Origin of the sequence: Streptomyces sp. Je 1-369 (genome assembly GCF_026810505.1) — a bacterium.
Classification (GTDB): domain Bacteria; phylum Actinomycetota; class Actinomycetes; order Streptomycetales; family Streptomycetaceae; genus Streptomyces.
This window is the reverse complement of sequence record NZ_CP101750.1, coordinates 2,791,102-2,904,418: the sequence shown is the minus strand read 5'-3', so window position 1 is coordinate 2,904,418 and position 113,317 is coordinate 2,791,102. Positions and strand designations below refer to the sequence as shown.

At 72.1% G+C, this 113,317-nt stretch carries 98 protein-coding genes, 3 tRNA genes and 2 pseudogenes (2 of these 103 running past the window's edge); 42 read left to right on the top strand and 61 right to left on the bottom strand.

The window, feature by feature from the left end; translation table 11 throughout:
* Nucleotides 1-38: the beginning of an ABC transporter substrate-binding protein gene (locus tag NOO62_RS13260; RefSeq protein ID WP_268771092.1), read on the bottom strand. Its footprint begins 1,228 nt before the window's first position; the window shows 38 of its 1,266 coding nt (coding positions 1-38); it begins with the start codon at nt 36-38; its stop codon lies beyond the left edge, outside the window.
* A 205-nt stretch (nt 39-243) separates the two neighbouring features.
* Here NOO62_RS13260 and NOO62_RS13255 point away from each other — a divergent pair, with 205 nt between their 5' ends.
* Entirely contained in the window at nt 244-819 is a 576-nt protein-coding gene (locus NOO62_RS13255) for a hypothetical protein (RefSeq protein ID WP_268771091.1), read from the top strand.
* A gap of 51 nt (nt 820-870) precedes the next feature.
* Entirely contained in the window at nt 871-1,365 is a 495-nt protein-coding gene (locus NOO62_RS13250; RefSeq protein ID WP_268771090.1) for a group III truncated hemoglobin, read from the top strand.
* A gap of 21 nt (nt 1,366-1,386) precedes the next feature.
* On the opposite strand, the gene NOO62_RS13245 is transcribed toward NOO62_RS13250, so the two are convergent.
* From NOO62_RS13245 to NOO62_RS13220, 6 genes are all read right to left on the bottom strand, one after another.
* Nucleotides 1,387-2,313, bottom strand: coding sequence for an oxidoreductase (locus tag NOO62_RS13245; protein WP_268771089.1), 927 nt, complete (start codon nt 2,311-2,313; stop codon nt 1,387-1,389).
* A gap of 85 nt (nt 2,314-2,398) precedes the next feature.
* Complete coding sequence (locus NOO62_RS13240) at nt 2,399-3,178, bottom strand: SDR family NAD(P)-dependent oxidoreductase (protein WP_268771088.1); 780 nt, start codon at nt 3,176-3,178, stop codon at nt 2,399-2,401.
* A 91-nt stretch (nt 3,179-3,269) separates the two neighbouring features.
* Nucleotides 3,270-3,854 (bottom strand): TetR/AcrR family transcriptional regulator, encoded by a 585-nt coding sequence (locus NOO62_RS13235; protein ID WP_268771087.1) that lies wholly within the window; start codon nt 3,852-3,854, stop codon nt 3,270-3,272.
* Nucleotides 3,855-3,887: 33 nt separating this feature from the next.
* Complete coding sequence (gene nirD, locus NOO62_RS13230; RefSeq protein ID WP_268771086.1) at nt 3,888-4,229, bottom strand: nitrite reductase small subunit NirD; 342 nt, start codon at nt 4,227-4,229, stop codon at nt 3,888-3,890.
* Nucleotides 4,226-6,778, bottom strand: coding sequence for a nitrite reductase large subunit NirB (gene nirB, locus NOO62_RS13225; RefSeq protein WP_268771085.1), 2,553 nt, complete (start codon nt 6,776-6,778; stop codon nt 4,226-4,228). The genes nirD and nirB overlap by 4 nt, the downstream gene beginning before the upstream one ends.
* 1 nt (nt 6,779) lies before the next feature.
* A complete protein-coding gene (locus NOO62_RS13220; RefSeq protein ID WP_268775603.1) occupies nt 6,780-8,081 on the bottom strand; it encodes an NAD(P)/FAD-dependent oxidoreductase in 1,302 nt (433 codons plus the stop codon).
* 563 nt (nt 8,082-8,644) lie between these two features.
* Between NOO62_RS13220 and NOO62_RS13215 the strand changes: the two genes are divergently transcribed.
* From NOO62_RS13215 to NOO62_RS13205, 3 genes are all read left to right on the top strand, one after another.
* Complete coding sequence (locus NOO62_RS13215; protein ID WP_414930986.1) at nt 8,645-9,886, top strand: ferric reductase-like transmembrane domain-containing protein; 1,242 nt, start codon at nt 8,645-8,647, stop codon at nt 9,884-9,886.
* Nucleotides 9,887-9,957: 71 nt separating this feature from the next.
* Nucleotides 9,958-10,149, top strand: a complete 192-nt coding sequence (locus tag NOO62_RS13210) for a hypothetical protein (protein ID WP_268771083.1) — start codon at nt 9,958-9,960, stop codon at nt 10,147-10,149.
* 21 nt (nt 10,150-10,170) lie between these two features.
* Entirely contained in the window at nt 10,171-10,953 is a 783-nt protein-coding gene (locus tag NOO62_RS13205) for a sulfite exporter TauE/SafE family protein (protein ID WP_268771082.1), read from the top strand.
* 25 nt (nt 10,954-10,978) lie between these two features.
* Here NOO62_RS13205 and NOO62_RS13200 read toward each other — a convergent pair whose 3' ends face one another.
* The 6 genes from NOO62_RS13200 to NOO62_RS13175 all read right to left on the bottom strand — a co-directional run bounded on the left by NOO62_RS13200 (nt 10,979) and on the right by NOO62_RS13175 (nt 16,256).
* The gene (locus tag NOO62_RS13200; protein WP_268771081.1) at nt 10,979-11,779 is read right to left on the bottom strand and encodes a class F sortase; all 801 of its coding nucleotides are present in this window, start codon (nt 11,777-11,779) and stop codon (nt 10,979-10,981) included.
* Between the two features lie 117 nt (nt 11,780-11,896).
* Nucleotides 11,897-12,487: a hypothetical protein gene (locus tag NOO62_RS13195; RefSeq protein WP_268771080.1), complete on the bottom strand. Its 591-nt coding sequence runs from the start codon at nt 12,485-12,487 to the stop codon at nt 11,897-11,899.
* Between the two features lie 283 nt (nt 12,488-12,770).
* Entirely contained in the window at nt 12,771-13,610 is an 840-nt protein-coding gene (locus NOO62_RS13190) for an aminotransferase class IV (RefSeq protein ID WP_268771079.1), read from the bottom strand.
* Nucleotides 13,607-14,164: a redox-sensitive transcriptional activator SoxR gene (gene soxR, locus NOO62_RS13185; RefSeq protein WP_268771078.1), complete on the bottom strand. Its 558-nt coding sequence runs from the start codon at nt 14,162-14,164 to the stop codon at nt 13,607-13,609. Before soxR ends, NOO62_RS13190 begins: the two co-directional genes overlap by 4 nt.
* Before the next feature lie 50 nt (nt 14,165-14,214).
* On the bottom strand, nt 14,215-15,513 hold the full coding sequence (locus tag NOO62_RS13180; RefSeq protein ID WP_268771077.1) for a sensor histidine kinase: 1,299 nt from the start codon (nt 15,511-15,513) through the stop codon (nt 14,215-14,217).
* A complete protein-coding gene (locus tag NOO62_RS13175) occupies nt 15,513-16,256 on the bottom strand; it encodes a hypothetical protein (protein WP_268771076.1) in 744 nt (247 codons plus the stop codon). Before NOO62_RS13175 ends, NOO62_RS13180 begins: the two co-directional genes overlap by 1 nt.
* A 251-nt stretch (nt 16,257-16,507) precedes the next feature.
* Here NOO62_RS13175 and NOO62_RS13170 point away from each other — a divergent pair, with 251 nt between their 5' ends.
* The gene (locus NOO62_RS13170; RefSeq protein WP_268771075.1) at nt 16,508-16,996 is read left to right on the top strand and encodes a gamma-glutamylcyclotransferase family protein; all 489 of its coding nucleotides are present in this window, start codon (nt 16,508-16,510) and stop codon (nt 16,994-16,996) included.
* A 107-nt stretch (nt 16,997-17,103) separates the two neighbouring features.
* Nucleotides 17,104-17,394: a DUF6355 family natural product biosynthesis protein gene (locus NOO62_RS13165; RefSeq protein WP_268771074.1), complete on the top strand. Its 291-nt coding sequence runs from the start codon at nt 17,104-17,106 to the stop codon at nt 17,392-17,394.
* A 58-nt stretch (nt 17,395-17,452) separates the two neighbouring features.
* On the opposite strand, the gene NOO62_RS13160 is transcribed toward NOO62_RS13165, so the two are convergent.
* Together NOO62_RS13160 and NOO62_RS13155 are read right to left on the bottom strand one after the other, a co-directional pair.
* Entirely contained in the window at nt 17,453-19,585 is a 2,133-nt protein-coding gene (locus tag NOO62_RS13160; protein WP_268771073.1) for a molybdopterin oxidoreductase family protein, read from the bottom strand.
* Nucleotides 19,586-19,748: 163 nt separating this feature from the next.
* A complete protein-coding gene (locus NOO62_RS13155) occupies nt 19,749-20,450 on the bottom strand; it encodes a vancomycin high temperature exclusion protein (protein ID WP_268775602.1) in 702 nt (233 codons plus the stop codon).
* A 315-nt stretch (nt 20,451-20,765) separates the two neighbouring features.
* On the opposite strand from NOO62_RS13155, the gene NOO62_RS13150 reads away from it, so the two are divergent.
* From NOO62_RS13150 to NOO62_RS13130, 5 genes are all read left to right on the top strand, one after another.
* Nucleotides 20,766-21,680 carry a sirohydrochlorin chelatase gene (locus tag NOO62_RS13150; RefSeq protein ID WP_268771072.1) on the top strand — a complete coding sequence of 305 codons (915 nt, stop codon included), beginning with the start codon at nt 20,766-20,768 and terminating at the stop codon, nt 21,678-21,680.
* A gap of 61 nt (nt 21,681-21,741) precedes the next feature.
* Nucleotides 21,742-23,052 (top strand): deoxyguanosinetriphosphate triphosphohydrolase, encoded by a 1,311-nt coding sequence (locus NOO62_RS13145; protein ID WP_268771070.1) that lies wholly within the window; start codon nt 21,742-21,744, stop codon nt 23,050-23,052.
* Nucleotides 23,053-23,218: 166 nt separating this feature from the next.
* On the top strand, nt 23,219-24,481 hold the full coding sequence (locus NOO62_RS13140; protein WP_268771069.1) for an NAD(P)/FAD-dependent oxidoreductase: 1,263 nt from the start codon (nt 23,219-23,221) through the stop codon (nt 24,479-24,481).
* Nucleotides 24,482-24,524: 43 nt separating this feature from the next.
* Nucleotides 24,525-26,423 carry a DNA primase gene (gene dnaG / locus NOO62_RS13135; RefSeq protein ID WP_268771068.1) on the top strand — a complete coding sequence of 633 codons (1,899 nt, stop codon included), beginning with the start codon at nt 24,525-24,527 and terminating at the stop codon, nt 26,421-26,423.
* A 141-nt stretch (nt 26,424-26,564) separates the two neighbouring features.
* Nucleotides 26,565-27,860, top strand: coding sequence for a sigma-70 family RNA polymerase sigma factor (locus NOO62_RS13130; protein WP_268771067.1), 1,296 nt, complete (start codon nt 26,565-26,567; stop codon nt 27,858-27,860).
* Between the two features lie 15 nt (nt 27,861-27,875).
* On the opposite strand, the gene NOO62_RS13125 is transcribed toward NOO62_RS13130, so the two are convergent.
* From NOO62_RS13125 to NOO62_RS13110, 4 genes are all read right to left on the bottom strand, one after another.
* On the bottom strand, nt 27,876-29,774 hold the full coding sequence (locus NOO62_RS13125) for an ABC transporter ATP-binding protein (RefSeq protein WP_268771066.1): 1,899 nt from the start codon (nt 29,772-29,774) through the stop codon (nt 27,876-27,878).
* A gap of 26 nt (nt 29,775-29,800) precedes the next feature.
* Nucleotides 29,801-31,534 carry an ABC transporter ATP-binding protein gene (locus NOO62_RS13120; RefSeq protein WP_268771065.1) on the bottom strand — a complete coding sequence of 578 codons (1,734 nt, stop codon included), beginning with the start codon at nt 31,532-31,534 and terminating at the stop codon, nt 29,801-29,803.
* A 186-nt stretch (nt 31,535-31,720) separates the two neighbouring features.
* Nucleotides 31,721-33,151 (bottom strand): xylulokinase, encoded by a 1,431-nt coding sequence (locus NOO62_RS13115; RefSeq protein WP_268771064.1) that lies wholly within the window; start codon nt 33,149-33,151, stop codon nt 31,721-31,723.
* A gap of 66 nt (nt 33,152-33,217) precedes the next feature.
* Nucleotides 33,218-33,520 carry a YtxH domain-containing protein gene (locus NOO62_RS13110; protein WP_268771063.1) on the bottom strand — a complete coding sequence of 101 codons (303 nt, stop codon included), beginning with the start codon at nt 33,518-33,520 and terminating at the stop codon, nt 33,218-33,220.
* A gap of 192 nt (nt 33,521-33,712) precedes the next feature.
* On the opposite strand from NOO62_RS13110, the gene NOO62_RS13105 reads away from it, so the two are divergent.
* From NOO62_RS13105 to NOO62_RS13095, 3 genes are all read left to right on the top strand, one after another.
* A tRNA-Asn gene (locus tag NOO62_RS13105) sits at nt 33,713-33,785 on the top strand.
* A 5-nt stretch (nt 33,786-33,790) separates the two neighbouring features.
* Nucleotides 33,791-33,863: transfer RNA gene (locus NOO62_RS13100), tRNA-Asn, on the top strand.
* Between the two features lie 187 nt (nt 33,864-34,050).
* Nucleotides 34,051-34,127: transfer RNA gene (locus NOO62_RS13095), tRNA-Ile, on the top strand.
* A gap of 86 nt (nt 34,128-34,213) precedes the next feature.
* Here NOO62_RS13095 and NOO62_RS13090 read toward each other — a convergent pair.
* Complete coding sequence (locus NOO62_RS13090) at nt 34,214-35,284, bottom strand: YihY/virulence factor BrkB family protein (protein WP_268771062.1); 1,071 nt, start codon at nt 35,282-35,284, stop codon at nt 34,214-34,216.
* Between the two features lie 161 nt (nt 35,285-35,445).
* Here NOO62_RS13090 and NOO62_RS13085 point away from each other — a divergent pair, with 161 nt between their 5' ends.
* The 3 genes from NOO62_RS13085 (at nt 35,446) to NOO62_RS13075 (ending at nt 38,703) form a co-directional block, all read left to right on the top strand.
* Nucleotides 35,446-35,856 (top strand): TOBE domain-containing protein, encoded by a 411-nt coding sequence (locus tag NOO62_RS13085; RefSeq protein ID WP_268775601.1) that lies wholly within the window; start codon nt 35,446-35,448, stop codon nt 35,854-35,856.
* A gap of 83 nt (nt 35,857-35,939) precedes the next feature.
* Nucleotides 35,940-36,737 (top strand): molybdate ABC transporter substrate-binding protein, encoded by a 798-nt coding sequence (gene modA / locus NOO62_RS13080; protein WP_268771061.1) that lies wholly within the window; start codon nt 35,940-35,942, stop codon nt 36,735-36,737.
* Nucleotides 36,738-36,744: 7 nt separating this feature from the next.
* Nucleotides 36,745-38,703, top strand: a complete 1,959-nt coding sequence (locus NOO62_RS13075; RefSeq protein WP_268771060.1) for an ABC transporter permease — start codon at nt 36,745-36,747, stop codon at nt 38,701-38,703.
* Nucleotides 38,704-38,760: 57 nt separating this feature from the next.
* Here NOO62_RS13075 and NOO62_RS13070 read toward each other — a convergent pair whose 3' ends face one another.
* From NOO62_RS13070 to NOO62_RS13050, 5 genes are all read right to left on the bottom strand, one after another.
* On the bottom strand, nt 38,761-40,383 hold the full coding sequence (locus NOO62_RS13070; RefSeq protein WP_414930985.1) for a GAF domain-containing protein: 1,623 nt from the start codon (nt 40,381-40,383) through the stop codon (nt 38,761-38,763).
* Between the two features lie 58 nt (nt 40,384-40,441).
* A complete protein-coding gene (locus NOO62_RS13065) occupies nt 40,442-41,479 on the bottom strand; it encodes a rod shape-determining protein (RefSeq protein ID WP_268771059.1) in 1,038 nt (345 codons plus the stop codon).
* A 236-nt stretch (nt 41,480-41,715) separates the two neighbouring features.
* Entirely contained in the window at nt 41,716-45,678 is a 3,963-nt protein-coding gene (locus NOO62_RS13060) for an SAV_2336 N-terminal domain-related protein (protein ID WP_268771058.1), read from the bottom strand.
* Nucleotides 45,679-45,786: 108 nt separating this feature from the next.
* A complete protein-coding gene (locus tag NOO62_RS13055) occupies nt 45,787-47,013 on the bottom strand; it encodes an AAA family ATPase (protein WP_268771057.1) in 1,227 nt (408 codons plus the stop codon).
* A 27-nt stretch (nt 47,014-47,040) separates the two neighbouring features.
* Complete coding sequence (locus tag NOO62_RS13050; protein WP_268771056.1) at nt 47,041-48,942, bottom strand: trypsin-like peptidase domain-containing protein; 1,902 nt, start codon at nt 48,940-48,942, stop codon at nt 47,041-47,043.
* Between the two features lie 422 nt (nt 48,943-49,364).
* Here NOO62_RS13050 and NOO62_RS13045 point away from each other — a divergent pair, with 422 nt between their 5' ends.
* Nucleotides 49,365-53,084 carry a S8 family serine peptidase gene (locus tag NOO62_RS13045; RefSeq protein WP_268771055.1) on the top strand — a complete coding sequence of 1,240 codons (3,720 nt, stop codon included), beginning with the start codon at nt 49,365-49,367 and terminating at the stop codon, nt 53,082-53,084.
* Nucleotides 53,085-53,168: 84 nt separating this feature from the next.
* On the opposite strand, the gene NOO62_RS13040 is transcribed toward NOO62_RS13045, so the two are convergent.
* The 14 genes from NOO62_RS13040 to NOO62_RS12975 form a co-directional block, all read right to left on the bottom strand.
* On the bottom strand, nt 53,169-54,647 hold the full coding sequence (locus NOO62_RS13040; RefSeq protein ID WP_268771054.1) for an acyl-CoA synthetase: 1,479 nt from the start codon (nt 54,645-54,647) through the stop codon (nt 53,169-53,171).
* A 169-nt stretch (nt 54,648-54,816) separates the two neighbouring features.
* Nucleotides 54,817-55,935, bottom strand: a complete 1,119-nt coding sequence (locus NOO62_RS13035; RefSeq protein WP_268771053.1) for a YeiH family protein — start codon at nt 55,933-55,935, stop codon at nt 54,817-54,819.
* Nucleotides 55,935-56,504: a cysteine dioxygenase family protein gene (locus NOO62_RS13030; RefSeq protein WP_268771052.1), complete on the bottom strand. Its 570-nt coding sequence runs from the start codon at nt 56,502-56,504 to the stop codon at nt 55,935-55,937. Before NOO62_RS13030 ends, NOO62_RS13035 begins: the two co-directional genes overlap by 1 nt.
* Nucleotides 56,505-56,615: 111 nt before the next feature.
* Complete coding sequence (locus NOO62_RS13025) at nt 56,616-57,521, bottom strand: LysR family transcriptional regulator (protein WP_268771051.1); 906 nt, start codon at nt 57,519-57,521, stop codon at nt 56,616-56,618.
* 130 nt (nt 57,522-57,651) lie between these two features.
* The gene (locus NOO62_RS13020; protein ID WP_268771050.1) at nt 57,652-58,275 is read right to left on the bottom strand and encodes a hypothetical protein; all 624 of its coding nucleotides are present in this window, start codon (nt 58,273-58,275) and stop codon (nt 57,652-57,654) included.
* On the bottom strand, nt 58,256-59,059 hold the full coding sequence (locus NOO62_RS13015; protein ID WP_268771049.1) for an FkbM family methyltransferase: 804 nt from the start codon (nt 59,057-59,059) through the stop codon (nt 58,256-58,258). Before NOO62_RS13015 ends, NOO62_RS13020 begins: the two co-directional genes overlap by 20 nt.
* A 58-nt stretch (nt 59,060-59,117) precedes the next feature.
* Nucleotides 59,118-59,360 carry a Trm112 family protein gene (locus NOO62_RS13010; protein WP_268771048.1) on the bottom strand — a complete coding sequence of 81 codons (243 nt, stop codon included), beginning with the start codon at nt 59,358-59,360 and terminating at the stop codon, nt 59,118-59,120.
* A complete protein-coding gene (locus NOO62_RS13005; RefSeq protein ID WP_268771047.1) occupies nt 59,357-60,265 on the bottom strand; it encodes a hypothetical protein in 909 nt (302 codons plus the stop codon). The genes NOO62_RS13010 and NOO62_RS13005 overlap by 4 nt, the downstream gene beginning before the upstream one ends.
* Before the next feature lie 14 nt (nt 60,266-60,279).
* Entirely contained in the window at nt 60,280-61,047 is a 768-nt protein-coding gene (locus tag NOO62_RS13000) for a class I SAM-dependent methyltransferase (RefSeq protein WP_268771046.1), read from the bottom strand.
* Complete coding sequence (locus tag NOO62_RS12995; RefSeq protein ID WP_268771045.1) at nt 61,044-62,453, bottom strand: condensation protein; 1,410 nt, start codon at nt 62,451-62,453, stop codon at nt 61,044-61,046. Before NOO62_RS12995 ends, NOO62_RS13000 begins: the two co-directional genes overlap by 4 nt.
* The gene (locus tag NOO62_RS12990) at nt 62,450-66,904 is read right to left on the bottom strand and encodes an alpha-(1->3)-arabinofuranosyltransferase (protein ID WP_268771044.1); all 4,455 of its coding nucleotides are present in this window, start codon (nt 66,902-66,904) and stop codon (nt 62,450-62,452) included. The genes NOO62_RS12995 and NOO62_RS12990 overlap by 4 nt, the downstream gene beginning before the upstream one ends.
* On the bottom strand, nt 66,901-67,620 hold the full coding sequence (locus NOO62_RS12985; protein WP_268771043.1) for a class I SAM-dependent methyltransferase: 720 nt from the start codon (nt 67,618-67,620) through the stop codon (nt 66,901-66,903). The genes NOO62_RS12990 and NOO62_RS12985 overlap by 4 nt, the downstream gene beginning before the upstream one ends.
* The gene (locus NOO62_RS12980; RefSeq protein ID WP_268771042.1) at nt 67,617-68,801 is read right to left on the bottom strand and encodes a glycosyltransferase family 4 protein; all 1,185 of its coding nucleotides are present in this window, start codon (nt 68,799-68,801) and stop codon (nt 67,617-67,619) included. The genes NOO62_RS12985 and NOO62_RS12980 overlap by 4 nt, the downstream gene beginning before the upstream one ends.
* A 249-nt stretch (nt 68,802-69,050) precedes the next feature.
* The gene (locus NOO62_RS12975; RefSeq protein WP_268775599.1) at nt 69,051-70,085 is read right to left on the bottom strand and encodes a DUF3068 domain-containing protein; all 1,035 of its coding nucleotides are present in this window, start codon (nt 70,083-70,085) and stop codon (nt 69,051-69,053) included.
* Nucleotides 70,086-70,321: 236 nt separating this feature from the next.
* Here NOO62_RS12975 and NOO62_RS12970 point away from each other — a divergent pair, with 236 nt between their 5' ends.
* From NOO62_RS12970 to NOO62_RS12960, 3 genes are all read left to right on the top strand, one after another.
* Nucleotides 70,322-70,474, top strand: coding sequence for a hypothetical protein (locus NOO62_RS12970; RefSeq protein WP_190537612.1), 153 nt, complete (start codon nt 70,322-70,324; stop codon nt 70,472-70,474).
* A gap of 162 nt (nt 70,475-70,636) precedes the next feature.
* Nucleotides 70,637-71,863, top strand: coding sequence for a helix-turn-helix domain-containing protein (locus NOO62_RS12965; RefSeq protein WP_268775598.1), 1,227 nt, complete (start codon nt 70,637-70,639; stop codon nt 71,861-71,863).
* Between the two features lie 102 nt (nt 71,864-71,965).
* The gene (locus NOO62_RS12960) at nt 71,966-72,730 is read left to right on the top strand and encodes a hypothetical protein (RefSeq protein WP_268771041.1); all 765 of its coding nucleotides are present in this window, start codon (nt 71,966-71,968) and stop codon (nt 72,728-72,730) included.
* Nucleotides 72,731-72,761: 31 nt separating this feature from the next.
* Here the strand turns inward: NOO62_RS12960 and NOO62_RS12955 are convergent, their stop codons facing one another.
* Nucleotides 72,762-73,232, bottom strand: a complete 471-nt coding sequence (locus tag NOO62_RS12955; RefSeq protein WP_268771040.1) for a MarR family winged helix-turn-helix transcriptional regulator — start codon at nt 73,230-73,232, stop codon at nt 72,762-72,764.
* 127 nt (nt 73,233-73,359) lie between these two features.
* Between NOO62_RS12955 and NOO62_RS12950 the strand changes: the two genes are divergently transcribed.
* Complete coding sequence (locus NOO62_RS12950) at nt 73,360-74,394, top strand: NADP-dependent oxidoreductase (protein ID WP_268771039.1); 1,035 nt, start codon at nt 73,360-73,362, stop codon at nt 74,392-74,394.
* 98 nt (nt 74,395-74,492) lie between these two features.
* Nucleotides 74,493-74,921 carry an organic hydroperoxide resistance protein gene (locus NOO62_RS12945; RefSeq protein WP_098242314.1) on the top strand — a complete coding sequence of 143 codons (429 nt, stop codon included), beginning with the start codon at nt 74,493-74,495 and terminating at the stop codon, nt 74,919-74,921.
* A gap of 75 nt (nt 74,922-74,996) precedes the next feature.
* On the opposite strand, the gene NOO62_RS12940 is transcribed toward NOO62_RS12945, so the two are convergent.
* The gene (locus NOO62_RS12940) at nt 74,997-76,157 is read right to left on the bottom strand and encodes a serine hydrolase domain-containing protein (protein WP_268771038.1); all 1,161 of its coding nucleotides are present in this window, start codon (nt 76,155-76,157) and stop codon (nt 74,997-74,999) included.
* A gap of 75 nt (nt 76,158-76,232) precedes the next feature.
* Nucleotides 76,233-78,821, bottom strand: a complete 2,589-nt coding sequence (locus tag NOO62_RS12935) for a M14 family zinc carboxypeptidase (protein WP_268775597.1) — start codon at nt 78,819-78,821, stop codon at nt 76,233-76,235.
* A gap of 196 nt (nt 78,822-79,017) precedes the next feature.
* On the opposite strand from NOO62_RS12935, the gene NOO62_RS12930 reads away from it, so the two are divergent.
* The gene (locus tag NOO62_RS12930; protein WP_268771037.1) at nt 79,018-79,815 is read left to right on the top strand and encodes an EI24 domain-containing protein; all 798 of its coding nucleotides are present in this window, start codon (nt 79,018-79,020) and stop codon (nt 79,813-79,815) included.
* Here the strand turns inward: NOO62_RS12930 and NOO62_RS12925 are convergent.
* Both NOO62_RS12925 and NOO62_RS12920 read right to left on the bottom strand, forming a co-directional pair.
* Nucleotides 79,812-81,149 (bottom strand): pyroglutamyl peptidase, encoded by a 1,338-nt coding sequence (locus NOO62_RS12925; protein WP_268771036.1) that lies wholly within the window; start codon nt 81,147-81,149, stop codon nt 79,812-79,814. The genes NOO62_RS12930 and NOO62_RS12925 overlap by 4 nt on opposite strands.
* Before the next feature lie 59 nt (nt 81,150-81,208).
* Nucleotides 81,209-81,445 carry a hypothetical protein gene (locus NOO62_RS12920; protein ID WP_268771035.1) on the bottom strand — a complete coding sequence of 79 codons (237 nt, stop codon included), beginning with the start codon at nt 81,443-81,445 and terminating at the stop codon, nt 81,209-81,211.
* Nucleotides 81,446-81,545: 100 nt separating this feature from the next.
* On the opposite strand from NOO62_RS12920, the gene NOO62_RS12915 reads away from it, so the two are divergent.
* The gene (locus tag NOO62_RS12915) at nt 81,546-82,142 is read left to right on the top strand and encodes a TetR/AcrR family transcriptional regulator (RefSeq protein WP_268771034.1); all 597 of its coding nucleotides are present in this window, start codon (nt 81,546-81,548) and stop codon (nt 82,140-82,142) included.
* A 35-nt stretch (nt 82,143-82,177) separates the two neighbouring features.
* Complete coding sequence (locus NOO62_RS12910; protein WP_268771033.1) at nt 82,178-82,411, top strand: hypothetical protein; 234 nt, start codon at nt 82,178-82,180, stop codon at nt 82,409-82,411.
* Here NOO62_RS12910 and NOO62_RS12905 read toward each other — a convergent pair.
* The 3 genes and pseudogenes from NOO62_RS12905 to NOO62_RS12895 all read right to left on the bottom strand — a co-directional run bounded on the left by NOO62_RS12905 (nt 82,362) and on the right by NOO62_RS12895 (nt 84,581).
* The gene (locus tag NOO62_RS12905) at nt 82,362-83,276 is read right to left on the bottom strand and encodes an aminoglycoside phosphotransferase family protein (RefSeq protein ID WP_268771032.1); all 915 of its coding nucleotides are present in this window, start codon (nt 83,274-83,276) and stop codon (nt 82,362-82,364) included. The genes NOO62_RS12910 and NOO62_RS12905 overlap by 50 nt on opposite strands.
* Before the next feature lie 121 nt (nt 83,277-83,397).
* Nucleotides 83,398-83,490, bottom strand: a pseudogene (locus tag NOO62_RS12900) (GNAT family N-acetyltransferase); the annotation flags it as partial.
* A 20-nt stretch (nt 83,491-83,510) separates the two neighbouring features.
* A complete protein-coding gene (locus NOO62_RS12895; protein WP_414930984.1) occupies nt 83,511-84,581 on the bottom strand; it encodes a LysR family transcriptional regulator in 1,071 nt (356 codons plus the stop codon).
* On the opposite strand from NOO62_RS12895, the pseudogene NOO62_RS12890 reads away from it, so the two are divergent.
* A pseudogene (locus NOO62_RS12890) lies at nt 84,571-85,454 on the top strand (NAD(P)-dependent oxidoreductase). The gene NOO62_RS12895 and the pseudogene NOO62_RS12890 sit on opposite strands and share 11 nt — an antisense overlap.
* Nucleotides 85,455-85,470: 16 nt before the next feature.
* Nucleotides 85,471-85,878: a RidA family protein gene (locus tag NOO62_RS12885; protein WP_268771030.1), complete on the top strand. Its 408-nt coding sequence runs from the start codon at nt 85,471-85,473 to the stop codon at nt 85,876-85,878.
* On the opposite strand, the gene NOO62_RS12880 is transcribed toward NOO62_RS12885, so the two are convergent.
* Nucleotides 85,789-86,418, bottom strand: coding sequence for a TetR/AcrR family transcriptional regulator (locus tag NOO62_RS12880; protein ID WP_268771029.1), 630 nt, complete (start codon nt 86,416-86,418; stop codon nt 85,789-85,791). The two genes, NOO62_RS12885 and NOO62_RS12880, sit on opposite strands and share 90 nt — an antisense overlap.
* Before the next feature lie 185 nt (nt 86,419-86,603).
* Between NOO62_RS12880 and NOO62_RS12875 the strand changes: the two genes are divergently transcribed.
* Complete coding sequence (locus NOO62_RS12875) at nt 86,604-89,090, top strand: glycoside hydrolase family 3 protein (protein WP_268771028.1); 2,487 nt, start codon at nt 86,604-86,606, stop codon at nt 89,088-89,090.
* Between the two features lie 15 nt (nt 89,091-89,105).
* Here the strand turns inward: NOO62_RS12875 and NOO62_RS12870 are convergent, their stop codons facing one another.
* Together NOO62_RS12870 and NOO62_RS12865 are read right to left on the bottom strand one after the other, a co-directional pair.
* Complete coding sequence (locus NOO62_RS12870) at nt 89,106-90,095, bottom strand: aldose epimerase family protein (RefSeq protein WP_268771027.1); 990 nt, start codon at nt 90,093-90,095, stop codon at nt 89,106-89,108.
* Between the two features lie 49 nt (nt 90,096-90,144).
* Nucleotides 90,145-91,056 (bottom strand): SGNH/GDSL hydrolase family protein, encoded by a 912-nt coding sequence (locus NOO62_RS12865; RefSeq protein ID WP_268771026.1) that lies wholly within the window; start codon nt 91,054-91,056, stop codon nt 90,145-90,147.
* A 342-nt stretch (nt 91,057-91,398) separates the two neighbouring features.
* Between NOO62_RS12865 and NOO62_RS12860 the strand changes: the two genes are divergently transcribed.
* Nucleotides 91,399-91,893 carry a DUF3145 domain-containing protein gene (locus NOO62_RS12860; RefSeq protein WP_268771025.1) on the top strand — a complete coding sequence of 165 codons (495 nt, stop codon included), beginning with the start codon at nt 91,399-91,401 and terminating at the stop codon, nt 91,891-91,893.
* Between the two features lie 71 nt (nt 91,894-91,964).
* Here the strand turns inward: NOO62_RS12860 and fabF are convergent, their stop codons facing one another.
* The 5 genes from fabF to NOO62_RS12835 all read right to left on the bottom strand — a co-directional run bounded on the left by fabF (nt 91,965) and on the right by NOO62_RS12835 (nt 96,899).
* The gene (gene fabF, locus NOO62_RS12855) at nt 91,965-93,227 is read right to left on the bottom strand and encodes a beta-ketoacyl-ACP synthase II (RefSeq protein ID WP_268771024.1); all 1,263 of its coding nucleotides are present in this window, start codon (nt 93,225-93,227) and stop codon (nt 91,965-91,967) included.
* Between the two features lie 70 nt (nt 93,228-93,297).
* Nucleotides 93,298-93,546 (bottom strand): acyl carrier protein, encoded by a 249-nt coding sequence (locus NOO62_RS12850; RefSeq protein ID WP_268771023.1) that lies wholly within the window; start codon nt 93,544-93,546, stop codon nt 93,298-93,300.
* A 99-nt stretch (nt 93,547-93,645) separates the two neighbouring features.
* The gene (locus NOO62_RS12845; RefSeq protein WP_268771022.1) at nt 93,646-94,650 is read right to left on the bottom strand and encodes a ketoacyl-ACP synthase III; all 1,005 of its coding nucleotides are present in this window, start codon (nt 94,648-94,650) and stop codon (nt 93,646-93,648) included.
* A 28-nt stretch (nt 94,651-94,678) separates the two neighbouring features.
* Complete coding sequence (locus tag NOO62_RS12840; protein ID WP_268771021.1) at nt 94,679-95,590, bottom strand: ACP S-malonyltransferase; 912 nt, start codon at nt 95,588-95,590, stop codon at nt 94,679-94,681.
* A gap of 100 nt (nt 95,591-95,690) precedes the next feature.
* Nucleotides 95,691-96,899, bottom strand: coding sequence for a PucR family transcriptional regulator (locus NOO62_RS12835; protein ID WP_268771020.1), 1,209 nt, complete (start codon nt 96,897-96,899; stop codon nt 95,691-95,693).
* A 70-nt stretch (nt 96,900-96,969) separates the two neighbouring features.
* Here NOO62_RS12835 and NOO62_RS12830 point away from each other — a divergent pair, with 70 nt between their 5' ends.
* Nucleotides 96,970-97,632, top strand: coding sequence for a pirin family protein (locus tag NOO62_RS12830; protein ID WP_268771019.1), 663 nt, complete (start codon nt 96,970-96,972; stop codon nt 97,630-97,632).
* Nucleotides 97,633-97,640: 8 nt separating this feature from the next.
* Here the strand turns inward: NOO62_RS12830 and NOO62_RS12825 are convergent, their stop codons facing one another.
* Nucleotides 97,641-98,462, bottom strand: coding sequence for a serine hydrolase domain-containing protein (locus NOO62_RS12825; RefSeq protein ID WP_268771018.1), 822 nt, complete (start codon nt 98,460-98,462; stop codon nt 97,641-97,643).
* 18 nt (nt 98,463-98,480) lie between these two features.
* A complete protein-coding gene (locus tag NOO62_RS12820) occupies nt 98,481-98,978 on the bottom strand; it encodes a GNAT family N-acetyltransferase (protein ID WP_268771017.1) in 498 nt (165 codons plus the stop codon).
* Nucleotides 98,979-99,073: 95 nt separating this feature from the next.
* Between NOO62_RS12820 and NOO62_RS12815 the strand changes: the two genes are divergently transcribed.
* Both NOO62_RS12815 and NOO62_RS12810 read left to right on the top strand, forming a co-directional pair.
* Nucleotides 99,074-99,493 carry a MerR family transcriptional regulator gene (locus NOO62_RS12815; RefSeq protein ID WP_268771016.1) on the top strand — a complete coding sequence of 140 codons (420 nt, stop codon included), beginning with the start codon at nt 99,074-99,076 and terminating at the stop codon, nt 99,491-99,493.
* A gap of 3 nt (nt 99,494-99,496) precedes the next feature.
* A complete protein-coding gene (locus NOO62_RS12810; protein ID WP_268771015.1) occupies nt 99,497-100,513 on the top strand; it encodes an aldo/keto reductase in 1,017 nt (338 codons plus the stop codon).
* Nucleotides 100,514-100,528: 15 nt separating this feature from the next.
* On the opposite strand, the gene NOO62_RS12805 is transcribed toward NOO62_RS12810, so the two are convergent.
* The 3 genes from NOO62_RS12805 to NOO62_RS12795 form a co-directional block, all read right to left on the bottom strand.
* Nucleotides 100,529-101,419: a DUF4429 domain-containing protein gene (locus tag NOO62_RS12805; RefSeq protein WP_268775595.1), complete on the bottom strand. Its 891-nt coding sequence runs from the start codon at nt 101,417-101,419 to the stop codon at nt 100,529-100,531.
* A 66-nt stretch (nt 101,420-101,485) separates the two neighbouring features.
* Nucleotides 101,486-102,697 carry an alpha/beta hydrolase gene (locus NOO62_RS12800; protein ID WP_268771014.1) on the bottom strand — a complete coding sequence of 404 codons (1,212 nt, stop codon included), beginning with the start codon at nt 102,695-102,697 and terminating at the stop codon, nt 101,486-101,488.
* A gap of 107 nt (nt 102,698-102,804) precedes the next feature.
* On the bottom strand, nt 102,805-103,458 hold the full coding sequence (locus tag NOO62_RS12795) for a TetR/AcrR family transcriptional regulator (protein ID WP_268771013.1): 654 nt from the start codon (nt 103,456-103,458) through the stop codon (nt 102,805-102,807).
* Between the two features lie 114 nt (nt 103,459-103,572).
* Here NOO62_RS12795 and NOO62_RS12790 point away from each other — a divergent pair, with 114 nt between their 5' ends.
* Nucleotides 103,573-105,183 carry an MFS transporter gene (locus NOO62_RS12790; RefSeq protein WP_268771012.1) on the top strand — a complete coding sequence of 537 codons (1,611 nt, stop codon included), beginning with the start codon at nt 103,573-103,575 and terminating at the stop codon, nt 105,181-105,183.
* A gap of 171 nt (nt 105,184-105,354) precedes the next feature.
* Nucleotides 105,355-105,729 carry a peptidase inhibitor family I36 protein gene (locus NOO62_RS12785; protein ID WP_268771011.1) on the top strand — a complete coding sequence of 125 codons (375 nt, stop codon included), beginning with the start codon at nt 105,355-105,357 and terminating at the stop codon, nt 105,727-105,729.
* A 246-nt stretch (nt 105,730-105,975) separates the two neighbouring features.
* Here NOO62_RS12785 and aceE read toward each other — a convergent pair whose 3' ends face one another.
* Entirely contained in the window at nt 105,976-108,708 is a 2,733-nt protein-coding gene (gene aceE, locus NOO62_RS12780; RefSeq protein WP_268771010.1) for a pyruvate dehydrogenase (acetyl-transferring), homodimeric type, read from the bottom strand.
* Nucleotides 108,709-109,077: 369 nt separating this feature from the next.
* Here aceE and NOO62_RS12775 point away from each other — a divergent pair, with 369 nt between their 5' ends.
* The 6 genes from NOO62_RS12775 to NOO62_RS12750 all read left to right on the top strand — a co-directional run.
* Nucleotides 109,078-109,509 carry a DUF3052 domain-containing protein gene (locus NOO62_RS12775; RefSeq protein WP_268771009.1) on the top strand — a complete coding sequence of 144 codons (432 nt, stop codon included), beginning with the start codon at nt 109,078-109,080 and terminating at the stop codon, nt 109,507-109,509.
* A gap of 162 nt (nt 109,510-109,671) precedes the next feature.
* Nucleotides 109,672-110,139, top strand: a complete 468-nt coding sequence (locus NOO62_RS12770) for a peroxiredoxin (RefSeq protein WP_268771008.1) — start codon at nt 109,672-109,674, stop codon at nt 110,137-110,139.
* A gap of 113 nt (nt 110,140-110,252) precedes the next feature.
* Nucleotides 110,253-110,828 carry a TerD family protein gene (locus tag NOO62_RS12765; RefSeq protein WP_055545611.1) on the top strand — a complete coding sequence of 192 codons (576 nt, stop codon included), beginning with the start codon at nt 110,253-110,255 and terminating at the stop codon, nt 110,826-110,828.
* Nucleotides 110,829-110,956: 128 nt separating this feature from the next.
* Nucleotides 110,957-111,532 (top strand): TerD family protein, encoded by a 576-nt coding sequence (locus NOO62_RS12760; RefSeq protein ID WP_150167339.1) that lies wholly within the window; start codon nt 110,957-110,959, stop codon nt 111,530-111,532.
* A gap of 64 nt (nt 111,533-111,596) precedes the next feature.
* The gene (locus tag NOO62_RS12755) at nt 111,597-112,742 is read left to right on the top strand and encodes a DUF475 domain-containing protein (RefSeq protein ID WP_268771007.1); all 1,146 of its coding nucleotides are present in this window, start codon (nt 111,597-111,599) and stop codon (nt 112,740-112,742) included.
* A gap of 157 nt (nt 112,743-112,899) precedes the next feature.
* Nucleotides 112,900-113,317, top strand: the 5' portion of a protein-coding gene (locus NOO62_RS12750) for a TerD family protein (protein WP_268771006.1). It continues 320 nt past the right edge of the window; 418 of the gene's 738 nt are visible here — the first part of the coding sequence; it begins with the start codon at nt 112,900-112,902; its stop codon lies beyond the right edge, outside the window.

Below are 113,317 nucleotides of genomic sequence, written 5' to 3'. Positions count from 1 at the left end.
GCACCCGTCCCGAGAAGTGTCCTGCGGCTGATGGCCATGCTGGTCGTCCCCCTGCGTGACGTAGGTGTGTGCCGGGCCCAACGATCAACCATGCAGAGGGATTACGACAGGGGTGTTGCGGCCGAGTGTCGACCCGCCCGTACGCCGTGAATCCGTCAGTGCCGCGTAAAGGAGGACCCATCGTGTGTATGCACCACGTCAAGGACGACGCCGAGGCTCCGCGGACGTTCTACGGTGCCGCACATGGGACACAACAGGACGAGACAGGGCGTCGTACGGACGGGGGCGGGGGAGCCGTACGGAGCCGAGACCCCGTACGCGACTGTCTCGGACCGCAACTGGGCGCACGACGTACGATCCGGCGTCTTCTGCGCGTTCGCGCTCTTCGGGCTCGTCCTCCTCATCGACTGGGCCAACGGCACGCTCGGCCTCGTCCGCGCCGCCTGCCTCTGGGTGCCGCTCTCCGTACTGCTGTACGCGGTGCTGCACCCGGTGCGGGTGACGGCGGGCCCCGGCTGGCTGGCGGTACGGGGACTCGGCCGCCGCAAGCACGTCTGCACCTGCCTCCTCACCGCCGTGCGGTACGACGAGGGCGTCGCCGCGCGCCTCGTCCTGTGCGACTCGCTGGGCAACCGCGTCGAGCTCGACCCGCAGGTCCTCGTCGACAACCCGCTGCTCCTGCACCGCCTCGACACGGGGGCACGCTCCGCGCTGGAAGCGGGGTTGCTGCGGACCGGCCACGTCGAGCTGCGACGCCTCACCGAGCGCGCCGACAACACGACGGCGCGCGGCGTCTTCGAGGCGTCCGACCTGCACTGAGCGGGACCTTCGGCCCTGGGAGCGGTCGGGCGGGGGGTGGACCGTGGGACCATGGACATCTCGTATTCCGTGGACACGGCACCCGCCGCCCGTGTCACAGTCGTACGTGTGGACATCACGACCCGCGCCGACCTCGACGTGCTCCTGCGCCGCTTCTACACGGCGGCCTTCGCCGATCCGCTGATCGGCCCCTTCTTCACGGAGATCGCCGGCACCGACCTCGACGTGCACATGCCGCGCATCACCGACTTCTGGGAGCGCGCGCTCTTCCGTTCCGCCGAGTACCGCCGCGACGCGTTCGCGCCGCACGCCGTGCTGTACTCCGCCCGCCCCCTCACCGCCGAGCACTTCGGCCGTTGGGTGCAGCTGTGGCACGCCACGGTCGACGGACTGCACCGGGGGCCGAACGCGGACCGCGCGAAGGCGCAGGGGGAGCGGATCGCGGTCGCCCTGCTGCGCCGACTGGGCGGCAGGGACGCGTCGACCGAGGGCGAGGGCCCCGGGTTCGTCCCGCTGGCGGCGCTGCGACTGCGCGGGGCGGCCTGACCCACACCACCGGTCCGGAGGTCAGTCCTTCAGGCCCTCGTACCGCACCCCGGTCAGCCCCTCGGACGCCGCCCACAGCCGCTCACCCGCCACATCGTTGCGCGTCCACTTCGCCCGCCAGGACCGTGTCGGCGACCCGCGCCACCCGAGCGGGCCGGGTCCGGTGAACGAGTCGGGCCGTATGCCCCGCGCCGTCGCCGCATACAGCGTGGGCAGTGCGCCGGCCGCGGCGGGCTGCGCGACGACGCGGTTGGCGAGCGCCGCGAAGCGTTCCGCGCCCCTGCGGCCCTCCATCCTGGGTCCCGCGCTCTGCAGGTTGGTCGAGGCGTAGCCCGGGTGGGCGGCGGCCGCGACGGTGTCGGCGCCGGTCGCGGCCAGGCGGCGGGCCAGCTCGTGGGTGAAGAGGAGGTTGGCCGTCTTGGAGCGCCCGTAGGCGATCCAGCGGCGGTAGTGGCGCTCGCTGTTGAGGTCGCCGATGTCGATGTTGGCGAGCGCGTGCAGGCCGGACGACACGGTGACGACGCGCGCCCCCGGGGTCTCCATGATGCGGGGGAGCAGCAGCCCGGTGAGGGCGTAGTGCCCGAGGTGGTTGACGCCGAACTGGGTCTCGAAGCCGTCGGCGGTGCGGCGGTAGGGGAGTGCCATCACGCCCGCGTTGTTGATCAGCAGGTCGAGGTGCGTGCTGTCGAACGCGTCCGCGAACTCCCGTACGGACGCCAGGTTCCCGAGGTCGAGGGCGCGGAACTCGGCGTGGGCGCCGGGCACTTCACTGAGCAGCCGCCCTACCGCCACGCCCCCGCGCTCCTCGCTGCGGCAGGCGAGGACGACGCGGGCGCCGCGGCGGGCGAGTTCACGCGCCGTGACGTAGCCGATGCCGCTGTTGGCGCCGGTGACCACGGCGGTGCGGCCGCTCTGGTCGGGGATGTCGTGCGCGGTCCACGCCGCCATAACAGGGCTCCTCGTCGTCGGCTCTCGTCCACCGTTGCTCACCAACCGTAAGCGGGGGACGGAGCCTACGGCAGGGCGCCGCCGTTCAGGCCGCGGCGCCGCCGTCGATCACCAGATCGGCGCCGACCACCGAGCCGGACTCGTCGGAGGCCAGGTACAGCACCGCCGCGGCGACCTCCTCCGTCGTCACCACGCGGCCCAGCGGCGTCGCCTTCCGCATGCGGGCCGCGCGGTCGGCCTCGGTCTCGCCGGGGCGGAACGACATGGTGGTGTCGGAGGAGCCGGGGCTGACGGTGTTGATGCGGACGCCGTCCCGGATGTGCTCGGCGGCGGCCGCGCGGCTCAGCGCGGAGACGGCCGCCTTGGTCGCTCCGTAGGCCGCCGTGCCCGGCGTGCTGGTGTGCGCGCCGAGGGTGGAGCCGATGTTGACGACGGCGCCGCCCGCGGGCTGCGTGCGCATCTGCTTGACCTCGGCCTGGAGGGCTAGCAGTACGCCGGTGACGTTGATGTCGAGCATCGTGCGCCAGTCCTCCTCGGGCAGCTCGGCGACCGGCTGTCCGGCGCGCAGGACGCCCGCGTTGTTCACGGCGACGTCGAGGGAGCCGAAGCGGTCGACGGTGGCGGTGACGAGCGAGGCGAGGTCGGCGGAGCGGGAGACGTCGGCGGTGACGACGAGCGCCTTGCCGCCCGCCGCCTCTATGAGGTCCGCCGTCTCCTTCAGGGGGCCCTCGGTGCGTCCGGCTACGACGACGTTCGCGCCCTCGGCGGTGAAGGCGAGCGCGATGGCACGGCCGAGGCCGGAGCCGCCGCCGGTGACGAGGGCGGTGCGGCCCGCGAAACGGGTGCGGGGAGCGTGAGCAGTCATGACGGACTCTTTTCTTGACCGATCGGTTCAATATGAGGGCAAATAAAAGTGGGCTGCGCGTACGGGGTCGTAAGGAACGGCGGGTGGGCCGTCAGTCGAGCAGGGTCAGTGCCTGCTCCACCGCGTCCCGCACCCGCGCCGGGTCCTTGGACGCCTTGCCGACCACCCGCAGGCCCTGCATCAGGACGAGCAGCATGCGGGCGAGCGTCAGCGGATCGCGGCCCTCGGGCAGCTCGCCCTGCGCCCGCGCCCGGACGAGCGCGGAGTGCAGCAGCGTCTCCATGTGCTCCCAGCTGCGCTCGACGCAGCGGGCCGCGGGTTCGTCGTGCGGACCGAGCTCGGCCGCCGTGTTCGTGATGAAACAGCCGGTCAGGCGCCCGTCGCCGGTGGACGTCTCGCTGCCGAAGCGGTGCAGCAGGGCGCGGACGGCGGGCAGGGCGGGGCCCGGCCGGGAGAGCTCGGTGAGCAGGAGCGGGTTCTGCTGCGCCGCGTACCGCTCCAGCGCCTTCAGATACAGCTCGTGCTTGTTCCCGAAGGTCGCGTAGATGCTGGCGCGCCCGATGCCGAGCGCCTCGACGAGGTCCGCCATCGACGTCGCCTCGTAGCCGCGCCGCCAGAACAGCTCCAGGGCCGACTGCAGCGCGGCGTCCGGATCGAATTCCTTGGTCCTGGCCACGGGGAGGACGCTACGCCGTTCTGGAACGATCGGTCAAGCAACTCGTACCGGGTGCACCGCCACCGACACCTCCTCGTCGTCCAGACACCGCCCCGTCTCCAGGTCGAAGCGCTGCTTCAGGAGCGGCGAGGCGACGAACGGCCGCCCCTGCTCCGTTCCGAGCAGGCCCCGGGAGAGGACCGCCGCGCCCGTGAACGGGTCACGGTTGTCGATCGCGTACGCGCGGCCCTCGCGGTCGAGGAAGAGCGCGGCCTGCCGGCCGTCGGGCAGCAGGGCCGCGAGCCCCCGGCCCGGCATCAGCTGCGTACGGTCGCAGACCTCGAACCAGTTCTCGTCGAGGCGGAGTTGGATCCTTACGGAGGTCGAGCCGCTCATCGCGTGGCTCCTTCCAGGGGGCGGGGGCCGATGGACAGAAGGGGGAGGTCGGGCTTGATCTGGTCGCGCTCGGGGACGAAGCCGACGGTGGGGTCCGGCACGCCCGGCGCGTTCACGAAGGAGACGAAGCGCGCGAGCCGCTCCGGGTCGTCCAGGGTCTCGGCCCACTCGTCGCGGTAGTGCGTGACGTGCGCGGCCATCAGCGACTCCAGCTCGTCGCAGATGCCCAGCGAATCGTGGACGACGACGTCGCGCACGTGGTCGAGGCCGCCGTCGATCCGGTCGAGCCAGGCCGCGGTGCGCTCCAGGCGGTCCGCGGTGCGGATGTAGAACATCAGGAACCGATCGATGAGGCGCACCAGTTCGGCGTCGCTCAGGTCCTGCGCGAGCAGGTCCGCGTGGCGCGGGGTCGCGCCGCCGTTCCCGCCGACGTACAGGTTCCAGCCGCTCGCCGTGGCGATGACGCCGAAGTCCTTGGACTGGGCCTCCGCGCACTCGCGGGCACACCCGGACACCGCCGACTTCAGCTTGTGCGGGGCGCGCAGGCCCCGGTAGCGCAGCTCCAGGTCGATGGCCATGCGGACCGAGTCCTGCACGCCGTAGCGACACCAGGTCTGCCCGACGCAGGACTTCACGGTGCGCAGCGCCTTGCCGTACGCGTGGCCCGACTCGAAACCCGCGTCCACCAGGCGCGTCCAGATCATGGGGAGCTGCTCGACGCGCGCGCCGAACAAATCGATGCGCTGGCCGCCGGTGATCTTCGTGTAGAGCCCGAAGTCCCGCGCCACCTCGCCGATGACGATCAGCTTCTCCGGGGTGATCTCGCCGCCGGGGATGCGCGGCACCACCGAATAGGAGCCGTTCTTCTGGAGGTTGGCGAGGAAGTGGTCGTTGGTGTCCTGCAGCGCGGCCTGCTCACCGTCCAGGACGTACCCCTTCGCGCCGATCGACGGCGCGAGCGACGCGATGATCGAGCCGACCGCGGGCTTGCACTCGTCGCAGCCCTCACCGCCGCGCGCCCCCTCGCGGCCGTGCCCGTCGAGCAGCTCGCGGAAGGAGGTGACGCGCAGGGCGCGCACGATCTCGTACAGCTCCTGGCGGGTCTGCGCGAAGCAGCCGCACAGCCCGTCGTCACCGCTCTTCGGCAGCAGCTGCCCGATCACCTTGAGACAACTGCCGCAGCCCGTCCCCGCCTTGGTGCACTTCTTCACCTCGGGCAGGCTGGAGCAGACGCAGATGGCGTCCTTGGTGACGTTGTGGCAGTTGCAGATCACCGCGGAGCCGGGCAGCGACTCCGGGCCGAGCGCGACGGGGGCGCCCGCGCCCGCGGGCAGCACCAGCTGTTCGGCGGGCACCGGCGGCACGGATCCGGTGAGCGGCCGCAGCACCCCGTACTGCTCCGCGTCGCCGACGAGGATGCCGCCGAGCAGCTCGCCGTCGGGCGACATCACCAGCTTCTTGTACGTTCCCGAGCGCGAGTCCGTGTAGACGACGTCGAGGCAGCCCTCCGCCGCGCCGTGCGCGTCGCCGAACGACGCGACGTCGACGCCGAGGAGCTTCAGCTTGGTGGAGAGGTCGGCGCCGGTGAAGCTCGCCTCCTGCGCGGCGATGTCGGCGGCCGCGGTCTGCGCCATCTCGTAACCGGGTGCGACCAGACCGTAGACGCGGCCGTCCGCCGCCAGCGCGCACTCGCCGATCGCGTACACGTCCGGGTCGCTGGTGCGGCACTGCTCGTCGACCGTGATGCCGCCGCGCTCGCCGACGGCGAGACCGTGCTCGCGGGCCAGCTGGTCACGCGGCCGCACGCCCGCCGAGAACACCACGAGGTCCGTGGCGAGTTCGCTCCCGTCGGACAGCTTCATGCCCGTCACGGCGCCGTCCTCGCCGGTCACGATCTCCTGCGTGCCGGTGCCGGTGTGCACGCTCAGGCCCATGCCGGTGATGGTCCGCAGGAGCGCGGCGCCGCCGCCCTCGTCGACCTGCACCGGCATGAGGCGCGGCGCGAACTCCACGACGTGCGTGGCGAGTCCGAGCCCCTTCAGGGCGCCCGCCGCCTCCAGGCCGAGCAGCCCGCCGCCGACGACCGCGCCGGTCGTCGCGTGCTGCTTCGCGTACTCCTCGATGGCCAGCAGGTCCTCGATGGTGCGGTAGACGAAGCAGCCCGTCGCGTCCTTGCCGGGCACCGGCGGCACGAACGGGTAGGAGCCGGTCGCGAGCACGAGCTTGTCGTACGCGAACACGGCGCCCGAGCGCGCGGTGACCGTCCTCGCCTCGCGGTCGAAGCTCTCCGCCGCGTCGCCGACGTACAGCTCGATGCCGTGCTCGTCGAGGAACTCCCGGTCGGTGAGGGAGAGGTCGTCGGGGGTGCGGCCCGAGAAGTACGAGGTGAGCTGCACGCGGTCGTAGGCCGGACGCGGCTCCTCGCACAGCACCACGACGCGGTGGCTCGACGTGAGGCCCTGCGCGGCGGCGGCTTCGAGGAAACGCTGGCCGACCATGCCGTGGCCGACGAGCACGAGGGTGGGGCGGGGGAGCGGGTTCGTTGGCATGTCAGCGGCCTCCGGTCGGGGTCTCCCCCGGTCGAGCGAAGTCGAGAGCTTGGGGATGAGAGAGCAGGTGGAGCAAGGGGCTGTCGTCGTCGGGCAGCGGGTCGTCGGCCTCCCAGGCGCGGGCGAGCGTGCCGACCGCGGCGAGCTCGCCGAGCAGCACTCCGCCGACGAGGCGGCCGCCGCGGACGACGACCTTGCGGTACGTGCCGCGCGTGGCGTCGGCCAGCTGGACGACGTCGTCGTCGGGGCGCGGCTCCGGGTCCCCGAACGCCGCGAGGTCCAGCGGCCCTGGGCCCGGCAGGGTGAGGCGGGTGAGGGTGCGGGTGCCGGTGTAGGGGCGCGGGGCGGCCTCGTCGGCCGGGGTGTGACCGGGCGCCGCGACACGTTCCGCCATGAGCGCTGCGGCGAGCGCGTCGGCCTGCTCGACGGCGGGCGTCGCAAGGCCGTACACACGGCCCGCGTGCTCCGCGCAGTCCCCGACGGCCCGGATGTTCGGGTCCGACGTCCGCAGCAGGTCGTCCACGACGACGCCACGGCGCACATCGAGCCCCGCGGCCTGTGCGAGACCGGTGCGGGGCCGCACGCCACAGGCGAGGACCGTCACATCGGTGTCCAGCAGATACCCGTCGGCGAGTTCGACGCGGCGCACGGCCCCGTCGGTGACGCCGACCCCGCGCACCCGGCACTCCGTGTGCACCTCGACGCCGAGGTCCGTGAGGTGCCGCCGCACCAGCTCCGACGAGGCCGGGTCGAGCTGCCGCTCCATGAGCCGTTCGGCCTGCTGGGTCAGGACGACCTGGGCGCCCCGCACCGCCAGGGCGCGGGCCGCCGAGACGCCGAGGAGGCCGCCGCCGATGACGACGACGCGGACGCCCGGGCCGACCGCCGCCGACAGGGCGAGGCAGTCGTCCATGGTCCGGAACGCGTGCACGCCGCCCGGAAGTTCACGGGCGCCGGGTGCGAACAGGCCGCGCAGCGGCGGGAGCACGGGGTTCGAGCCGGTGGCGAGGACGAGAGTGCCGTACGGGACGACGCTGCCGTCCGCGCAGTGCACGCGACGCTCGGCGCGGTCGACGCGGACCGCGCGGGTGCGCAGGACGGGGCCCTGCGGGGTCGGCAGGGCGATGACGTCGGGCCCGTACCGGCCCGCGAGGACCTCGGCGAGCAGCACACGGTTGTACGGGGTGTGGTTCTCCTCGCCGATCAGTACGGTGCCTGTGCCTGTGCCTGTGCCTGTGCCCGCGCCCGCGCCGAGGCGCTGCGCCACTCGGGCGCCCGCCAGGCCCGTGCCGATCACCACCACACCGTCGGCCGGTACGGCGCCGGGGGCGGTGCCGGCGGCTGTCGGCTGCGCTGAGGAGGTCATGCCGAGAAGCCTGCGGTGCCGGTGTTACCCGGCAGGATCGGCCCTGTTTCCCCGGAGGAACGCTGCCCTCAGCGAGGGCCGTGGACGGCTGTGAGGGCCCGTGGCTTAACCGCCGTTGAGCCGATCCTCAAGGCTGCCTTAAAGAACGGCGGGGCGCCGCTGACCAGCGGCTTCCGGGCCCTCACCGCGCCTAGTGTGCCGCCGTGACCACCGACGCAGCCGCCCCCCGACTCGACGCGTACCCGGCCCTCGCCGCGTACCTGCGCCAGATGGACGCCCCGCTGGACCAGGGCATTCCGCCGATGCCCGAGGAGCCGCCGCGCACGCCCCGCACGCCCCACACTCCCGGCGGCGGGCGGCGCCGGACCCGAGAGGCGCGCCGGACCCGAGAGGCGCGCCGGACCCGAGAGGCCCCGCGCGCCACCCCCGCCCCGCCCCTCCGCGTCGCGCCCCGCACGCTGCACACCGCCATCGTCAACGGCGCCCTCGGCGTCACCGCGATGTGGGCCGTGCAGGCGGAGCCCTCCGCCCGGCTCGACGTGCTGTTCGCCACCGGGGCGCACCTGACGGGACTGCTCGCCGGATACGGCATCCTCGTCATGCTGTTCCTGATGGCCCGCGTCCCCGCGGTCGAACACGGCGTCGGCGCCGACCGCCTCGCGCGGCTCCACGCACTCGGCGGCCGGTACGTGCTGAGCCTCTGCGCCGCCCACGCGCTCCTCGCCCTCTGCGGCTACGCCGTCCACGCCGACACCGACCTGCTGCACGCCACCCTCGACCTGCTCGGCTACCCGGGCCTCGCCGCCGCCACCGCGGGCACCGCCCTCCTCGCCGCCGTCGGCGTCACCTCCGCCCGCGCCCTGCGCCGCCGCATCCGCCACGAGACCTGGCGGGCAGTCCACCTGCTGACCTACGTCGGCGCCGCCCTCGCCTTCGCGCACCAGCTCGCCGGTCCCGACATCGCGGGCGGCGTCCTGTCCCTCGGCCTCTGGTCGCTGCTGCACGCCACCGTCGCCGTCCTTCTCGTCTGGTACCGCCTCGTCGTACCCGTACGGCAGGCGCTGCGGCACAGCCTGCGCGTCATCGGCGTGCGCGACGAAGGACCCGGTGTCGTCTCCGTCGCCGTGCAGGGCATCGGCGTCGACGAACTGCGCGCCGAACCCGGACAGTTCTTCAGGTGGCGGTTCCTGCGGCGCAGGCTCTGGCACACCGCGCTGCCGTTCTCGCTCTCCGCACCCGTCCGCGACGACACGCTGCGCATCACCGTCAAGGCGGCCGGTGACCACACCCGCCGCATCCGGCGCCTCAGGCCCGGCACGCGCGTCCTCGCCACCGGCCCCTTCGGCGCGCTCACCGCGCACCGGCGCACCCGTCGCAAGGTGCTGCTCCTCGCGGGCGGCGTCGGCATCACCCCGATGCGGGCGCTCTTCGAGACGCTGCCCTGCGGCCCCGGCGACCTCACCCTGCTCTACCGCGCGGGCAGCGCCGAACAACTCGTCCTCAAGGAGGAGCTGGAGGCCATCGCGCGGACGCGGCAAGCAGGCCTGCACTACCTGCTGGGCCGCTCCGACGCCTCGTTCGACCCCTTGGCCCCGCAGGCCCTGCGCAACCTCGTCCCCGACCTCGCCGACCACGACGTGTACCTGTGCGGGCCGCCCGGCATGTCCGCGATGGCGACCACGGCGCTCGTACGGGCGGGCGTTCCGGAGGACCGCATCCACGCGGAGTGCTTCACGTTCTGAGAGCACGAGTGCTGCACGTTCTGGGCGCGCCCTTCATCTCTCTCCCCCCCCCGAGTTCGAGAAAGCAGGTCATGGGACGCCACCGCAGACCCCTCGCCCCCGCCCAGGGACCCACCCGCCAGGCCCGCAGGAAGCTCGCCGCGGGGCTGGCAGGGGCGAGCGCGCTCGTCGCCGCGGCCCTCGCCGTCGCGGTCGACCCGGCGGCGCCCCCGGCCCCCGACCGCCCCTCGGCGGGCGTCCCGGCACCACAGGCCGCCCCTTGATCGCGGGATAGGCTCGCGATCATGCCTGACATATCCATGACCACAGTCGTCGTCCTCTGCCTCGCCGCCCTCGCGGCCGGCTGGATCGACGCCGTGGTCGGCGGCGGGGGACTGCTGCTGCTCCCCGCCCTGCTGCTCGGTCTGCCGGGCGGCACCCCGGCCGCGCACGCCCTCGGTACGAACAAGGCCGTCGCGATCGTCGGGACGACGGGCGCCGCGGTGACGTACGTCAGGAAGACACCCGTCGACGTGCCGACAGCCGTCCGCATCGGCCTCGCCGCGCTCGCCGGGTCGATGGGTGGCGCGTTCTTCGCGGCCGGGATGAGCACCGACGTCCTGAAGCCCGTGATCATGGTGGTGCTGCTCGCCGTCGGCGCCTTCGTGATCCTCAAGCCCGCCTTCGGCACGGCGCCCGCCACCGGCCCCGCGTCCCCGAAGCGGATCCTCGCGGCGATCGGCCTCGCGGGCCTCGGCATCGGCTTCTACGACGGACTCATCGGCCCCGGCACCGGCACGTTCCTCGTTCTCGCCCTGACCGCCGTGCTCCACCTCGACCTGGTCTCGGCGTCCGCGACCGCGAAGATCGTGAACTGCTGCACCAACGCGGGCGCCCTCGCGATGTTCGCCTGGCAGGGCGCGGTCCTGTGGCAGCTGGCCGGTCTCATGGCCGTCTTCAACCTGGCGGGCGGCATGTTCGGCGCGCACACGGCCCTGAAGAAGGGCAGTGGCTTCGTCCGTGTCGTGCTTCTGACGACCGTCTTCGGGCTCGTGGTGAAGATGGCGTACGAGCAGTGGCTGGCGTGAGCGGTGTGCGGCGCGCGAGGGAACCTCAGCGGACCGCGGTGAGGTGGGCGAAGACCACCACGTTGCCCTGGTAACCCGTCTGCTTCGAGTACTTCCCGCCGCAGGTGATGACCCGCAGCTCAGGCCGCGACGCGGCGCCGTACACCTTCTCGTCGGGGAAGTCCTCGGCGTCGTACACCTCGTTCGCGTGCACGGTGAAGACGGCGACGCTGCCGTCCCTGCGTTCCACCTCGATCGTGCGGCCCTTCTGCAGGGCGCCCAGCTCGTAGAAGACGGCGGGCCCCTCCTTGTTGTCGACGTGGCCCGCCACGATGGCGGTGCCGCGCTCGCCGGGCGTGGTGCCCGCCTCGTACCAGCCCGCGAGGTTCTTCCGCTCGGGCGGCGGCACGTCGAGGCTGCCCTGTCCGGTCAGGCCGAGGCCCATCAGGGGCGTGTCGACGCCGATCGCGGGGATCCGCACGCGGTCGGGCGGGGACGGGGGGAGGGGGGCCGTACCGTGACCGGTCGTCGAGGGGTCTGTGGCGCGGGCGGCCTGTTCGGCTTGTTCGGCTTGTTCGGCTTGTTCGGCCTGCGAGGCCTGTGCGGCCTGTGCGGCGGAGGGCTGGGGCGGCGGATGTGACGCGGTGCCGCTGCTCAGCAGCCACGCCCCGGAGCACAGCGCCACGGCGGTGACCGTGCCTATGACGGCGTTGCCGGTCCTGCGGCCCGCGCGGGATCGCGTACGTGACCGTGCGCGGAGGCGCGTACGCAGGCGCTCACCGAGTCGCGTACGCAGGCGCTCCTCAAGCCGCGTACGTAGTCGCGTACCGGTTCCCGTGCGGCGCATACGGCGACCTCCTCGGATCGGGCGGGCCGGTTCCCTCGTCCCCCTCCCCGCCCGCGAGGGGACACGGGCAGGGAGGGGGCGGGGGCGGCGGTACCGGTGGACAGCGGAGGGTGTCCGTCAGATCCTGTCGCCTCTCGCCCGGCGATGCAGGAGCCAGGTACCGCCCGCGGCGGCGACGGCCAGGGCCGCCACTCCCGCCGCGGTCTGCACGGGGTCGGGGCCGAGTGCGCCGCCGACCCCCGTCTTCACATGCCCCTTGGGGAGCTGCTGCTGCGGCCGTTCACCCGCGGCAGCGGCGGTGGAGGTGATCGTGACCATGAGATCGCCCGCGATCCGCTTGTTCTTCGCACCGGAGCCGCCGGACCCGGAGCACTTCGCGACGATCTCGTACGTGCCGGGCTGCGCGGACGGCGGCACCTCGAACCGCCCGGCGGCGGTCTCGCCGCCCTCCGCACGCGTGCCCGGCGCCATCGTGAACGACCCCGCGCCGACCGCGCTCGCGTCGCCGGTCGCCGTCCCGCCCGAGCCGCAGGCGGTGGTGTGCACGGTGACGGTGGAGCCGGGGGTGACGGTGGCGGGGCGGATCTCCAGGCTCCCGGCGGGCGGGCCGGGAGCTGCGGGCGTGCCGGGAGCTGCGGCGGCGGGGACGGCCAGAGCGCCCGCCGCCACGGCGAGAGCGGTACCGGTCAGCAGACGGGCGTAGCGCATGTGGTCGTTCCTCCGAGGGCCTACGTACGGGCACGGCCCGCGGCACCCCCAAGTGCCGCTGCGTCGGTCGAACCCCGCTCTACCGAGGTAAGTGGCACTCGGCGGCCGACGCCTCCTGATGGGGCATCAGAAAGGTGCGAGGCGGACTGCTCCTGACGCGGCGGAGGGAACGTTCCAGCAGGTCACCGGCGTGCCGAGGGCCCGTGTTCGAAGGGTGCGCGGCGCGGCTGTGAATGGGTGACCTGGGGCGTGGTGCGACCGGGCGCGGTGGTGACTCCGGCCGTCAGACGGTGTCCCACGGGACGTCCTCGTACGCCCCCGCCACGCGCGCCATCAGCTGCTCGTCGACCCCGTACGCGACGTCGTCGATCCGCCGCACGGGCCGTACCCCCCACGCGTTCGTGACGAAGGCCGCCCTGTACGAGGGGAGGTCCGCGAGGGTCACCGGAGCGTGCCGGGTGGGCAGCCCGGCGGCGGGCAGGCGCGACCGGACGAGCTGCATCGTGATGCCTGCCAGGTGCGGCGCGTCCGGCCAGACGACCTCCGTGCCGTCGAAGAAGGCGATGTTCGTGACCGCGCCCTCGCTGACCTCCCCGCCGGGACCGGTGAGCAGCACCTCGTCGAACCCGTCGCCCCGCGCGAGCTCAGCGTGGCGGGCCTGCGCGAAGCCGCCCAGGTGCTTGATGTGGGCGAAGGGCCGCTGATACGCCACGGAACGCAGCGACTGTGCCCGGCCCTCCATCGTGGCGGGCAGCTCCATGGGCGGCCGGACGGTGACCAGGTGGGACGGCTGCCCGCCCGGGGCGTGGACGTAGACCCGTACGGACGCGTCGGAGATGTCGTCGCGCAGGATGTGCCGGACGAGCACGCGCACGTGCTCCCCGTCGACCCCGTGCCCGAACAGCTCACGCGTGGCCGTGTCGAGCCGCGCCAGATGCAGGCCGAGGCCGCGCACCTTGCCGCCCCTGACCTGCATCGCGGTGAAGTGCCCGGTCTGGACGAGGGCCGGCCACAGCAGGGTCTCGGCGGTCGCGGGCCGCCCGTCGACCTCGATGCGCTGCGCGAGAGCGGAGGTGGGGGTGAGGGCGGAGACGGGGACGGGGGAGGGGACGGGGGTGGTCATACGGACACGTCTTCCTGTTCCTGGTCGCTCTCCGAAGCGGCTTCGTCCTGGTTCTCCGAAGCGGCCGCCCCGCAGGATCCGGTCGCGCACGGAACCTCCTTCTCCACGAGGCGCCGCGGGCCCGGGCCGCGTGACCCCAGCGTGTCCCACGTGTTGGACAGCGCGCACCTGGACAGGGAGAGGCAGCCGCAGCCGATGCAGTCGGTGAGGTTGTCGCGGAGCCGCTGGAGGGTCCGTATCCGGGTGTCGAGGTCCTCGCGCCAGCACTCCGAGATCCTCGCCCAGTCCGCGCGGTTCGGCGTACGGTCCTCGGGGAGCAGCGCCAGCACCTCGCGGATCGTGGCGAGCGGCATGCCGAGCTGCTGCGAGGTGCGGATGAAGGCGACCCGGCGCAGGGTGTCGCGGCTGTAGCGGCGCTGGTTGCCGGAGGTGCGGCGGGACTTGATGAGTCCTTCGGCCTCGTAGAACCGCAGGGCGGAGGGGGCGACCCCGCTGCGCGCTGCGAGCTCGCCGATGGTGGCTTCCTTGGCTTTCGGTGCGAGGCGGTGCGTCATGCGGTCAGCGTAGTGAGCGGGCGCAAGCGGCCGTGTGGAGCCGCCGCGGGTCACGCCCGGGGCAGGCGCACCACCGCCACCGCCCCGCCGTCCGCCGCGTTGGAGAACTCCACGCGGGCGCCGATCACCTGGGCCTGCCCGCACGCGATGGTCAGCCCGAGGCCGGTGCCCTGGCCGCGCTCCCTCGCGCCGGTCTGGAAGCGCCGCGGGCCGTCGTCGAGGAGGTGGCCGGGGAAGCCGGGCCCGTGGTCGCGGATCGTGACCTCGACGCCGTCGACCCGCACCTCGACCGGATCGCCGCCGTGCTTACGGGCGTTGCCGACGAGGTTGGTGAAGATGCGCTCCAGTCGGCGCGCGTCGGTACGGACGAACGTGTCGTACGCGCGCTCCGCACCCACCGCCGTGAACTCCGCCGCCGACCCGTCCGCGCGTTCCGCGATCGCCTCGACGAGCGGCCCCAGCGGATGCACCACCAGGTCGGGCTTCTCCACCTCCGCGTCGAGGCGCGCCACTTCGAGCAGATCCTCCGTGAGGGTGCGCAGGGCGCGGACCCGGTCGCGCACGAGCTCGGTCGGGCGGCTCGACGGCAGCAGCTCGGCCGCCGTGTGCAGTCCGGTCAGCGGGGTCCGCAGCTCGTGGGCGACGTCGGCGGTGAAGCGCTGCTCGGCTTCCAGGCGCTGCTGGAGGGAGGCGGCCATCGTGTCGACGGCGGTGGCGAGTTCGGCCACCTCGTCCTTGCCGTGCCGGGTGCCCGGCGGGCGGGGATGGTCGATGCGGGCGTCGAGGTCGCCCTGGCTGATGCGGCGCGCGATGGCCGCCGCGGTACGCAGTTCGCGGCTCAGCCTGCTCGAAAGCCCGGCCCCGCCCAGCGCCGCGAGCCCGACGACGACGGCACCCGAAACCAGCAGCTGCCGGTCGAAGTCGGCCATGTCGTCGGCCTGTCCGTGCAGCGGCTCGCGGATGGACAGGACGTGGCGGGGGTTGTCGCCGACCGGCCGCGCCGCCCACACGCACGGATCGTCCGACGTCATGTCCAGGTAGGTGGTGCGCTGCCCGGCCAACGCGGCCCTGCGCAGCGCCGCGGGCACCTGCGGGTCGTCGACACCGGCGTCCGTGTCGGCCTGGTCGACCTGTCCCGTCAGCTCGTAGAGCTGCCGTACGCGCACGAGTTGGGCGATCGCACCGGAACGGGCGCCCGACGAGATCTGGTCGAGCCGCGCGTGGTGGACGAGCAGCCCGATGGCGATGGCGACGACCGCGCAGCCCACGGCGAGCAGCGCGGCGATCTTCCAGCGCAGCCCGAGACTGTTGAGCGCGGCACGGACCCGGGTCCCGGGCCTGCGCGCCATCAAGGGCCCCATGGGGAAGGGGAGCCGGAGGGCGAGTCGGAGGAGGAGTCGGAGGGTGAATCGGAGGGCGACCCGCTGGAGACGCCGTCGGAACTGGGCCGGGGCGACCGCTTGTAGTTCTTGATGTCGCTGACCGTGGACATCCGCGCGCCGTCCCAGTGGAAGCGGACCGCCTGCTCGCCGCCCTCGGAGCACGGCGTGCGCACCAGCAGATCGGGGCCGACCGTCTCCACGCTCACGCTCCTGCCGGAGGTGAACAGGATCGGGTAGATCTTGCCGCCGCGCTCCGTGTAGACGACGAGGATCGACCGGCCGCTCTCCGTATCGGCGGCCACGAGCATGTCCGGCTTCTTGTCGCCGGTGAGGTCGAGGAACATCGGCGGCCGTATCCCGGCCCGCCCCGGGCGGTCGATCATCCCGCGGTCGGCGAGCGGTCTCGTGCGGGGGTCGGCCCGCAGGATCGCGTGGACGTCCATCGAGGCGAGCCCGCCCGAACCCACCTCCACGCCGCGCAACGGCCGCGGGGGCGGCTGGCGCGTGGACGCCTCGGCGCCGGGCGCCCGCGATGTCCGGCCGGCCCAGGCGGGCCAGACCGCCTCCGGGCGCGGCTGCACGGAGACGGACGGCGCGGAATCGCCGTGCCCGAGACCGTCCGTACCGGCACACCCCGTCAGCACGAGGGCCGCCAGTACGGCGAAGAGGGCGGCGCCCGGCAGGAGCAGGCGGCGGGGCATCGGATTCATGGGTGGCTGACCGTCACGTGGGGGGCGCTGGTGGTGGCCGGTCCAGGGCTGCGCCGGGGATTCGGCAGGGGGACCGGCCACCGCTTTCGAAGGTAGGAACCCTCCATCACGGAAAACAGGAGGTTGTGTAACAACTACCCCTAAGCTCGCTGAAACCTGGACGCACGGGACCTAAGCCCAGGCCGCTCGGCCCGGCCCCCCCGGCACGCCCCGCACGGAGCCTTCGCCGCGCGACTGTGGACAATCGCCGTATGAGCGACGACGAACTCGGTACGCCCCGGCTGCCGTTCTTCGTGTACGGCACGCTGCGCCCGGGCGAGCCCAACCACGCCGTCCACCTGCACGGCAGGACCGCGACGGAGAAGCCCGCCCTCCTGCCGGACGCGCTCCTCTACGACGGTCCCGGCTACCCGTACGCCGTCGAGCACCCCGGCAAGGGCCCCGTCCACGGCGAACTCCTGACCGCACTCCCCACCGCCTACGCCCCCCTCCTCGCCGCCCTGGACCTCCTGGAGGAGTACACCCCGGGCGACCCGCACAACCTCTACGAACGAGTCGTGCGCGACGTACTCGACCGGACCGGCAACTCCGTCCGCGCCTGGGTCTACGTAGCGGCCCCGCGCATCGCCGCCGGGCTCCGCACCTCCGGCTCGGTCATAGGCACCGGCGACTGGGCCGCACACCGCAATACGCAGCTCAAACGCTCACGCACCCGAACCGGTGACTTGAATCACTCGTGAGAGCGAGTTGGCGCGACTACGCAAAGTGAGCGACGCCAAGCTCTGCGTGTACACCTGCTGGTGTGCGCGGTGGTGCGTCAGCACCCTGTCCCTGAAGGAATCGCCCTATGCCCGTTCGTCGTTCCCTCCCGGCCGTCATCGGCGCCCTGGCCCTCGGTCTCGGAATGTCCCTGACGTCCTCGGCTTCCGCCTCCCCGGCGGCCATCCAGAACCCATGCGGCTTCTACGAGACCCACACCGACGCCTACTACAACCACTGCACGAGCGACGGCTCGAAGATCCTGATCGAGATCGACGACTGGGGCCCCAACACGACCAGGTGCGTGGGCCCGGGCGTCACCTGGATCGGCAAGGCCGGTGACGTGGACGGCGCCTGGTACATCGGCCGCACCTGCTGACCTCCTCTCCGTACGGCCGCGGGCCCGGGCCTCCACCCCGGGCCCGCTCCGCTGGGCCTCACGCCCGCTCCACCCGCACCGCGCACACCTTGAACTCCGGCATCCGCGACACGGGATCCAGCGCGGGATGCGTCAGCGTGTTGGCGCGACCCTCGCCCGGCCAGTGGAACGGCATGAACACCGTGTCGGCGCGGATCGCCGACGTCACCCGTGCCGGCACCACCGCCCGGCCGCGCCGTGAGACGACGGCGACCGAATCGTCCTCCTCGACCCCCAGACGCGCGGCGAGCCGCGGATGCAGCTCCACGAAGGGCCCCGGAGCCGCAGCGTTGAGCTCGTCGACGCGCCGCGTCTGGGCCCCGGACTGGTACTGCGCGAGCACCCGTCCCGTCGTGAGCAGCACCGGATACTCCGCGTCCGGCTCCTCCGCCGCGTCCCGGTGCACCACCGGCACGAACCGCGCCCGCCCGTCCTCGGTGGCGAACCGCTCCAGGAACAGCCGCGGCGTCCCCTCGGCCGCCACACCTTCCACACCCGCCGGGCACGGCCAGAACACCCCCTCCCCGTCGTCCTCCCTCAGCCGCTCGTAGCTGATCCCCGAGTAGTCCGCGGGCCCGCCCGCGCTCGCCCGGCGAAGCTCCTCGAAGACCTCCTCCGGCTCGGCAGGGAACCCCTTTCCGTGCCCGAGCCGCGCCGCGAGCCCGTGCAGCACGTCGAGATCGCTGCGCACCCCGGACGGCGCCGCCACCGCGCGCCGCCGCAGCAGCACCCGCCCCTCCAGGTTCGTCACCGTCCCCGTCTCCTCCGCCCACTGCGTCACCGGCAGCACCACGTCCGCCAGCCGCGCCGTCTCGGACAGCACCACGTCCGCCACCGCCAGGAAGTCCAGCGACCGCAGCCGCTCCTCCACATGCGCGGCCCGCGGCGCGGAGACGACCGGGTTGGACCCCATCAGGAGCAGCGACTTGATGTCCCCGCCCAACGCGTCCAGCAGCTCGTACGCCGACCTGCCCGGGCCCGGCAGGGAGTCCGGGTCCACTCCCCATACCCCCGCCACATGGGCCCGCGCCGCCGGGTCGGTCAGCTTCCGGTAACCGGGCAGCTGGTCCGCCTTCTGCCCGTGCTCCCGGCCGCCCTGCCCGTTGCCCTGGCCCGTCAGGCACCCGTACCCGGACAACGGCCGTCCGGCGTTCCCCGTGGCCAGGCACAGGTTGATCCATGCCCCCACCGTGTCCGTGCCCTTGGAGTGCTGCTCGGGACCGCGCGCGGTCAGCACCATCGCCGCGTCGGCACCGCAGAAGAGCCGCACGGCGTCCCGCAGTTGGGGCACCGCCACACCCGTGATCCGCTCGACGTGCTCCGGCCAGTGCGCCATCGCCGCCGCCCTTGCCTCCTCCCAGCCGCTCGTCCGCTCCTCGATGAACGCGTCGTCCGTGCGGCCCTCCGCCACGATCAGGTGCAGCAGGCCGAGCGCCAGGGCGAGATCCGTGCCGGGACGCGGCGCCAGGTGCAGGTCCGCCTGCTCGGCGGTCCGGGTCCGCCGGGGGTCCACGACGATCAACGTGCCGCCGTTCTCCCGCAGTTCCGTCAGATACCGCAGCGCGGGCGGCATCGTCTCGGCGAGGTTCGACCCGACGAGGATCACGCACCCGGTGCGCGGGATGTCCTCCAGCGGGAACGGCAGCCCCCGGTCGAGCCCGAACGCCCGCTGACCGGCGGCCGCGGCCGACGACATGCAGAACCGTCCGTTGTAGTCGATCTGCGACGTGCCGAGCGCGACCCTCGCGAACTTGCCCAGCGCGTACGCCTTCTCGTTGGTCAGACCGCCCCCGCCGAACACCCCGCACGCGTCCGCGCCGTACTCCGTCCGTGTGCGGATCAGCTCGTCGGAGATCCGGTCGAGGGCCTCCTCCCAGGTGGCCGGCGTGAGCTCGCCCGTGGCGCGGGACCGGATGAGCGGCTCCGTCAGCCGCACCCGCGAGGAGAGCACCGCGGGTGCCGTGCGCCCCTTGCCGCACAGGGCCCCCTTGTTCACGGGGAACCCGGTCCGCTCCACGACCTCCACCCCCTGGGGGCCCGTGACCAGGTCCATCCCGCATTGCAGCGCGCAGTACGGACAGTGGGTCGAGGTCGCGGGTGTCGCGGACGTCGAGGGTGTCGCGGGTGCCGCCGGTGTCGCCGTGGAGTGCATGCGGTCCAGACTCCACCGGACTTGTTACACGCCCCGACCCGATCGCGTTACGCACGCGGTAAGCCGACCTCAGCGAGGACCGCACCTCACTGTGAGCCGGGCACCCACGGTGAGGCGGGCCCTCCCGGTGGCCGGTCGCCGCCTGCCGCGAGCAGCCCGTGCCTCAGCGCGGCGCGTCCAGCGCCCGGGCCACGCCGGGCTCCCGCGGCCCGAGGAAGTGCGGGTCCGGTCGGAACGCCGCGTCGACCGCCGCCTTGCCCGCCGCGAGGACCTCCCGTGCCCCGCCGTAGTACCAGGTCTCGTCGTGCTTGGCGTCCACCGCGACCCCGTACGACGAGACGCCCGCCGCGTCGCACAGCGCGACCGCCCTGCGTATGTGGAAGCCCTGGCTGACCAGCACCGCCCGGTCCACGCCGAATATCTTCTTGGCGCGCACGCAGCTGTCCCAGGTGTCGAACCCGGCGTAGTCGCTCACTATCCGTCGGTCCGGGACGCCGTGCTTCTTCAGGTAGGTGCGCATGGCGTCCGGCTCGTCGTACTCCTCCCGGCTGTTGTCACCCGTGACGAGCACGACCTCGATGCGGCCCGTGCGGTACAACTCCGCGGCCGCGTCGAGCCGGTGCGCCAGATACGGCGACGGCTCGCCCTGCCACAGTCCGGCGCCGAAGACCACGGCCACGCGGGCGCGCGGCGCCTCCGCGACCGTTCCTATCTTGTCCTCCGTCGACACGAACAGCCAGGTCGCGGGCAGCAGCGCGAGCACGCACAGGGCCATCACCGCCTGTATCGTCCGCCGCTGCTCCTTCCGCGTGCGCGGCAGCCGCAGCCACGCGGGTCTGCGGAGTCGCCCCAACCGCCGCCCCATCCGCCGCCCCGCCCATCGCCCCGACCAGCGTGCCGCCCATCGCGCCGTCCGGTCCCCACGTCCGTTCATCGGTGATCCGCCCCCATGCCCCGCCGGATCTCCCCCGATCCGATCAATGCCTCAACGGTAAGCCGCCCCCGCCGACCACGTCAGCGACCCGTGCCCCCGAAACACCCCCGACACCGTCCCCCACGCCGCCCCCCACACCACCCCGACCCGCCCCTGACATCGCCCCGCCCCCCGCCGTGAGCCCGGGGAAAACAGTCGTCACCGCCGCGCAACGCCCCCGCAACACGTCCCGGCCATCCTCGGTTCATGACGCCGTCGAACCCTCTTCGCGACGAGTCCGGCAGCACTCACCTCGACAGTACGGCGCAGATCATGGACCGCATTTCCAGCCAGCTCGGCACCCAGCTCAGCCTCGTCTCACCCGACGGCACCCGCCGCCGCGCATCCCGCCGCGACCCCCGCCCCACCCTCGTCCTCGTCGCCCACGGCAGCCGCGACCCCCGTGCCCTCACCACCGTCACGGCCCTCGCCGAGCGCGTCCGCGAGCAGCGCCCCGGACTCGCCGTCCGGCTGGGCCACATCGAGCTGAACGAACCCCTGCTCACCGAGGTGCTGCACGAGCTCACGGGCCACGCCGTCCTCGTCCCCCTCCTCCTCGGCCGAGGTCAGCACGTCAAGCGCGACATCCCCGCGGCCGCCGCCCGCTTCCCCGACCTCGGCACCCGGGTCGCCGCCCCGCTGGGCCCCCACCCGCTGCTCGCCGAGACGCTGCACGCCCGGCTCGTCCAGGCCGGCTGGCCCGAGCGGCCTGCCGGGGCCGGGTCCGGAGCCGGTGCGCGGCGCGGGCACGCCGTGGTCCTCGCCGCCGCGGGCTCCCGCGACCCGGAGTCCGCCGCCGACACGGAGACCGCCGCCGGGCTGCTCGCCGACCGCCTCGGCGTCCCCGTCGTCCCCGCCTACGCCGCCCCCACCCCGGCCTGCCCCCGCGGCGTCCCGGAAGCGCTCGCGGCGCTGGCCGCGGAAGGGCGGACGCGTACCGCAGTCGCCTCCTACTTCACCGCGCCCGGCCGCTTCGCCACCCAGAGCGCGGGCGCTGCCCCCTGGATCGCCGCGGCCCCCCTCGGTCCCCACGCCGCACTCGCCCGCCTCGTCCTCCTCCGCTACGACCAGGCACGCAACGCCCCCGCAGCAGTCTTCCGACGCACCCTCAGCAGCGTCTGACGGAGGCCGAATCCATGAGGCCAGATCCCTGTTTGTCAGTGCTTGCGTCTACTGTCGGTGCATGGAAGGCACAGCACCGAACGCGCGATACGAGGCGTACAGCGCCTATGACGAAGCAGCCGTGGAGCGGTGGGCCGCCGAGCCCGACAAGAGGCCGGGGCGCACGGCCTTCCAGCGCGACCGCGCGCGCGTCCTGCACTCCGCGGCCCTGCGCCGCCTCGCGGGCAAGACGCAGGTCGTCACGCCGGGCACCCGCAGCCAGGCCTGGGACGCCAGTGCCCGTACGCGTCTGACGCACTCCCTGGAGTGCGCCCAGGTGGGCCGCGAACTCGGTGCCGCGCTCGGCTGCGACCCCGACCTGGTGGAGACGGCCTGTCTCTCCCACGACCTCGGCCACCCGCCGTTCGGGCACAACGGCGAGCAGGCGCTGAACGAAGTGGCGCAGGACTGCGGCGGTTTCGAGGGCAACGCCCAGTCGCTGAGGCTGCTGACCCGCATCGAACCGAAGCGTTTCATCCGCTCGGAGGCCACCGACGAGTTCGTCAGCGTGGGGCTCAACCTCTCGCGTGCCGCGCTGGACGCCGCCACCAAGTACCCCTGGTCGCTCGGCTCGCACCCCACCGACCCGTCGTCCGTGAAATTCGGTGTCTACGAAGACGACCGTCCCGTCTTCGACTGGGTCCGCAAAGAGGCCCCCGGACAGCGCACCTGCTTCGAGGCGCAGGTCATGGACTGGTCGGACGACGTCGCGTACTCGGTCCACGACCTGGAGGACGGCCTGCACGCCGGGCACATCGACCCGAACGCGCTGCACGCCGAGCCCGAGCGCCAGGACATCTACGCCGTGGCACTGGGGCGGTACGTTCCCGCGGACACCGACCCCGAAGAGCTCGCCCAGGCCCTGGACCGCCTCCTGGAGCAGGAGTGGTGGCCGCACGGGTACGACGGATCGGCCGTCGCCCAGGCCCGGTTGAAGGACGCCACCAGTCAGCTCATCGGCCGCTTCTGTCTGGCCGCGGAGACGGCCACGCGCGTGCGGTACGGCAAGGGCCCTCTCACGCGGTACGCCGCCGAGCTCGTCGTGCCCCGCGAGGCACGGCACGAGTGCGCGGTCCTCAAAGCCGTGGCCGATCGCTACGTGATGCAGCGCCCCGCACAGGAGCGGCTCCGCGCGGACCAGCGCATCGTCGTCGCCGAGCTCGCCGAGGCGCTCACCGCCCGCGCCCCCGACGGACTCGACCCGCAGTTCCGCGCGCTGTTCGACGAGGCGCCCGACGACCGTGCCGCGCGGCGCGTCGTGATCGACCAGATCGCGTCCTTGACGGACGCCGCGGCCCGCGCCCTGCACACCCGCCTGACCGCGAGGCCCTGAGAGGCCCTGAGAAGGTGTGACGTGATGTGGATGGTCGGGGGCGGGCCCCCTTCCCCCATCACGCCGCGTGCGGGACGCTCCCAGTGGCGGCAAGCCCAGTTGGCAAGTGTGGCAAGACTGATTTCTTCCGGGGACACCCCCGGTACCCCGGGCAAGGAGGCATCAAGTGGTCGACGCGGATCAGACGTTCGTCATTGTCGGAGGAGGGCTGGCCGGCGCCAAGGCGGCCGAAACGCTTCGCTCCGAAGGGTTCACCGGCCGGGTGATCCTCATCGGCGACGAGCGTGACCACCCCTACGAGCGCCCGCCCCTGTCCAAGGGGTACCTCCTGGGCAAGGAGGAGCGCGACAGCGTCTTCGTCCACGAACCGGGGTGGTACGCGCAGGCGGACGTCGAACTGCACCTGGGCCAGACCGTCGTCGCCATCGACCGCGAGGCGAAGAGCGTCCGCCTCGGCGACGGCGCCGTCATCCACTACGACAAGCTCCTGCTGGTCACCGGCGCCGAGCCCCGCCGCCTCGACGTCCCGGGCACCGGCCTCGCAGGCGTCCACCACCTGCGCCGCCTCGCGCACGCCGACCGCCTCCGGAACGTCCTGTCCTCCCTGGGCAGGGACAACGGCCACCTGGTGATCGCGGGCGCGGGCTGGATCGGCCTGGAGATCGCGGCGGCCGCTCGGGAGTACGGCGCGGAGGTCACCGTCGTCGAGGCCGAGCAGACTCCGCTGCACGCCGTCCTCGGCCCCGAGGTCGGCCAGATGTTCGCCGACCTGCACGCCGAGCACGGCGTCCGCTTCCACTTCGGCGCGCGGCTCACCGAGATCGCCGGCCAGGACGGCATGGTCCTGGCCGCCCGCACGGACGACGGCGAGGAGCACCCGGCGCACGACGTCCTCGCGGCCATCGGCGCGGCCCCCCGCACGGCCCTCGCCGAGTCCGCGGGCCTTGCCCTCGCCGACCGCGCCGACGGCGGCGGCATCGCCGTCGACGCGTCACTGCGCACCTCCGACCCCGACATCTTCGCGGCGGGCGACGTGGCCGCCGTCCGCCACCCGCTCTTCGGCACGAGCCTGCGCGTCGAGCACTGGGCCAACGCCCTGAACGGCGGCCCCGCCGCCGCGCGCGCGATGCTCGGCCAGGACGTCACGTACGACCGCGTGCCGTACTTCTTCTCGGACCAGTACGACGTCGGCCTGGAGTACTCGGGCTGGGCGCCCCCGGGGACGTACGACCAAGTGGTGGTGCGCGGCGACACCGCCAAGCGGGAGTTCATCGCGTTCTGGCTGCGCGAGGGGCAGGTCCTCGCGGGCATGAACGTGAATGTGTGGGACGTCACGGAACCCATCCAGCAGCTGATCCGCAAGGGCGTACGCCCCGACGCGGACGCCCTCGCGGACCCGTCGACCCCCCTGGCGTCGCTCCTGGGGTGACCGGCCGGGCAGGAGTGTCACAGGCGAGCCGTAGTATTCCTACGTGGCAGGCAGGATCAATGACGAAGACGTGAAGGCGGTTCGGGACGCGGTCCCGATCGACGCCGTGGTCTCCGACTACCTCCAGCTGCGCAACGCGGGGGGCGGAAACCTCAAGGGCCTGTGCCCCTTCCACGACGAGAAGTCCCCGTCCTTCCAGGTCAGCCCGAGCAAGGGTCTCTTCCACTGCTTCGGCTGCCAGGAAGGCGGCGACACGATCGCCTTCGTGATGAAGATCGACCACCTCACGTTCTCGGAGACGGTCGAGCGCCTCGCCGCCCAGGCGGGCATCACGCTGCGCTACGAAGAGGGTGGGTACAACCCCGCGCACCAGCGCGGCGAGCGGATCCGCCTCGTCGAGGCCCACAAGATCGCCGCGCAGTTCTACGTGGACCAGCTGGAGAGCCCCGAGGCCGAGATCGGCCGGAAGTTCCTCGCCGAGCGCGGCTTCGACCAGGCCGCGGCCGCGCACTTCGGCGTGGGGTACAGCCCGGCAGGCTGGGACCACCTCACGCGCTTCCTGCGCGGCAAGGGCTTCACCGACAAGGAGCTCACCCTCTCCGGCATCTCCCAGGAGGGCCGCCGCGGCCCCATCGACCGCTTCCGCGGCCGTCTCATGTGGCCGATCCGCGACATCGGCGGCGACGTGGTGGGCTTCGGCGCGCGCAAGCTCCGCGACGACGACAACGGCCCGAAGTACCTGAACACGCCCGAGACGGCGATCTACAAGAAATCCCAGGTCCTGTACGGCATCGACCTGGCCAAGAAGGAGATCGCCAAGTCCAGCCGCGCCGTCGTCGTCGAGGGATACACGGACGTGATGGCCTGCCACCTGGCCGGCATCACCACCGCCATCGCGACCTGCGGCACGGCCTTCGGCGGCGACCACATCAAGATCCTCCGCCGCCTCCTGATGGACAACGGCTCGGCCCGGGTGATCTTCACCTTCGACGGTGACGCGGCGGGCCAGAAGGCCGCCCTGCGCGCCTTCGAGGACGACCAGAAGTTCGCCGCGGAGACGTACATCGCGGTCGCCCCCGACGGCATGGACCCCTGTGACCTGCGGCTCGCCAAGGGCGACGCGGCCGTCGCCGAGCTCGTCGAACCGCGCACACCGCTCTTCGAGTTCGCACTGCGCCAGATCGTCGCGCGGTACGACCTGGAGACGCCCGCGGGCCGCGCCGCCGCCCTGGACGAGGCGGGCCCCGTGGTGGCCCGCATCAAGAACAGCGGCGCGCAGCACGAGGTCGCCGTGCAGCTCGCCGGGATGCTCGGCATCCTCGACACCCAGTTCGTCGTCAAGCGCGTCGCCCAGCTGGCCCGCTGGGCCCGCGACCGCGGCGGCAGGGGCCCCGCCCCCGCCGCCCAGCGCTCCGCTCCGGGGTACGACGCCGCGCCGCAGGGCTTCAGCGGCCCCGCGCTCAACCTGCGCAGCCCCGCCCACCGCACCGAGCGCGAGCTGATCAAACTGGCCCTGCAGTACCCGCAGTTGGTCTCCCCGGCCTTCGACGCGTACGGCATGGACGAATTCACCGCCCCGCCCTACGCCGCGGTGCGCCGCGCCATCGAGGAGGCGGGCGGCACGGAGTACGGAGCACAGGACCCGCAGGAGTACCTCGTACGGGTCCGCGAGGCGGCGCCGGACGACGCGGTCCGCGCGATGGTCACCGAGCTCGCCGTCGAGGCGATCCTGCGCAAGACCGTCGACGAGATGTACGCGGGCATCCAGCTCGTGCAGGTCCGGCTGCGCGCCGTCGACCGGCGCATCCGTGATGTCCAGGGCACCCTCGCCCGCGTCGGCGCGGGCGGCGACCCGCAGCATCTGAGCGCCGTACAGAACGAGTTGTGGGTCCTGCAGCAGTACGGCCAGGCGCTCCGCGAGCGGGGCGCGGACGCGCTCTGAGGCGCTTCACCTGGCTCACGGACGGTTGAGTTCCCGGAACCGGGGTTACCCGGCGGGTAACCACGCGGTTACGGACCGGACTCAAAAAGTCACCGCACGCCCCTCGTGGCGGCCGTGTGTCGTACCCCACACTGGGTTCCGGTGCCTGAGTCCTCGGAGCGCGGCCGACCCGCCGACAGCGGGTCCGACACCCCCGCGGTTCCACAATTCGTGATCGGGACGGACAGCGGCGAGGCCGTCGTCCCTCTCCCGTTGCCGCACGCCTCAGATGCGATCACCCTGGAGGTCGCCCCCGTGCAGACCCAGACCCTCACCCAGACCGACACCGCCCCGCGCGCGGATGCGGATACGGACGTCCTGGAGTCGGTCCCGCCGCAGAGCCGAGCCACCCGGCACCCCGAGGCCTCGGCAGCGCGGGACGACGCCCAAGAGGCCCCGGACGTCCCCGAGACCCCCGACGCTCCCGAAGCCCTCGCCCCCGAGACCATCGAGCTGCCCGCCCCCCGCAGCCGCGCCGACACCGGCGGCCCGTCCTCCGACCTGTTCCGCCAGTACCTGCGCGAGATCGGGCGGATCCCGCTGCTCACCGCCGCGGAGGAGGTGGAACTCGCCCGCGCCGTGGAGGCCGGCCTCTTCGCGGAGGAGAAGCTGAGCAACACCCCCGACCTGGACTCCCAACTCGCCCTGGACCTCGACAAGCTGGTCGTCATGGGCCGGATGGCCAAGCGCCGCCTCATCGAGGCCAACCTCCGCCTGGTCGTCTCCGTCGCCAAGCGGTACGTGGGGCGCGGGCTCACCATGCTCGACCTCGTACAGGAGGGCAACCTCGGCCTGATCAGGGCGGTCGAGAAGTTCGACTACGCCCGGGGCTACAAGTTCTCGACGTACGCGACCTGGTGGATCCGCCAGGCCATGTCCCGCGCCCTCGCGGACCAGGCCCGCACGATCCGTGTCCCCGTGCATGTCGTGGAGCTCATCAACCGGGTCGTACGCGTCCAGCGCCGCATGCTCCAGGAGCGGGGGTACGAGCCGACGCCCGAAGAGGTCGCCGCCCACCTGGACCTCCCGCACGAGCGTGTCAGCGAAGTCCTGCGCCTGGCCCAGGAACCCGTGTCGCTGCACGCGCCCGTCGGCGAGGAGGACGACGTCGCGCTCGGCGACCTCATCGAGGACGGCGACGCCACGAGTCCCGTGGAGTCCGCGGCGTTCCTGCTGCTCCGCGAGCACCTGGAAGCCGTCCTGTCGACGCTCGGCGAACGCGAACGCAAAGTCGTCCAGCTGCGTTACGGCCTCGCGGACGGCAGGCCCCGCACCCTGGAGGAGATCGGCCGGATCTTCGGCGTGACGCGCGAACGCATCCGCCAGATCGAGTCCAAGACCCTCAACAAGCTGCGGGACCACGCCTTCGCGGACCAGCTCAGGGGCTACCTGGACTGAAGTCCGACACAGGCCCTAGTCCACCTCGGCCACGGCCTGTGCGAACTGGGCCGCGTACAACCGCGCGTAGGCCCCGTCCGCCGTCAGCAGGTCGTCGTGCGAACCCTGCTCGACGATCGACCCGTTCTCCATCACCAGAATCGTGTCCGCGTCCCGGATCGTGGAGAGCCGGTGCGCGATGACGAACGACGTCCGCCCGTGCGCGAGACGCGCCATCGCCTTCTGGATGAGCACCTCCGTACGGGTGTCGACGGAGCTCGTCGCCTCGTCGAGGACCAGGATCACCGGGTTGGACAGGAACGCCCGCGCGATGGTGATGAGCTGCTTCTCGCCCGCGCTGACACCCGTGCCGTCGTCGTCGATGACGGTGTCGTACCCGTCGGGGAGCGTACGTACGAAGCGGTCGGCGTGGGCGGCGCGCGCCGCTTCCTCGATCTCCTCGCGCGTGACGTCCTTCGGCGCGCCGTACGCGATGTTCTCCGCGATGGTGCCGCCGAACAGCCAGGTGTCCTGGAGCACCATGCCGATCCCGGACCGCAGCTCGTCGCGCGACATCGCCGCGATGTCGACCCCGTCCAGGGCGATCCGCCCGCCCGTCACCTCGTAGAACCGCATCAGCAGGTTGACCAGCGTCGTCTTGCCCGCGCCGGTGGGCCCGACGATGGCGACGGTGTGGCCCGGCTCGACGGCCAGCGACAGGTCCTCGATGAGCGGCTTGTCCTTGTCGTAGCGGAACGAGACGTGCGCCATCTCCACGCGCCCGCGCGGCTTCTCGGGCCGCTCGCCGGGCACCGGGTCGGCCTCCTGCTCCTCCGCGTCGAGGACCTCGAAGATCCGCTCGGCGGACGCGACACCCGACTGCACCAGATTCGCCATCGAGGCGACCTGTGTCAGGGGCATCGAGAACTGCCGCGAGTACTGGATGAAGGCCTGCACGTCACCGATGGACAGCGACCCCGAGGCGACCCGCAGCCCGCCCACCACGGCCACCAGGACGTAGTTCAGGTTGGAGATGAAGAACATCAACGGCTGCATGACACCGCTGTTGAACTGCGCCTTGAACGACGCCTCGTACAGCTGCTCGTTCTGCTCGGCGAACGCCTTCGCCGACTGCTCCTGGCGCCCGAAGACCTTCACCAGGGTGTGCCCGGTGTACATCTCCTCCACGTGGGCGTTGAGCGCGCCCGTCGTCTTCCACTGCTGCACGAACTGCGGCTGCGACCGCTTGCCGACCTTCGTCGCCACGAAGAACGACAGCGGCACCGTCACGAGAGCCACCAGCGCGAGCAGCGGCGACACCCAGAACATCATCACCAGGACGCCGATGATGGTCAGCAGCGAGTTGATGAGCTGGCCCATCGTCTGCTGCAGTGTCTGGTTGAGGTTGTCCAGATCGTTCGTGGCGCGGCTCAGCACCTCGCCGCGCTGCCGCTTGTCGAAGTACGACAGCGGGAGCCGCGAAAGCTTCGCCTGTACGTCGCCACGCATCCGGAAGACGGTCCGGTTGATGGCGCGGTTCGAAAGACGCGTCGCCACCGCCATCAGCAGGCCCGCCACCAGGAACGTGCCGAGCGCGAGCAGCAGGACCTCGCCGACCGCGCCGAAGTCGATGCCCTTGCCGGGCGTGAAGTCGACGCCGGAGAGCATGTCGGCCATGCCGCCGTCGCCCTTGTCGCGCAACCGGTCGAGGGCCTGTTCCTTCGTCACGCCTTCGGGCATGTCACGGCCGACGATGCCCGCGAAGAGCAGATCGGTCGCGCGCCCGAGGATCTTGGGGCCGACCACGGACAGGGCGACGCTCAGGACCCCGGCGACGAGCATCGCGTACATCGTGGCGCGCTCGGGCCGGAAGTGCCCGAGCAGCCGCTTGCCCGAGCCCTTGAAGTCCATCGAACGGGAGTCGGGACCCGGCATGGGTCCACCGATGCCACCAGGGGGCATTACGCGGCCTCCGCTTCCGTCAGCTGGGAGAGCACGATCTCCCGGTAGGTCTCGTTGCTCTCCATCAGCTCGTTGTGGCGTCCAGTGCCCACGACGCGGCCCTCGTCGAGGACCACGATGCGGTCGGCGTCCCGGATCGTCGACACGCGCTGGGCGACGATGACGACGGTCGCCTCCGCGGTCTCCCGGCCGAGCGCGGAGCGCAGCGCGGCGTCGGTGGCGTAGTCGAGCGCGGAGAACGAGTCGTCGAAGAGGTAGATCTCCGGGCGCTGCACGAGCGTGCGCGCGATGGACAGACGCTGCCGCTGACCACCGGAGACGTTGGTTCCGCCCTGCGAGACGGGTGCGTCGAGCCCTTCCTCCAGCCCCTCGACGAACTCCTTGGCCTGCGCGACCTCCAGCGCGTGCCAGAGCTCGTCGTCGGTGGCGTCCGGGTTTCCGTAGCGCAGGTTGGACGCGACGGTCCCGGCGAACAGATACGGCTTCTGCGGCACGAGGCCGACCGTCTTCGCGAGCAGCGCGGGCTCGATGGTGGCCACGTCCACGCCGCCGACCAGGACCTCGCCCTCCGTCGCGTCGATCAGTCGCGGTACGAGGCTCAGCAGCGTCGACTTGCCGCTGCCGGTCGACCCGATCACGGCGGTCGTCTCGCCGGGCCGCGCGACCACGTGGACGGATTTGAGGACGGGCTCCTCGGCGCCGGGGTAGCGGAAGCCGACGTCCCGTATCTCCAGATGACCGTGGCTGCGCAGTTCGTGCACCGGGGCGGCCGGGGGCACCACGCTGCTCTCGGTGTCCAGGACCTCCTCGATGCGCTCGGCGCAGACCTCCGCGCGCGGCACCATCATGAACATGAAGGTGGCCATCATCACGGACATCACGATCTGCATCAGATAGGCGAGGAACGCGGTGAGCGCGCCGATCTGCATGCCGCCGCTGTCGATGCGGTGCGCGCCGAACCAGACCACCGCGATGGACGAGATGTTCACGACGGTCATGACGATCGGGAACATCAGCGCGAGCAGCTTGCCGGTGCCGAGGGAGACCTCGGTCAGGTCGGCGTTGGCCTTCCGGAACCGCTCCTTCTCGAAGTCGTCACGGACGAAGGCGCGGATGACGCGGTTGCCGGTGATCTGCTCGCGCAGCACGCGGTTCACGGTGTCGAGCCGCACCTGCATGGTGCGGAACAGGGGCCGCAGCCGCCGCACGATGAGGCTGACGCTGATGCCGAGTACGGGCACGACGGCGACCAGGACGGTGGAGAGCGGCACGTCCTGGCCGAGCGCCATGACGATGCCGCCGACGCACATGATGGGCGCGGTCACCATCAGCGTGAACGACATGAGGACCAGCATCTGCACCTGCTGGACGTCGTTGGTCGTCCGCGTGATCAGCGACGGGGCACCGAACTGCCCCAGTTCGCGCGCCGAGAACGACTGCACCCGGTCGAAGACGGCGGCCCGCACGTCGCGGCCGAGGGCGGCGGCGGTGCGTGCGCCGTAGAAGACGGCGCCGATGTTGCAGACCATCTGCACGACGGTGACGGCGATCATGATGCCGCCGAAGCCGAGGATGTAGCCGGTGTCGCCCACGACGACACCGTTGTCGATGATGTCGGCGTTCAGGCTGGGCAGGTAGAGCGCGGCGCAGGTCTGCAGGAACTGCAGCAGCACCAGCAGGACGATGGGTTTCTGGTACGGACGCAGGTATGTCCGCAGGAGTCGTATGAGCACGCTCGGTCTCTCGAGGAGTCGGATGTCGGGCGTCGGGCGTCGGCGAGGCGGGGGCGGCGGGCAAGGCCGCCCCCATACTCCGACACCGGGCCCATGACCGTGCAACCGATTAACCCATGACCCGGTCAAATTTCAGCCCGGGTCAAGAACTGGCCTCACTCAAGAATCACGAGAGCCGCGGCCGGGCTATACGGCGAAGGCCCCGGGGTGGGACTGCTCCCGCACCGTCGCGTACTGCTGCCGCACCGCCTGTCCCACCGCGAGCTCCTCGCCCGGCTCGAAGACCTGCGCGGCGGCCCCCTGCCAGTACGGCAGTTGCCCGGTCAGCGCCCACGCGGCCTGCCGCGCCGCACCGATCGCCGCGTAGTCCGCGGGCTGCGGCACCACGACCTGCGTACCGAACAGCATGGGAGCCGCGGCCTGTACGGCGGGCAGCTCGGCGGCGGCGCCCAGCAGGAACACGCGCCGGACCTCCACTCCGCGCCCCCGCAGGACGTCGAGCGCGTCGCCGAGCCCGCACAGCATGCCCTCGAAGGCGGCGCGCGCCAGGTGCTCGGGCTTCATGGACTCGCGCCGCAGCCCGGTCAGAGTCCCCGCGGCGTGCGGCAGGTTCGGCGTCTTCTCACCCTCCAGATAAGGGAGGAGGACCAGGCCGTGGGCGCCGGGCGTCGACTTCATGGCGAGCGCGGAGAGCTCTTCCAGGTCGGCGACCCCGAGCATCTCGGCGGAGCCGCGCAGTACGCGGACGGCGTTCGAGGTGTGGACGACCGGCAGGTGCATGCCGGTGGCGTCCGCGAGGGAGGTGATGTTGCCGGCCGCGTCGACGAGCGCCTCGTGGTGCACGGCCATCACGGAGCCCGACGCGCCGAGCGACACCACGGCGTCGCCCCGCTGGACGCCGAGCCCGAAGGCGGCGGCCATCGTCTCGCCCGTACCGGCCGATATCAGGAGCCCCTCGGGCGTCGTCCCCGCGGCTTCGGCGGGACCGATCACCTCGGGCAGTATCGCCTGGTGCCCGAGGGCCATCTCGACGAGATCCGGGCGGTACGTTCCGCTCGCCGCCGACCAGTACCCGGTGCCCGAGGCCCCGCCGCGGTCGGTCGTACGCCGGGCGGGCCGGCCGAGGAGCTGCCACACGAGCCAGTCCGGCGCCTGCAGCAGAGCGGCGGTGCGCCGCGCCGCCTCGGGCTCGTTCTTCGCCAGCCAGCGCAGCTTGGTGACGGGCATCGGGGCCTGCGGCACGCATCCGACGGACTGCGCCCAGGCCTCGCGGCCGCCGAGTCCGTCGATGAGGTCGACGGCGGCCACCTGCGCCCGCCGGTCGTTGCCGACGAGCGCGGGCCGCACGGTGTTGCCGTGCTGGTCGAGCGGTACGAGCGCGTTCTGCTGGGCGGACACGCCGATGGCCTGCACGCCTTCGAGCAGCCCGCCCCCGGCGGCTTCGCCGAGGGAGAGCAGCCAGGCCTGTGGATCCACGTCGGAGGGCCGCCCGCCGCCCTCGGTGTTCTCCAGCGGATGCGGGGCGTACCCCTGCTTCAGTACGGCACCCGTGTCCGTGTCACAGACCACGATGCGCGTGAAATCGGGCGAACTGTCCAACCCTGCGACTATCCCCATGCCTGGAATTCTGCCGCACGGGGGCCGGTGTCCCGTACCCCTGTTCGCTCTCCGTGATCCGCTTCGCTAGGTGTTGCTGGTGCCCCAGTCGTCCTGGGCGCCTCCCTGCCCCTTCTCACGCAGGGACCGGACGCGCTCGGCGACCGAGTCGGGCATCTTGTCCCCGACCCGCTCGGAGACGGTCTGGAAGGCCTTGCCCGCCACCTCGCGTCCCTGCTGCGTCGCGGACTCGACGGTGTTGCGCACGGCCGGGTTCTGCGAGATCTCGCGGGCGGACTTCCTCAACTGCTCATAGCGCTCGCGTCCGGCCCGGGTTCCGAGCACGTACCCGAGGGCCAGTCCCGCCACGAATGTGAGCCGGTACCGCATGGCTGCCACCCTTCACTTGCGTCGGCTTCGCACGTCTGTCGCACGTCTGTCACGCGTCTGTCGCTCGCCTGCTGATCCACCGGGGGATACCGATTGGCGGAGCACCCCCCTGCTTGCGCTAATGTATGTGTCGCAGCGAGCGCGCGCCGCCCGGAGAGTTCCCAGGTAGGTGCGTTCGATGCAACGAGACGATCCCCTGTAGCTCAATTGGCAGAGCAGCCGGCTGTTAACCGGCAGGTTACTGGTTCGAGTCCAGTCGGGGGAGCTCGGTCTCCTGTAGCTCAATTGGCAGAGCAGCCGGCTGTTAACCGGCAGGTTACTGGTTCGAGTCCAGTCGGGAGAGCTGTGACGAAGGACCCCTGAGATGCCTCTCGGGGGTCCTTTTTCGTATGTGTTCCGCGCCTGATGGAACCATCCGGGCAGCCCTGCGGTCCTCATGGTCGAGCGAAGCCGACCATCCGAAGCAGGAGATCGTATGAGCGGCTATGCTGCGGCAGACGGCGCGCACAAATGTGCGCGACGCGCCGTTAGGGGCGGTAGCTCAGCCGGTTAGAGCAGCGGACTCATAATCCGTCGGCCGTGGGTTCGAGTCCCACCCGCCCCACCACAGCGCTAGGCCGCAGGAACGTTTCCACCTGCGTCAACGGCGCAAACCTCCGAGGGGCGCCCGTTCGGGCGAAGTCCGGGCGGCACCTAGGCCCTCCGCGCCGCGCGCGCCTTGCGGCGGCGGGGCCATTTGCGGGTGTCGCGGGGTTCCACGTACGGCTCCTCCTCCGGCGGCATGCCGCCCGAGATCGCCCGCTGGCGGGCGAGTTCCGCGTCGAATTCCAGGCCCAGCAGGATCGCCAGGTTCGACAGCCAGAGCCAGATCAGGAAGACGACTACGCCCGCGAGGGTGCCGTACGTCTTGTTGTACGAGGCGAAGTTGGCGACGTACAGGGCGAAGCCGCCGGAGGCCAGCAGCCAGAGCAGGACCGCCACCGCGCTGCCGGGGCTCAGCCAGCGGAAGCCCGGGCCGCGGACGTTGGGGGCCCGCCAGAAGAGCAGGGCGATCATCAGAATCACCAGGACCAGCAGGACCGGCCACTTCGCGATGGACCACGCCGTCAGCGCCGCGTCGCCCACGCCGATCGCGTCACCTGCGCGTTCCGCCAGTGGGCCCGTGAAGACGACGATCAGCGCGCTGATGGCGAGCAGGACCATCAGGACCACGGTCAGGGCTATGCGGAGCGGGGTCAGCTTCCAGACCGGGCGGCCTTCGGGGAGGTCGTAGACCGCGTTGGAGGTGCGGATGAACGCCGCCACGTATCCGGACGCCGACCAGACCGCGAGCACCAGGCCGACGATCGCCATCACCCCGCTGGTGCCGCTGCTGTCCCGCAGCTGACGTACGGAGTCGCCGAGCAGATCCCGTACCGGGCCCGGCGCCAGGTCCTGGAGGTTGTCCAGGACCGTGCGGGTCGCCGACTCGCCGATCACGCCCAGGATCGAGACGAGGACCAGCAGTGCGGGGAAGAGGGACAGGACGCCGTAGTAGGTGAGGGCGGCGGCGCGGTCGGGGAGCTCGTCGTCCATGAACTCTTTGCCGGTGCGCCGCAGGACCGCCCACCAGGAGCGGGCGGGCAGTTCGGTGGGCTCGTCGGGCGCGGCCCGCTCGACCTCCGGGTCCGGACCGGTACCGAGGGCGGGTTCGGGTTCGTCCCGCGTGTGCTGGTCCGGCGTGTGCTTGTCCCGCGCGTGCTTGTCCTCGTCGAAGAGTGCCATGACGTGGCGAGTTCTCCGGTTCGGGCTGCCTATGCCTGCTCGGGGCGGTGCGGGGTGCGGCTTGGAGGTTCCTCCAGGTACGGGGGCGCGTAGGCGCATCTGCCATGGATATGCGCATCAACTTTTACAAATGCGAGGTGAACGCGGATATCTTGTCGCATATGCAGTCCTACACAATCGGGCAGGCCGCCCGTCTGCTCGGGGTCAGTCCCGACACCGCTCGCCGTTGGGCCGATGCCGGGCGGGTCGCCACGCTTCGGGATGAGGGCGGGCGGCGGCTCATCGACGGGCGGGATCTTGCCGCGTTCGCTGTTGAGGTCGGGCAGGGGGCGGGGGCGGGGGCCGGTGGGGGTGACGAGGATGTTTCTTATACCTCTGCTCGTAACGCCTTTCCCGGGATCGTCACCGCCGTGAAGCTCGGTGACGTCGCCGCGCAGGTCGAGATCCAGGCCGGGCCGCACCGGCTCGTCTCGCTGCTGACCCGCGAGGCCGTGGAGGAGCTCGGCCTCCAGGTCGGCGTGGAGGCCACTGCTCGGGTCAAGTCCACCAGCGTTCACATCGACCGTGCGTGAGCAGTGCCCGGGTAGTGCCGTAGTGCTTCAGAAGTGCCTCAGTGCGTCGCTTGTCGTGTTCTCCATTCGCTAGGAGCCGTGCCATGTCCCCGAAGTTCACCGGCCGTACCGCCGTTCGCCGTACCGCCGCCGCTGCCGTCACCGCCGCGCTGCTCGTTCCGCTCGCCGCCTGCGGGGGCGACAGTGACAGCGACGGTGACAGTGACGGGAAGAAGGACGTGAGTCTTACCGTTCTTGCCGCTTCCTCCCTCACCGATGTTTTCGCCACCGCTGAGAAGGCGTACGAGAAGGAGCACCCGGGGACGAAGATCACCGTCTCCGCCGCCGGGTCGCAGGAGCTTGCCGCGCAGGTCAAGCAGGGGGCGCCTGCCGACGTGCTCGTCACCGCCGACACCAAGACCATGGACGGGCTCAAGGGCGAGACCGGCGAGCCCACCGTCATCGCCAGGAATCGGCTCGTCATCGCCACCCGGGAAGGCAATCCTGAGAAGGTTGCGGGGCTCAAGGATCTTGCCCGTAGTGGGCTGAAGGTCGTTCTTGCCGATGACACCGTGCCCGTCGGGCGTTACAGCAAGCAGGTCCTCGACAAGCAGGGCGTCGACGTCAAGCCGGTCTCCAAGGAGGCCAACGTGCGGTCCGTGCTCAGCAAGGTCGAGCTGGGGGAGGCCGATGCCGGGATCGTGTACAAGACCGATGCCGCCACCGCCCCCGGCAAGGTCGACGCCGTCGAGATTCCCGACGCGCAGAACGCCGTCGCCTCCTACCCCGCCGCGACCCTCAAGAACTCCGAGCACGGCGAGGCCGCCGCCGCGTTCGTGAAGTGGCTCAGCACGCCCGAGGCACAGAAGATGCTGCGGGACGCCGGGTTCCAGAAGCCGTAACAAGTAAATGAACCGGCCCCGTCTTCGTTCTCGCGCGCGAGCGCGTGCGCGGTTCCGCGCGCCGCTCACGCTCGCCGTGCCCGCGGCGCTCGCCGTCGCGTTCCTGCTCATGCCGCTCGTCGGCATCCTCGCCCGGACCGAGTGGGGCGACCTCGGGAGCCATCTGACGACTCCCGGGGTCACCCAGGCCCTGCGGCTCTCGCTGCTCGTGTCCCTCTGGGCCCTCGGGCTCTCGCTCCTCCTCGGAGTGCCGCTGGCCTGGCTGCTCGCGCGGGTGGAGTTCCGGGGGAAGGCGCTCGTACGGTCCCTCGTGCTGCTGCCGATGGTGCTGCCGCCGACCGTCGGCGGTGTCGCGCTGCTCCTCGGGTTCGGGCGGCGCGGGCTGCTCGGGCCGTGGCTGGAGGACACCTTCGGGATCGTGCTGCCCTTCCATACGTCCGGTGCGGTGGTCGCGGCGACGTTCGTCGCGATGCCGTTCCTCGTGATCAGTCTGGAGGGCGCGCTGGGTGGGTTGCGGCCCGGGTTCGAGGAGACCGCGGCGTCGCTGGGGGCGTCTCCGGTACGGGTGTTCCTCACCGTCACCCTGCCGATGGTCGCCCCCGGACTCGCCGCCGGCGCCGCGCTGACCTGGGCGCGGGCGCTCGGTGAGTTCGGCGCCACGATCACCTTCGCGGGCAACCTGCCGGGGACCACGCAGACCCTGCCCCTCCAGGTGTATCTGCTGTTGCAGGACTCGCCGGAGGCCGCGACTTCGTTGTCGTTGTTGCTGCTCGCCATCGCCATGGCCGTGTTGGTCGGGTTGCGGGGGCGGTGGACCGCGGGGGCTGCGGGGGGCGGTCCGGCGCGGGTACGGGAGCCTGTGCGCGGCGGCGAGGAGGATCAGGTGGGGGCGTTCGCTCCGCCCGTGGAGGTCGCCGGGGCGGACGAGAAGTGGGGGCTGCACGCCGACGTCACCGGGTACAACCAGCTCACCCTCGACGCCGGGCCCGGCACCACGATCGCCGTCGTCGGGCCCAACGGCGCGGGCAAGACGACGCTGCTGCGTGCCCTCCTCGGCCTCACTCCGCGCGCCCACGCGGAGCTTCGGCTCGGCGAACGCGACGTCACGGGTCTGCCTCCGCACCGGCGCGGGGTGGCTTGGGTGCCTCAGGAAGGTGCGCTCTTCCCGCACCTGAACGCGCTCGGCAACACCGCGTACGGGCTGCGCGCGCAGGGCGTACGGCGTGCCGATGCCCGGCGCGAGGCGCAGGCGTGGCTCGACCGGCTCGGCGTCGGGCACCTCGCCCACCGTCGGCCCGCGCAGCTCTCCGGAGGGCAGGCGCAGCGGGTCGCCCTCGCGCGTGCGCTGGCCGCCCGCCCCCGGCTGCTGCTCCTCGACGAGCCGCTCGCCGCCCTCGACCAGACCACCCGCGCCCACGTCCGGCACACCCTGCGCCGCCACCTCGACGGCTTCGGCGGCGTCTGCCTCATCGTCACCCACGACCCCGTCGAGGCGGTGTCGCTGGCCGACCGGGTCCTCGTACTCGACGAAGGGCGTACGTTGCAGGACGCGCCGCCCGCCGAGGTCACCCGGCATCCGCGCTCGCCCTGGGTGGCCCGCATGCTCGGCCGCAACGCCTGGCCCGGTACCGCTGCCGCCGACGGGACGCTCGCGCTGGCGGGCGAGGGGCGCCTGGTCGTCGCCGACCCGCTGGAGGAGGGCGCGCGGGCGCTCGCCGTCATCGCGCCGGAGGCGGTGTCCCTGCACTGCGAGAAGCCGGGGGGCAGCCCGCGCAACGTGTGGCCGGGGACGGTACGGGAGATCACCACGGCGGGCAGTCGGCTGCGCGTCCTCGTCACCTCGGGTGAGGCGCCCGACCTGGTCGCCGAGATCACTCCGCAGGCGGCGGTGGAGTTGGGGCTGGTGGAGGGAGCCGAGGTGTGGACGAGCGTGAAGGCTACGGAGGTCTCGGTGGTGGGGTTGTAGCTCGCGCCAGGGCGCGTGCCGGGCGTCGCGGGGCAGGCGGGACCTCCGACACAGGTCCTAGAGCGGCGCCTGCCACGTCGTCGTCGTTCCCGCCTCCACGCCGTCCGTGTCCCCGTCGTCGTACACCGTCAGCCGTACGCCCGCGCGGCCGTCCGGCAGCGTGGCCCGTGCGTCGACCGCGACGTCCACGCGCGTGACGCCCGTACGGCGGGACGCCGCGGCCAGGGCGCGGCGCAGGGCGGCGAGCAGGCGGCCCGCCGCCGGTTCCGTGACCTGCGTGTCGACGGCGCCCGCGAAGTGCACGGAAGGCTGGATGCCGAGGATCGCCGACGCGCCCGCCGTCTCGCGCAGGACCTTGCCCCGGAACGTGGCGGGGGCGTCCGCGGGGGGCTGCTGGAGCGCGAAGATGGCGGTGCGGACCTCCTGGATCGTGGACTCCAGCTCGTCCACGGCGTGGTCCAGGGTCGACTCGACCTGGGTCGACCTGGCCTTGCGGCGCGTGCCCTCCAGCATCATGCCGGTCGCGAAGAGGCGCTGGACCACGAGGTCGTGCAGGTCGCGGGCGATGCGGTCGCGGTCCTCGAAGACCGCGAGACGCTGCCGGCTCTGCTGGGCGTCGGCGAGGACGAGGGCGAGCGCGGCCTGTGAGGCGAACTGGGTCGCGAGCAGGCGTTCGGCGGAGGTGTAGGCGGGGGCGCCGCGCCTGCGGGGGAGTGCGAGCGTGCCGATGAGGCGGCCGCCCGCCTGCAACGGCAGCATCATGCTCGGGCCGAAGCGGGCGCGCACGTGCGTCGTCATACGGGGGTCGGTCGCCGAGTCGTCGATGTAGACGGGTTCACCGCCGAGCAGCTGGGTGAGGACCGCGCTGCCGGGCTCGATGGTGGTGCCGATGAGGTCGTTGTGGTGGGTGTGCTTGCTGCTGCCAGTGGTGCGTGCGGCTGAGCGAGGTACGTCCGCGGGGGGCCCTGCGGGGCGTGACGTGCCGTCAACCGGGCGGCGCCTGTGTGCCGACGACCCCCACCCGTGCGGCTCCCCGTCCGTGGCCGCCGCCACGATCCGCATGCCGCCCGCGTCCGTGGGTTGCAGGATCACGCCCGCCGCCGCGCCCGCGAGGACGCGCGCCCGGTCCGCCACCGTCATCAGCGCGTCCGCCGCCGCCTCGCCGGTGAGCAGGGCCGTGGTGACCGCCGCCGCGCCCTCGATCCAGCGCTCCCGCTGCCGGGCCGCCTCGAACAGGCGGGCGTTGCCGATCGCGATGCCCGCCTGGCTCGCCAGGACCCGAAGGAGCTGGCGGTCCTCGTCGGTGAAGGCGCCGCCCCGGTCCTTCTCGGCGAGCAGCAGCGTCCCGAACGGATCGTCGTGGACGTGGATCGGTACGTCGATGACGGTGCCGTCCGCGGTCGGGCGTACGCACGGCACGCCGTCGGGGTAGCGCCCGGGTCCGCCCGCCACGAACAGCTCGGCGGGGCCCCCGTGGCCGGGGGTGTCGACACCGAGCGTGCCGAGCCCGGCCCCGGTCAGCCGGGCCGCGCTGTCCACGATGTGCTGCAGCGTCGCCCGGAGTTCGAGGTCCGTGCCGACGCTGAGGACCGCCTCGAGGATCGGCTGCATCGAGGGCTGCTGCGGCTCCGTGCCTCTGCCTTCGCTCGCGTCGGCGCCTGCGCCTGCGCCTTCGGGCATCTCGGTCACGTACGACGTACTCCATGGTCGAGGTGAGGGCACGCGTCGGCCGTTCGGCTCAGCCGGACAGGGGCGCCAGCGCCAGCGGTTGGATCTTGCCCTCAAGCATCGCACCAAGTCCCAGTACAGCGCATACATCCGGTCGTTCCGCGATATGTACGGGCATGCCGGTTGCGTCCCGCAGCATCTGGTCGAGACCCGGCAGCAGCGCGCTGCCGCCGACCATCATGATTCCGCGGTCCGCGAGGTCGGCCACCAGGTCCGGCGGGCAGTCGCGCAGTACCTTGCCGATGCCGTCGAGCACGGCGGTCAGCGGGGTGTGGATGGCGTCGCGGACCGCGGCCGTGTCGACCTGGACGGAGCGGGCCAGACCCGTCGCGACGTCCCTGCCGTGGATCTCCGTCGACTCCGGTCCCTGCGGGGTGAGGCCGTTGCCGCGCAGCGCGAGCTGGAGGGGGCGTACGGACTGGGAGGGCAGCATCAGTTCGTGGTGGTGGCGCAGGTGCTGCACGATCGCGTTGTCGATGGCCTCGCCGCCGACGGGAATGCGTTCCGCGGTCACGATCGAGCCGAGGGAGAGGACCGCGACCTGCGTGGTGGCGGCGCCGCAGACGAGGATCATCGTCGCCTCGGGACGCTCCACCGGCAGCCCGCAGCCGACGGCCGCCGCGATGAGCGTGTCGACCAGTTCCACGCGGCGTGCCCCGAGCCCGACCATCGTCTCGACGGCGGCGCGCTGGGCCAGCGGGTCCGCGTCGTGCGGCGTGCAGGCGGCGGCGCGCAGCCGGGGCTTGCGGCGCAGCGTGCGGCGGAGCTTCTCGCCGATCAGGTGGCGCAGCATGCGCTGGGCCATCTCGATGTCGACGACGGTGCCGCCGGAGACGGGGCGGACCACCCGGATGTAGCCGGGCGTACGTCCCGTCATCTGCTCGGCGAACTGGCCGACCGCGATGAGCGCGCCGGTGCGCGTGTTGACGGCGGCGGCGCTCGGCTGGTCGACGACGAGGCCCGCCCCCTTCACGTACACGCGGGTTCTCGCGGCTCCCAGGTCGACGGCGATGTGGCAGCGGCGCAACTGCTCCAGACTGACGGTCATGGCAGATCCTCCCGAGAGCGCGGACCGTACGGACCGTCGGACGACGGTCCTGTCTCGCATCGTGCGGCGGCCGGACGCGGCTCGCGCGCTGGGCTGAGCCGGGCGGGGTGCCGCCGCACGGGTGGTGTTGAGGGCGTCGCGGGCGGTGCGGTGGTTCCGGCGAACGGTGCGGTGGTTCCAGTGGACCCGGAGGGGTTGCTACCGAAAAGGTGCGTACTCGCCTATCTGACGGGATTTCATATGCCCTGTCGTCCGTCTTCCGCGCGGACGAGGTCGACGAACTCGCGCAGGGATGTGACGGTACGGGAGACCCCTACGGACCGGAGTCCCTCCGCGGACCGTTTGTCGGGGGCGTGGCCGATGAAGGGGATGCCGAGGGTGCGGGCGGCGACCGCCTCGTGCGGGGATGCGCCGAGCATCAGGCAGCGGTCCGGCGGGTCGCCGAGTCCGGCCAGGGCCCGGGTCAGGCGGTCGGGGTCCGGCATCAGGCGCGCGACGTCCGCTGTGCGGCCGTGGATTCCGGCGCGCGGGGCGGGGAGGCCGTACGCGGCGAGGTACGTCGACACGGCCTCGCGCGAGGTGTCGGTGGCGATGCAGACCCAATGGTCCGCGAGGAGTGCGCGGAGTGGTCCGAGCTGGTCGAGCGGCACCGCGACGGACGCGCGGTCCGTCTCCAGTGTGGTGAGGCGTGCGTGCAGTTCCGCGGCGTACTCCTGGTGATGGGCCAGCGCGCGCAGTACGTCCAAGGGGTGGGTGCGGTCCTCGCTGGGCAGCGCGGCCGTGCCCGCGGCCACGAGCGGCTCACCTGCGAGTGCGCCCTCGGGGCGGCGGTACTCGCTGACCACGGAGAGGAGGGAGAGCGCGGCCGTACGCGCCGTGCGGCCGGGGAAGAGGTGGGTGAGGACGCCGTCGAAGCCGAGCAGGATCGGTGGTCCGGCCGGGGCGCGGGGCGCTGTGATCTGGTGGTACCAGTGGTGAGTGCCACGCATGGGCTCGAATGCGGGTGCGTGGGGCAGTTCCCGGAGGCCGAGGCTCCTGTGCAGTGCGTCGGGGAGGGCGACCACGATGCGACCTCCGCCCCGGCCGAACAGGTGCCGCAGTCCGTCGGGGAACCGTGGCGCGGAAGCCGCCTGTTCCGTGCTCTGCGCGATCGTGACGGCGACGGTGAGTCCCGGGAGATCCCCGAAGAGGGAGGGGAGCTCTCCCAGGAGAGCCGACAGCAGTTGCGGGGCAGGGGCTTCCGGGGCGACGGCCGCCAGCCAGCCGCCCGTACAGGGGCGGAGTGTGTACTGCTCGAAAGCGCTGTGTACCAGGAAGCCGGAGACCCACCTGCCCAGCGCTTCCAGGACCGCGTCGGACCGGGTGCCGGGTGCGACACACTCGAATGCCACCAGGGTGCGCCGCCCTCCGCCCTCGGCGGGGTCTGCGCGCAGCAGGCGCTCGTGGAGCCGGTCGATGTCCGCCCGCGCCCGTGCCGCGGCCGGCCCCGGCACCCCGTCCAGGGACTCCCCCCGCCACAGCGCGAGAGCCTCCCGCGTTCGTGCGTGGGCCACCTCCGCGTCCCTTGCCGCCCGCGCCGCGTCGGCTTCGTCGATCAGCCGCCGGTAGCGGAGCACGTCGACGGAGTCGTCGTCCGACAGGCGGAGGGAGTACCCCTCGGCCTGCTCGGACAGCGGCAGTTCCATCACGTCGCGGATGTGGGTGAGGCAGGCGTCGAGGAGGGAGACCGTGGGGTCGGCACGGTCGGCTCCCCACAGGCCCTCGGCCAGCTCCGCGTACGAGAGCGGGCGGCCCTCGGCGAGGAGCAGCATGCAGAGCACCGCCCGGCACTCCGGCGTGCCCGTCGGTACGGGGTCGCCGCCCAGGAGCACAGCGAGTCGACCCATCAGGGTGATGCTGATGGTTGGACGCACTGTGAGGTGCAACAGCTGGGACGCTGCCTGCCGTTGACGATCCAGTGCGCCGGTTTCGAGGTCGACGACGGCCGACTCCAGGGCCCTCAGGACCGCCGGGGGGAGGACGCCGCGGCGTGCGGGGCCCGAAGTCCGGCCCACCGGTGTCGTCGCCGAGCCCGTGTACGCCTCGTGCACCACGTGTCCGAGCGCCAGCAGGTCGGCATGCCGGGCCGCCGGGCCGTACGGCGTGAGAGTGAAGCCGCACAGGACCGGGCCGCGCTCCGAGGGGACCCGCACCTGTTCGGCGGAGATCGCGCCGTGGGCGATGGTCTGGGCGTGCAGGGCCAGGACCGCGTCGGCCAGTGACGTCACCACCCCCAGCAGGACGTTACCGGGGAGACCTTCGGGGTGCCCCAGAAGGATCTCGTCGAGGTTGCGGCCCGGTACGAACTCCGTGACCAGGTAGAAGACTCCGTCGTCCACGCCGTGGTCGCGGACGGCGGCGACATGCTCGTGCCGGAAGCGCGCGAGCCGCGCCGCCTCATTCGATGCGCGGGGCCGGTCCGACGCCGTCAGGAATCGCTGCACCACCACGACCTCGCCCTCGCCGCCGCCGGAGAGGTCGTCCGCGAGCCATACGCCGGGACTCCGGCCGATCTGTGCGACGCCGCGGTAGCGGCCGCCGAGCAGGTGGTCCCGTTCCCCGCCGAGCTGCCGGACGCTCTCGGGGGCGAGGGTCGCGAACGCTCCGGCCGCGTTACCCGCGTTACCCGCGCTGTCCGCACTGCTCTCCGTTCCCGTGTCGCCGGGGACCGGTGCATGGGCCACCGCCCGCAGCTCGCCCGGTGCCACGCCCGCCCGGTCGTCGATCAAACCGCCCACCCGGGCGAGGAGTTCACGGGTGCGCCCGCGTGCCGTGCGCGGCAGGGTGCGCAGGAGCAGTTCGCGTACGCCGTCCCGGAAGGCGTACGTGCCGGACGGGCTCTCCGGTGCCTCGGCGAGCATGCCGCTGAGGATCACCTCGGCGAGGTGCTGCGGCCGTGGCTGCCTCTCCACCGCCCGGTGGACCAGGCGCATGACCGGCAACACCGGTTCGCCCAGAGCGAGATGACCGGCGAGCCGGAACGCCTCGGGGGACGCGGTGGAGCGGAAGCGCAGCACCAGTTCCTCGGCGGTGAGCCGGGTGATGTCCTCGCGGGGCGGGGTGGCTCCCGGAACCGCTGCGTGCGACGGCTGCATGCGTGTTGTGGGAGTAAGCCAGCCCACGGCCCCGGGTAGTCGGGCACCACCGGGGTCGGTGATCAGCGCCGCCCAGTTCGCCAGCCAGTTCGCCGCGGGCTCCAGGACAGGGATGGGCAGGGCGTCACCGGGGTGCGGCTCGTCGAGGGCGTCGTACGCGGTGAACGTGAGGGCCGCGGACGGCGCCGCCGGGTGCGGGGCCGACAGCAGGCCGGGCGTCGTCGGCAGAGCAGAGGTGCGCCACAGGCGTTCGGGGAGCGGCTGGACCACGGCCAGCGGCATGCGGGCCGCCCAGCGTCGCAGCGTGCGGTGCCAGCGGGTGGCGCCGGGGCCCTCGCGCCACTGCGGACCCATGCAGTCGCTGACCACCAGGACGACGGTACGGCCATCGACGGGTACGGACGCCGCCCTCGCCGGGACCGTGCCGTCGGGCGACGCGCGGTGCAGCTCGACCGTGCGGAACACGCCGGACTGGGCCAGCGCGGCGTGCAGTTCCCGTACGAGCGGCCGCCACATCGGCATCGTCGCGCCGCCGTCGTGCACGACGCAGAGCCGGAGCCAGCGCTCGGGGGACGGCCGGAGAACGGGGAGCCACCCTTGCGGCTGTCCGCCGAGCAGGGCGATGCGGTGGGCGGTGGCCTCCTCGTCGAGGAACCGTCCGGTGGGCGAGGGGACGTAGCGCTTGAGGGGGCGCACCGCGCGTTGCAGGGCGAGCGGGTGGGCGAGCATCGGCGGGACGGGCACGTGGGGGGGCGCGACGGGTGCGGGGGCCCGGGGCGGGCGGGGGGGGGGGGGGGGGCGCGGGGGGGGGGGGCGTGGGGGGGGGGGGGGGGGGGGGGTGGGTGGGGGGGGGGGGGGGGGGGGGGGCGGGGCGGGGGGGGGGGGCGGGGGGGGGGGGGGCGGGGGGGGTGGGGGCGCTTCTCCGGGTCCTTGGGGGTGGGCTCGTGGGTGGTTTCGGAGTCGGTTGTGGGGTGGGGCGCGGGCTGGGATTCCGCAGAGGGGTCGGGCGACGGGTCCGGGGTACGGCTCGGCTCGGGTGGTGCGGGCAAGTGGGATGCCAGCCACAGGAGTTCCGCCAGTTCGGTCGGCGTGAGGTGACGGGACCCTCCCGAGACGTCGGCCAGCAGGCCGGCGAGGTGTGCGACCTCGCCGGGGTGCGGTTGCGGTTGCCGGTCAGAAGGCATTGCGGCCGGTGTCGGTGGCCGTCGACAGGTAGGGCATCAGCTGCTGCGCCAGTTCGTCCCGCGAGTCGCCGTCGAGGCCCGCGGCGCCGGTCAGGTAGATGGCGTTGAGGAGCTGGTCCGTGGCGAGTTCGCCGCCCGCGCCGCGTTCGAGGAAGCGGGTGATGAGGCCGCGGGCGTAGGCGTCCGGCTCGCCGAGGTGGGCGCGGACGATCTCTTCCAGGTGTTCGTCGCGGGGCTGGCGCAGCCGCAGGGTGACGCAGCGGCGCAGGAACGCGGGCGGGAACTCGCGTTCTCCGTTGCTGGTGAGGACGACGAAGGGGAAGGCGCGGCAGCGGACGCGGCCCTTCTCGACGGTGACCGGAGTGTCGGTGCCGTCGGTCAGGAGGGTCGCGCGCGGGGTGCGCTTGGCGACCCGCAGCAGCTCCGGGATCTCGTACTGGCCCTCCTCCAGGACGTTCAGGAGATCGTTGGGGAGGTCGAGGTCGCTCTTGTCGATCTCGTCGATGAGGAGGGCGCGGGGGCGGGCGTAGGGCAGGAGGGCGGTGCCCAGGGGGCCGAGCCGCAGGTGGTCGGCCACGCCTGCGCGGTCCACGGGGGCGGCGGTTTCGTCGGGGGTGGTGGTCTCGTGTGAGGGCTGGGAGGGCTGGGAGGGCTGGGAGGGCTGCGGGAGGTGCGGGAGGTACGGGGGGTGCTGGGACTGTGTGGGCGGCGGGGACTGCGGGGCCTTTGGGCCGTGGGGTGCGCGTGAGGCGACCGGTGTGCCCGGCGCGTGCGACGCACCCTGCGCGCGCGTGCGGGGCCGGACGATCTCGTCCCGCGCGGCCCGCCCCGCCGCGTACAGCCGCGACAGCGGGTCGTACTGGTAGAGCGCGTCGTGCAGCGTGCTGCGGCTCGTGATGTTCCAGCGCAGTACCGGACCGAGCCGCAGCTCGCGGGCGACGGCGTACGCCAGGCTCGACTTGCCGCTGCCGGGCGGGCCCGTGATCAGCAGCGGGCGCCGCAAGTAGAGCGCCGCGTTGACGAGTTGCACCGCCTCGTCCGTGGCGCGGTAGGTGCGGGCCCGGTGGGCGCGGTCGGGGCTGGTGGTGGCCCCGTCGTCGACGGGGGTCTCCAGGGCGGGGCCACCGTCGAAGGCACGCCAGGGCGGGGGCGGCGGCAGGTCCGTGATGCCGTCGTGAGGCGCTGTCCTGCCGGTGTAGACGGGCCACTGGCTCATGTGGGTTCTCCGGTGGGGTGCGTGCGCTCAGCGGATGACGGGGAGTGCTGGGTGACAGGAGGGGCGGGGGCGATGAGAGAGGAGAGGGAGGCGGAGGGGGCGGGGGAGGCAGGGGGAGCCCGTAGAGGCAGAGGAGGCAGAGGAGGCAGAGGGGTCAGAGAGGGCAGAGGGGGCAAGGGTGACCGGGGAGAGCCGCGGGGCCGCGGTCGCGTCGGGGAAGCAGCGCGGGTCGTCCCACAGGAGCTGGACGTCCCTGGCCCAGTGCCGCTCGGGCGCGTCGGACGCCTCGGCGCTCTCGCGCAGCGCGAGGACGTGGCGGGGCAGTTCGGCGGGCGGCAGGCCGTCCAGGTACGCGGCGAGCCGGTCCAGGAAGTCCGTACCGGCGCAGGCCTGTGCCTCGTCGTGGTCGCCGTGCTCGCAGCCGGTGCGCGGCCACACGAGGATGGGCGCGGGCGCGTTCAGGGAGGCCTCGAAGTGGGGCCGGACGCGGGGTGCGGTCGGGGCCGCGGCGAAGCCCGCCAGGTCCGCCTCGTCGCGGCGGAGCAGGAAGCGGAGCCTGTTCGGCTTCTCGCTGGTGCCGCACTCGACGCGGTGCAGGGTCGCCGACGTCCTGCCGCCGAGCCGTTCCCACTTGCGGGCGAGCTGGTGGCGCAGGCCGCCGGTGCGGCGGGTGCGTTCGGTCACGACGAGGGGGTACGAGCAGCCGAGCGGCGTCGGATCGTCGGCGCTGCGCTGCCAGTTCGCGACCGGCTCGTTGAGCCACTCGCGGGGCAGTACGAAGGCGATCAACTCGTCGGCGCCCGGCGGGAGGTGCCAGAACGCCTCCTCGATGTGCTCCTGGACGTGGGTCCGCACCTCGCTCCTGTGCAGGGTGCGCGAGTCGACGGGGTGGCGGCGGCCCTCGCGGTGGGCGGAGACCGTGACGAGGACCTGGTCGGCGTCGCCGCCGCTGTGCTCTATCTCGATGAGGATCGGCGCCCAGGCCGGGCCCGCGGCGGAAGGCTCCGGCCTGGCGGGGGCGGGCACCGTGCGGTGAGGCGCGTGGCCGGGTGCCGCGCGGGCGGGGTCCGCCCCGGGGCGTAGCCGGGTGTCGAGCAGGGCGGTCAGCCGGTCGGCGAAGCGGGTCGCGGCCTCCGGTTCCCCGACCTCCCACAGCAGATACCAGGCCGCGGCCCACAGGGAGTCGAAGCCGCCCTCCGGCACCGGCGGTCCGAACGGTCCCGCCGCGTCCAGGTACAGGCGTTCCGGATTGCGGGCGAACTCGGTGTCGGCGGCCTTCCCGACGACTTCGCGCAGTCGTTCCGCGGTACTCGGCTCGTGCGAGGGCGTGCGGACCAGTCCGGCGAGGCGGGGCCAGTAGCGGGACATGACGGACGTGGGGAGCATTCGGCCGCTGAGGATGTCGGGCGTACCGTCCGCCGCGGACAGCATGCCGACGACGCGGCCGGTGTCGGCGAGGGCCACCGCCGCACCGCTGAACCCCGGCGCGAGCCGCTGGCCGTGGGCGCTCCACGCCTCCAGCTGGATCCACTCGCCCGCGATCAACTGGGCGGCCGTGACCCGGTATTCGGCGATCGTGCCCTCGTCGTACCCGAGCGGGAAGCCGTACACGATGAGGCGCGGGCGCGGCTCGCCGTACGCGTCGTCGGGCGCCGCGAACTCGGCGGGGGCGACCGGCACCGAACGCTCCAGTTCCAGCACGGCGAGGTCGCCGGGGTCGTCGTGGCGGCCCTGCCAGCCGCCGTGGCCGGTGACCGTGGCGCACACGGGCGTGAGCTCCCTGTGGTGCGGGAAGGTGACGGTGACGGGGTGGCTCGGGTTGTCCTTGACGACGTGCGCGCAGGTGAGGACGTGCCGCGCCGAGACGAGGAAGCCCGCGCCGACCTCGCCGCCGCAGTCGATGCGGGCGTGCCAGGAGGTGTTCTTCATGGCGTACGGAATGGCGTGCGGGTTGGTGTACGTGCTGGTGTGCGGGATGGTGTACGTGCCTGCCTGATCGCGGCACGCGTCGAACTCCCCATGGTCCTACCCCCGTTGCGCCCGTGCGGTCGCCGTGGACCGGTCGCCCGGGACCCGGCCTCCGTATTCTCGCGGACGGCGTGTGCGGCTGTCAGTGCCTTCGTGATGCCGACAGCACGCCAACAGCACGCCGGACAGTACGCCGGACAGCACCCCGGACAGTACGGACCCCGGCGCGACGGGCACCCATGGCGGTTTGTCACTCTGGCGGCTTCCCGCCACCTCCGCCAACTGCCGCGCACCACAAGGCTCCTGCCACCCTTCGCAGCACTCGGGCACCATCTCCCGCCCCCTCCCGCCCCCGCCCGGGTCCGACGAAGAGAGGCAGCCCCATGACCAGATCCCCCGCGCGGCGAAGAGCCGTGCTCGTGGCCGCCGCCGGTCTCGCGTTCGCCCTGCTTCCCGCCGGGCCGGGCGCCGTCGCCGACGACGCGCCCGCAGCCGCCGCCTCAGCCGCGCCCTCAGCCGCTCCCAAGCCCGCGCCAAAGGCCCCGCTCTCCCACACCGTCACCCTGCTCACCGGGCACAAGGTCACCGTCACCCCGCTCCCCGGCGGTCGGCGGACCGTCACCGTCGACCGGCCCGCCGGAGCGGGCGGGGCGCGAGGCGCCGTGCGCAGTCAGGTCGTCGACGGCCACGTCACCGTCGTACCGGACGAAGCGCGGCCGTACCTGCGTTCCGGCGTCCTCGACGAGCGCCTCTTCGACGTGACCGAGCTGATCCGGCAGGGGCTCGCGGACCGGGGCGGGGCCACCGCCGAGCTGCCCCTCATCGTGACGTACCGAGACAAGAAGCCACGGAACGCCCGCCAACTGCCCCACGGGACCACAAAGGTGCGCGCCCTCAGGAGCGTAGAAGGCCTCGCCGTCAGCGCCGACCGTCCCGCCGCCCTCTGGCAAGCCGTACGCGCCAAGTCGTCCGGCATCGACAAGGTCTGGCTCGACGGGCGCGTCGAGGCCGACATGGCGCGGAGCAACGAGCAGATCGGCACCCCGAAGGCCTGGGACGCCGGGCTCACGGGCAAGGGCGTCAAGGTCGCCGTGCTCGACACCGGGGTCGACGTCGGGCACCCGGACCTGAAGGGGCGCGTCGGCGAGAGCAAGAGTTTCGTCCCGGGGGAGGAGGTCGCCGACCGCAACGGGCACGGCACGCACGTCGCCTCCACCGTCGGCGGGAGCGGCGCCGCCTCCGAGGGCGGCAAGGAGAAGGGTGTCGCACCCGGCGCCTCCCTCGCCGTCGGCAAGGTGCTCAGCGACGAGGGCTTCGGCAGCGAGTCGGAGATCATCGCGGGCATGGAGTGGGCGGCGAAGGACATCGACGCCAAGGTCGTCTCCATGAGCCTCGGCTCGTCGGAGGCGAGCGACGGGACCGACCCGATGGCCGCCGCCGTGAACTCCCTCTCCAAGGAGACCGGCGCCCTCTTCGTCATCGCCGCGGGCAACACGGGCGCCCCCTCCTCCATCGGCTCGCCCGGCGCCGCCGACGCCGCGCTGACCGTCGGTGCCGTCGACTCCACCGACGAGGCCGCGTACTTCACGAGCCAGGGCCCGCGCGCCGGTGACCACGCGCTGAAGCCCGACCTGTCGGCGCCCGGCGTCGACATCCTCGCCGCCCGCTCCCAGCTCACCGAGGGCGAGGGCTTCTATACCGAGATGAGCGGTACGTCGATGGCGACGCCGCACGTCGCGGGCGTCGCCGCCCTCCTCGCCGAGCGGCACCCCGACTGGACCGGCGCGCAGCTCAAGGACGCACTGATGTCCACCTCGAAACAACTCGACGCGCCCGCCTATGAGGTGGGGGCGGGACGGGTGAGTGTGCCCGACGCCGTCGACGCCCACGTAACCGCCACCGGCAGCGCCGACCTCGGCTTCTACGGCTGGCCCTACGACGACAACAAGCCGGTCGAGAGAACCCTCACCTACCGCAACCACTCCAGCAGCGCGATCGAGTTGAGCCTCGCCACGCGGGGCGCCGCCGACGGCGTCGTCACGCTCGCCGACCCGACCCTCACCGTCCCCGCCCATGGCACCGCGTCGACCACCGTCACCGGCGACGGGTCGAAGGCGTCCGTCGGGAACACCAGTGGCGCCGTCGTCGCGAGCGCGGACCCGGGCGGCAAGGAGGTGGCGCGCACCGCGTTCGGCATGGTCAAGGAGGAGGAGCGGTACACCCTCACCGTCCACGTCAAGGACCGTGACGGCGCCGCGGCCCCGGCCGATCTCGTCGTACAGCAACTCGCCGAACGCACCGAGCCGTTCCCGGCCGCCGTCGACGGATCCGGGACCCTGAAGCTGCGCCTGAAGCCCGGCACGTACGCCCTGTCGACCTTCCTCGACGTACGCGGCAGCCACGGCGAGGACTCCCTCGGCCTCGGCTTCCTCGCCGACCCGCAGATCCGCCTCGACCGGGACCGCGCGATCACCCTGGACGGGCGGAAACTGCGCGAGATCAAGGCCGACGTGGACCGGCGCACCGAGACCCGGCAGCTGCTCATGGAGTACGACCGCAAGGCCGGCGGCGCCGACCTCATGGGCGCCGTCCAGGTGCCCGTGAAGTACGACAGCGTCTTCGCCGCGCCCACCGCGAAGGTCACCGACGGCAGCTTCGAGTACCGCACCGTGTGGCGGCTCGGCAAGCCGCTCGTGGACGTCAAGGGCCTGCGCGAGGCCGTCGCCCAGCCCGGCGGGACGATCGCCGTGGGGCGGCGGACGTGGGCGCTGGTGGACGCGGGCGACGGTACCCCGGGCGCGTACGAGGGCAAGGACGTCCGCGGCAAGGCCGTCGTCGTACGCCGCACGGACGCGGTCACCCCGGCGCGGCTGGGGCAGGCCGCGCAGGACGCGGGCGCGAAGGCGCTGTTCGTGACGGACGACCGTCCGGGGCGCCTCAACGCCTGGTTCGGCACGGACGACAACGGTGAACGGCCGCTGATGATCGCCACGGTCGACGCCGCCGACGGGGCCCGGCTCATCGCGGCCGCGAAGGCGGGGAAGCGGATCGCGAGCACCGGCACCCCCAACACCCCCTATGTGTACGACCTTTCCGAGGGGCACGAGGGCGCCGTCCCGAAGGGTGACCTCACGTACGAGCCGACGAAGCGCGAACTCGCCACGCTGGACGCAGAGTTCCACGCGGTGAAGCCCGCGGCGGGCGGCGAGTACCGCTACTCCATCACCGACACCTTCCCCATCGGCTTCGGCTTCCAGGAGAGGATCGACCTCCCGGCGGAGCGCACGGAGTACGTCTCCACGGGCCGGGACCAGCTGTGGCACGAGTCGGTGTCCACCGGGCCCGGCGCGCTGGAGGAGCGCAGCGGCCTCGTCGCCTACAAGGGCGGCAAGCGCACCGGCCTCGACTGGTTCAAGCCGGTCCTGCACCCCTGGCTCGGCACCGGGCTCGGCTGGGGCCAGACGCGCAGCGGCAACGACCTGGCGTTCAACGTGCCCGGCTGGGGCGACTCGGGACCCGACCACACCGGCTTCGGCGATGTCTGGAACGAGGATTCGATGACGCAGGTCAGCGAGGTCTTCGTGGACGGCGTGAGTGCCGACCGGCGCAAGAGCTCCGGCGTGTACGTGTGGGACGCGGACCCCGCGGAGCACACGTACAAGGTCGTCACCGACACGACGCTGACCCCTGAGCGCTGGCAGCTCGCGACGGAGGGCCACGCCGAGTGGACCTTCAAGTCGAAGCAGACCCCCGCGGACAAGAAGACGTTCCTGCCGCTGCTCAACCTCGGCTTCGACGTGGACACGGACCTCGCGGGAGCGGTACGCGGCGGCCGGACCCTCGACGTCGGGATCTTCGCCGAGTACGTGAAGGGGGCGGCGGACACGGGCGCCATCGGGGGCGGCGAGCTATCCGTCTCGTACGACGAGGGGGTGACCTGGCGGGACGTACGCCTCGACCGGGACGGCGGGAAGGGCGCGGCCTGGGAAGGTGAGGTGACGGTGCCCCGTGACGCCCGGTCCGTGTCCTTGCGGGCCTCGGCGGGCGACGACCGGGGCGGAGTCGTTTCGCAGGAGGTCATTCGGGCGGTGGGCGTGAAGTAGCCCTGCGGTGGGGCCCCGTGTCGATCGCCGACCGACGCGGGGCCCCACGGGCTCCGCGGGCTCCGCGGGCTCCACGGGAAGGCTCTACTGCTGCGTCAGCGCCCGCTTCATGATCTTGCCCATGTCGTTGCGCGGCAGGGACTCCAGGTAGCGCACGACCCGCGGGCGCTTGTGCGGGGCGAGGGAGGTGGCCACGTGGTCCGCCAGGTCCTTCGCGGCGGGCGGGGTGGCGGCGTCCGTGGGTACCACCCAGGCCACGATGCGTTCGCCCAGGTCGGGGTCCGGTTCGCCGGTGACCGCGGCCTCGCGTACTCCCTCGTGGGCGAGGAGCGCGTTCTCGATCTCGCCCGCGCCGATCTTGTAACCGCCGCTCTTGATGAGGTCGGTGGCCTTGCGGCCGACGATGCGCACGTAGCCGTCGGGGTCCCGCACCGCCATGTCGCCGGTGCGGAACCAGCCGCCGGGAGCGAAGGCCGCCGCGGTCGCGTCCGGGCGGTTCAGGTACTCCGTGAAGAGGTTCGGGCCGCGTACCTGGATCTCGCCGACCGCCTCCGGGTCGTCCGCCGTCACCTCGTCGCCCGCCTCGTCCACCAGGCGCAGCTCGACGCCGGGCAGCGGCACGCCGACCGCGCCCGCGCGGGGCTCGCCGTCCGCGCGGACGCTGGTGTTCATGAGGGTCTCCGTCATGCCGTACCGCTCGATGACGCGGCGGCCCGTGGCGGCGGCGATGCGCTCGTGGTCGTGGACCGGGAGCGCCGCCGAGCCGGACACGAGCAGGCGCGCCCCGGCCAGCGCCTTCGCCAGCTCCGGGTCGTCCGGCAGGGCCTCGGCGATCCGGTGGTACATCGTCGGCACCCCGAACAGCATCGTCGCCCCCGCACCGAGCTCGCGCGTCACGCCCTCGGTGCCGAACCGGCCCAGGTGCCGCACGGAGCCGCCGCGTCGCAGCGGTCCCAGCGTGCCGAGGATGAGGCCGTGCACGTGGAACAGGGGCAGGCCGTGCACCAGGACGTCGTCACCGGTCCACTGCCAGGCGTCCGCCAGGGCGTCGAGGGTGGCGGCGATCGCGCGGCGGGGCAGCACGGCGCCCTTGGGCGGGCCCGTGGTGCCGGAGGTGTAGACGATCAGGGCGGGGGATTCCGGGGCCGGTTCGGCGGCAAGGGAGGGGGTGGGGTGGGGGCCGTCGTCTTCGCGTACGTGGACATGGGCGTGGGCGTCGACGTCGACGTCGTGGCGGTCCAAGGCCGCCAGCGCGGGCGGGAGCTCCGCCCCCGCCTCCGCCAGCACCAGCGTCGGCGCGCTGTCGCGCACGATGTGCGTGAGTTCGGAGTCACCCGACTTCGGGTTGAGCGGCACGGCCGGTACGCCCGCGAGCAGCGCCGCGACCACGCCCACCGCCGTCTCCAGGGACGGCGTCGCCCACACGGCGACCCGGCCGACGTCACGCAGCCTCAGCGCCAAGGGGCCCGCGACCGAAGCCAGTTCGGGGTAGGTCAGTGAGCGGTCGCCGAACCGGAGGGCCTCGCCGTGCGCGGTGTCCAGGGCCGGGAAGAGGGGATCCACGTCTCGTACTCCTCGTTGTCGTCATCTGCACCGGGTGTCAGGAGAGTCTTACGCCGATGAGGGGGCAGACGCGACATACGGCGACGCCGCCTCCCCTGGGACGGGGGAGACGGCGTCGCTGCGATCGGTGCCGGTGACGTCCGACGGGGGCTTTCAGGTGATGCGTCCCTCAGTACGTCAGCACCACACCCACGTACGAGATCCCCGCGATCACACCCCACGAGACGAGACCGAGCGCCGCGACCCGTCCGCCCGTGCGCGTGAGGGACGGCAGGTCGACCGCGCTGCCGAGGCCGAACAGCGCGGTGGCGAGCAGGAGTTCCTGCACCGTCCCCGCCGCGTCGATCGCCCCGCCCGGCAGCCACCCGGTCGTGCGCAGCGCCACCATGGCGAGGAAGCCGACGACGAAGAGCGGCACGAGGGGCGGCCGCTTGGTCCCGGCCGTCCCGTCCGCGTCAGTCGTCCCGGAGGCCCCCGCGACCTCCTCGGCCGAGCCGCGCCCCTGCCGGCGCGCCCGTACCGAGAGGGCCACCGCCGCGACGAGCGGCGCGAGCAGGGCGACCCGCATCAGCTTGACCAGGACCGCGTCGCCCAGCGCCCCCGCACCCGCGGTCTGCGCCGTCGCCACGACCTGGCCCACGTCGTGCACGCTCGCCCCGACCCAGCGCCCGAACTCCGCGTCGCTGAGCCCCAACGGGCCTTGCAGCAGCGGCAGTACGGCGATGGCGAGCGTGCCGCAGAGGGTCACGAGAGCCACCGAGGTGGCCGTGTCCCGCTCGTCGCTCTCGGACACCTCGCTGACCGCGCCGATCGCGGAGGCGCCGCAGATCGAATAGCCGGTGGCGATCAGCAGCGGCTGGTCGCCGCGCAGCCCCATCCTGCGGCCCAGCCACCACGTGCCGAGGAAGGTGACCGCGACCACGCAGAGCACCATCCCGACCGACGCCCAGCCGAGCCCCAGCACGTCGTCCAGGCTCAGCTTCAGGCCGAGCAGCACGACGCCGACCCGCATCAGCCGCTTGCCCGCGAACGTCAGTCCCGCCTTGCCGGAGCCGCGTACGAACGCGTGCGCCGCGCCCGGCACATGGGCCGCCGCGATGCCGAGGACCACGGCCACGGTGAGCATCGGGACGCCCGGCACGAGGTGGTGCACGCCCCAGGCGACGGCGACGCCTGTCGCCGCGAGCGCCAGGCCCGGCAGCTTCCCCGGGGTGCGCCGCGGGGGCGCCGCGGGTGTGACGGGGCGGTGGTCGCGGGACCTGCCGGTGCGCTCCCCGAGCAGTGCCATTACCGGTCGGCCGGGAGTTCGTACACCCGGCGGACGCTGCTGCCCAGGCGGGCTATGTCCGCGCCGTAGATGTGGATCGATATCGCGAGCGTGCCGCAGGCGTTCCACACCCGGTGGATGTCGCCGGGCGGCGCGAAACCGCACACCGAGCCCTGCGGATTGACGACGTCCTCCGTGGCGACGAGGCGGGCCGCGCCGCCGGGTCCCGCGGCGGGCACCAGGCGGTAGCGCCGCTCCTGCTCCTCGCCCTCGTGCACGCCCGTGACGCACCACGACACGTGGTCGTGGACGGAGGTCCGCTGTCCGGGCAGCCAGACCAGTGCCACGATCGAGAAGCTGCCGTCGTGCTCGGCGTGCAGGACGTGCTGGCGGTAGCGCTCGGGGTCGCCCTCGCGCTGTTCGTCGGTGAGCAGGTCGGTGGAGCCGAGGTGGGGGGCGAGCCGTTCGCCGACCAGGTACGCGGTCAGGTCGGGAGGCAGGCCGCGCCCCACGGCCTCGCGCACGTCGGCGACGAGGGTGTCGAGGCGCTCTGTGGTCCGGGCGGCCCGGTACGCGGTCGGAGTGCTCATACGGGCAGCGTCGCGCCGCCCGATCCATCACGTCCAACGACAGTCTTTTGGCCACCCCCCAACTTCCGCTTATGGATGGCCCCGTGGAAGTGGCGGCGGAAGCGGTGGTGATCAGCAGCCGACGCGGTTGGCGGCCACCGTCTTCAGCTCGTCGAGCACCAGCGCGGTGGCCGGGATCCGCAGATGGTCCTTGAGGACGTACGCCGACACCTGGCGCCGCGACGCCGGGTCCAGGGCGCGGCCGGTCACCTTGCGGTGACACAGGAAGTTCAGGACGAGACCCGGCATCATCGCGATGCCGAGCCCCTCGGCGACCAGGCTCTGCACCACCAGGTTGTCGTCGGTGGTGAACGCGATCTCGGGCGCGAAGCCAAGCTCGGCGCACTCGTGCAGGAAGTTCGCGCGGCAGCGCGGGCAGCCCGCGATCCACCGCTCCTCGGCCAGCTCGGCGAGCTTGACCGAACGCTGGCGCGCCAGGCGGTGCCCGGTGGGCAGCAGCACGGTCAGCTGATCCTCCAGGAGCGGGATCTCCGCCAGCTCGTCGGGCACCTCGTCGTGCAGCCCGGGATACGTGAAGGCCAGCGTGATGTCGCACTCGCCGCGCACCACTCGCCGCAGCGACTCGGGCGGCTCGTCCTCCAGGAGCTCCACGCGCACGCCGGGGTGGCCCGAGGCGAGCCGGGCCAGGGCCTCCGGGATGAGCGTCGCGTTGGCGCTGGGGAACGCGCAGACCCGCACGCGTCCCGAGCGCAGCCGCGTGATCGCGTTCATCTGCTGCTGGGCGGCGGAGATGTCGTCCAGGATGATCCCCGCGTGCCGCGACAGCGCCTCACCGGCCTCCGTCAGGCGCATGCGGCGGCCGACGCGGGTGAACAGCGGGGTGCCCACGGACCGTTCGAGGGCCTTCATCTGCTGGGTTATCGCCGGCTGGGTATAGCCGAGGGAACGGGCGGCCGCCGAGTACGAACCGGCCCGGACCACCTCGTGGAACGTCTTGATGTGCCGCGAATCGAACACCGCCGAATCATAAGCAGATGTTGGAGGTGGCGAACAAGTCCGCGTACGGGCTTTTGCCCCCGCGGCAAGTGGGGCGCGCGCCGGGCGGGCGCCGGGCGGGCGGCGGGGCGCGCGTGGTCAAGGCTCCGGGTCACCCGGCGGCCTCCCTGACCTCCACCCGCTGCAACAGCCCCCACGTGAACTCCGCCACGCAGTGCCATCGCGCACCGCCCCCGTCCCCGCCCCCGTCCACCGCCTCGAACGCGAGGCCCCACCGCGTCGGCGCCGTCCCCTCCATGGGGCGGGCCGGTGCGAAGGCGCGGGCGGCCTCGTCGACCGTGCAGGACCAGGGCGTGAGGTCGGCGAGCGTGCGCAGCTCGGGTCCGGCCGCGTCGGGCGCGCGTACCAGCCACTCGTTCCACACCGCCCCGTTCGGCGCGCGCAGCACCTCGAAGCGCAGGTCGGGCCAGAGCGGCACCGGCCAGAGCAGCGCCTCGCACTCCAGGTCGCCGATCCGGCGGCGGACCGTCGCCTCGGGCGGCCCGAGGACCGAGCGGTACCGGGAGACGGCGCCCCGCGACCGCGAGGACCGGGTCATCGCCTGCCAGCGACGGTTGGCCTCCCGCATGTCGGCGACGGAGACGCCCAGCGCGTGCCGTGCGCTCTCCACCAGGTCGGCGTTGTGGTCGGCCATGCGGCGCAGCAGGACCAGCTGGAAGTCCAGCGCGGTGAACGGGCCGGGGGCGGGCGAGGAGCTAGCGGGCATGCACCCCATCGTCGCGCACCGCGAGCGCTCCCGGGCGGTGTCCGTCGGGGAGGAACAGGACCGAGTTGACGTACCGGGGAGGTCGTGGCGTGAGGACCCGGCGCAGCAGGCCCTGGGACACGACGTACGACGTGCCGGACTGGTGTGTCTCCAGGTCGAACGCGTCGAGCGGCAGCCAGGTGTCGTGCGGCAGCACCCAGCCGCGATAGCCGTGGTGGCCGGTGAGGAGCTCCACGATCGGGGCGGTCGGCTGGATGCGCGACTCCAGCTCCAGGAAGATCGCCGGGCGGTCGCGGGCGATCAGCTCGCGCGCGCCGCGCAGGACCCGCAGCTCGTTGCCGTCCACGTCGATCTTGACGAAGTGCACGTCCCGCAGGCCGAGGCCGTCCAGGGTCAGACACGGCACGTCCACGGCCACGTCGTGGATGTCCCGGCGGACCAGGGACGACACGCCCCGCTCCCCGCGGTCGCCGCGCGGCAGCCAGAGCCTGGCCGTGCCGGGCCGGTCCGTCGCGGCGGCCTGGATCACCCGTACGTTGCGGGGCGTGCCGGACGCGAGGAGCCGCGCAAGCTGCGGCACCGGCTCGACGGTCACCACGCGGCGCGCGCGCGAGGCGAGCCGGTACGACCATGGGCCGTACCAGCCGCCGACGTCCACCGCGGTGCCGCAGCCCGGCGGGCAGAGGTCGGCGAGCCGGGCGAGCTCCGGCTCGAAGCGCGGGTAGACGAGCCGGGCCAGGGAGGCGATCAGGCGGTCGGGGACATAGGGCGCCACGCGGGCGGCGAAAGTCATGCGGACCCTCTCGTCACGGGGACGTTCGCTAGGGGGACGTTCGCTACGGGGACGTCGGCTACGGAGACGTCGGCGACGGGGACATTCGCTTGAGCAGCTGCTCGTGCTCCTCCTCCGGGACCTGCTCGCCGGAGGAGGGCAGCAGCTGCGGTATGCCGTCGAGTACCGGATAGCGGCGCCGCAGCCGCGGGTTGTACAGCGACTCCTCCGGTACGAGGGGCTCATCGGCGGCGAGCAGGTGCAGCGGTCCCTTGTCCAGCGGGCACGCGAGGATCTTCAGCAGCGGGTCTTCGGGGTTCATCCGCTGGTCAACTCCTTGGGAGCGGTCGAGGGCCGGGGAGAGGTGTCGTCGTGCTTCGGCATGGCGAGGAGGACGGAGACAGCGAGGACCGTGCCCGCGATGCGCAGCGTCAGGCGCACCGGCTCGTGCGGCAGCGCCTCGCCGAACGCCAGCGTCCCCAGCACCGCCGTGAAGAGCGACGTCACCGTCGTGCACACGGGGACGATGAGGGACGCCCGGCAGCGCTGGAGGGCCGCCTGCGACATGACCAGGCCGAACGCGCCGGTGAAGAGCAGCAAGTAGGGGTAGGGCGAGCGCAGCAGGTCGCCGACCGCGCCGCCGATGTCCTCCGTCGTCAGATAGCTGGACACGCCCTTGATGGCGAGTGAGCTCACGCCGTACAGGAGCCCCACCGCGACGCCGTACTCGACGCCCGCCGTCGGCATCCGGTGCCGGTGCTTGGCGCGGCGCTCCGCGGAGCCGTACAGCCAGACGCCCGCCGCGAGCGACGGCAGGCACACCATGAGGAGCAGCGGCACGGGCGCGCCGTGGCCGACCGTGTCGCTGTCCTCGCTGAGCGAGAGGACCACCATGAGCAGCGCGATCAGGATTCCGGCGACCGCGTACCGCTCGCGGCCAGAGGTGCGCTCGCCGAGCAGGACGGAGGAGAGCAGCAGCAGGAGGACCAGGCCGGACACGAAGATGCCCTGCGCCGCGGCGATCGGCAGCGTGCGGTAGACGGCGAGCTGCGCGCCGAAGCCCGCCGCCAGGGCCAGCGAGCCGCCGATCCACAGCGGACTGCCGAGCACCTGCCGGAGCAGCCGGGCGGGGTTGCGGACGCTCACCGACGGCATCGCCGTCAACGCCCGCTTCTCCAGGACGAATCCGGTGCTGTAGAGCAGGTTCGCGAGCAGTGCCGCGGCCACGCCCCACCACATGGTCAGGCCTTTCGGGCGTGCAGCAGGAGGATCGACGCCGCGCTCGGCACGGCGCAGGCCAGCCGGTCCAGGGCGCGCAGCGGGCGTGGCACACCGTGGAACGGCGCCCCCGACAGGCGTACGACCTCGAAGCCGGACGCGGCGACGAACTCGCGGAGGGCGCGCGCCGTGTACAGCCGCAGATGCCCCACGACCTCCTTGCCCGGCCTGCCGTGGATGCCGCGCAGGCTCACCTCGGAGAAGACGGGCTGCACACCGGCGAGGAGCAGGCCGCGGTTGTACCAGGCGGCGAGGTTCGGGGTGGACAGCATCAGGTGTCCGCCGGGCCGCAGCACCCTTCTCAGCTCGTCCAGGGCGCTGTCCGGGTCGACGAGGTGCTCGACGACCTCGCTGAACAGCACGGCGTCGGCCGCGCCGTCGGCGAACGGGAGCCCCCCGTCGGAGAGTTCACCGCGTACGACGTACGGCAGGCGGGCGTGGGCGCGCTTCAGGGCGTCCTGCGACCAGTCCACGCCGACGACGCGGTGCCCGGCGAGGAGCGGCGCCGCGGTCGCCGCCGCCGTGCCGTCGCCGCAGCCGATGTCCAGGACCGTGGCGGTACGGGTGGTGGCGGGGCCGAGCGCGGCGGCGAGGACGCGGGCCTGACGGATGGAGCGGGCGTCGCCGGACGCGACGGGGACGGCCGGGTTCTCGTAGAAGTCCCGGAGGCCTCTGGGGCGTTGGGTGGCGGCGGTAGTGGTCGTGGACGTGTTCGTGGGGGCGGTGGTCACGTGGACCCCCCGTGGGTCTCGTGGGGTTCGGTGTGTTCCGTCGCGTGGAGGTAGTGCTCGAACAGGTCGCGCAGGTGGGCGCCGTCGCCGTGGCTGAGCAGCGTCTTCGACCAGCGCAGGGCGAGGTGCAGGCGGCCCGCCGTCGACGCGGTGGTCACGGTGAGGCCGCGCGGCAGCCGGGCGGGCGCGGAGAACCAGACGGCGTGCGCGCGGCCCGCGTCGCCGAAGTCCAGGGCGTAGGGGACGCGGCCGATGTTGCTCAGGAGGGTCGTCGACGTCCAGGGCGCGGCGGCCTTGCGCAGGCCACGGGTGACTGCGGCACGGAGGGTGACGGGCAGGACGGGCGCGGTCAGGAGCGTCGCGCCGTGGCCCAGTTGGGGGCGGGAGAGCGCCTTGAGGGCACGGGTGCGCTCGGAGGTGCGGCGCAGGAGGTCGCGGATGTCCTCCGGTGACCAGTCGCGCGCGGCCAACTCCTCCGTGCTGAAAGGTACTTCGACGAGCCGGGTGCCATTGCCGATCGGCATGGTGGCGTCCCGGGGCCGGTCGTCCACGGGCATCGTGATGCGGAACGGGCGCGGGCGGGCGCCGTGTTCACGGTTCCAGTGGGCGATCATCAGCGCGGTGGCGACCATCAGCTGGTCGTTCACGGTGAACGGGGAGCCCTTGGGGCGCTTCGGCACGGGCAGCTCCGCGACGAGCATGCCGTTGCCGGGGGAGGGCTCGGGCGCCCCCTTCGCGACCCGGGCGGGCGGCGCCAGGCCCGAGGGCGCGTCGGCGGGGGGCTCCTCCGCCGCTTGTTGCGCGGCGGGGGCGCGGGAAGGGGGCGCCGCCGGTGAGTTGTCCTTGCCGCCGTACAGCTCGGCGGCGGTCGCGAGGACGCGGAGGCAGGCGGGGCCGTCGAGGGCGGTGTGGTTGATGGTGAGGAAGAGGACGGAGCCGGGGTCCTTCGCAGGGGTACTTCCCTCACCTTCCTCCGGCGTCGCGTCGTGGTCCGACGGGACCCGCGCCACCACTTCCAGGCGGATCGGGGGCGAGGAGGTCAGCGGTGGCGCCTCCGCCAGGGCCCGTTCGCGGGCGCGTTTCAGCGCGTCCGGTTCCGGCGGCGGGAACGTCACCACCTCCACGTCCGGGTCCGGGGTGAGTTCCCATTCGTAGCGGCGGCGGTACCACGGGCCCCGCGCCTCCCGCATCAGGATGCGCGGGTGGCGGCGCAGGGCCTCGGCGAAGGCGGCGCGGAGGCGGTCCGGGTCGGGCGTGCCCGGCAGGTGCACCTCGATGTGCACGGTCTCCGGCTCCTCCTCCTGGAGGCAGTGCCGTGAGACCTCGTCGACGACGGGGAACGGCACGCGGGCGGGCGGCCGCCCGGGTCCTTCCGCGCGCCGTGCCGGGTGTTCCAGTGCGGTCATCGCTGGGTGCCTTCTCCTGTCGTGGTCGGACGCCTGCGGCGCGGGAAGCGCACTGTCCTGCGGCCCGGCGGCGCGGGCTCCGGCTGGGCCGATGCCGGGCCGCGGGCCGAGACGGTCGGGCCCGCGGCCGCCTCCGGTGCGCCGTCCGTGCCGTCCCCGGCGCGCTTGCGGCGGGGCAGCGGAGGCGTGTGCGCGGCCGGATCGCGGTCCGGGCCGAGCGGCAGCGTCGCCGGGCCGGGGCCCGGTGAGGGAGCGGGAGCGGGCGCGGGGGCGTGCGGCGGAGGGCCGCCTACCGTGTCCGGGCCGTACTTCACCGTGTCCACGGCGCGGGGCCGCGCCTCCTTCACGGTCACCAGCGCCGCGAACAGCGCCACGAGCGCGAGGAGTTGTGCCACATGCCCGAACGCGCCCTCGTCGGACGCGACCGGCTCGCCCGCACCCGTCGCCGCCGCGATGCCCGCCCCCGCCATGGCGAGGAACGCGATCGGCACCAGCAGCGCGTGCCGCCACCGGGCGAGCAGGGCGAGCGCGGGAACAAGCAGCGCGAACGGACCCGCGATCACCGCGGCCACCAGCGTGAGCGCCACCGTGCCGAGGACGACACCCGGGGCGGGCGGCGCGGCGGACGGGCCGTCGGTGTTGGGGTCGCGCCGCCGCACGAGGACCAGTGCCACCAGGGCCAGGACGCCGACACCTGCGAGGATCAGGCCGATCTCGTAGAGCTGCGACGGCTCGTAGGTCAGCTTGACCGTGCCGCCCTCACCGTTCGGCACCAGCCAGCCCTGCTGCCAGCCGTCGAGCCGGACGGAGGTCAGCTCCTTGCCGTTGAGGGTCGCCTTCCAGCCGTCGTTCACGTTCTCGTACGTCGTGAGGTACGAGGCCGCGCCCGAGCCGACCGTCACCTCGCGGCGGTCGCCGAGCCAGTCCTTCACCTTCAGCTCGCGGGCGGTCGTGTCGAGCGCCGCCGGCGTGCCGGTGGTCAGGGACGCGTCCATGACGGCGAGCGGGCCCGCGTCACCCGTCTCCACGCTGTGCGCCCCCGCGTCGAGGCGGACCGACGGGGACTTCTCGCCCTCCTGGCAGAGCGTGATGTCGACGGGACGCCGGTCGGTGAGGTCCTGGACCCTGCCCTCGGCGCTCGTCTCGTACAGCTCGCCGTCGATCGACATCACCGGGCCCTGCCCGCACGGCAGCGAGAAGCGGTCCTTCGGGTCGGGCTGCTCGGTGCGGTACTTGTCGAGCGCGGGGACGTACACCTCGGTGAGGCCCACGGGCAGCTGGAGGTCGTCGTCCGCCACCGGGTTGTGGACCGTGAGCGGCGCGGTCTCCGTGATGGTGATGTCCATCTCGTCGGTGGTGATCGGCGCGAAGCGGGCGTTGCCGTTCTCGTCGACGCCCGCGGTCGCCGCGCCGTCCGGCGAGCTGATCTCGATCTTCACGGGCCGGGTGGAGAGGCCGCCCGCCGCGGGCAGCACGATCTCGCCCACCGGCTGCTTGCCCGGCCACTTGAGGTGGATGACGGGCCGGTTGTCGCTGCCCGCGATCCACGCCGTCGTCAGGTCGCCGTCGGTGAGGTTGCGCGGCGAGAGGCCGCTGCCGAGCTTCGCGGTGGAGTCGGCCGTCGCGATGATCTGCTGCTCCTGCTCGGGCGCCACCTTGTAGAGCAGCTCGTCGAGTTCACGGCCCGGTACGGCGACCGCGCTCGCCTTCACGTCGTACGCGCCCTCCGCCGTCGTCGTGAAGCGGCGGTGCAGCCCCGACTCGGTGTCCACCTGCGAGAAGGCGCCCGGGTCGGCCGTGCGGTGCAGCGAGTACGTGGTGGCCTTCGCGTCGGTGGACTTCTCCGCGTCCTTCGGGAGCTGGAGGAGCCGCGTGACCCGCACCTCGGGGATGGAGATCTCCGAGAAGCCCGCACCCGTCAGACCGGGCCGCGCCACCTGCGTGTCCAGGATCGTGATCTTGACGAAGTCCGTGGCGCCGGACTGAGCCCTGACGCGCTGCGGCTGCCCGTTGGGCTGGAGGGTGCTGACGATGCTGCCGTGCTCCGTCTCCACCTCGATCCGGGTGGGCGCCGCCCGCGTGCCGTTCTGCGGCAGCGGCGTGACGCGGAAGGAGGACGGCACCGCGACCTCCGAGTGGAACTCGGCCTTGATCCACTCGCCGTCCGCCGACTCGGCGTCGCCCTCCGCCCAGGCCGTGGCCGGGTTCCCGTCGAAGGCGTTCGCCGGGTCGTACTGCGGCAGGTGGAAGAGCCAGTTGCCGTAGCTGGACGCCGACACCGACTTGGCGCCCCGCAGCTCCGACGTCGTCTGGTGGTCGATGCCCTTGCTCGGCAGGATCTGGTGCGGCTTCCCGTCCGGGTTCTGGAGCGCGTCGACCGCGTTCCGCTCGTCGCGCCCGTACGTGTACGAGGTGTTGGAGTTGACGAGCCCGAAGCGGGTGTCGGCGCGGCGCATGCCGTCACCGACCGCTTGCAGGCCCGGCGCTCCGACGCCCGGGTGGTTGTCGCCGGTCAGGACGGTGGGGCGGTCGCGCATCGACGGGTCGGCGGAGAGCGGCAGCAGGGACTCGGGGCCGCCGCTGACGACCGCCGTGTTGGACACCGGCTTCAGGCCCGCCTGGCCGGGGCGCTCGGCGCCCTCGGCGGGGGCGTAGATCTCGACCGCGCGCTGGCGCGGGTAGAGGCCCTCCACCTGGATCGGGGTGTCGTCGGGGATGATGCCGCCGGTGGTCTGCGGGCCGAAGCCCGTGACGCGCCGGTAACCGGACTCCTCCAAGGTGCGCTTGACCGTCGCGGTGGGCACGTTGCCGACCTGGTCGGGGTCGAGGTCGTTGCGTACGACGACGTAGTACAGACCGGCCCGCGTCACGTAGTCGCGCAGTCCGGGCACTTCGGCGCCGGTCATCAGCGCCTGCTCGACGGCGTCCATCGCGCGCCGGTTGCCGGGGGCGCCGAACGGCACGTAGTCGCGCTGCGCCCAGCGGGAGTCGGCGAGCACGTCGAGGGGCTGGTCGATCGGGGAGCCCCAGGTGTAGATGCCGTGCGCGGTCGCGGGCACGACCAGGGCGCGCGAGTCGGGCGAGTACTTCTCCAGCCAGTCCGCCGTCGTCTGCCAGTACGTGGGCAGCTTCTGGAACGAACCGGGCTGCAGGATCGAGCCGTTGAGGTAGGGCAGGGCGAGGCCGGGCAGCACCAGGACCGCCGCGATCAGCGGCGCGTACCGCCTGCCGCGCACCCGCCGCGCCCCGCGCGCCTGCGCGGCGACGCCCACCAGGTGCATCAGGCCGAGGACGAGCGCCAGCGCCAGACCCGTCTGGAACTTGTAGATGTTGCGGAAGGGGACGAGACCGCCGTCCAGCCACGACTGGACCGTGCCGTGGAAGGGGGCGCCGAACGCGCCGCCGTACCCGGCGAGGGTCACCAGGACGACCGACAGGACGGTCAGGACCAGCCAGCGCCGCTCCGGCAGATCGCGCCGCGCCAGACCCGCGAGGCCGAGCGCCGCGGCCAGCGCCGAGCAGACGACGGCCACGACGGCCGTCGCCACGGTCCACCCCGCGGGCAGCCAGGCCTCGCCGAAGTGCAGATACGCCACCCAGTTGCCGGCACCGCGCAGCGCCTCGGTCGCCGACATGGTGCCGGTCGTGGTCGCCGAGTCCTCGACGAACGGCAGGAAGTTCTCACCGTAGATGCCGAGCATCAGGAGCGGTACGACCCACCAGGCGGTGGCGAGGATGACACCGGGCACCCACCACGTGATCAGCTTCCGCTTGCGCGGGCCGTTCGGGCGGGACAGCAGGTACAGGCCCACCGGCAGCAGCGAGGCGAGCGTCGCCGCCGCGTTCACCCCGCCCATGAACGGGATGATCAGCGCCGAACGGCACGCGGCGATGCGCGCACCGAACCGGTCGTCGGCCAGCGGAAGCAGCACCCACGGCAGGAACGCGCCGGGCAGCGCGGCCGCCGACGTCGAGCCGATGACCACGGTGAACGTCGGCCACAGCGCGTACACCACCGCGCCCAGCAGCCTGCTGTGACGGCTGCCGATGCCCAGGCGCTCGGCGAGCCGCAGCGCACCCCAGAACGCGACCGCCACGATCAGCGAGAACCAGAGCCGCTCCGCCAGCCAGACCGGCAGCTGCACGAGCTTGGCCAGGCCGTAGAACGGCAGCATCGGGAACGCGTAGCCGACGTACTGGTCCTGGATGCCGCCGAAGCCGCCCCTGTCGTGCCAGAGCTGCCCCAGGTCGGAGAGGAACTGCCAGGGGTCGACGGCGACACCGAGCTTGGTGTCGAACGTCATCCGCCCCGGCTTCACCGCGAGGAAGGACACGAACACCACGGCCCAGAACCCCAGGAGCCAGCGCCGCGAGCGCGGCCCCCGGGCGGGTTCAGGGGCTGCGGTCGTGGGTCTTGCGGCCGCCGGGGGTGGGGCCTGGACCGTGGTCATGGACACCGCCTGAGGATGAGGAGGAGATTCCAGGTCGCGATCTCGCGCACACCCGGCACCTTGGTGATCGCCCCGGCCAGGAACGGCCAGTAGCGGGAGCGCGCCGACACGATCTCCACGTCGTCACGGCCGCGCACCTGGCGCAGCGTCGCCCCGACGTGGTGGACGAAGAGGTTCTCGCCGAGCGTGTGCTTCGCGGCCTTGCCGGTACGTCGTTCGTAGCGGGCCCTGGCCCGTTCGGCGCCCAGGTAGTGCCAGGGCGCCCACTCGTGACCGCCCCACGGCGAGAGCCAGTTGGTGAAGGAGACGTAGATCAGTCCGTCGGCCCTGGTGACCCGGACCATCTCGCTCAGGAACGTCTGCGGGTCGTCGACGTGCTCCAGGACGTTCGAGGAGAACGTGACGTCGGCGACGCCGTCCGCGAGCGGCAGCAGGTACCCGTCGGCGACGACCGCGCCCTCGGGCGGCTTGTCCCCCAGCTCGGCGGGGTCGGGCTCGAAGAGGAAGGACTGAGCGCCGCGCCGCCGGAACTCCTCCGTGAAGTAGCCGCCACCGCCGCCGATGTCCACGACGACGCGGTCCTTCACCGGGACGTACGCCTCGACCTGGTCGGCGGCGTCACGGGCGAGGAGCGTGTAGCACCGCTCGGGCTCCTGCTGCTCGCGCAGGAAGGCCCGGAAGAGGGTGGCGGAGCGGCGCAGCGAAGGGTCCTTCACGCAGACCTCTGGGGGGTCGGGGGTCCTTGTGACACCTGGTGTGCGGCGACCGCTTCGGCCGCCACCGCCTGGAACTGCCGCACCGTGTTGCCCCACCGGAACTGCACGGCCCGCTCCCCGGCCGCCTTGCCGAGGGCCCTGCGGCGCTCGGCGCTGAGCGCCAGGGTGCACCAGGCGGCGGCGAAGGAGCTCTCGCCCCGGGCGAGGAGACCGGTCACGCCGTCCTCCACGGAGTCGCGTACGCCCGGCACGTCGAAGCCGATCGAGGGCGTCGAACGGGTCGCCGCCTCGGTGATGACGAGCCCCCAGCCCTCCACGGCCGACGGATGCAGCAGCATCCACGCCTCACAGAGCAGCCGGTGCTTCTCCGCCTCGGAGACGTGCCCCTTGAACTCCACGCCGGGACCGGCGAGTTGTTCGAGGCGCTGGCGCTCGGGACCGTCGCCCACGATCACGAGCCTGCCGCCCGTGACGGGTCTGACGCGCTCCCACAGCCGCAGCAGCAGATCGATCCGCTTGTACTCGACGAGCCGGCCCATCGCCAGGAACATCGGTTCGTCGGAGCGGGCGTGCAGCGGCCCCGGCTCCTCGACGCCGTTGTGCACGATGCGGATGCGCTCCCGGTCGACGCCGATCGCGCGCAGCGCCGTGGCCGTCGACGGCGACACGGCCACGAGGAGGTTGCCGCGCTGCGCGCCCGAGAGCGCCCAGTGCTCGAGTCTGCGGCCGATCCTGGCCGCGGGGGCCAAGGCGCCTTGGAAGCGCATCCCCCACAGGTCGGTGTGGACGTGGTTGACGAGGCACAGGGTGGGCCCGCGGTGCCACAGCGGCGCCAGGTACGGCATGCCGTTGCAGACCTCGACGAGCAGGTCGCAGTCGCCGACCTGCCGGGTGAACGCGGTGCGGGCCCGCAGGTAGTGGCCGAGGTCGCCGCCCGCGGAGACGACACGGTAGTCGCGGTACGCGGCGGGGCCGCCGCACAGCAAGGTGACCTGGTGGCCCTGCTTGCTGAGGCCGTCGGCGAGCCGGTCGACGAGGAGTTCGGAGCCGCCCGCGGCCGGGTTGCCGAGGTCGCGGTGGGCGAGGAAGACGATCCGGCGCGGCTGTGGGGGAAGCGCCGGAACACGCTCCGCGCGGCGTGGGGCGGCCGCGCGCAGCGAGGACGGTACGTGCTGGGGCATGCGTGCTCCAACTCGTCTCAGGGTGCGGAACTGTGGGGGGTCCGGTCGGACGGAACGGTCCTGCTGGGTTCTGCGGGGCGGTGCGGTGCGGGGCGGTGCGTGTACGGGGTGGAGCGGTGGTGCTCGTACGGGGTAGTGCGGGGTGGTGCGGGGACTGTGCGCGGGTGGGGTGGATAGTTTTCGCCGACCCGTACCGCGCGGCTACTCACTGAAGTGACAATTTCTGCGCTTTCAACAGCTGACGTCTCATCACATCGTGCTGGGCTGCAGGGCGGTCGGCGACGCGGCCGGATTCGGACTGTCCGGCTCCGCCCCGTCACCGTGCCGTCCGGGACCGTTCGCCCCGTCGTCCTGGCGCCCTCGCACGACGAGCACGATTCCCGCCACGGCGAGTACCCCGCCCAGCACGCACGCACCGAACGGCAGCGTCTCGCCGACGAGTTCAAGCCGACTGCTGTCGTCGTCCGCGAGCTTCACCTGAGCCTTCTGGGTCGCCGGCGTGAACGCGATCCGGTCGCTGTCGAGCAGTACCGTCGCGTCCTTCTCCGACCCCGGCGCGCGCAGCGTCTTGCGGGGGCCGATCGCGGCGTAGATGATCCGGCCGGTGCGCTGGTCCGCGACGAGCTCGATGCCGTGGTTGGCGTAGTACTCGTCGGCGATGACCTGGCTCTTCCTCGGCTGCCCGACCATCCGCCCCGGCACCTGACGCGTCCCGGTCCTGGTGGGCTTCACCGTCGCCGTGAACCGGTACCCCTCGTACCCCTGGATCTTCTTCGTGCCGCGGTAGGTGAGCGGGACGGTCGCGCCCAGCGTGTTGTCCCACCAGGTGTAGGACCGCTTCTCCACGTCGAAGGGGAACTTCAGGTACGCCTCGCCCTCGAAGTACGGCTCCTCGCCGCAGCAGTGCACCGGCGCGTTCGTCCTCCGGTCGGTGACCCAGCGCTCCAGCGTCCACTGGAGCGAGTCGTGCGGGTCGGCCGCGGGCAGCGACTTGTCCGGATCCACCGACGTCGACACGTCCCAGATCGCCCGCCCGCTGTCCTCGCTGTCGGCCACGTCGCCGCGGACCTGGCGGGTGATGGTGAGGTCCTTGTCGTGGACCGTCTTGATCTTCTCGGTGTCGAAATAGCTTCCCTTGCCTTTGAAGACGGTCGTGATGTCGACATCCACGGGCGTGCGTTTCGCGCGTGGCTCGACGTACCAGGCCAGCATCGGTGCCAGGACCAGAAGAAACGCGCCGAGCCCGAGAAGGATCAGCGACAGAGGAGAGGCGGTGCGGCGCATTCGGCGCATTGGGTCACTCCTGGGCGAGGGCGGAAGAAGTGTTACCGAGCCGTATGGGCCGGGAACCGTAGGCGCACCCTTGACGAAGTGTCAATGGATTGCAGAGACTGAGGACTTGCCGGGCGGGGCCGGCGCGGGCTGTGCGACCAGGACTTCGTGGCCGGAGCTGTGCCACCGGCCGCGGGACTGTGCGACCGGGGTGGGGACGACCTCCGACAGAGAGGCTGACCCTCGCAATGCACCGACTGCTCGCCGCTTCACTCACCGTCGCCGCCGGGGCGCTCCTCGCCGTGGGCGCGGCGCTCGGCATCGTCGCGCTCCTCGGCGCCACGCCGGACCAGCCCAATACGCCGCTCGTGCATTACGAGGCTCCGGCCCAGGGGCAGTGAGCGACCGTGGCCGCGACCCACGCCCAGGCGTCCGACGACCTGACGGCTGACGGCGCCTTCCCGGACGACAACGCGCCGGACGCCGACCGAGCCCGGGACGACCGCGCCCAGGGCGACCGCGCCCCCTTCCGCTCCGCGTGGCGCGACGTACCGCCCCGGCAGGTGCGGGAGTTCGCCGCGCTCGCCCTGGAGGAGGTGCCCGCGCTCGCCCAGGACATCCTGCGCGAGATCCGCGCCGAATACCCCGGCCTGCCCGTCGTCCTCGACGACTCGGGCGAGCCGATGGCGCTCATCGGCATCCGCCGCGCCCTGGAGGGCTTCGTCCAGCAGCTGGCGTCCCAGGAGGGCCGCCCGCGCTACCACCTGGAGGTCTTCCAGGAGTTCGGCCGCGGCGAGGGCCTGCACGGCCGCAGCCTCGACTCGCTCCAGGCCATCTACCGCCTGGGCGTACGACTCGCCTGGCGCCGCCTCGCCGAGATCGGCCAGCAGATCGAGATCCCGCCGCCCGCCATGTACGAGCTCGCCGAGTCGGGTTTCGAGTACCTGGACGGCCTCGTGGACCAGTCCGTGCGCGGCTACGCGGAAGCGGCGGCCCGCGAGGCGGGCGAACGGCTGCGCCTGCAACGCAAGTTGATGGAGCTGCTGCTGTCGGACCGGCGCTCCGACAGCACACCGAACACGTCGTACGGCTCGGGTCATGGCTCAGGCCCCGGCACCGGCGCCGCGGCCCTCGGCAACGGCCTCGGCGAGCGCGCCGCCCGCGTCGGCTGGCAGCTGCCCGAGCGCGTCGCCGTCGGTGTCCTGCTGCGCCCCGCGCGGGAGGCCGTCGCGCCCGCCGTCGGGGAGGGCGTCCTGCTCGACATGGAGGCGGAGCAGCCCCGCATGGTCGTACCCGACCCCGACGCGGCGGGCCGCCCCGAACTCCTGCGCCGCGCCATGACCGGCTGGTCCGGCGCCATCGGCCCGCCCGTGGCCCTCGCCGACGCCGCGAAGTCGCTGCGCTGGGCGGAGGCGGCGGTACGCCTCATGGAACGCGGACTGCTGCCCTCCGGCGAGGTCCTGCACTGCACGGAGCACACCGAGGCGCTGGTGCTGCTCCAGCCCGAGGAGCTGATCGAGGACCTGGCCCGCCGCTGCCTGGCCCCCCTGGAACACTGCGGCCCCGCCCACGGCCGCCGTCTCGCCGAGACCCTCCTCGCCTGGCTGGAGACGCGCGGCGGCGCCCCCGAGGTGGCGGCCCGGCTCGGCGTACACCCTCAGACGGTGCGCTACCGCCTGCGTCAGATAAGGGAGCTCTGGGGCGACGAGGTGGACGACCCGGACCGGCGCTTCGAGCTGGAACTGGTGCTGCGGGCCCGCAGGTTGAGGGGACAATTGGGAAGGGCGTGAGCAGGCCGGTGCCCGGAATGGGCCGGACTGCTCGATTCCGCACACAACTTTCACAGCGGTGGCTTCCGCTGTTACTGGCACGGCACTTAGCCTCCATGCCTCATGGACTACTGCCACCCGTGCCGCAGGCACCTCAACGGCGCCCTCGCCTGCCCGGGGTGCGGAACCCCGGCCGAAGCCTGCCGGGAGTACGCGCAGTCCGTCGCCGCGTCGCAGGAGGAGCCCGACGCCCACGACGACGCGTACGAGGAGTCGTCCCCGCGCACCCGCGGCCGCGGCCGCCGCAAGGAGCGCACTCGCAGGGCGCACCGGCGCAGGCGCCGCAAGATCCTCTTCGTGACCGCGGGCCTCGCACTCGCGGCGGGCGGCCTGAGCCTCGCCGAACTGGGCACGGAGGGGAACTCCGCCGACCGGGCGGCCTCCGCGTCGGACGCCGGGGCGGAGGACCCGTCCTCGTCGGAGTCGCCGGACGCGGACGGGAGTGGTCCCGGCGGTGCGACGGCCGAGGACGCGGCGGCCACGTCGTCCCGTCCGGACGCGGACGAGTCGAAGGACGCCGAGGGACGGGACGGCAAGGGCGAGAAGAAGCGGGACGTACACGACGGAGACGACGGAGACGACGACAAGGGCAAGGACAAGGCCAAGGGCGACGGCAGCGGCGAGGGTGAGCAGGGCGGGGGGAGCGGGACGGGCGAGGGGGACGAGGGCCCCGGCACGCCCACCTCCACCGCGCCCCCGCCGCGGGGCGGCACCCCGGACACCCCCGACCCGACGTCCCCGCCGCCCGCGGACGACCCTAAGCCGACGCGTCCCCCCGAGCCCGAGCCCACGGAGACGTGCGACCGCTTCCTGTGGTGGTGCACGTAAGGCGTAACCCCGTAAGCAGCGGACCAACCGGTCAGATCAGCTCCTCGCCCAGCATCCTCCGCAACAGCCCCCGCAGGACGAGCCGCTCCTCGCGTGACAGTTCCGCCAGCGGCTCGCGAGCGAAGTCCAGGGATTCCCGCAGGCTCCGGGCGACCTCCGCGCCCTCCGCCGTGGGCGCCGCCAGCTTCACCCGGCGGTCGGTCGCGTCGGGGCGCCGCTCGACGAGTCCGCGTGCCTCCAGGCGGTCGACGATGCCGGTGATGTTCGAGGGCTCGCACTTCAGCTTCTGCGCGATGCGGCGCATGGGCATAGGTTCGAGGGAGAGCAGCCCGAGGACGCGTGCCTGCGCCCCGGTCAGCGCGTGCCCGGCGGCCGCCTCCTCGTACTCCTCGTGGTAGCGCGCCACGACCGTGCCGATGAGCTCGACGACTTCGAGCGTCAGCGGGTCGGTGTGAGGTGGGCGGTCGCGAGGTACGCGGTCGCTGGAGCTACTGGTGGCCATGCTCACCAGGCTACCCCTTTACTTGACATCATGAAATATTCAGGAGCATGGTTGTTTTACAACCTCAAGTAATTGGCTCATCGCTGACCCGCAGTAGATCGCTGACCCGCAGTAGGAGGACGCCCCCATGACCGTCACCCCCGAGCAGCAGCTCCCCTCCGTGAGCCGCGAATGGCACCTCGTGCGGCGCCCGTCCGGCTGGCCGGTCCCGGAGGACTTCGCGCTGCGCGAGGTTCCCGTGGAGGCTCCCGCCGAGGGCCGCGTCCTCGTGCGCAACCTGTACTTCTCCGTGGACCCGTACATGCGGGGCCGGATGAACGACGTGAAGTCGTACGTACCGCCGTTCCAGCTCGACCGTCCCATGGAGGGCGGCGCGGTCGGCGAGGTCGTCGCGTCCAACGCCGAGGGCTTCGCCGTGGGCGACCACGTCCTGCACTTCGCGGGATGGCGCGAGTACGCCTCCGTGCCCGCCCAGCACGCCACCAAGGTCGACCCGGAGGCCGCGCCGCTCTCCGCCTACCTCGGCGTGCTCGGCATGACGGGTCTGACCGCGTACGCCGGACTGCTCGAAGTGGCCTCCTTCAAGGAGGGTGACGCCGTCTTCGTCTCCGGCGCGGCCGGTGCGGTCGGCGGCCAGGTCGGCCAGATCGCCAAGCTGAAGGGCGCCTCGCGCGTCGTCGGCTCGGCCGGTTCGGACGACAAGGTGAAGCTCCTGGTCGAGGAGTACGGCTTCGACGCGGCCTTCAACTACAAGGACGACAAGTCCGTCGCCGAGCAGCTCAAGGACGTCGCCCCCGACGGCATCGACGTCTACTTCGACAACGTCGGCGGCGAGCACCTGGAGGCCGCGATCAGCCGCCTCAACGTGCACGGCCGCGTCACCATCTGCGGCATGATCGCGGGCTACAACGACACCGAGCCGACCCCCGCCCCGCGCAACCTCGCCCTGGTCATCGGCAAGCGCCTGCGCCTTCAGGGCATGCTCGTGCAGGACCACGCGGCGCTCCAGCCCGAGTTCGTGCGCGAGGTCGGCGGCTGGATCCGCTCCGGCGAGCTCAAGTACCGCGAGACGGTCGTCGAGGGCGTGGAGAACGGCGTGGAGGCGTTCCTCGGCATGCTCCGCGGCGAGAACACCGGAAAGATGATCGTCTCGCTCGGTTGAACGGACCCGTCGGGTCACTTCCGGTATCCGATAACCTAATTCCACAAACCGTGGTTGTGGGCGCGCACCACGTCATGTCTCAGGAGGAAAGAGCAGTTATGTCCATCCAGAAGATCGACGTCAAGTACACCGCCGTGGCCACCGCGGAGAACGGCCGCGACGGCCGTGTCGCCAGCGACGACGGCAAGCTCGACGTCGTCGTGAACCCGCCGAAGGAGATGGGCGGCAGCGGCGCCGGCACCAACCCGGAGCAGCTCTTCGCCGCCGGCTACAGCGCCTGCTTCCAGGGTGCCCTCGGCGTCGTCGCCCGCAAGGAGAACGCCGACATCTCCGGCTCGACCGTGACCGCCAAGGTCGGCATCGGCCAGAACGAGGCCGGCGGCTTCGGCCTGGAGGTCGCGATCACCGCCTCCATCCCGAACGTGGACGCGGCCACCGCGCAGTCGCTGGTCGAGAAGGCGCACCAGGTGTGCCCGTACTCGAACGCCACGCGCGGCAACATCAAGGTCGAGGTCTCGGCCGCCTGACCGCGGGCCGTACGGACGTACGCATGTGAGGGCCGCACCCCGTTCAGGGTGCGGCCCTCACGCGTGCGCGGCGGCTCAGCCCGCCCCGAGCGCCGCCTCGTGGACGGCCCTGACCAGCCGCTCGTTCTCCACGGCCGGGCCGCCGGGGTAGGCGAACCGCCGCCGCGTATAGCCGTAGGCGAGCCCGCTGCGCGGATCGGCGAACGCCTGCGAGCCGCCCGCGCCGCTGTGCCCGATCGTGCCCGCGCCCAGGAACGGGTACACGTACACGGACGTCGCCTGGAAGCCGACCGCGAACGCCTTGACGGTGCCCGACACGAGGTCGTGCCCGACGGACTGGACCTGCCCGAACCCGGTGACGGTGTCCGCCGTGAGCAGCGCCTCCCGGCCGCCGATGCCGGTGACCGCCGCCGCGTACATCCCGGCGAGCCCTCGCGCGGACGCCACTCCGCCGATCGACGCTGGCCCTTCGGCGCGTACGAGCCGGGAGTTGGGCAGCGCCTCCAGGTCGGTGGGCTCGGGGATGTGGCGGTTGAAGGCGATGGAGCCGAGGCTCTGCGGCTGCGGCGGCGCCGCGGCGAGCAGGGCCGCCTGCTCGGGCGTGGGCGCCATCGGCTGCACGGAACGGAACCGCCCCTCCTGCTCCTCGGGCAGCCCGAGGAAGAAGTCGAGCCCGAACGGGGCGCGCACCCGCTCCTCGTACACCTCCCGCAAGGTCCGCCCGGTGGCGCGGAACACCACCTCTCCGGCGAGGGCCCCGATGGCGAAGGCGTGGTAGCCGAAGGCGGCCCCCGGGCGCCAGAAGGGGCGCTGGGAGGCCAGACGCGCGGCGACGGCCCGGTCGTCCGCGAGCTCCTCGGACGAGAAACCGGAGTCGGAGCCCGCGACGCCCGCCCGGTGCGCGAGCAGCTCCCGCAGCGTCACCGCGCCCTTGCCCTCGGCGGCGAACTCCGGCCAGTACGCGGCGACCGCGCGGTCCAGGTCGAGCACCCCGTCCTGCACGAGCAGGGCCACGACGAGATGGGCGGCGCCCTTGCTGGAGGAGTAGACGCCGTAGAGGCTCTCGGCGGTGACGTCCGGGCCCACCCACAGATCGACGACCCGGCGCCCCCGTACGTAGGCGGCGAGCTGACCCTCGTACTCGGGCAGCTCGTTCGCGAGTACGTCGGTGAACTCCTCCCGCACCGCCTCGTACCCGTCGGCGACCGTTCCCTGTACGCGGATCTCACGGGTCATGGCGGCGGAACCTCCGGGTGCGCGGCGGTGTGACAGTGACGTGATCAACAGCCGCGCCCCCACCACACATTCCCGCTACCGGCCGACGCTGAGCAGCGCTCGCCCGACCTGTGGGAACGCCCCCTTCGGGTGGTCGCGGAAGAGCGGCTCGGTGCCGAAGAGCACCACGTCCGCGCCGCCCGCCGACCCGCTGACGACCGAGGCCCGGCCCGCCGCGTCCGCGGGCCCGCCGGAGCCGTCCTCCATGGCCCGCCAGTGCCCGGAGACGAGAGGGCTGCCGCCGCCGTACTTCTGCTCGGCGCGCACCCCGGGGCCGAGGTCGGTGAACCACGACGGCGCGTAGACGAAGCTGTGGCCGGGCGCTCCGCCCGTGACCGTGCCGCCCGCGTTCACCACGCGGACCACGCCGTTGGCGTCGCCGTTGCCCTGGACCGCCTCGACGGCGAGCAGCCCGGCGTCGGCGTTGAGCGCGGCGCCCGCTCTGCCCCGCCCGACCAGACCGCCGCCCCCGGCGAGGAACCGGTCGAGCCCGGCCCTGGCCGCCGCGTTCAGCTTGCTCCGGTCGAGCCCGGCCGATACGAAGAGCGCGTCCGCCGTCCTCCAGTCGAAGCCTGAGTTGAGCACGGCGGTCGACACGGGCTCCACGTCGAAGTTCATCTCCCGCAGCGCGAACAGCTCACCCGGCGTGACGGCCGCGGCGACCCGCGTCCGGTGCAGGGCCGCACCGCCCTTCGCCTTCGTGGCGTCGAAGGCGACGTCGTACTTCTTCGCTGCGACGGCCGCGGCACGGCGCGCGGACGACGGCACGACGACGCTCCCGTCACGGTCACGCCGTATGGAAACACCTTGGCCCAGAAGGGAGTTGAGAGCCGCGATCTCCCGCGGGTCGTCGAGGCGAAGACGCAGGTTCCCGTGCGGCGCCACGTACCCGACGCGGGACGCGGCACGCACCGTACGACCGTGCACGCCACCCAGGCCCCCGCGCTCCACGGAGTCCACACTGGCGCCCCACAGGCGTCCGAGGCTCCACCCCGAGATGTCGTACATCGTCGACACCTTGTCGCTGATGTCCCGCCCGTCGGCGAGCATCACATGGGCCAGGCCCCGCTTCGGCTGGTGCATGTCGACGACGTACGAGCCCTTCGGGTACGTCCGCCCGCCGAGCCGGAAGCCGTGGCCCGCCCGCTCCACGCGCACGTCGTTGGCGACCAGGTGGTCCACGAGCCGCGCTGCGGCCGCGGCCGACCGCTGACGACCACCGCTCGCCGGGATCACGTACGCGCGCGGGAACTCGGTCGTGTACACGTCCTCGGGGCCGATCCCCGGCACCCCCGGCACGGTCTCCTCCGACACCGGCACCTGCTCGGCGCCGGTCGCGCCCCGTCGGAAGACCTCGATCTGGTCGGCGATCACGGAGGTGCGGTGGCGGTCGGTGTAGTCGAGGGTGGCGCGCATCGCGGCGCCCGCGATGTCCACGTTGATGGCGGCCCTGCGGCGCAGCTCGGCGGCCGGCTGCGACTCGTACTCCCCGTTGTTCACCTGCATCGGGAACTCGATGGTGTGCGCCGCGACCGCGCCGTGGAACGGCATGTACTGCGGCGTGAAGATCGGCGGCCAGTCGTCCCAGCCCTCCTGCTGGTCACGGAAGGGGATGACGGGCGGCCGCACGCCGTCCTTCTCCTCGGTGTAGCCGAGGTCCTTGATGGCGGCCTCCATGCCGAGGGCGTTGGCGTAGGAGTTCTTCAGGAAGAGGTCGTACTCGTAGTTCTCGCCGTGCGGGGGAGTGGTCGGCTCGATCAGCGTGCCGTTGACGTACCCGTGCAGGTCGATCATGACCGCGGGCTGTTTGTCGATGGCGATCCGCCGCACCGCGCGGGCCTCGGGCTGCGAGGCGGTGATGAAGTCGCGGTTCAGGTCGAAGCCGTTGGCGTTGGCGCGGGTGCCCGCGATGCGGCCGTCGGGGTTGGTGGTGATGTTGAAGTAGAGCCGGTTGCGCGCGAGCAGGTCCCGGCTGCCCCTGTCCTTCGCCTTCGCGAGCCTCTCGATGAGCTGGAGGGCCGCGTCGGTGCCCTCCCACTCGTTGCCGTGGATGTTGTTGTTGACGAAGACGGGCGTCTTGTACGAGGACTTGATCGCCCCGTCCTTAGCGGCTCGCGCGGGGTCGCTCTCGATCCGCTCCCGCATCCGCGTCTGCCGGGCCGTCTCGCGCGCGGACTCGGGTGCGGTGACGGTCACGAGGTAGAGCTGGTGGCCGCCCGTGGAACGGCCCGCGACCTCCACGCTGACGCGGTCGCCGATGCGTTGCAGGGCGTTCAGCTTCGGGGCTATGCCGTGGTACGGCGTCAGCCCCAGTTTTATCGACTTGTCGGCAGGGTTGGCCGGGGGGAGGTCGAGCTTCCGCTCGCGCGGATACCCGCGGCCGTTGTCGCCGCTGCCCCCCGGTGCGGGGGACGGCGCATCCCCGAGGGCGCGTTCGGCGGCGGCCTCCGGGGACGTGGCGGCCCGGTCGGCGCCGAGCGGCGCCTCCTCGCGGGTGACCGGGCGGGGCGTCGGGTCGGCGGTCGCGCTGCCCGGCGCGAGCGCGGTGAGGACCAGCGCGCCGACCGCGCCGACCGCGACGGTCACGGTGAGCGGAACGGGTCTGAACGGACGGGATATACCCATACGTGCCATACGTACCTCCGGAAGATCGGTACGCGAGGGTCTACCGGTTCAACTCCCCATCAACAAGAGGGCGTTCAAGGGAGCGATCACGGGAGCGATCAAGGGAGTGTTCAAGGGGGCCGTGTTTCCTACCCGTGACAGTCCCGGCACGTGACCCCGCACAAACCCCCGTCGACCTGCGGCTAAGGTGTGCCGCATGCGCGATCTGGGTGTGGGCTTCGGCTACTTGATGAAGGGGCAGCGCTGGGTCGCCCAGCACGGCAAGCAGTACGGATGGGGGCTGCTGCCCGGCCTCATCACGCTCGTCCTCTACGCGGCGGCGCTCGTCTCGCTCGCCCTGTGGGGCGGCGACCTCGTCGGCTGGGCCACGCCGTTCGCCGACGACTGGTCCTCGCCCTGGCAGGGCGTCTTCCGCGGTTTTCTGACGGCTCTCCTCTTCGCCCTCGCGCTGCTGCTGTCCGTCCTCACCTTCACCGCGGTGACGCTGCTCATCGGTGAGCCGTTCTACGAGTCGCTGTCCGAGCAGGTCGACATCTCCGAGGGCGGCCACGCCCCCGAGTCGGGCCTGCCGCTCTGGCGCGACCTGTGGATCTCCGCGCGGGACAGCCTGCGCATCGTGGTGCGCGCGCTGATCTGGGGCGTACTGCTCTTCGCCCTCGGCTTCATCCCCGTCGTCGGCCAGACGGTCGTCCCGGTGATCGGCTTCTGCGTGACCGGCTTCTTCCTGGTCGAGGAGCTCACGGCGGTGGCGTTGCAGCGCCGGGGCGTGGAACTGCGGGACCGGCTCGCCATGCTGCGCTCCCGCAAGACGCTCGCCTGGGGCTTCGGGACCCCGCTCGCCGTCGCCTTCCTGGTGCCGTTCGTCGCGGTGTTCCTGATGCCGGGCGCGGTCGCGGGGGCGACGCTGATGGCGCGGGATCTGATGGGGGAGAACGACGAACGTACCGGGAACGGCGACGGCGACGGCGCACGTGCCGCGGTGGCCGGTGCTTAGGGCCGCACTTCTCGGGACACGTCCGAGGACGATGCCGCGGCGACGCGGAGGATCCCCCGCACCTGGGCGATGATGTCGAGCCGGTTCCGCACGAACTCGGGATCGGTGACGTCGCCCGTCGCCGGGTCGGTGTTGTCCGCGCCGAACTGGAGCACCGGCGTGTGGACGTGGCCGCCGGGCAGCCGGTCGTGCAGGCCGAGCCGGTCGCGCAGCAGGGTCGCACGGTAGGCGATCTCGTTGGAGAGGTAGTCCCCGCCGCCGCCCGCACGGGCCGTCGACCCCTCGGTGGGCCCGTCGGGCCGGACCACGGGCTCGCCGCCGCCCGCGGGTATCTCGGTCACCGACGTGTTGTCGTACACCGGGAAGCGCCCGGTCCTCGCGGCGGCGATCTCCTTGTACGGGAGGGTCGTCGACGTCCACTGGGGCTGCGAGGCGGGATCGCCCACCGGCACGGTGCCGGTCCGCGACAGGTTCTCGTTGTCGCCGAAGCCGCCGCGCCAGGCGCCGTTGGTCCGCTCGATGTCGAACTTGCCGACGCGGCCCTGGCTGATGGTGGTGAAGAGGTCGACGCGTGGCAGGTACGGGCGCAGTGCCCGCTCGACGGCGCCGTCGGCGAAGTCGTCCCACCGGACGGGGAAGACGACCGCTTCGACGCGCGCGGGCCCGTCGGCGGTCCGGATGGTGGTGCCGTCGAGGGCGAGGGCGGCGGCGCCGGACGGATTGCTGATGCGGACGTCGCGGTCGAGGGTGAAGGGATCGAAGCCGGTGACGAGGATGCGCTTGACGTGCCCGTGCCCGTGCCCGCGTTCGCCGGGGCGGTGGTCGACGGAGTCCTGCCCGCGGGACGACCGCTCAAGGGCCCCCATGAGCCGTTCCCGCCGCTCCGGGGAGAGGGCGAAACGATCCGGCTCCCACTGCCGCAGCTCACGCGTCATCCCGAGCCGGGCCCAGTACAGCGGCCGATCGTCGTCCTTGCTGATGCCGCTGATGCCGTTGGTGTCGCTGATGTCGGCCTGCTGCTTGCCCTGGGCACGGTCGACGGCCCGCTGCCACAGGGACCGGCCTTCGCGTACGACGAGGCGCCGCGCGTGGTCGTAGGAGCGGGCCTTCTTCAGGGCCGCGGTGAACTCCGGCGCCACGGAGTCGAATCCACTGCGCCGCAGAATCTCCTGCGGGGCGGCACGGTCGAGCCGGGCTTCCTCGACGGTGGGGGCGGTGGCGGCGGGCGTGGCGGTGCGTCCGGTGTCGGCGGCTGACGCGGACGCCGGGACACCGGCCCCGGCCAGCAGGGCGGCGACGCCGAGGGCGCCGAGGGCGCCAAGTCGTGAGAGCACGCGAGTCCTTCCGTGACGGGTGAGGTGGCGGAAGTATCGCGGGGCGGGAGGGGTGAGCGCTACGGCGCGTTGCGCAGGCCGCGGGTGCGGGCCGCGGCCGCGAGCAGCGCACAGCCGACGGCTCCGACGACGAGATCCACCCAGGCGGGCGCGCCCGCCTCCCGCAGCACGGCGGAGACGCCGAACGAGGTGTCCCACCCGGCCTCGGTGATCGCGGAGCCGAACCCCTGCACGAGCAGGATGACCCCGAAGAGGGCGAGGAGCCCGGCGAAGGACTTCTTGGTCTGAGTGGTCATGTGCAGGTACCCGTTCCGTACGTTCTGATGCGGACGCATCAGATGATGCACGGGTCTCCGATATGATGCAACCGCATCGGAAAGGAAGGGTGCTCCCCGCATGCCCAAGCAGGTCGACTACGAGGACCGCCGCAGCCGTATCGCCGAGGCGGTCTGCCACCTGATCGCCCGCTCCGGCATGGAGTCCGTCAGCCTGCGGGACGTGGCGGCCGAGGCCGGGGTGTCGATGGGGGCGGTGCAGCGCTGCTTCCGCACGAAGGACGAGATGCTGCTGTTCGCCCTGGAGGGCATCTCGGACCGGATCGGGGAGCGGGCGCGCTCCCGCATCGAGGCGTCGGGCACGCCGGAGTCGGCACTGACACTGCTGGACCGGACCTTGGCGGCGCTGGCGCTGCTGGAGCCGGAGGACAGGACGGAGGCACAGGTCTGGGGGGCGTTCGTCGCGCAGGCGGCGGTCAGCGACGACCTGGCGACGGTACTCCGCGACACGTACGCGAAGCTCCACGAACTCCTGGTCTGGCTGCTCGACTACGGCGGCTCGACGGGGGAGCTGCGCCCGGGGCTGGACGCGCAGGCGGAGGCGAGGGTGCTGCTGGCCCTGACGGAGGGCCTGACGTCCCTGGTCCTGGTGGGCCACCAGTCGCCGGAGGGGGCGCGGGGGTTGCTGAGGGGTTATGCGGAGGGCCTGCGCGCGTAAACCGGTTACGCCCCGCTTCCGTGAGGCTCCCGCTCATGAGCGGGAGCCTGATCGCGGGCCTGCTGACCGGCTACGGCATCGCCATGCCCGTGGGCGGCGCCTCACTCACGGACGTGATCGAAACGGAGCAGCTCCTCGCGGGCGGAGGCGCACTCCTGGGCCGGGTCCTGACGAGCCGCAAAGGCCGCGTGGCCACCGCGCTGACGTCGAGCGCGCTGATCACAGGCCTCGCGGCCCACCTGCTGGTGAGCACCTGTCGCCCCCCGTGAGCCGCCCGATCACGCACCGCGCCGTACCGGCCATCACCGGGTTCGTCTCCCGGTAGTACGAGAGTTCGGTGAGGGCGATGGTGAGGGCCCAGCCACGCCCGCGCTCCCACGCGGAGTCGTCGACGGCCGGGCCGAGAGCGGCACGGAAGACCGGACGGGCTTCGTCATCCATCAGGTACCACGCGGCGATCAGGTCGACGGCGGGATCGGCCGTACCCATGCACTCGAAGTCGATGACGGCACCGAGCCGTCCCTCGTGGACCAGTACGTTCCCCGGCTGCAGATCCCCGTGCACCCAGACACCGGGACCCTGCCACGGGGTGGCGCGCAGCGCGGCGTCCCACACCTCCGTGACGGTGTCGGCGTCGACGACGCCGCGCAGCCCCGAGATGACCTCGCGGGTGGCGGCGTCGCGCGACGCCAAAGGATCGCTGCGGTAGGCGGCGGGGGCGCCGGTCGCGTCGACCGCACGCAGGGAGGTGATGAACTCCGCCACGTCCTTGGCGAACAACTCCGGTTCGGCGAGCGGCCGCCCCGCGACCGGCGTCTCGCCGTCGAGCCAACGGAATACGGACCACGGGTACGGATAGCCCTCGCCCGGCCCGCCCGTGGCGAGCGGCGCCGGGACGGGAACGGGGAGCGCGTCCGCCAGTGCGCGCAGCCACCGGTGTTCCCGCTCGACGTCCTCGGCGGAGCCGGGCAGCCGCGGCAACCGCACCACCATGTCCGCCCCGAGCCGGAACATGGCGTTGGACGTCCCCGCGGAGCCGACGCGCTCCACGGAAAGCCCGCCCCACGCCGGAAACTGCTCCTCGACCAGCCGACGCACCAGCGCCTCGTCGATGCCGACTTCGTCGGCGTGCATCTTCCCCGTATCCACAACTCTCCCTCGTCGGACGCCCGGAGGGGCCCGCCTTCCACTCCACGCTCCCGCCCTTCCCGCCCGACTGTCCGGGCGAGGGCCACCTGCACGTCCGCGTGGACGAGCCGCGGATTCGGGCGTGCAGATGCATGTCATGACGGCCGTCGTCATGCAGGGCCGCACTGCGCTGGGTCCCATCGAGAAGGTAACCGGACTTGGTGATCGCCGGGACAGCTCCTAGCACCCACCCGTGGCGTAGCCAGAAGCCCCGGCCCCAGCCCCAGTCCTAGTCCCAGCCCCAGCCCCCCGCGCCGCCCCCCGCAGCGCCCCCAGGAACGGCCCCACCGCAGGCGCCGGTACCCGCCCCCGCGCCGTCGCCGCGTACACCGCGCGCGCAGGTACATCCTCGTCCCGTACCGGTACCAGCGCGATGTCCGGCCGGACGCCCTCCGCCGCCAGCGCGGGGACGAGGGCCACGCCGAGGCCCGCCGCCACGTACCCCTGCTTCGCCGTCCACTCCGCGACGACGTGCGCGACGCGCGGCCGGAAGCCGAGGTGGAGGGCCGGGTCGAGCAGGGAGCCCTCTACGCGCGGGCTGCCGGAGATCCAGTCCTCCCCGGCGAGGGTGTGCAGCGGCAGCTCGGGCTCGCCCGCCAGCGCGTGTCCCGCGGGCAGCGCGACGTACAGCTTCTCGTCGAGCAGATGGTGCAATTCGTACGCCGCCTTCTCGATGCTCCCGCGCGCGCCGTTGCCGACGTCCCCGCCGGGACCGGCCAGCGCCCCGCCCGTCGTCGACACCACCGCCACGTCGAGCTCGCCCTCCACGAGGCGGGCGAGAAGCGCGGGTGTCAGGCCCTCCTCGCGGGTGAGCGTCACACCGGGGTGCCGGGTACGGAACCCGGCGATCGCCCTCGGCACGAGCCCCGCGTCCGCCGTCGCGAACGCCCCGACCCGCAGCAGCCCACCCGCCGCGTCCCGCAGCGCGGTCAACTCCCGTGCCATGACCCGCAGTCGGGACATGACCTCCTCCGCGTGCGGCAGCAGCGCCCTGCCCTGCGCCGTCGGCCGTACCCCGCGCGGCCGCCGGTCGAAGAGCGGCGCCCCGCCGAGCGCCGCCTCCAGCGCGGCGATCTGCCGCGACACGGCGGACTGCGTCCAGCCCAGCTCCCGCGCCGCCACCGTGAACGACCCGTGCCGGGCCACGTCCAGGAAGGTCCGGAGCCAGACGGTCGACAGGTCGGGCGGCGCGGCCCCCGCACTGAGGGAGGAGGAGGGCTGTACGGCATGCGGGTTCGGCATGGCTCGCATGCTAGACATTCGCTTGTCGCATCCCGTGGCCGGGCCTAGCGTCGGGCCCATGGAAAAGATCGCATTCCTCGGTCTGGGACACATGGGTGTGCCGATGGCCCGTCAACTAATCGCCGCCAAGCATCCGTTGGTAGTCTGGAACCGGACCCCGGCGAAAGCCGACGGCTCGCCGCCGAGGGTGCCACTGTTGCCCCCGGCCCCGCCGACGCCGTCCGCGACGCCGACGTCGTCATCACCATGCTCGCCGGTCCCGACGCCGTACGCGAAGTCGCCGACGCCATCGTTCCGGCGCTGCGCCCCGGCGCGTACTGGGTGGAGATGTCGACCGTCGGACCGGACACCGTGAAGGAGCTGGCGGGGCGCGTGCCGGACGGTGTCACCCTCGTCGACGCCCCCGTCATGGGCAGCACGGACAAGGCCGCCGCGGGGCGGCTCGGCATTCTGGCGGGCGGTGACGCGAGCGGCGTCGAGCACGTACTCACCCACTTCGGGCCGGTCACCCGTACCGGCCCCCTCGGCTCGGGCGCCGCGCTCAAGCTCGTCGTCAACACCGCCGTCATCGGCGGCGTCGCCCTGGTCGCCGAGGCGATGAAGCTCGCCGACGCGCTCGGCCTGGACGAGGGCACCGCCAGGGACGCCCTCGCCGCGGGCCCGCTCGGCGGCGCCGTCGCCCGCGCCTTCGCGACCGACGTGCACTTCGGCAGCGACCTCGCCGTCAAGGATGTCTCCCTCGCGACGCGCACCACCCGACTCCCCGCCATGGAAGCCGTGTTGCGGCACTTCCAGGCAGCCGCCGCCGACCCCGACGTCGTCCACGAGGACGTCGCCCGTGCCGTCACCCACATCCGCGCCCACACCCGCCGCGACAACTGAGGAGTACCGGACAGACATGCAGATATCCATCGGCAACCCCGCCGACGCCCCGCAGCCCTTCGGGCCCTACTCGCAGGTCGCCCGCGTCGAACACGCCGACGGAGGCGTCCTGTTGTACGTCTCCGGGCAGTGCGCGGAAGGGGACGACATGGCCGCCCAGTCCCGCGGCGTCTTCGAGGCCCTGAAGCGGCTGCTCGCCGCGCACGGCGCGGGGCTCGACGACATCATCAACATCCGTACGTACCTCACGGACATGGACGGCTTCGCCGACTACGCCGCCGTACGCAAGGAGTTCCTCACCGCGACCCCGCCCACCAGCACCACCGTCGCCGTCTCACGTCTCGTCCCGCCGCGGGCGCTGGTCGAGGTCGAGGTCGTCGCCGCCCTCCCCGGCACCGGGGGAGCCCGCACCAGTACCCAGTAGCCGCAGGAAGTCCGTGAACGCCCCCGGCATGTCCACCGCGTCGGGGGCGAGCAGCCACTGGTACTGCAACCCGTCCATCACCGCCACCATCAGCGGCGCCGCCGCCTCCGGACTGAGGCCGCCCGGCAGCCTGTCGCCGTACTCGGCGCGCAGCACCGCCGCGAAGTTTTCGCGTACCGCCCCGTACCGGGTGGTGAAGAACCCGCGGGCCGGATGCCCGTCCGTGACGCTCTCACCGAGCAGCGCGGAGAACGTCTGCACGATGCCGGGGCGCATCGCGTTGTACTCCACCAGCGACCCGAGCAGGTCCAGGCGCCACTCGCCGCGCGGCACCGCGTCCCACTGGTCGCGTGCCTCCAGGACGGCGACCAGCAGCGCCTCCTTCGTGGGGAAGTGGTGCAGCAGGCCCTGCTGCGTGAGCCCGACGCGCTCGGCGACCGCCCCCAGGCTCGCGCCCCGGTAGCCGCGCTCGGCGATCACCTCGAACGCCGCGCGCAGGATCTCCGCGCGCCGCTCCTCGCTCCTGGCCCTGGCCGCCATGGCCCGCACCCCTTCCGTGCTACGTCGCCGCTCGGAGGACCGTACGACAGACAGCGGCGAACGGAGGCCTCAAAGTAACAGCAAGATAACAAAACCTACCTCTCTACAGGTACCAGGTGCACGATGGAGGTACGAGTACGGGACGGACGGAACAAGACCGAGGCGCCGAACGAGGAGGCACCGCCATGGCGGAGACCGGGCCCACCGAGCAGGGACACGAGCGCGACCAGGACCAGGCACGCGAGACAGTTGTGGAGGCCGCGCTCCGCGAGCTCGGCCTCGACGCCAAGGCCCGCCTCCTCGGCGGCCGCACCATGTGGGCCCTGCACGCCCTGCCCGAGGTCGGCCTCCGGTCCCTCGTGATGTCCGACGGCCCGATCGGCGTGCGCGGCACCCGCTGGACCGCCGACGACCCGTCCATCGCGCTGCCCTCCCCGACGGCCCTCGCCGCCACCTGGGACCAGGACCTGGCCCGCCGCGCCGGGGCGCTCCTCGCGCAGGAGGCCCGCCGCAAAGGTGTGCACGTACTCCTCTCCCCGACCGTCAACCTCCACCGCTCCCCGCTCGGCGGCCGGCACTTCGAGGCGTACAGCGAGGACCCGTACCTGACCGGCGTCATCGGCACCGGCTACGTGCGCGGCGTGCAGTCCGGCGGTGTCGGTACGACCGTCAAGCACTTCGTCGCCAACGACGCCGAGACCGACCGCTTCACCGTCGACAACAAGGTGCCCCCGCGCGCCCTGCGCGAGCTGTACCTGGCGCCCTTCGAGGCCATCGTCGCGGGCGCCCACCCGTGGGGCATCATGACCGCGTACAACCAGGTCAACGGCGTGACCATGACCGAGCACCGGCACCTCGTCGAGGACGTGCTGCGCGGCGAGTGGGGCTTCGACGGCTGCAACGTCTCCGACTGGATGGCCGTCCGCTCCACCACCGGCGGCATCGAGGGCGGCCTCGACGTCGCCATGCCGGGCCCGAAGACCGTCTACGGAGAGCCGCTCGCCGCCGCCGTCCGCGCGGGCGAGGTCGCCGAGGAGACCGTCGACGCCGCCGTCCGCAACGTCCTGCGCCTCGCCGCCCGCGTCGGCATCCTCGAAGGCGCCGAACCGGTCGTCGCCCCGGCGGACCTCCCCGCCGAGGTCGACGGCGAGGCCCTGGCCCGCGAGATCGCCCGCCGCGCCTTCGTCCTCGTACGCAACGAGAACCGCGCCCTCCCGCTGAGCCCCGACGGCAGCGGCGCGAACGCGGGCACCGTCGCCCTCATCGGCGCCGCCGCCCGCGACGCCCGCATCCTCGGCGGCGGCTCCGCCACCGTCTTCCCCGCCCACGTCGTCTCCCCGCTCGACGGCCTGACCGCCGCCCTGCCCGACGGCGCGCTCACCTACGCCGTCGGCGCCGACCCCAGCGACGAACTCGCCGCCGCGGAGCAGGGATTCACGCTCCGCGCGATCTGCCGCGATGCCACCGGCGCCGTCCTCGGCGAGGGCAGCCTCCCCTCCGGCCACGTCCAGTGGATCGGCGACGACCTGCCCGAAGGCGTCACCCACGAGACCCTCGCGGGCATCGACGTCGTCGGCACCTTCACCCCGCGCGAGAGCGGTGAGCACGTCTTCGGCACGAGCGGCCTCGGCGCCTTCACGCTCACCGTCGGCGGCGAGACCCTGTACGACGGCGTCCAGGAGATGGGCCCGGCCTCCGACCCCTTCGAGGCGTTCTTCGGCTCGCCCGTCGAGCGCGGGAGGGTGCGGCTCACCGCGGGCGAACCCGTCGAGATCTCCCTGCGCCACCCGCTCGGCAAGCAGCCCGCGGCGCCGCTGCCCGGCGTCGTGTTCTCCCTCGTCCACCTCGGCCCGCGCCGCGACCCCGACGAACTGATCGCCGAGGCCGTAGAGGCCGCGCGCGCCGCCGACACCGCCGTCGTGGTCGTCGGCACCACCGAACGCGTCGAGTCCGAGGGCTTCGACCGCCGCGACCTGAAGCTGCCGGGACGCCAGGACGACCTGGTCCGCGCGGTGGCCGCCGCCAATCGCAAGACCGTGGTCGTCGTCAACTCCGGCTCCCCGGTGGAGCTGCCGTGGCGCGATGACGTCGCGGCCGTCCTGCTCGGCTGGTTCCCCGGCCAGGAGGGTGGCGCCGCCCTCGCCGACGTCCTGCTCGGCGCCGAGGAGCCCGGCGGCCGCCTCCCCACCACCTGGGGCGACCTGACCGCCGCCCCCGTCACCGGAGTAACCCCCGACGGCGGCGAACTCGACTACACCGAAGGCGTGTTCATCGGCTACCGCGCCTGGGAGAAGGCGGGCGCCACCCCCTCCTACGCCTTCGGGCACGGCCTCGGCTACACCGACTGGACGTATGAATCACTCACCGTCGAAGGCACGACCGTCACCGTCCGCGTCCGCAACACCGGCGACCGCGCGGGCCGCGAAGTCGTCCAGGTCTATCTGGCTCCCACCACGGGAGACCCGGACCGCCCGGCCCGCCGGCTCGCCGGGTTCGCGGGCGCCGAGGCGGCGCCGGGGGAGCGTGCCGAAGTGACCGTGGAAATCCCGCGCCGCGCCTTCGAGACCTGGGACGAGGACGCCAACTCCTGGGCGTACCAAAGTGGTTCGTACGAAGTGCAGGCAGGTCGCTCCGTGGCCGACCTCCGGCTGGACGAGACACTCATCGCCTGAGGGGGACGCCCCGCGTCACCACGAGAAGCCGTACACCGTCTCCGACCGGTACACCCCGCCCGGCCGCAGCTCCGTCGCGGGAAACTCCGGCCGGTTCGGGGAGTCCGGGAAGTGCTGGGTCTCCAGCGCGATCCCGGCGCCCGGCGCGAACGGCAGGTCCGGCGCGAAGTGGTCCGCCGTGTAGAGCTGCAGCCCCGGCTCCGTCGTCGCGACGGTCAGTGTCCGGCCGGAGACGGGGTCGCGCAGCTCGGCCACCTCGACCGGCTCCGCGGTGACGCCCTTGTCCAGGACGTAGTTGTGGTCGAAGCCCGGCCCGGCCTCACGCGCCGTGCGGAAGTCGCACCGCGTCCCCGCCACGTCCGCGTACTCCCCGGTGGGCACACCGTCGCCGTCGACCGGGGTGTAGCGGGAGGCGGCGATCCGCACGTCGTGCCCGAGCGCGGTCCCGGCCCGCGCGCCCGCGAGGTTCCAGTACGTGTGGTTGGTGAGGTTCACGACGGTCGGCGCGTCGGTCGTCGCCTCGTAGGCGATGCGTAGCGCACCCGACTCGTCCAGCGTGTACGTCACCGAGACCGCGAGCCGTCCCGGATAGCCCTCCTCGCCGTCGGGGGAGACCCGCGAGAGCCGCACCCCGTGACCGTCGCCCGCGGGCTCCGCGTCCCACACGTGCTTGTCGAAGCCGCGCTCGCCGCCGTGCAGCCCGTTGGGCCCGTTGTTCCGCGCGAGCCGGTACGCACGCCCGTCGAGGGAGAAGGAGCCGCCCGCGATCCGGTTCGCGTACCGCCCCACCAGCGCCCCGAAGTACGGCCCCGGGTGCGCCAGATACCCCGCGAGCTCGTCGAACCCCAGCGCCACCGACGCCACCTGTCCCGCCCGGTCGGGCACGTGCGCCGACTGCACGATGCCGCCGTAGGTCAGGACGCGTATCCGAACCCCGGCCCTCTCCAATGTCCAGCGGTGGACGGGGCTGCCGTCGGGAAGCGTCCCGAAGAGTTCACTACGCATGATCGAGACCCTACGCGGACGCCGCCGCCAGTACCCGCGCCGGAAAGACCTACGCCACGGGCTTCCTCGACGTCACCTGCCGGTACGCGATCTCCGCGAGCCGCGCCTGGCCGTTCTTGCTCGGGTGGAACCAGTCCCAGTGGCTCAACTGGTCGCCGTCGAAGCGGTAGTCGAAGACCGCCCCGCCGTCGTAACGGCAGCGGCGGTCCTTGTCGCAGACGTCCTCCAGGACCTCGTTGTACGCGACCACGCGGTCCTGCACCGACGCGCGCCGCTGCGTCGCCGTGGCGTTCAGGTCGTCCGGGTCGGCCAGCATGGAGGCGCAGATGCCCAGCTTCCACACCTGCTTGCCCAGCGGGTTCGTCCGCCCCTGGGACCAGAGCCGCTTGAGGTCGGGCACGGACGCCACGTACACCTGCGCCTTCGGCAGCTCGCGGCGCAGCGTGCGCATCGCCCGCTCGAAGTCGGCGCGGAACTCGCCGACCGGCGTCATCGAGGCGGCCGTCGGACGGCACGCGTCATTGGCGCCCGTCATCACCGTCACCAGCTCCGGACGGTCCGCCGCGGCCTCCTCGACCTGCCCGGTCAGGTGCTCCATCCGGGCGCCGGTCTTCGCGTGGTTCCAACTGTGCGACGCGGCCCGGCCCTTCCCGAGCAGCCGCGTCGCCAGGCTGTCGACCTCGGTGTCCGTGCCGGTCGCCCAGGACGCCTCGGGGCAGTCGGAGAGCACCGAGCAGGCGTCGAAGCCGCGCGTGATGGAGTCGCCGACGGCGGCCAGCGAGCGGGGCGAGGTGTCCCACGCGGGGGTGGGTTTCGGCGACGGCTTGCGAGGGGCGGACGAGCCGCCCGGCGCACCCGAGTTCCCGCCCTGCGCGTCGCACGCGGTCAGCGCCCCGCCGCAGAGCAGGGCCGCCGTCGCGAGGGCGACGACGGCGCGCGACCGGCGCCTGCGGTTCCGCATCCCCTGCTCCCCTCAGTCGTTCAACGTGACGTCGTGCGCGTGGCCGGGGTTGCGCCCCGCCGGGTGAAAGGTCGGAGTTTCCTGGCCTCCGGACCGACGGTACGTCACACTCCTTGCGCCGCCGCACGGTAGCCTCGGCCCATAGCCGCCGGGCCCCTGCTGTCACGGCAGCGACAGGGCGGGTGAGCCACCCGGTGGCGCATCGCTCTAGTGGTTCCGCTAAATTACATCACGTCACATCTGTCCCCTTTTCCCAGGTTTATCTAGTATTTGGGGAAAACAGCTCGGCACGGGCGCGAGGCCGCTGGGGAAGGCGAACCTCGACCCACACTGGAGGTCCCGGTGACGACACGTGGAGTTCTGTACGTGCACTCCGCTCCGCGCGCGCTGTGCCCACACGTCGAGTGGGCCGTCGCGGGCGTGCTCGGCGCGCGCGTGAGCCTCGACTGGATCAGGCAGCCCGCGGCGCCGGGCACCTGGAGATCCGAATTCTCCTGGCGGGGCTCGGTGGGCACCGCCTCCAAGCTCGCCTCCGCCCTGCGCGGCTGGGATCTGCTGCGCTTCGAGGTCACGGCGGAGCCCTGCGCCGGCGCCGAGGGCGAGCGGTACAGCGCCACGCCCGAGCTCGGCATCTACCACGCCGTCACCGGAATGCACGGTGACATCCTCATCCCCGAGGACCGGCTCCGCGCCGCGCTGGCCCGCTCACAGCGCGGCGAGAGCGACCTGGAGGCGGAACTCGCCAAGCTCCTCGGCAAGCCCTGGGACGACGAACTCGAACCGTTCAGGTACGCGGGCGAGGGCGCGCCCGTGCGGTGGCTCCACCAGGTGGTCTGAGAAGACGTCCGACACGCGCGAAGGGGCCCCACCGAGCGGTGGGGCCCCTTCGCGTACGTGCTGCGGGTGACTCAGACGGTACGGAACGCCAGGACGACGTTGTGGCCGCCGAAGCCGAACGAGTCGTTCAGCGCCGCGATCCTGCCCTCGGGCAGCGCGCGGGCCTCGTCACGGATGACGTCCGCGTCGACCTCGGGGTCGAGGTTCTCGATGTTGATCGTCGGCGGGGCCATCCGATGCTTCAGCGCGAGGACCGTGGCCACGGTCTCCACGCCGCCCGCGCCACCGAGCAGGTGACCCGTCATCGACTTGGTGCTGGCGATCGCCATGTGGTCCACGTCGTCGCCGAACGCCTTGCGCAGCGCCTTGATCTCCGCGACGTCACCCTGCGGCGTCGAGGTCGCGTGCGCGTTCACGTGCACGATCTCGGCGGGCTTGAGGTCCGTCGTGTCGATCAGGTTCTGCAGCGCCGCGGCGATGCCGTTGCCGGACGGCTCGGGCTGCGTGATGTGGTGCGCGTCGGCCGAGATGCCCTGGCCGACGGCCTCCGCGTAGATCTTCGCGCCGCGGGCCTTGGCGTGCTCCTCGGACTCGAGGACGATCACGCCCGCGCCCTCGCCCAGCACGAAGCCGTTGCGGTCCGCGTCGTAGGGACGCGAGGCGCCCTGCGGGTCGTCGTTGTTCTTCGACATCGCCATCATGTTGCCGAACGCGACGATCGGCAGCGGGTGGATCGCCGCCTCCGTGCCGCCCGCGACGACGACGTCGGCGCGGCCGGTGCGGATCATCTCGATCGCGTAGCCGATGGCCTCCGCGCCCGAGGCGCAGGCCGACACCGGGGTGTGGACGCCCGACCGGGCGCCCAGCTCGATGCCGACGTTGGCCGCCGGGGAGTTGGGCATCAGCATCGGCACGGTGTGCGGGGAGACGCGGCGTACGCCCTTCTCCTTCAGCACGTCGTACTGGTCCAGAAGCGTGGTCACGCCGCCGATGCCGGAGGCGATGACCGCGCCGAGACGGTGCGGGTCCACGGACGTGTCCTCGCCCGCCTTGGCGGTGAATCCGGCGTCCGCCCAGGCCTCCTTGGCCGCGATCAGCGCGAACTGCGCCGACCGGTCCAGCTTGCGGGCCTGCGGGCGGGGGATGACCTCGCCCGGCTCCACGGCGATCTGACCGGCGATGCGGACGGGCAGCTCGGCTGCCCAGTCCTGCTCCAGCGCGCTGACGCCGGAGCGGCCCGCGAGCAGGCCCTCCCACGTCGACGCTGCGTCGCCACCCAGCGGTGTGGTTGCGCCGATACCGGTGACGACCACGGTGCGATTGGTCGAGTTCACAGGAAAATTCTCCACGGTGTTGAGGGGATCAGCGGCGCCACCGCCGGGTGGCGACAGAGCACGGGGCAGGTCAGCCCTGGTGCTCGAGGATGTACTTGGTCGCGTCGCCGACCGTCTTGAGGTTCTTGACGTCGTCGTCCGGGATCTTCACGTCGAAGCGCTCTTCGGCGGCGACGACGACCTCGACCATGGACAGCGAGTCGACGTCCAGGTCGTCGGTGAAGGACTTGCCCAGCTCGACGTCCTCGACCGGGATGCCGGCGATCTCGTTGACGATCTCCGCGAGACCGTCAACGATCTCCTTCTCAGTGGCGGCCATGTTGGCGCTCCTTCTTGTGTATCCAGAGGGTGGGGCACCCGCCGCGGCAGCGGCAGGCTGGGCACAGCTGTACGGATCGGAAGATCCGGACGGTGACGCCTAGGGGAGGGTAACGACCGTGGCGGCGTAGACGAGACCCGCCCCGAAGCCGATGACGAGGGCGGTGTCGCCGCTCTTCGCCTCGCCGGTCGCCAGGAGCCGCTCCATCGCGAGCGGGATCGAGGCGGCCGAGGTGTTCCCGGTGGTGCGCACGTCACGGGCGACCGTGACATGTTCCGGCAGTTTCAGAGTCTTCACCATCGAGTCGATGATCCGCTCGTTGGCCTGGTGCGGAATGAAGACGTCCAGGTCGTCCGCGGTGATTCCGGCCGCGTCCAGCGCCTGCTGGGCGACCTTCGCCATCTCGAACACGGCCCAGCGGAAGACCGCCTGGCCCTCCTGCGTAATGGCAGGGTACTTGGCGGGGGCGCCACCGTTGCGGTACACGTCCCACGACTCGGTCTGCTTGATCGTCTCGGCCTTGTCGCCCTCCGAGCCCCACACCGTCGGGCCGATCCGCGGCTCCTTGGCGGGGCCCACGACCACGGCGCCCGCGCCGTCACCGAAGAGGAACGCCGTCGCACGGTCGTGCAGGTCGGTGAGGTCGCTCAGCCGCTCCACACCGATCACCAGGACGTACTCGGCGGAACCGTCGACGATCATGCCCTTGGCGAGGGTCAGGCCGTAGCCGAAACCGGCACAGCCCGCGGAGATGTCGAACGCGGCGGGCTTGCCCGCGCCGATCTTGTCCGCGATCTCGGTCGCGATGGCCGGGGTCTGCTTGAAGTGCGAGACGGTGGAGACGACGACGGCTCCGACCTGCTCGGGCGTGATGCCGGCGTCGGCGATCGCCTTGCCCGCCGCCTCGACGGACATCGCGGCCACGGTCTCCTCCTCGGAGGCCCAGTGGCGGGTCGCGATGCCGGAGCGGGAGCGGATCCATTCGTCGGACGAGTCGATCGTCTCGAGGATGACCTCGTTCGGCACGACCCGGGTGGGACGGTAGCCGCCGACGCCCATGATCCGCGCGTACGGATGGCCTTGTGCGGCCTTGATCTTCGACATGCGCTACGGCTCCTTGTCTGTCGTCGGCTCAGGAATGCTCGGCGACGAGCGCGCGGGCCGCGTCGAGGTCATCGGGGGTCTTCACCGCGAGCGTCTGGACGCCCTTGAGGGCGCGCTTGGCCAGACCGGTCAGCGTGCCGCCGGGGCACACCTCGATCAGCGCCGTCACGCCGAGCTCCTGGAAGGTCTCCATGCACAGATCCCAGCGGACCGGGTTGGCGACCTGCCCGACCAGGCGGGAGATCACCTCGGCGCCGTCGGCGACCGTCCTGCCGTCGCGGTTCGAGACGTAGGTGAGGCGCGGGTCGGCGACGGTGAGGTCCTTGGCGGCCTCTTCCAGCGCGGCGACCGCGGGCGCCATGTGCTCGGTGTGGAACGCGCCCGCGACCTTGAGGGCGACGACCTTGCGGACACCCTCGGGCTTGTCCTCCTGCAGCGCCGCGAGCTGGTCGAGGGTGCCTGCGGCAACGATCTGGCCCGCGCCGTTCACGTTCGCCGGGGTCAGCCCGAGCTTCTCCAGATGCGGCACGGTGACGTCGGGGTCGCCGCCGAGGAGGGCGGCCATGCCGGTCTCCGTGACGGCGGCGGCGTCGGCCATGGCGAGCCCGCGCTTGCGTACGAGGCGCAGCGCGTCGTCCTCGCCGAGCACACCGGCGTACGCGGCCGCGGTGATCTCGCCGACGCTGTGCCCGGCGACGGCGCCCGGCGTGATGTCACCGAGTGCCGCGGCGGAGAGCAGTCCGGCGGCCACGAGCAGCGGCTGGGCCACCGCCGTGTCGCGGATCGCGTCCGCGTCGGCCTGGGTGCCGTAGTGGGCGAGGTCGAGCCCGATGGCGTCCGACCAGGCAGCGATGCGGTCGGCGGCACCGGGGAGGTCGAGCCAGGGGGTCAGGAAGCCGGGCGTCTGAGCGCCTTGGCCGGGAGCGACGAGTACGAGCACTCTTACACTCTCTCTTGTGGACGGTGGGGCACGCCCGTGGGGACAGGGACGAAGAACCGCTGGGGGATTTGTAGGAGGCCGACAAACCCGCCGACAAACCCTACGACTGAGGATCGCCGTCGGCCAGCCGCCCCAGGATCAGCGCGATCCGCAGCGTGAAGGCGGAGCGCACATCGGAAGGTGACCAACCGGTGACGTCAGTCACACGTCGGAGCCGGTATCGCACGGTGTTGGGGTGGACGAAGAGCATTCTGGCCGCGCCCTCGAGACTGCTGGCTTGTTCCAGATAGACGCTGAGCGTCTCCAGGAGCGCCGAGCCCGCTTCCTCCAACGGTCTGTAGATCTCCTCCACCAACTGCTCGCGCGCCGCCGGATCCCCCGCCATCGCGCGTTCGGGCAGCAGATCGTCCGCCAGGACGGGCCGCGGGGCATCCTGCCAGGCGGCGGAGGCCTTGAGTCCGGCGGCCGCGGCCTGCGCGGAACGGGTGGCGGCGAGCAGGTCGGGGACGATGGGACCGGCCACCACGGGACCGGCGGCGTACGGCCCGATCAGGGACTTCGCGACGTGCAGCGGATTGTCGTTGCCGCCCGCGATCACGACCAGGCGATTGCCGAGGACACCCGTGAGGACCTGCAGTTTCGCGTGCCGGGCGGCGCGGCGGATGGCCTCCACGGTGAGTTCGCTGTCGCCGTCGGGGGCGGTGCCGAGGACCACGCAGACGTGGTCGGGGGAGTTCCAGCCGAGGGCGGCTGCACGCGAGACGGCGCCTTCGTCGGCCTCGCCGGAGAGCACCGCGTTCACGACGAGCGATTCGAGCCGGGCGTCCCAGGCACCGCGTGCCTCGGCGGCCTGCGCGTAGACCTGCGCGGTGGCGAAGGCGATCTCGCGGGCGTAGACGAGGAGGGCCTCCCGCAGCACCGACTCGTCGCCCGGCGCGGCGACCTCGTCGATCGCCGACTCCATCACCTCGATCGTCGTACGCACCATCTCCACCGTCTGGCGCAGGGTGATCGCCCTGGTCAGTTCGCGGGGGGCGGTGCCGAAGACGTCGGTGGAGATGGCCTGGGGGGCGTCCGGGTGCCGGAACCACTCGGTGAACGCGGCGATACCGGCCTGGGCGACCAGGCCGATCCAGGAGCGGTTCTCCGGCGGCATCGCCCGGTACCAGGACAGCGTCTCGTCCATGCGCGCGATGGCCTGCGCCGCGAGGCTCCCGGACGACTTCTCCAGGCGCTTCAGGGTCGCGGCGTGGGCGTGGGCGGACCGGCGGGCGTCCTGATGGGCTGCGTTCGCTGAAGGTTCGGGCACGGGACAAGACTGCCTTATCGGGGCGGGGACATGCGGTGCAGGGGCCGGGACCTGTCCTACCGTGGGGAGCGTGATTGATGTACGGCGCTCCGGCGACCGGTACCGCGGCGGGGAGACCGCGGCCGGCATCGAGTCCTGCCACGCCTTCTCCTTCGGCCCCCACTACGACCCCGACAACCTCCGCTTCGGCGCGGTCCTGGCCTGCAACGAAGAGCGCCTGGCGCCCGGCGCGGGCTTCGACGAGCATCCGCACAGCCACACGGAGATCGTGACCTGGGTCGTCGAGGGCGAGCTCACCCACCGGGATTCGGAGGGCCACTCGTCCCTGGTCCGCCCCGGCGACGTGCAGCACCTCTCCGCCGCGGGCGGCGTCCGCCACGTGGAACGCAACGACGGCCCCGACCCGCTGGTCTTCGTCCAGATGTGGCTGGCCCCGCTCGCCCCGGGCGGCGACCCGTCCTACGAGGTGGTGCGCGGGATCGCCGACTCGACGCCGTACGCGGTGCCGGGCGCGGGGGCGCTCCTGCACGTGCGGCATCTGGCGGCGGGGGAGCGTCTCGCCGTCCCGGAGGCGCCGTTCGTGTACGTCCACGTGGTGCGCGGCGCGCTGTCGCTCGCGGGTGATCTGCTGAGGCCGGGGGACTCCGCGCGGATCGGCGCGGAGCCGGCGCTGGAAGGGGAGGCGTCGGGCGGGGCCGAGGTGCTCATCTGGGAGATGACGAGCGCCTCCTGACCCGGGCCTCAGCCGCGGAGGTCGGCGAGCACCGCGTCGGTGAACGGGGGCCACACCTCGGCGGCCCACGGTCCGAAGGGCCGGTCGGTGAGCGCGACGCAGGCCGCCTGCGCGTCGGGGTCGATCCACAGGAACGTACCCGCCTGCCCGAAGTGCCCGAAGGTCCGGGGAGACGAGGAGGTGCCGGTCCAGTGGGGCGTCTTGGAGTCCCGGATCTCGAAGCCGAGCCCCCAGTCGTTGGGGTTCTGATGCCCGTACCCGGGAAGGACGCCCTTCAGCCCGGGGTACGTCACGGTCATCGCCGCCGCCACGGTCCGCGCGTCCAGCAACTGCGGGGCCTGCACCTCCGCCGCGAACCGCACCAGGTCATCGACCGTGGACACGCCGTCCTTGGCGGGCGAAAGACCGCCCTCCAGCGCGGTGCCGGTCATTCCCAGCGGCACCAGCACCGCCTGCCGCAGATACTCCTCGAAGGCAATGTCGGTCGCCTTGGCGATGTGGTCGCCGAGCACCTCGAACCCCGCGTTGGAGTACAGCCGCCGCGTCCCCGGCGCCGACGTCACCCGGTGCTCGTCGAACGCGAGGCCACTGGTGTGCGCGAGCAGGTGCCGCACCGTCGACCCCTCGGGCCCCGCGGGCTCGTCGAGCTCGATCGCCCCCTCCTCGTACGCGACGAGCGCCGCGTACGCCGCGAGGGGCTTGGTGACTGAGGCGAGCGCGAACCGCCGGTCCGTGGGGCCGTGCGCCCCCACGACGGTGCCGTCCGCCCGGACGACGGCCGCGGCGGCGGTGGGGACCGGCCAGTTCTCGATCATCGCGAGGCTCTGCATGCCCCGAGCCTAAGCGGCTCACAGGTTGAGGCGCATCGAGGGGTCCGGCTTGCGGACGAAGCCGAGCGACGCGTACAGCGGCTCCGCGTCCACCGACGCGTTGAGGTCGACGCTGCCCGCCCCGCGCTCACGGAACCAGTCGAGCAGCACCTCCATGGCCGCCCGCGCGTACCCCTTGCGCCGCTGGTCCGGGTCGGTCGCGACGCTGAAGACGGAGCCGGTCAGGCCGTGCGGATTGCCCGCGCGCCCGATCCGGTAGTCGATCGTGCCGACGGCCAGCGCCGCGAGCCCGCCGGGGCGCTCCGGATGATCGACGACGAACGCCGCGAAGTCACCCTCGGGCTCCGCGAGCCGACGCCGTACGGTCGGCAGGGACTCGGCGTGCCAGCTCGTGTCGGACCCGGCGGCGCCCCCGGCGGCCGCGGAGCGGCCCGCGAACACGGAGTCGATCATCACCTGCCTCAGTCTGAGCAGTTCTGCGGCGTCTTCCGGCGTGGCACGGCGTACGGGACTCATGCGGGGGACCGTAGTGACCAGGGGCTGAGACGTCTCCCGAATTTCTTCCCGACCGGCTTGCTTGGAGTGCACTCCAAGGTTCTAGCGTGAGGGTCATGACGGTGACGGAGATCAGCGCCCAGGCGAAACCGGACGGACAGGACCACTACACGATCAGTGAAGTCGTCGACCGCACCGGTCTCTCCGCCTACACCCTGCGGTGGTACGAGCGGATCGGCCTGATGCCGCACATCGACCGCTCCCACACGGGCCAGCGCCGCTACCGCGACCGCGACCTGGAGTGGCTGGCCTTCGTCGGCAAGCTGCGGCTGACCGGGATGCCCGTGGCGGACATGGTCCGGTACGCGGAGCTGGTGCGCGAAGGACAGCACACCTTCCCGCAGCGCCAGGAACTCCTGGAGCGGACCCGGCGCGACGTCCGCGCGCGCATCACCGAGCTGCAGGACACCCTCGCCGTCCTCGACTACAAGATCGACAACTATGCGTGCGCCCGCAAGGCGTCGGAAAGGCCCTGACTGATGACGGACAAGGCAATCGCGAAGGTGCGGCTCGGCACGGGCGGCCCCGAGGTCGGCGTCCAGGGGCTCGGCTGCATGGGCATGAGCTTCGCCTACGGCCCCACGGATACCGAGCAGGCCCGCGCCACCCTGGACCGCGCCCTGGACCTCGGCGTCACCCTCTACGACACCGCCGACGTCTACGGCATGGGCGAGAACGAGAAGTTCCTCGCCCCCTTCGTCAAGGCACACCGTGACGAGATCGTCATCGCCACCAAGTTCGCCCTGGGCATCGACCCGGCGGAGCCGACGAAGCGGCGCATCGACAACAGCCCCGCGTACATCCGCGCCAGCATCGACGCGAGCCTGCGCCGCCTCGGCACGGACGTCATCGACCTCTACTACATGCACCGCCGCGACCCGGACGTGCCGATCGAGGAGACCGCGGGCGTCCTCGCGGAGCTCGTCGCCGCGGGCAAGGTCAAGCACATCGGCCTGAGCGAGGTCACCGGCGACGAACTGCGCGCCGCGCACGCCGTGCACCCGATCGCGGCCGTGCAGTCCGAGTGGTCGCTCTTCAGCCGCGACATCGAGCGCGGCGTGGTCCCCGCGGCCGCCGACCTCGGCGTGGCCCTCGTGCCCTACTCCCCGCTCGGCCGCGGCTTCCTCACCGGCTCGTTCGTCAGCGCCGACAAGGAGCTCGGCGAGGACGACTTCCGGCGCCAGCAGCCCCGCTTCACCGGCGCCAACGCCACCGCCAACGCCGCCCTCCTGGCCCCCGTACGCTCCGTCGCCGAGGCGCACGGAGCCAGCGTCGGCCAGGTCGCGCTGGCCTGGGTACAACAGCAGGCGGACCTCCACGGCCTGCCCGTCGTCCCGATCCCCGGCACCCGCAAGGCCACCCGGGTCGAGGAGAACACCGCGGCCACCCGCATCACCCTCACCGAGGACGACCTCGCCGCCCTCGAACCGATCGCCGCCGCCGTCGCGGGCGACCGCTACGCCGACATGACCTTCACGTCGGCGGGACGCGAGTAGCTCCTGCCCGGCAGCTCACAGCTCGGCGAGCAGCTCGGTCTTCTTCACCGTGAACTCGTCGTCCGTGAGCAGGCCCGCCCGGTGCAGCTCGCCCAGGTGCCGGATGCGCTCCGCGATGTCCGCGGGGTCGCGCCGCACGGCCGGCGCCACGGCGGCGACGGTGCTCATGCCGTCGGAGTTCGGTGCCGGGCCCGACGCCCGCACCGCGGCGAGGACCGACGCGGCGAACGGCAGCGACTCGTGGACCGGCCCGTAGCCGAGGCCGAAGACGACGGCCGCCGGGTCCTGGTCGGCCTGTGCGGGCTGCGCCACCGGCGTCTCGCGCCGCAGCAGCCGCAGATGACCCTCGAACACCTCGGGGGAGCGCCACTCGATGCCGCTCAGGTCGGTGACCAGGAAGCTCTGGTCACCGGCCTTCCACTTCGCCGAGGACGCCCCCGTCCAGAACCAGCGGAACGACACCAGCTTCCCGTCGAAGGACGCCTTCCCGTCGTACGCCTTGAACTGCAGCGGCGCCTCGGGCGGCGCCACCAGGAAGCGGTCCGCGCTCTCGCCGTCGTCGGGCGGCAGCTGCGCCCGCAGCTCGTCCGCGTAGTACTCGGCGAGCGTCTCCCGCTCCGCGGGCAGCACCAGGCGGTACGGGTCGCAGCTCTCCTTGAGCTGACCCGCCGCGGCCTCCATCAGAGGATCGGCGCCCGGTCTCGGCACGGCGTGCAGCACCACGGTCCCGCGTTTGCCGGGGGAGAGCGTCACCGCCGAGATCGCCTCATGGGGGATGCGCCGTTCGCCGAGCGCCTGGAACAGCTTCGGCGTGCGGATTCCCCGTTCGAAGCGGATGAGCACAGAGTCGGACTCGAACTCCCAGGCGGCATGAAATCCGGCCAGAACATCACCCATGCGGCTCATCGTAGGCGGCACGCGCGCCTCCGTCCCTCCTGCGGCGGTCCGCTGTTTCATCGATTTCTACGCGCGTCAGGCCGCTGCCCCGCCGGAAATATTCTTCCGGCAGGCACCGTCCTCGCTCGCGCACCGCACGGCGTGGTACGAACCAGTCCCGATTTCCGCGAAGTTCCGCAGGCTCTCCGTGCCCGGCTCGAAATAGCCGGTGTGGCCGCGAGCGCCCGCCGCGGAGAACACGCGCGCACCGAAGCCCGCGGCCACCGGGTCGGCGCCGTGGCCGAGCCCGCCGAACTCCATGTTCGGGACGTCCTGGATCCAGTCGTCACCGTCCCGGGTCGCCCAGACCCGGGCGCCCGTGCCCAGCTGGGAAGCCGAGTCGGCCCGCATGCCGGGGCTCCCCGCCACCGCGATGTCCTTGACCCGCGAGGGCAGGTCGCGCGCCGCCACACCGCACACCACGGAGCCGTAGCTGTGGCAGTACAGCGCGACCGGCGTACGACCGGGCAGGCCGCGCACCATCGCTTCGAGGCGGGTCGCCCCGTCCTCGGCGCGCATGGCGGTGGCCGCGTCCACGCCGATGCCGACGGGCGCGGTGTAGTCGGCCCAGGCGATCACGGCGGTACGCGCGCGGGGGCTGACCGCGCGCTCCGCGCGGTAGAGCGACTTCGCCATGCCCACCGGCGCCGAGTACTTGCGGAACGTCCGCTCGAAGGTCAGCACGTTGGTGTCGACACCCGGTACGACGACGGAGACGCGGCGGGCCTTGTCCAGGTCCCCGAAGACCTCCGCCATGCGTCCGGAGCCCATCGGGTCGAAGGCGAGGACCTGGCGTCCCGGGCGCATCATCACGCCGAACCGCTTCATCCTGCGCTCGGCCTCCTGCTGACCGAGCGGGGAGAGGCGCTTGTCGTGCATGCGCTCACGTTCGACCTTGCGGGCCTGCCCCAGTGCGATGTGGTTCGCGCGGTAGCGGAGCGTGGTGGGTGCGCCGTTCATGTTGCCGACCGCGAGCGGGTAGCGGCCGGCGAGCCGGTTGCGCTGGTGTCCGTCGAGGGAGGCGAAGAAACGGGCGAGCCGGCCTGCGGAGGCATCGGGGTCGGGCAGGGCGCGCCCGTCGATGCTTCCCCGCTCCCAGGCGGAGAGCGCGGCTTGGAGGGGCGACGCGTCGCCCCTGTTGTGGCGCACGGCGGTCCAGCCGGTGGTCGCCAGCATGACGAACACGACGGCCAGCGCGAGCAGAGCGCGCCATGCGTTGAGTTGAGGGGAGGAGTCGAAGGAAGTCACTACGGAACACCCTAGGAGAACCGTGATGTTTACCGTGCATCGCGTGGTGCAGATCACGTTTCTGATGGGTGAATTGAGGCATAGCGGGCGCATCCGCTGCCGCCGGGTCACGCTCCGTGAGGGGTGCGCCAGCCCTCCGCCAGGGCGGGCCCCAGGTGGTCGAGGTAGGTCTCCGTCAGCGCGCGGATCGACTCCGGGCTGGTGTCCTCGCCCGCGCCCCACTGGCGCCCCGTGATCCGCATGACCCCGCTGAACGCGGCCACCGCCACGCGCGGCCGCGGGTCGGTCTCCAGGTCGAGTCCCTCGCGCTCGGCGATCACACGGGCGACCTCGTCCTCGGTCTCGATGGAGCGGCGCAGGTGGACGGCGAGCAGCGTGGGCGTCGACTCGATCATCTGGTAGGTGCGCATGTGGAGCTCGACCGGGACGACCTCCTCGATGGACTGCCCCATCGCCTCCCAGGTGCCGAGGACGGCGCCGCGCAGCGCCTCCAGCGGGGCCTCGTGGGCGGGGCGGTCGCGCACGGCCTGCACGAAGCGCGCCTCGATCATCTCCTGGACGGCGAAGGCGGCTTCCTGCTTGTTGGCGAAGTACCGGAAGAAGGTGCGCTGCGAGACGTCGACCGCTTCGACGATCTCGTCGACGGTCGTCTCCTCGTACCCCTTGGTCGTGAAGAGTTCGAGTGCCACGCGCAGGAGGGTGTCCCGGGTGCGCTGCTTCTTGCGTTCGCGCAGTCCCGTCGCCGGCTGGGTCGTCTTCACACCGTGGCCCTCTTCCTCGCGTTTTCCCAGTTCACCATACCTGTGAGCTACGTGACAGTTACCGACTTGTGAAATGGTTTGTCAACTGTCAGTCGCTGTCACTAATCTCCTCGCATGACTAGTCAGATCACCGTCGACAAGGCGGACGAGGCGCCGGAGCCCGCACCCGTTCCGGCCCCGGCCAAGGGGCTCCGTGGCCACCCCTGGCTGACGCTGTTCGCCGTGGCGATCGGCGTGATGATGGTCGCCCTCGACGGCACCATCGTGGCGATAGCCAACCCGGCCATCCAGAAGGACCTCGGCGCCACCTTCGCGGACGTCCAGTGGATCACCAACGGCTACTTCCTCGCGCTCGCCGTCGCACTGATCACCGCCGGCAAGCTGGGTGACCGCTTCGGCCACCGGCAGACCTTCCTCATCGGCGTGGTCGGCTTCGCCGCCGCCTCCGGAGCCATCGGCCTCTCGGACAGCATCGCGCTGGTGGTCACCTTCCGCGTGCTCCAGGGGCTCTTCGGCGCCCTGCTGATGCCCGCCGCGCTGGGCCTGCTCCGGGCCACGTTCCCGGCCGAGAAGCTCAACATGGCCATCGGCATCTGGGGCATGGTCATCGGTGCCTCCACGGCCGGCGGCCCGATCCTCGGCGGTCTCCTGGTCCAGCACGTCAGCTGGCAGTCCGTCTTCTTCATCAACGTGCCGGTCGGCATCATCGCCCTGGTGCTCGGCATCGTCATCCTCAGGGACCACCGCGCCGAGAACGCGCCGAAGTCCTTCGACGTCGTCGGCATCGTGCTGCTCTCGGCGGCCATGTTCTGCCTGGTCTGGGCGCTCATCAAGGCCCCGGAGTGGGGCTGGGGCGCGGGCATGACCTGGACCTTCATCGTCGTCTCCGTGGTGAGCTTCGCGCTCTTCGCGGTCTGGGAGTCGAAGGTCAAGGAACCGCTCATCCCGCTGGCCCTGTTCCGTTCGGTGCCGCTGTCCGCGGGCGTGGTCCTGATGGTGCTCATGGCCATCGCGTTCATGGGCGGACTGTTCTTCGTCACCTTCTACCTGCAGAACGTGCACGGGATGAGCCCCGTCGACAGCGGTCTGCACCTGCTGCCGCTCACCGGCATGATGATCATCGGGTCGCCCCTCGCGGGCGCCATGATCACCAAGATGGGCCCGCGCATCCCGCTGGCGGGCGGCATGCTCTGCACGGCCATCGCCATGTACGGCATGTCCACGCTGGAGGCGGGCACCGGCAGCGGCCTCATGTCTATCTGGTTCGCCCTCCTCGGCCTCGGCCTCGCCCCCGTCATGGTCGGCGCCACCGAGGTCATCGTGGGCAACGCGCCGATGGAGCTCTCCGGCGTCGCCGGCGGCCTCCAGCAGGCCGCGATGCAGATCGGCGGCAGCCTCGGCACGGCCGTCCTCGGCGCCGTCATGGCCTCCAAGGTCGACAGCGACCTCCCCGACAACTGGGCCGATGCGAAGCTCCCGCCGCTCAGCGAGGCCCAGCTCGACAAGGCGGCGGAGGCCGTCCAGGTCGGTGTGGCGCCGGTGCCGCCGAAGGCTCCGCCGTCCGTCGCCGACCAGATCACCTCGGTCGCGCACGACACCTTCATGTCGGGCATGGGCATGGCCTGCCTGGTCGCCACCGGCGTCGCCGTGGTCGCGGTGTTCGTCGCGTTCCTGACCAAGCGCGGCGACAACGCCGAGGCGGGCGCGGGCGTCGGCCACATCTGAGCCGTACATCTGAGCCGCACATCTGAATGACGCGTATCGGGGAAAGCCCCTCAGGGACATCCTGGGGGGCTTTCGCCTATCAGGATGAGCGGCATTCGTACCCCTTCCGACGCCCCGGCGGCCGGGTCCACAGTGCAGTCAGAAGATCCGCAGCACACGGGGGTTCAGCACATGCGTAAGACCATGCCCACGACCGTCACGGCAGCCGCGCTCGCCGCCGTCATCCTCACACCCGCACACGCCGGAGCCGCCGCCCCGCCGACGCTGCGCCCCTGCGGCCCGGGGGAGCTCTGTCTCTGGCAGAAGGCGGACTTCAAGGGCGCCCGCCACGTGTACGAGCTGTCGGACATCGACATCGAGAGCTGCACCGCGCTGCCGGAGGGGAGCAGCGCGCAAGCCCTCGCCAACCGCACGGGACGCCCCGTCACCACGTACCAGTCGGCGGAGTGCGCGGAGACCGGCGAGTTCGACACATACCCGGGCGGCGGCACCTGGGCGCCCGCATCGCCGTACCGCGTCCGGGCCTTCAAGGTCTGGGAGAGCTGAGGAAGGTGTGGGAGAGCTGAGGAAGGTCTGAGCGAGCCGGAGACGGGTACCCGGACGGTGGCGGGCCCCGGACGCACCACGCGCAAGCTCCCCGGCTCACGCGGCCGTACGGGGTCGCGGAACCGGCCGGATCGCGCGACGCACGACATGTCCCGACGGGCCCGCGGACGCCGCGGGAAAGCCGGAGGGCGACGGGATCCGATCCCGTCGCCCTCCGGCTCGTACCGCCCTGTCGGGCCTGACGTGCTACGCGTCGCCGCCCGCAGCACCCGGGTCGGCCGCCGCGACGTCGAGAAGCTGGTAGCGGTCGACCGCCTGCTTCAGTACGGAGCGGTCCACCTTGCCCTCACGCGCCAGCTCGGTCAGCACGCCGACCACGATCGACTGCGCGTCGATGTGGAAGAAGCGGCGGGCCGCGCCACGCGTGTCGGCGAAGCCGAAGCCGTCCGCGCCGAGCGACTGGTACGTGCCGGGCACCCAGCGGGAGATCTGGTCGGGGACGCTCCGCATCCAGTCGGAGACGGCCACGAACGGACCCTCGGCGCCGGACAGCTTCCGCGTCACGTACGGGACGCGCTGCTCCTCCTCGGGGTGCAGGAAGTTGTGGCGCTCCACGTCCACCGCCTCGCGGCGCAGCTCGTTCCAGGAGGTCGCCGACCAGACGTCCGCCTTGACGTTCCACTCCGAGGCCAGGATCTGCTGCGCCTCGACCGCCCACGGCACCGCGACGCCGGACGCGAGGATCTGCGCCGGGATGGCGCCCTGCTCGCCCGCCTTGAAGCGGTAGATGCCCTTGAGGATGCCGTCGACGTCCACGTCGGCGGGCTCGGCCGGGTGCTGGATCGGCTCGTTGTAGACGGTGAGGTAGTAGAAGACGTCCTCGCTGTCGGGGCCGTACATCCGGCGCAGGCCGTCCTTGACGATGTGCGCGATCTCGTAGCCGAACGCCGGGTCGTAGGCGACGCAGCCCGGGTTGGTGGAGGCGAGCAGCTGCGAGTGGCCGTCCGCGTGCTGCAGGCCCTCGCCGGTCAGCGTCGTGCGTCCGGCGGTCGCACCGAGGACGAAACCGCGCGCGAGCTGGTCGGCCATCTGCCAGAACTGGTCGCCGGTGCGCTGGAAACCGAACATCGAGTAGAAGACGTAGACGGGGATCAGCGGCTCGCCGTGCGTCGCGTAGGCCGAACCGGCCGCGATGAGGGACGCGGTGCAGCCCGCCTCGGAGATGCCGTCGTGCAGCATCTGGCCCGTCGGCGACTCCTTGTACGCGAGGAGCAGCTCGCGGTCCACGGCCTCGTACTGCTGGCCGAGCGGGTTGTAGATCTTCGCGCTCGGGAAGAACGCGTCCATGCCGAAGGTGCGGTACTCGTCGGGGGCGATCAGCACGAAACGCTTGCCGATCTCCTTGTCCCGCATGAGGTCCTTCAGGATGCGGACGAACGCCATGGTCGTGGCGATCGACTGCTGCCCCGAGCCCTTCTTCGCGGCCGCGTACGCCTTGTCCTCCGGAAGCTGGAGGGGCTTGGAGCGCACGACGCGGGTCGGGACGTAGCCCCCGAGACCTTGGCGGCGGTCGTGCATGTACTGGATCTCTTCGGAGTCGCGGCCCGGGTGGTAGTACGGCGGGGCGCCGCCCTCCAGCTGCTTGTCCGTGATCGGGATGTGCAGACGGTCGCGGAAGCCCTTGAGGTCGTCGACCGTCAGCTTCTTCATCTGGTGCGTGGCGTTGCGGCCCTCGAAGTTCGGCCCCAGGGTCCAGCCCTTGACCGTCTGCGCGAGGATCACCGTCGGCTGGCCCTTGTGGGCCTTCGCCGCCGCGTACGCCGCGTAGACCTTCTTGTGGTCGTGACCGCCGCGGCCCAGGTGCAGGATCTGCTCGTCGGTCATGTTCTCGACCATGGCGCGCAGCCGGTGGTCGTCGCCGAAGAAGTGCTCGCGGATGTACGAACCGGTCTCGGTCGCGTACGTCTGGAACTGGCCGTCAGGCGTCGTATTGAGCCGGTTGACCAGGACGCCGTCGCGGTCCTGCGCGAGCAGCGGGTCCCAGCTGCGGTCCCAGACCAGCTTGATGACGTTCCAGCCGGCGCCGCGGAACTGGGACTCCAGCTCCTGGATGATCTTGCCGTTGCCGCGCACCGGGCCGTCGAGGCGCTGCAGGTTGCAGTTGACGACGAAGGTCAGGTTGTCCAGGCCCTCGCGGGCGGCGATGGAGAGCTGGCCGAGCGACTCGGGCTCGTCCATCTCGCCGTCGCCGAGGTAGGCCCAGACATGGGACTTGGAGGTGTCGGCGATGCCGCGCGCCTCCATGTAGCGGTTCATGCGGGCCTGGAAGATCGCGCCGAGCGGGCCGAGGCCCATCGAGACGGTCGGGAACTCCCAGAAGTCCGGCATGAGGCGCGGGTGGGGGTAGGACGAGAGGCCGTTCGGGGCCTTCGACTTCTCCTGCCGGAACGCGTCGAGCTGCTGCTCGGAGAGCCGGTCGAGAAGGAAGGCACGGGCGTAGATACCGGGGGACGCGTGCCCCTGGAAGAAGATCTGGTCGCCGCCGTCGCCCTCGTCCTTGCCGCGGAAGAAGTGGTTGAAGCCCACGTCGTAGAGCGAGGCGGAGGAGGCGAAGGTGGCGATGTGGCCGCCGACGCCGATGCCGGGGCGCTGGGCGCGCGAGACCATCACCGCGGCGTTCCAGCGGGTGGCGTTCAGGACCTTGCGTTCGATTTCCTCGTTGCCGGGGAAGAACGGTTCGTCCTTGGTGGCGATCGTGTTGACGTAGTCCGTACTGCGCATCTCCGGCACGGCGACGCGCTTCTCCCGCGCGCGCTCGATGAGCCGGAGCATCAGGTACCTGGCCCGCTCACGGCCGCGTTCGTCGACCGCGGCATCGAGGGAGTCGAGCCACTCCTGGGTCTCTTCGGGATCGAAGTCCGGGACCTGACTCGGCAGGCCGCCAATGATGATCGGGTTGCGATCGGATCCGGAAGCCACGCTGTTCCTTCGCTGTTGGGGCTTTCGCCTGGGTCATGCCTGGCCGTGCACCGCTCCCCATCGTGTACCTCGCGGAAGCAAACGTCATGTCTACTGAGAGGTAACCGAGACGCTCCGACAGCCGCCCCTGGGGTAGGCTCGGCCCAAATCGCAACGATACGCCCATCCTGCCTAACCGCTTCGCAGAGCCGTTCGGTCTCGTACGGATGTGGCGGCAGTTGCGGCGACACGGTCGGGAACGTCACCGTTTCGGCGGTCTCGGCGGCCGGGTACTTGCGCGATCGGTCCCGCCCGTGTGGACTACGGCCAACGCCCCGCGCACGCGCGTGGCTGACAGGCATTCCCAAAAACATGATCAGGAGGCAATCCGTGAGCGCGACCGCGGACCACGCGGAGACGAACCTTGCCGTAAGGCTTGGTTTCCAGCCCGACCAGGTGGTCCAGGAGATCGGCTACGACGACGACGTCGACCAGGAGCTCCGCGAGGCCATCGAGGAGGCCACTGGCACAGAGCTCGTCGACGAGGACTACGACGACGTGGCTGATGCCGTGGTGCTCTGGTTCCGTGAGGGCGACGGGGACCTGACTGATGCGTTGGTGGATGCCATCGCGTACATGGAGGACGGCGGCGCGATTCTGCTGCTGACTCCGAAGACCGGTCGTGACGGTTACGTCGAGCCGAGCGAGATCGGCGAGGCGGCCACCACCGCGGGCCTGTCCCAGACGAAGAGCATCAACGCAGGCAAAGACTGGAACGGCAGCCGTCTCAATACGCCGAAGGCGGCCGTCAAGAAGCGATAGCACTCCGCCGGAACGAGTGCTGGTGAGGCTCCTCGCCGACCTGTGGGTCGGCGGGGAGCCTCGCGCATGCGTGGGGTACGGGCCGTGCGGATGGTGCGGACGTAGGGTGGACTCACCCGAACAGCCCCACCCGATGGGGACCCGTCGAAGGGATGCGTACACATGGCGCTCGATGGAATCGCGGCCGGCACCAAGGCCCCGGATTTCGAGCTGAAGGACAACCACGGCAGGACCGTGAAGCTGTCCGACTTCCGCGGCGAGAAGAACGTGGTGCTGCTGTTCTACCCGTTCGCGTTCACCGGCGTGTGCACCGGCGAGCTCTGCGCGCTCCGCGACGAGCTCCCGAAGTTCGTCAACGACGACACCCAGCTGCTCGCGGTCTCCAACGACTCCATCCACACGCTGCGCGTCTTCGCCGACCAGGAGGGTCTGGAGTACCCGCTGGTCTCCGACTTCTGGCCGCACGGCGAGGTCTCGCGGGCGTACGGCGTCTTCGACGAGGAGAAGGGCTGCGCGGTGCGCGGCACCTTCATCATCGACAAGGAGGGCGTGGTGCGCTGGACCGTCGTCAACGGTCTGCCCGACGCGCGTGACCTGAACGAGTACGTCGAAGCGCTCGAAACGCTCTGAGCGAGCCCTGTTTTCGCTCGCGGCCGGGAACCGGTCACTAGGATCCACACGTTGATCCGATGGCAACGCAACGCTTGGGGCTCCCCGCCCCTGGACACCAATTGGGAGGACTCGTGGGAGTCAGCCTCAGCAAGGGCGGCAACGTATCGCTGAGCAAGGAGGCGCCGGGCCTGACCGCGGTTCTGGTCGGCCTCGGCTGGGACGTCCGCACCACTACCGGTACGGACTTCGACCTCGACGCAAGCGCGATCCTGACGAACGCGGAGGGCAAGGTCAGCAGTGACCAGAACTTCGTCTTCTTCAACAACCTGAAGAGCCCCGACGGCTCCGTCGAGCACACCGGTGACAACACCACCGGTGAGGGCGAGGGCGACGACGAGGCGATCAAGGTCGACCTGGCCGCGGTCCCCGCCGACGTCGAGAAGATCGTCTTCCCGGTGTCGATCTACGACGCCGAGAACCGTCAGCAGTCGTTCGGCCAGGTGCGCAACGCGTTCATCCGCGTCGTGAACCAGGCGGGCGGCGCGGAGATCGCGCGGTACGACCTCTCCGAGGACGCCTCGACGGAGACCGCCATGGTCTTCGGCGAGCTGTACCGCCACGGCGCCGAGTGGAAGTTCCGCGCGGTCGGCCAGGGCTACGCCTCGGGCCTGCGCGGCATCGCGCAGGACTTCGGCGTCAACGTCTGAGCCGAGCACGCCCCAGCGCTCTCCGTCCGGCGCCGCACAGTTCCGAGGTGCGGCGCCGGACGCGCTCACCGCCCCGGGCGCAGTCTCCGCTGCCCGGGGGTTTCCGTCACCACGGGGAGGACTTCACCATGGGCGTCACGCTCGCCAAGGGAGGCAACGTCTCCCTCTCCAAGGCCGCACCGAACCTCACCCAGATCCTCGTCGGCCTGGGCTGGGACGCGCGCTCCACCACCGGCGCCCCCTTCGACCTCGACGCCAGCGCGCTGCTGTGCAACGCGGGCCGGGTCCTCGGCGACGAGTGGTTCGTCTTCTACAACAACCTGAAGAGCCCCGACGGCTCCGTCGAGCACACCGGCGACAACCTCACGGGCGAGGGTGACGGCGACGACGAGTCGCTCCTGATCGACCTCTCCAAGGTCCCGGAGAACTGCGACAAGATCATCTTTCCGGTCTCGATCCACGACGCGGACAACAGGGGCCAGACGTTCGGCCAGGTCAGCAACGCGTTCATCCGCGTGGTGAACCAGGCGGACGGCCAGGAACTCGCGCGCTACGACCTCAGTGAGGACGCGTCATCGGAGACAGCGATGATCTTCGGCGAGGTGTACCGGTACGGGGGAGAGTGGAAGTTCCGTGCAGTCGGGCAGGGGTACGCGTCCGGTCTGCGCGGTATCGCTCTAGACTTCGGGGTCAACGTTTCGTAAAGCAGGGGACCGGCGCGGGGGAGACCGCTACACGGGAGCCCGTACACACACGATTGGGTAGCCAGTGCTTCTGAAAACCTTCGGCTGGTCGTTCGCGGTTACCGCGCTCGGCCTGGTCGCCGCGGTGTTCTACGGGGGGTGGACAGGCTTCGGTGTCGTGGCGATCCTGTCCGTCCTCGAGATCTCGCTGTCCTTCGACAACGCCGTGGTCAACGCCGGAATCCTGAAGAAGATGAATGCCTTCTGGCAGAAGATCTTCCTCACCGTCGGCGTGCTGATCGCGGTCTTCGGCATGCGGCTGGTCTTCCCCGTCGTCATCGTGGCGATCAGCGCCAAGATCGGCCCGATCGAGGCCGTCCGCCTCGCGCTCAACGACAAGGACCAGTACCAGCAGCTGGTCACCGACGCCCACCCGTCGATCGCCGCCTTCGGTGGCATGTTCCTGCTGATGATCTTCCTGGACTTCATCTTCGAGGACCGGGACATCAAGTGGCTGGGCTGGCTGGAGCGTCCGCTCGCCAAGCTCGGCAAGGTCGACATGCTTTCGGTCTGCATCGCGCTCGTCGTGCTCCTGGTCTCCGCGATGACCGTCGCCACCCACGCCCACCAGCACGGCGGCGCCCATGTGGACAAGGCACAGACCGTCCTCATCTCAGGCATCGCGGGTCTGATCACCTATCTCGTGGTCGGCGGCCTCTCCGGATACTTCGAGAACAAGCTCGAGGAAGAGGAGGAGCGCGAGCACGAGCAGGAGGAAGCGGCCGCCAAGTCGGGCAAGAAGGTTCCTGCGGTCGTCCTGGCCGGCAAGGCCGCGTTCTTCATGTTCCTCTACCTCGAGGTCCTGGACGCGTCCTTCTCCTTCGACGGTGTCATCGGCGCCTTCGCCGTCACCAACGACATCGTGCTGATGGCCCTCGGCCTCGGCATCGGCGCCATGTACGTCCGGTCCCTCACGGTCTACCTGGTCCGCCAGGGCACCCTCGACGACTACGTGTACCTGGAGCACGGCGCGCACTACGCGATCGGTGCCCTCGCCGTGATCCTCCTGATCACCATTCAGTACGAGATCCACGAGGTCATCACCGGCTCCGTCGGCGTCATCCTGATCGCCTGGTCCTTCATCTCGTCGGTGATCAGGAACAAGCGGCTCGCCGCGGCCGAGGGGCAAGGCAGCTCAGGAGATAAAGCAGAGGTCTCCTCAGGCGTCTGAGGCTGACTGATTCCCTCGCCGCGCTGTCCGATTCCGGTCCCCGGAGTGTGACGACGGCCAGGGTGAGGAACGCTCTGTGCGGGGCGGCCGTCGAGGAGATGTCCTCATGGCCGCCCCGTCGGTATTCGTAGGCGGCACAAGGGCACTTGGGGGCGGAATGTCCTTCTGGGACGGTCTGTGGCGTGGGCGTTCGATGGACTACGAGTCGGGCAGCGCCGCCACCAACTCCATCGAACTGACCAAACGGCACCCGACGGTCTCGCTCTCCAAACAGGGCGCGGCCACCGGCAACCTGCGCGTCAACCTGTCCTGGCAGATGCGGACGTCCGACCTCATCGGCAAGCCGCGCGGCGGCGGTCTGCTGCGGCACCCCTTCCAGATGTTCCGGCCCGAGCCGGTCCAGGCGCACACCCAGAGCATGGTCAACGTCGACCTGGACCTGGGCTGTCTGTACGAGCTGGCCGACGGCGACAAGGGCGTGGTGCAGCCGCTGGGCAACTTCTTCGGCAGCCTCAACTCGCCGCCGTACGTGAAGGGCAGCGGCGACGACCGGTTCGGTTCCGGCTCGGGCGAGA

Excerpts from the sequence above, each read along its gene's own strand:
- NOO62_RS13255 (WP_268771091.1), top strand. The coding sequence starts at position 244 with ATGGGACACAACAGGACGAGACAGGGCGTCGTACGGACGGGGGCGGGG.
- NOO62_RS13250 (WP_268771090.1), top strand. The coding sequence starts at position 871 with ATGGACATCTCGTATTCCGTGGACACGGCACCCGCCGCCCGTGTCACA.
- NOO62_RS13245 (WP_268771089.1), bottom strand. The coding sequence starts at position 2,313 with ATGGCGGCGTGGACCGCGCACGACATCCCCGACCAGAGCGGCCGCACC.
- NOO62_RS13240 (WP_268771088.1), bottom strand. The coding sequence starts at position 3,178 with ATGACTGCTCACGCTCCCCGCACCCGTTTCGCGGGCCGCACCGCCCTC.
- nirD (WP_268771086.1), bottom strand. The coding sequence starts at position 4,229 with ATGAGCGGCTCGACCTCCGTAAGGATCCAACTCCGCCTCGACGAGAAC.
- nirB (WP_268771085.1), bottom strand. The coding sequence starts at position 6,778 with ATGCCAACGAACCCGCTCCCCCGCCCCACCCTCGTGCTCGTCGGCCAC.
- NOO62_RS13215 (WP_414930986.1), top strand. The coding sequence starts at position 8,645 with ATGTGGGCCGTGCAGGCGGAGCCCTCCGCCCGGCTCGACGTGCTGTTC.
- NOO62_RS13210 (WP_268771083.1), top strand. The coding sequence starts at position 9,958 with ATGGGACGCCACCGCAGACCCCTCGCCCCCGCCCAGGGACCCACCCGC.
- NOO62_RS13205 (WP_268771082.1), top strand. The coding sequence starts at position 10,171 with ATGCCTGACATATCCATGACCACAGTCGTCGTCCTCTGCCTCGCCGCC.
- NOO62_RS13200 (WP_268771081.1), bottom strand. The coding sequence starts at position 11,779 with ATGCGCCGCACGGGAACCGGTACGCGACTACGTACGCGGCTTGAGGAG.
- NOO62_RS13195 (WP_268771080.1), bottom strand. The coding sequence starts at position 12,487 with ATGCGCTACGCCCGTCTGCTGACCGGTACCGCTCTCGCCGTGGCGGCG.
- NOO62_RS13190 (WP_268771079.1), bottom strand. The coding sequence starts at position 13,610 with ATGACCACCCCCGTCCCCTCCCCCGTCCCCGTCTCCGCCCTCACCCCC.
- soxR (WP_268771078.1), bottom strand. The coding sequence starts at position 14,164 with ATGACGCACCGCCTCGCACCGAAAGCCAAGGAAGCCACCATCGGCGAG.
- NOO62_RS13180 (WP_268771077.1), bottom strand. The coding sequence starts at position 15,513 with ATGGCGCGCAGGCCCGGGACCCGGGTCCGTGCCGCGCTCAACAGTCTC.
- NOO62_RS13175 (WP_268771076.1), bottom strand. The coding sequence starts at position 16,256 with ATGAATCCGATGCCCCGCCGCCTGCTCCTGCCGGGCGCCGCCCTCTTC.
- NOO62_RS13170 (WP_268771075.1), top strand. The coding sequence starts at position 16,508 with ATGAGCGACGACGAACTCGGTACGCCCCGGCTGCCGTTCTTCGTGTAC.
- NOO62_RS13165 (WP_268771074.1), top strand. The coding sequence starts at position 17,104 with ATGCCCGTTCGTCGTTCCCTCCCGGCCGTCATCGGCGCCCTGGCCCTC.
- NOO62_RS13160 (WP_268771073.1), bottom strand. The coding sequence starts at position 19,585 with ATGCACTCCACGGCGACACCGGCGGCACCCGCGACACCCTCGACGTCC.
- NOO62_RS13155 (WP_268775602.1), bottom strand. The coding sequence starts at position 20,450 with ATGGGGCGGCGGTTGGGGCGACTCCGCAGACCCGCGTGGCTGCGGCTG.
- NOO62_RS13150 (WP_268771072.1), top strand. The coding sequence starts at position 20,766 with ATGACGCCGTCGAACCCTCTTCGCGACGAGTCCGGCAGCACTCACCTC.
- NOO62_RS13145 (WP_268771070.1), top strand. The coding sequence starts at position 21,742 with ATGGAAGGCACAGCACCGAACGCGCGATACGAGGCGTACAGCGCCTAT.
- NOO62_RS13125 (WP_268771066.1), bottom strand. The coding sequence starts at position 29,774 with ATGCCGGGTCCCGACTCCCGTTCGATGGACTTCAAGGGCTCGGGCAAG.
- NOO62_RS13115 (WP_268771064.1), bottom strand. The coding sequence starts at position 33,151 with ATGGGGATAGTCGCAGGGTTGGACAGTTCGCCCGATTTCACGCGCATC.
- NOO62_RS13110 (WP_268771063.1), bottom strand. The coding sequence starts at position 33,520 with ATGCGGTACCGGCTCACATTCGTGGCGGGACTGGCCCTCGGGTACGTG.
- NOO62_RS13090 (WP_268771062.1), bottom strand. The coding sequence starts at position 35,284 with ATGGCACTCTTCGACGAGGACAAGCACGCGCGGGACAAGCACACGCCG.
- NOO62_RS13085 (WP_268775601.1), top strand. The coding sequence starts at position 35,446 with ATGCAGTCCTACACAATCGGGCAGGCCGCCCGTCTGCTCGGGGTCAGT.
- modA (WP_268771061.1), top strand. The coding sequence starts at position 35,940 with ATGTCCCCGAAGTTCACCGGCCGTACCGCCGTTCGCCGTACCGCCGCC.
- NOO62_RS13075 (WP_268771060.1), top strand. The coding sequence starts at position 36,745 with ATGAACCGGCCCCGTCTTCGTTCTCGCGCGCGAGCGCGTGCGCGGTTC.
- NOO62_RS13070 (WP_414930985.1), bottom strand. The coding sequence starts at position 40,383 with ATGCCCGAAGGCGCAGGCGCAGGCGCCGACGCGAGCGAAGGCAGAGGC.
- NOO62_RS13065 (WP_268771059.1), bottom strand. The coding sequence starts at position 41,479 with ATGACCGTCAGTCTGGAGCAGTTGCGCCGCTGCCACATCGCCGTCGAC.
- NOO62_RS13055 (WP_268771057.1), bottom strand. The coding sequence starts at position 47,013 with ATGAGCCAGTGGCCCGTCTACACCGGCAGGACAGCGCCTCACGACGGC.
- NOO62_RS13050 (WP_268771056.1), bottom strand. The coding sequence starts at position 48,942 with ATGAAGAACACCTCCTGGCACGCCCGCATCGACTGCGGCGGCGAGGTC.
- NOO62_RS13045 (WP_268771055.1), top strand. The coding sequence starts at position 49,365 with ATGACCAGATCCCCCGCGCGGCGAAGAGCCGTGCTCGTGGCCGCCGCC.
- NOO62_RS13035 (WP_268771053.1), bottom strand. The coding sequence starts at position 55,935 with ATGGCACTGCTCGGGGAGCGCACCGGCAGGTCCCGCGACCACCGCCCC.
- NOO62_RS13030 (WP_268771052.1), bottom strand. The coding sequence starts at position 56,504 with ATGAGCACTCCGACCGCGTACCGGGCCGCCCGGACCACAGAGCGCCTC.
- NOO62_RS13020 (WP_268771050.1), bottom strand. The coding sequence starts at position 58,275 with ATGGGGTGCATGCCCGCTAGCTCCTCGCCCGCCCCCGGCCCGTTCACC.
- NOO62_RS13015 (WP_268771049.1), bottom strand. The coding sequence starts at position 59,059 with ATGACTTTCGCCGCCCGCGTGGCGCCCTATGTCCCCGACCGCCTGATC.
- NOO62_RS13010 (WP_268771048.1), bottom strand. The coding sequence starts at position 59,360 with ATGAACCCCGAAGACCCGCTGCTGAAGATCCTCGCGTGCCCGCTGGAC.
- NOO62_RS12995 (WP_268771045.1), bottom strand. The coding sequence starts at position 62,453 with ATGACCGCACTGGAACACCCGGCACGGCGCGCGGAAGGACCCGGGCGG.
- NOO62_RS12990 (WP_268771044.1), bottom strand. The coding sequence starts at position 66,904 with ATGACCACGGTCCAGGCCCCACCCCCGGCGGCCGCAAGACCCACGACC.
- NOO62_RS12980 (WP_268771042.1), bottom strand. The coding sequence starts at position 68,801 with ATGCCCCAGCACGTACCGTCCTCGCTGCGCGCGGCCGCCCCACGCCGC.
- NOO62_RS12975 (WP_268775599.1), bottom strand. The coding sequence starts at position 70,085 with ATGCGCCGCACCGCCTCTCCTCTGTCGCTGATCCTTCTCGGGCTCGGC.
- NOO62_RS12970 (WP_190537612.1), top strand. The coding sequence starts at position 70,322 with ATGCACCGACTGCTCGCCGCTTCACTCACCGTCGCCGCCGGGGCGCTC.
- NOO62_RS12960 (WP_268771041.1), top strand. The coding sequence starts at position 71,966 with ATGGACTACTGCCACCCGTGCCGCAGGCACCTCAACGGCGCCCTCGCC.
- NOO62_RS12955 (WP_268771040.1), bottom strand. The coding sequence starts at position 73,232 with ATGGCCACCAGTAGCTCCAGCGACCGCGTACCTCGCGACCGCCCACCT.
- NOO62_RS12950 (WP_268771039.1), top strand. The coding sequence starts at position 73,360 with ATGACCGTCACCCCCGAGCAGCAGCTCCCCTCCGTGAGCCGCGAATGG.
- NOO62_RS12945 (WP_098242314.1), top strand. The coding sequence starts at position 74,493 with ATGTCCATCCAGAAGATCGACGTCAAGTACACCGCCGTGGCCACCGCG.
- NOO62_RS12940 (WP_268771038.1), bottom strand. The coding sequence starts at position 76,157 with ATGACCCGTGAGATCCGCGTACAGGGAACGGTCGCCGACGGGTACGAG.
- NOO62_RS12935 (WP_268775597.1), bottom strand. The coding sequence starts at position 78,821 with ATGGGTATATCCCGTCCGTTCAGACCCGTTCCGCTCACCGTGACCGTC.
- NOO62_RS12930 (WP_268771037.1), top strand. The coding sequence starts at position 79,018 with ATGCGCGATCTGGGTGTGGGCTTCGGCTACTTGATGAAGGGGCAGCGC.
- NOO62_RS12920 (WP_268771035.1), bottom strand. The coding sequence starts at position 81,445 with ATGACCACTCAGACCAAGAAGTCCTTCGCCGGGCTCCTCGCCCTCTTC.
- NOO62_RS12915 (WP_268771034.1), top strand. The coding sequence starts at position 81,546 with ATGCCCAAGCAGGTCGACTACGAGGACCGCCGCAGCCGTATCGCCGAG.
- NOO62_RS12910 (WP_268771033.1), top strand. The coding sequence starts at position 82,178 with ATGAGCGGGAGCCTGATCGCGGGCCTGCTGACCGGCTACGGCATCGCC.
- NOO62_RS12905 (WP_268771032.1), bottom strand. The coding sequence starts at position 83,276 with ATGCACGCCGACGAAGTCGGCATCGACGAGGCGCTGGTGCGTCGGCTG.
- NOO62_RS12895 (WP_414930984.1), bottom strand. The coding sequence starts at position 84,581 with ATGCGAGCCATGCCGAACCCGCATGCCGTACAGCCCTCCTCCTCCCTC.
- NOO62_RS12885 (WP_268771030.1), top strand. The coding sequence starts at position 85,471 with ATGCAGATATCCATCGGCAACCCCGCCGACGCCCCGCAGCCCTTCGGG.
- NOO62_RS12880 (WP_268771029.1), bottom strand. The coding sequence starts at position 86,418 with ATGGCGGCCAGGGCCAGGAGCGAGGAGCGGCGCGCGGAGATCCTGCGC.
- NOO62_RS12875 (WP_268771028.1), top strand. The coding sequence starts at position 86,604 with ATGGCGGAGACCGGGCCCACCGAGCAGGGACACGAGCGCGACCAGGAC.
- NOO62_RS12870 (WP_268771027.1), bottom strand. The coding sequence starts at position 90,095 with ATGCGTAGTGAACTCTTCGGGACGCTTCCCGACGGCAGCCCCGTCCAC.
- NOO62_RS12865 (WP_268771026.1), bottom strand. The coding sequence starts at position 91,056 with ATGCGGAACCGCAGGCGCCGGTCGCGCGCCGTCGTCGCCCTCGCGACG.
- NOO62_RS12850 (WP_268771023.1), bottom strand. The coding sequence starts at position 93,546 with ATGGCCGCCACTGAGAAGGAGATCGTTGACGGTCTCGCGGAGATCGTC.
- NOO62_RS12845 (WP_268771022.1), bottom strand. The coding sequence starts at position 94,650 with ATGTCGAAGATCAAGGCCGCACAAGGCCATCCGTACGCGCGGATCATG.
- NOO62_RS12825 (WP_268771018.1), bottom strand. The coding sequence starts at position 98,462 with ATGCAGAGCCTCGCGATGATCGAGAACTGGCCGGTCCCCACCGCCGCC.
- NOO62_RS12820 (WP_268771017.1), bottom strand. The coding sequence starts at position 98,978 with ATGAGTCCCGTACGCCGTGCCACGCCGGAAGACGCCGCAGAACTGCTC.
- NOO62_RS12815 (WP_268771016.1), top strand. The coding sequence starts at position 99,074 with ATGACGGTGACGGAGATCAGCGCCCAGGCGAAACCGGACGGACAGGAC.
- NOO62_RS12810 (WP_268771015.1), top strand. The coding sequence starts at position 99,497 with ATGACGGACAAGGCAATCGCGAAGGTGCGGCTCGGCACGGGCGGCCCC.
- NOO62_RS12805 (WP_268775595.1), bottom strand. The coding sequence starts at position 101,419 with ATGAGCCGCATGGGTGATGTTCTGGCCGGATTTCATGCCGCCTGGGAG.
- NOO62_RS12790 (WP_268771012.1), top strand. The coding sequence starts at position 103,573 with ATGACTAGTCAGATCACCGTCGACAAGGCGGACGAGGCGCCGGAGCCC.
- NOO62_RS12785 (WP_268771011.1), top strand. The coding sequence starts at position 105,355 with ATGCGTAAGACCATGCCCACGACCGTCACGGCAGCCGCGCTCGCCGCC.
- NOO62_RS12770 (WP_268771008.1), top strand. The coding sequence starts at position 109,672 with ATGGCGCTCGATGGAATCGCGGCCGGCACCAAGGCCCCGGATTTCGAG.
- NOO62_RS12760 (WP_150167339.1), top strand. The coding sequence starts at position 110,957 with ATGGGCGTCACGCTCGCCAAGGGAGGCAACGTCTCCCTCTCCAAGGCC.